Origin of the sequence: Haloactinomyces albus (assembly GCF_031458135.1) — a bacterium.
Classification (GTDB): domain Bacteria; phylum Actinomycetota; class Actinomycetes; order Mycobacteriales; family Pseudonocardiaceae; genus Haloactinomyces; species Haloactinomyces albus.
Genome location: NZ_JAVDXW010000001.1, coordinates 2,807,216 through 2,922,558 on the forward strand (window position 1 = coordinate 2,807,216; position 115,343 = coordinate 2,922,558).

Sequence of the window (115,343 nt, forward strand, 5' to 3'; positions counted from 1 at the left end):
CGGAACTACCGCAAGGTCCGGGAGGGTTACGTCGTCTCGTCCAAGATGGACAAGACGATCGTGGTTTCCCTGCAGGACCGCAAGAAGCACGCGCTGTACGGCAAGATCATGCGGCAGACCACCAAGGTCAAGGCGCACGACGAGGCCAATACCGCGGGTGTTGGTGACCGGGTACTGCTGATGGAGACCCGGCCGCTGTCGGCGACGAAGCGCTGGCGGCTGGTCGAGGTCGTGGAGAAGGCCAAGTAATGCGGACCACCTGCGGAGCGGTCCTCCGCAGGTGGCCACATTTGGCATCCGACCTCCCGGAAGTAGTGCTGGGAGGTGTGGAGACGCAAGTCTCCACACGGCCGCGCACGTCAGGTCGGAAATCTGGCGTGCCAGAGTGTTCTTCGCGCGAGAAAGCGCGAAAACTTAGGGTCAGGAGTCGACGTGATCCAGCAGGAGTCGCGACTGCGTGTCGCCGACAACACCGGGGCCAAGGAGATCCTCACGATCCGGGTACTCGGTGGTTCCGGTCGGCGTTACGCAGGTGTCGGTGACATCGTGACGGCGACGGTGAAGGAAGCCATCCCCGCCGCAGGTGTCAAGAGGGGCGATGTGGTCAAGGCCGTCATCGTCCGGCAGAAGAAGGAGAAGCGTCGTCCGGACGGTTCCTACATCCGGTTCGACGAGAATGCCGCGGTGCTGATCAAGCCCGGTGGCGATCCGCGAGGGACCCGCATCTTCGGGCCCGTCGGCCGCGAGCTGCGTGACAGGAAGTTCATGAAGATCATCTCGCTCGCGCCGGAGGTGCTGTGATGAAGGTGAAAAAGGGCGACACGGTCGTCGTGATCTCCGGTAAGGACAAGGGCGCCAGGGGCAAGGTCATCCAGGCCTTCCCGCAGCGGGACCGCGTCCTGGTCGAGGGTGTCAATCGGATCAAGAAGCACACGAAGGTCTCGCGGACCGAGCGTGGTGCGCAGTCCGGTGGCATCGTGACGCAGGAGGCGCCGATCCACGTCAGCAATGTGATGGTGGCGGACTCGGACGGCAAGCCCACCCGTATCGGCTATCGCACGGGCGAGGACGGCAAGAAGGTGCGTATTTCTCGCCGCAACGGTAAGGACATCTGAACTCATGACCACTGCTGAGAAGATCGTCCCCCGGCTGAAGACCCGCTACCGTGACGAGGTCATTCCGGCCCTCAACGAGGAGTTCTCCTACTCCAATCCGATGTTGGTGCCCGGTGTGACCAAGGTCGTGGTCAACATGGGTGTGGGCGATGCCGCGCGGGACAGCAAACTGATCGAGGGCGCCGTTCGCGACCTGGCGACCATCACCGGTCAGAAGCCCGAGGTTCGCAAGGCTCGCAAGTCCATCGCTCAATTCAAGGTGCGCGAGGGGATGCCGATCGGCGCCCGCGTGACCCTGCGTGGCGACCGGATGTGGGAGTTCCTCGATCGCCTGGTGAGCATTTCGCTGCCGCGCATCCGGGATTTCCGGGGATTGTCGCCGAACCAGTTCGACGGCAACGGCAACTACACGTTCGGCCTCAACGAGCAGTCGATGTTCCACGAGATCAACCAGGATGCGATCGATCGCCCGCGTGGCATGGACATCACCGTCGTGACCACGGCCGCCACCAACGCGGAGGGCAGGGTGCTGTTGCGGCATCTGGGCTTCCCGTTCAAGGAGCAGTGACCGTGGCCACCGCTGAGGATCGAAGCAAGGAGAACTGAGCCGATGGCCAAAAAGGCACTGATCAACAAGGCCGCGCGCAAGCCGAAGTTCCGGGTTCGCAGCTACACCCGTTGCCAGCGTTGCGGACGCCCGCGCTCGGTGCTCCGCAAGTTCGGGCTGTGCCGGATCTGCTTCCGCGAGATGGCCCATGCCGGTGAGCTTCCGGGCGTGAGCAAGTCCTCGTGGTGAAGCCTCATCCGACGAGTTCTGCCTGGTGACAGGTAGTCTCGGGGGAGTTCACCGGGACAAGCCCCGCGCTGGTACGCGAACAAGCTTGATACGCGGACACGCCGATGTACGAGCAGTCCGCGAACAATCCGGCTCGCCTGCGGGCGGGCAATGACCCCGACTTCGTTCAGGCCAGGGTCCAGACCTCACGTGTGGCCGTGTTTCGGCACGGCGTCGTCGGGACCCACCGGAACCGGACGAGAAAGGTTGACAAGGTCACCATGACGATGACCGATCCGATCGCAGACATGTTGACGCGTCTGCGGAACGGGAGTCGCGCCTACCACGACGAGATCGTGATGCCGCACTCCAAGCTCAAGGCGAATATTGCCGACATCCTGCAGCGCGAGGGCTACGTTTCCGGTTCGTGGACGCAGGCAGGCGAGAAGGGCAAGAACCTGGTCGTCGAGCTCAAGTACGGCCCGAACCGCGAGAAGAGCATGACCGGCCTGCGCCGGGTGTCCAAGCCGGGCCTGCGCGTGTACGCCAAGTCCACGAACCTGCCGAAGGTGCTCGGCGGACTGGGTATCGCGATCATTTCGACGTCGGGCGGTCTGCTGACCGACAAGCAGGCCATGAAGAAGGGCGTGGGCGGGGAAGTTCTCGCCTACGTCTGGTGAAGAAGGAGGAACGGTTATGTCGCGCATCGGAGTGTTGCCGATCACCGTGCCCTCCGGCGTCGAGGTGACGATCGACGGCCAGATGGTCACGGCCAAGGGCCCGAAGGGCACTCTGCAGCAGCAAATCACCGAGCCCATCACGGTCGAGCGGGACTCGGACGGAACCATCCAGGTTCAGCGCCCCGACGACGAGCGCCGGAGCCGCGCACTGCACGGACTGTCGCGCAGCCTGGTGAACAACATGGTGGTCGGCGTCAGCCAGGGCTACCAGCGGGATCTCGAAATCCAGGGCGTCGGTTACCGGGTGCAGCTCAAGGGGGCCAATCTCGAGTTCGCTCTCGGCTACAGCCACCCGGTTGTGATGGAGCCGCCGCAGGGTATCGAGTTCGCCACGGACGGCCCCTCGAAACTGTCGGTCAAGGGTATCGACAAGCAGCAGGTCGGCGAGGTTGCCGCCAAGATCCGCAAGCTGCGCCGTCCCGACCCGTACAAGGGCAAGGGTGTGCGCTACGCGGGCGAGAAGATCCGCACCAAGGTCGGGAAGACGGGTAAGTGACCATGAGCGAGACCACCACAGGTACGAAGCGCAAGCCGGTGGGCAAGGGCATCGCGACCGTGCGTCGTCAAGCCCGTGCCAACCGTCAGACCCGGATTCGCAAGAAGATCAGCGGCACCCCCGAGCGGCCGCGGCTTGCCGTCTCGCGGTCCTCGCGACACATTGTTGCGCAGATCATCGACGACACGGTCGGCCACACGCTGGCGGCGGCCTCCACCCTGGAGGCGGAGTTCCGCACGTTCGAGGGCAACAAGACGAACAAGGCCACTCGGGTCGGAGAGCTCGTTGCCGCTCGCGCCAAGGACGCAGGGATCGCCCGGATCGTGTTCGATCGAGGCGGCAATGCCTACCACGGGCGGGTGGCCGCGCTGGCCGATGCCGCTCGTGAGGGCGGTCTGGAGTTCTGACAAGTGCGCAACGACGAGACCATCGCAGCCAAGATCGTGGCAGCCAGTAATGGAAGGGACGCCTGATGCCTGGACGCACTCGGCGTGACGGCGGTTCGGAATCCGGCGGCAAAGACCGCAAGGACCGTCGCGACGGTGGCCGTGGCGGGGCGGCCCAAGAGAAGACCCCGCAGTTCGAACGTGTCGTGACCATCAACCGTGTTGCCAAGGTCGTCAAGGGTGGCCGGCGGTTCAGCTTCACCGCGCTGGTCGTCTGCGGTGACGGCGACGGCATGGTCGGTGTCGGTTACGGCAAGGCCAAGGAAGTGCCCTCGGCGATCGCCAAGGGTGTGGAGGAGGCGAAGAAGAACTTCTTCCGCGTTCCTCGGCTCGCCGGATCGATCCCCCACCCGGTGCAGGGTGAGGATGCCGCCGGTGTCGTGCTGCTCCGTCCGGCCAGTCCCGGTACCGGTGTTATCGCCGGTGGCCCGGTGCGTGCCGTTCTGGAGTGCGCGGGCATCCACGATGTGCTGAGCAAGTCGCTGGGCAGCGACAACGCGCTCAACATCGTGCAGGCCACGGTCTCGGCTCTGAAGCAGTTGCAGCGTCCCGAAGAGGTCGCGGCGCGTCGCGGACTGCCGCTGGAGGATGTCGCTCCGGCTCGTGTGCTGCGTCAGCGCGCAGGGCAGGAGGTGTGAGCTGAGATGAGCCAGTTGAAGATCACGCAGGTGCGCGGCCTGGCCGGCGCCCAGCACCATCAGAAGGCCAGCATGCGCTCGTTGGGTCTGCGCAGGATCCACCAGTCGGTCGTGCGGCCGGATGACCCGAACGTGCGCGGCATGGTCAATTCCGTGCACCACCTGGTGACGGTCGAGGAGGTCGAGTAGGCATGGTCATCAAGATCCACGACCTGCAGCCGGCTCCGGGGTCCAAGCGCGACAAGATCCGTGTCGGTCGCGGCGAGGCCTCGAAGGGCAAGACAGCCGGCCGCGGTACCAAGGGAACGAGGGCGCGGAAGACGGTCTCGCCCCGCTTCGAGGGCGGGCAGATGCCGTTGCAGATGCGGTTGCCGAAGCTGCGCGGCTTCAAAAACCGCAACCGTGTCGAGTACCAGGGCATCAATGTCGGCAAGCTGGTGCAGGCCTTTCCGCAGGGCGGTTCGGTCGGCATCGAGGAGCTGATCGGTGCCGGGTTCGTCAAGAAGGGCGAACTGGTCAAGATTCTCGGTGACGGTGATCCGGAGGGCGTCAAGCTCGACGTGACTGCGGACGCGTTCACCGGCAGCGCCCGGGAGAAGATCACCGCTGCGGGCGGGAGCGTGACCCGACGGGGACGCTGAACAGGGCTTTCGACGGATTGCCCGTGCACGACGGGGCCGCTCGACGATTCGGTCGAGCGGCCCCGTTCGTGTAGCACCCGTCGTGATGTCCCGATGGGCGTGTCGGTCGCCGCATCGGGTGGATATTTTTACCGGTTTTCGCGATCGTGCCGGGTCGAGTGGGCATGTTCGCCTGGCTCGGGGGAGAGTCGCTGCGTACGGACGTGCGGTACGAACGGGTACGTTCGGGTGGCTACGTCGACTCGGTACGGTTGCTGTTAGAGTCCAGGCGGCAGTCCGTGCCGAACGGTGCTGCGACAGCAACGCCAGTTATGCCGACTGCCTCAGTTGGCAATCGAACCCGGCCATGTGGCCGGCTTGCGCACAGGAGGTCTGCGTGCTCGGCGCCTTCCGCTCGGCTCTGGTGACGCCGGACCTGCGCCGCAAGATTCTGTTCACGCTGGGCATCATCGTGCTGTATCGGCTCGGTGCCATGCTCCCGTCGCCGGGGGTGTCGTACCCGAATGTTCAGCAATGCGTGGAACAGACCCGGGACAACAGCGAGAGCATCTACTCGCTGCTGAATTTGTTCAGCGGTGGTGCACTGCTGCAGCTCTCGGTGTTGTCGCTGGGCATTATGCCGTACATCACGGCGAGCATCATCGTTCAACTGTTGCAGGTGGTCATTCCCCGCTTCGAACAGTTGAAGAAGGAGGGCCAGTCCGGGCAGGCCACGCTGACCCAGTACACCCGGTACCTGACGGTCGCGCTCGCGCTCCTGCAGGCGACCGGTATCACCGCTCTCGCCGTGCGCGGACAGCTCTTCCCCGGCTGCACCACCGAGGTCATTCCGGACAACTCGGTGCTGAACCTGTTGGTCATCGTGGTGACGATGACGGCAGGTGCCGCCCTGCTGATGTGGATGGGTGAGCTGATCACCGAGCGGGGGATCGGCAACGGCATGTCGCTGCTGATCTTCACGTCCATCGCGGCCCGGATTCCCTCGCAGGGTGCCAGCATTCTGAGCGGGCAGGGTGGACTCGTCTTCGCCGTCGTCTGCGTATTCGGCCTCGCCATCGTCACCAGCGTCGTGTTCGTCGAACAGGCACAGCGCCGGATCCCCGTGCAGTACGCCAAGCGCATGATCGGCCGCCGGATGTACGGGGGTACCTCCACCTATCTGCCACTGAAGGTCAACCAGGCCGGAATCATCCCGGTGATCTTCGCTTCCTCCCTGCTCTACCTGCCGCAACTGCTGGGGCAGCTCTCCGGTGGGCAGAACACCTGGTGGGCGCGGTTCATCCAGACCTACATCGTTGATCCGTCGAGCTGGGTGCACATCCTGCTGTACATGGCGATGATCATCTTCTTCGCCTACTTCTACGTTTCGATCACGTTCAATCCCGAGGAGCGTGCGGACGAGATGAAGAAGTTCGGCGGGTTCATTCCCGGTATCCGCCCCGGTCGCCCGACGGCCGAATACCTCAGCTTCGTGCTGTCCAGGATCACCCTGCCGGGTGCGCTGTACCTCGGCATCATCGCCGTGCTACCGAGCTTCTTCCTCGGTCTGACCGGCAGCGGACAGGGCGGCATGCAGAGCTTCATGTTCGGTGGCACAGCGGTGTTGATCATGGTCAACGTAGGATTGGACACTGTCAAGCAGGTCGAGAGTCAGCTCACGCAGCGAAACTATGAGGGCTTCCTCCGGTAGTCTCGGGGAAATTCCGGGCAATGGCGCCCGTGCCCCGTCCGGTGCTGTGGCTTGTTGCCCACGCTCCCACGAAGTGGATGGGGGTTACGTTCACCGGAACATCGGCTACGGTGCCGCCCACCTCGTGTCCTGAGTGCGGGATTTCCGCACGGGGACATTCGCAGCGTGTTGTGGCTGGGGATGTGCGATGACAGGTGAGCTTGAAGCGCTCGAACAACGGTGGTGCAAGACCACCAGACGGATTCGGAGGCAGACCCTTGGTGCGATTGGTTCTCGTCGGCCCGCCCGGTGCGGGCAAGGGCACCCAAGCGGCCGTGCTGAGTGAGCAGCTCGCGGTCCCACACATTTCCACCGGTGACCTGTTCCGGGCGAACATCGACAACGAGACCCCCTTGGGGCAGGAAGCGAAGAGCTACCTCGACGCGGGCGAACTCGTGCCGGACAAGGTCACCAACGAGATGGTGCGCCAGCGGCTGTCCGAGTCCGATGCCCGTGCGGGTTTCCTGCTCGACGGCTTCCCGCGCACGACCCCGCAGGCCGACGTTCTCGGCGAGATTCTCGCCGAGAACGGTATGGAGCTGACAGCGGTGATGCAGTTCGACGTGCCACAGGAGGAGCTGGTGCGCCGAATGCTGGACCGAGGGCGTTCGGACGACACCGAGGAGGTCATCCGACGCAGGCTGTCGGTGTACGAATCGGAGACCGCGCCGTTGCTGGAGTACTACCGCGACAAGGTCATCACCATCAACGCGCTCGGCTCGGTCGACGAGATCACTTCACGCGCGCTGGAATCCCTGCGCAAGTGAGTCCGACGGGAAGGTAGTGGAGTGCTGCGGCGAGGTAAGGGCATCGAGCTCAAGACCACCGGTGAAATCGAGGCGATGCGTGCGTCGGGCCTGCTTGTCGCGCGTGCGCTCGCCGAGGTCACCGCGCACGCCAAGCCCGGTGTGAGCACCGGTGAACTCGATGCTGTCGCCGAGCAGGTGATCCGGGATGCGGGGGCGATCCCGTCTTTCAAGGGCTACCACGGTTTCCCGGCGTCGATTTGCACCTCGGTCAACGAGAAGGTGGTGCACGGTATCCCGTCGGAACAGGAGATCCTGGGCGACGGCGACATGGTCTCGGTGGATTGCGGGGCGATCCTGGACGGCTGGCACGGAGACTCCGCCGTGACCCTGCCGATCGGTGAGGTCGGCCCCCGCGAACTGGCCCTGTCCGAGGCGACCAAGCACGCCATGTGGGCGGGTGCGGCCCAGGTCCGTGCGGGCAACCGTCTGACCGACATCTCGCATGCGGTGGAAACCGCGGCACGGGAGTCGATGGACACCGATGGGGTGGACTACGGGCTCATCGCGGAGTACGGCGGGCACGGTATCGGCACCAGGATGCACATGGAGCCGTTCCTGCCGAATCTCGGCAAGCCCGGTAAGGGACCGAAGCTCAAGGTCGGGATGGCTCTCGCGGTGGAGCCGATGCTGACTCTCGGTTCGGCGGAGACAGCGGAGCTCGATGACGACTGGACGGTCGTGACCGTGGACGGCTCCTGCGCCGCGCACTGGGAGCACACGGTGGCCATCACCGAGGACGGCCCCTGGGTGCTCACCGCCGCCGAGGAGTGAGAGCACGCCGGATCGGCTTGTGTGGCGGTGCGGGGTTGAGGTTTTCCCGGAAACTTCAACCCCCCGGTGCAGGGGCGTGCAATTTTGTCGAAAACCGACACGGCCAGCCCTGTTATCCCAGTGGGCGGCGACAGATGTAGTGCATGATCGGCGGGAGATTTCGCCATGTCGTGTGCGTGATTACTTCGTCGAAGGTCGCCTTCAGCCGCCGGTGGAAGCGGCGGCCCCCCGCCGAGTGCTGTGCGGGCAGGTAGGTCAGCGCGGTGAAGGAGCCGTGCGGGGTGAGAACGTGAGCCGCCTGCCGCAGAATGTTCTGCTGGACCTCCTCGGTGAGTAGCGACCACGGGATGCTGCTGATCACGGCATCGACCTTGTCGATGTCCAGCCCGGTGAGCAGTGTATGCAGGTTCTCTGCGTTGCCGTGCACGGTTTCCATCCACGGCTGGTGCCGCCGCAGGTGCTGAACGAGATCATCGCCGAGTTCGATGCCGATGTGGCGGGCATGTGCGGGCAGGCGGTCGTGAATGGCGCCGCTGAGGGAGCCGGTGCCCGGGCCGAGCTCGACCACAACCGGCCTACCGGTGGTCGGAACGACCTGCGCGACGGTGGCGGCCACGGCTCCCGAGGTGGGAGTGGCCGCTCCGACCATCGAAGGATTGCGTACCGCCGTGCTGAAGAATGTGCGGTACTCACCGAACTTCGCCGTATCGGGCAGCCATCGTCCGTTGAGTGGAGTGTGGCGGTCCTGCTGGGTGGTCACGGTCCTCCTCGATGGACTTGCCGATTCGATTGGCGACTGCTGTATTTGCCGCACTTCGGTCCTCAACATGTGCAGTCGAACCGTACTGGATCACGGCGGGTGGGCACTCGTTGCGGATGCGAACGACGACGCAGCGATGCCGACCGTGTCGGTTTTCGCATCGTCCTGCCCCGAGTGGGCCGAGTTTTCGCGAGCGCGTACACTGGAGCAACGGCGCACTCATCGCGTCGGTTCGTCGTGTCTGCGTGCTTGCAGAGGTCGCCATCGGTGGTCAGCCATTGATGGCGAGCCATCGGTGGCCGGCTGACCGATAGCCGGTCGGCCGGTAGCCGGTCGGCCGGTAGCTGGTCGGTTGGGTCAGCCCGGATCTGCGGCATGCTACCGAGGTTATCGCGTCGGTGATGTCTCGGCTCTTCGGACCGCTGAGGGTGTGTCTGCTGCCCGGGGCCGGGTTTCGGTCATCGGATGGCATATGTACCAGCAAGATGAACTGTCACCGTCACGAAACGCGGAGGACATGGGCAAGAAGGACGGGGCCATTGAGGTCGAGGGTCGGGTGATCGAGCCGCTCCCCAACGCGATGTTCCGCGTCGAGTTGGAGAATGGCCACAAGGTCCTCGCTCACATCAGTGGCAAGATGCGCCAACACTACATTCGCATCCTGCCCGAGGACCGGGTCGTTGTGGAGCTTTCGCCCTACGACCTCTCCCGTGGGCGCATTGTCTACCGCTACAAGTGACCTCCACGGTGTCCGGGAGACCGGACACGCGTCCGAGCAGGAGAGCACGACCGTGAAGGTCCAGCCAAGTGTGAAAAAGATCTGCGACAAGTGCCAGATAATCCGCCGTCACGGTCGGGTTCTGGTGATCTGCGACAACCAGCGCCACAAGCAACGCCAGGGCTGATTACCGCAGGGTCGCAATCGAGACCATCCAACCAACAAGGGACCTCCCTGCAGCCTGCCGGCTTGTACGCGAAGCCGGTCGACCCCCGGATTCCAGGCTGGGGCTCCGTGCCGGGACCGTCCGGCCCGTTCGACGGGCCGTCGCCGGTTTCGGTCGGGGACGGTGAGGGAGTAGACCTGGATCAACGAGTGAGGAGTAGTGCCGGATGGCACGAGTCGCTGCCGTTGATCTCCCCCGCGACAAGCGGATGGAGATCGCGCTGACCTATGTCTACGGCATCGGCCGTAGCAGCTCTCAGCAGATCCTGAAAGCGACGGAGATTCCGTTCGACACGCGCGCGAAGGATCTCGACGACGAGCAGCTCGCGAAACTGCGCGAGTACGTCGACAACAACTACCGGGTCGAGGGTGACCTCCGTCGTGAGGTTCAGGCCGATATTCGCCGCAAGATCGAGATCGGCTCCTACGAGGGGCTGCGGCACCGCCGCAATCTCCCACTGAACGGGCAGCGGACGAAGACCAACGCCCGCACCCGTAAGGGACCGAAGAAGACGGTCGCCGGCAAGAAGAAGGCCGGTAGGAAGTAAGCCTCGCTAGGAGACCACGACACAGATGCCACCGAAGAGCCGCGCCGGTTCCGTCAAGAAGGTAAGGCGCAAGGAAAAGAAGAATGTTGCTCATGGGCAAGCCCACATCAAGAGCACGTTCAACAACACCATCGTTACGGTCAGTGACACGACCGGTGCAGTGATCAGCTGGGCCTCCGCAGGCCACGTCGGGTTCAAGGGCTCCAGGAAGTCCACTCCGTTCGCCGCGCAGATGGCCGCCGAGAACGCTGCACGAAAGGCCGCCGAGCACGGCATGAAGAAGGTCGACGTCTTCGTCAAGGGCCCCGGCTCGGGACGTGAGACGGCGATTCGCTCGTTGCAGGCAGCCGGCCTCGAGGTCGGCACGATCCAGGACGTAACCCCGCAGCCGCACAACGGCTGCCGCCCGCCGAAGCGGCGCCGGGTCTGAACGCGGGGAAGGAGTAGACACACATGGCTCGTTACACGGGTCCCGCAACCCGCAAGTCTCGCCGCCTGAAGGTTGACCTCATCGGCGGTGACCAGGCGTTCGAGCGTCGCCCGTACCCGCCGGGTCAGCACGGGCGTGGCCGTGTCAAGGAGACCGAGTACCTGCTGCAGCTCCAGGAGAAGCAGAAGGCCCGGTTCACCTACGGCATCATGGAAAAGCAGTTCCGGTCGTACTACGAAGAGGCCAACCGCAGGCAGGGCAAGACAGGTGACAACCTGCTGCAGCTGCTGGAGGCACGCCTGGACAACGTGGTTTACCGGGCCGGACTGGCACGTACCCGCAGGCAGGCTCGGCAGCTCGTCAACCACGGGCACTTCCTGGTCAATGGTCAGAAGGTGAACATCCCGAGCTACCAGGTGACGAAGTTCGACATCATCGATGTCAAGCCGAAGTCGCTGAAGTCGACGCCGTTCATCATCGCCAAGGAAACCCTGGGCGAGCGCCCTGCACCGGCATGGCTGCAGGTGGTGCCGTCGACGTTGCGGATTCTCGTGCATCAACTGCCCGAGCGTGCGCAGATCGACACGCCGGTCACCGAACAGCTCATCGTCGAGCTTTACTCGAAGTGACACCTTCCCCGGGGGTGGCCTGTCGGTCGCCCCCGGGTGGTCCGGGCGGTGGCGCCGGATGCACCACCGTCTCGCCCGCGATTCGCCGCGGGCACGCCATCCCTTCGGCGTCATATGGCGGGCGCCGTGCGGAAAGGAAACGACAGTGCTCATCTCTCAGCGACCCTCACTGGCCGAAGAGGCAGTGTCGGAAACTCGCTCCAAGTTCGTCATCGAGCCACTGGAACCGGGTTTCGGCTATACCCTCGGCAATTCGCTGCGTCGTACCCTGCTCTCCTCGATCCCGGGTGCGTCGGTGACCAGTCTGCGGATCGATGGTGTGCTGCACGAGTTCACCACGATCCCGGGAGTCAAGGAGGACGTCACCGACGTCATCCTGAACCTCAAGGAGCTCGTCGTGAGCTCCGAGGAAGACGAACCCGTGACGATGTACCTGCGTAAGCAGGGCCCCGGTGCGGTTACCGCCGCCGATATCGTGCCACCGGCCGGCGTGACCGTGCACAACCCGGATCTGCACGTTGCCACCCTCAATGGGCAAGGCAAACTGGAGATCGAGTTGGTGGTCGAGCGTGGTCGCGGCTACGTCCCGGCAGTGCAGAACAAGCAGGCGGGTGCCGAGATCGGCCGGATTCCGGTGGACTCGATCTACTCGCCGGTGTTGAAGGTGACCTACAAGGTCGAGGCCACGCGTGTCGAGCAGCGTACCGACTTCGATCGCTTGATCCTCGACGTCGAGACCAAGCCGTCGATCACACCGCGGGACGCGGTGGCATCGGCCGGTCGCACCTTGGTGGAGCTGTTCGGGCTCGCACGCGAGCTCAACGTGGATGCCGAGGGTGTCGAGATCGGTCCGTCGCCTGCCGAGGCCGACACCATCGCCGCCTACGCGATGCCGATCGAGGACCTCGATCTCACGGTGCGTTCCTACAACTGCCTCAAGCGAGAGGGCATCCACACTGTCGGCGAGCTGGTTTCGCGCAGTGAGGCCGACCTGCTGGACATTCGTAACTTCGGTGCGAAGTCCATCGACGAGGTCAAGTTGAAGCTGGTCGGTCTGGGTCTGGCACTGAAGGACAGCCCGCCCGGGTTCGACCCGTCCGCGGCTGCTGCCGAGTACCCGGCTGACAGCTGGTCGGATGAGGACACCGGTATCGAGGGCGCCGGGGGCTACGGTGTCGAGGGTGCCGCGGGCTACGGCGCGGGCTACGGCACCGGCTTCGACGAGGGCTTCGATGGCGGCTACGACGACGGTCAGGACTACGCGGAGACTGAGCAGCTGTAGCTGTGGTGCGCGGAGAGGAATAATCCGATCCGTGCTTGAGAGGAGCAAGTGATGCCCACCCCGACCAAGGGAGCGCGTCTCGGCGGGTCGCCGTCGCACGAACGACTGATGTTGGCCAATCTGGCCACGTCGCTGTTCGAGCATGGGCGGATCACGACCACCGAGGCGAAGGCGAAACGGCTGCGCCCGCTCGCCGAGCGTCTGATCACCAAGAGCAGGAAGGGCGATCTGCACAACCGCCGCGAGGTCATGAAGACCATTCGCGACAAGGACATCGTGCACAAGCTCTTTGCCGAGATCGGCCCGTTCTTCGCCGACCGTAACGGTGGCTACACCCGCATCACCAAGGCGATGCCGCGTCGAGGTGACAACGCTCCGATGGCGGTCATCGAATTGGTGAACGAGAAGACGGCCACTGCCGAGGCAGAGGCCGCCCGCGGCACCAGGTTCGCCAAGGACGAGGCCGCGGCCGAGTCCACCGGTACGCAGAGCGGCTCCGAGGAGGAGCCGCAGGCTACCGCGAATCCCGAGGCCGCCGAGGCCTCGCAGGGTGCTTCGTCGAGTGACCAGGAGCCCGCCGAGGGCTCACGGGAGAACGTCGAGGCGGACCTGGAAGCCAAGGACGAGAACAAGGAAGAATCCTGAGCTCTCCTGGCGATAGCGTCACGAACGAGCCCGCTGCTCCGTCTTCGGAGGGCGGGTTCGTTCGTCTGCGTCTGGATATCGCCTACGACGGCACCGACTTTCACGGTTGGGCACGGCAGCCGGGACTGCGCACGGTTCAGGGGCTGCTCGAGGACGCGCTGTGGAAGCAGCCGCCAGGGCGAGAAGCCCCCAGGTCCGTCGTGGTGGCGGGACGTACCGACTCGGGGGTGCATGCGAGTCGTCAGGCGGTGCACGTCGATGTGGCTCCGTTCGCACCGGGTCAGGGGGGACGGTTGCCCGTCGACGAGTCCGGCATTCCGGACCTGCAGCAGTTGTGCTCGCGATGGAACCGCATCCTGCCGGGCGATGTGCGAGTGCTGAATGCACGAGTTGCTGCCGCAGGATTCGATGCGCGTTTCTCCGCGCTGCGACGGCATTATCTGTATCGGGTCTCCGACGCGCCGTGGGGTGTGGATCCGTTACGACGTAGGAACACTCTCGGATGGAACCGGCCACTCGATGTGGAACGGCTCAATGCCGGGGCTCGGGAACTGCTGGGGCTTCGGGATTTCGCGGCGTTCTGCAAGCAGCGGGAAGGTGCGACAACCGTCCGCGAGTTGCAGTGCTTCTCGTGGGAACGTGTCGAGGAACACTTGGTGGTTGCTCGGGTCAGCGCTGATGCGTTTTGCCACTCGATGGTGCGCAGCCTCGTCGGCTCGTTGCTGATGGTCGGCGACGGTCGACGTGAATCCGGCTGGCCTGCCGAGATCCTGCGGTCGGGGGTGCGTACGAGTGCCGTCGCGCCCGCTCACGGCCTCACCCTCCTCGATATCGACTACCCAGCGGATGACGAACTCGCCGCTCGCGCCGCTCATACCCGTGCGGTCCGCACCCTCGAGTGACGTTGGAAAATTTCGCGAGAAATTGACCGCACCAGCTGAAGTGCCCTCACCGACGGTGACGGAGTACGGTCCGTACTTCGTCAGCAACTCCGCTCGGGTCGCGGTAAAGTCGCTCCGCCGTCACGATGACGACGTGCCATCCGCAGTCGCGCAGCCGCTGTAGCCGCACCTGATCTCGTCGGTGCTGCTGTGGGTCACCGTGCCATGCTCCTTCGTACTCCACAGCGACCTTCTCCGACTCATAGGCCAGGTCCACTCGAGCGACGAACTCGTTTCCATGATGAATCTCGACTTGGGGTGTTGGGACGAGACCGCTTTGTACCAGCGTTATTCGTAACACGGATTCGGGTACGGACTCGGCACGCGCGTCGAGCAACTCGAATGCCGCTCGCGCCTTTCGCATCCCGTAGTAGTTTCGTGTGGTGAGGAAGAGGGCAAGTCGGTCCTCTTCGATGAACCCCGCATGTAAAAGAGCATCACAGTTCGCCACGCCCAGTTTAAGCGGATATAGCGAAAGAAGGTCGAGGGCGCTGCGATACGGCGAGGCGACCTGGATGCCCTGCCACTCGACATGCTCGTCCTCCCTGCTCATGCGGGCCCAGCATCGAAGCCCGGAACGTCGGTTCATGTACTTGTGCCCGCTGACGAGAACTTCCACATCGTCGTGGCGGCCTGCGAGGGGGACGCCATGCAAAGTGGCAGCTGAGCGCGCCGTGATGATCGCCTCATTGGGCAGTGTCATAGCAGCGGCGCGGCATTTGAGTTCGTGCGTAAGGGGATGTTCCGCGGAAGTGTAAACACCGTGGATTACTCGTTGATATATGGAGGTGCGAAGATCGCGATCGCTCAAGCCCGCAGCGAGCGCGTCAGCGCGGGTGAACAACGCGATGTTGCTGGGAGCACGGGGTGTACTCGCGGATACCATACCGCGCAGCATGCTGGAGTTTTCGGTGTCCGTCACCGGGACGAAGAGCCACCTGTGGACAACTTGAGCTACTGTGGATGGAGCGTGGAAATTTCGCGAGAAATTGACCGTCACCCGGAGGAACGCCAAATTCTCGCGAAATTGCCCGCACCAGCCGCACCAGCCGCAACCACCGCTCAGTCGCCGCGGCGGACAGGGCCGAGGATCTCCTGTTCGCGTTTGTTGGTGACGAGCTGGATCGGTGTCCATACCATGTTGCCCAGAGCGATGGCCCCGTCGTCGGAGAGCATGGTCAATTGCTGGATCTGCGGCGGCTGCAGGTACCAGATGCGCCCGGCCAGCTCCGCCTGGTTCAGCGGCAGCCGCTGCAACAATACGAGTTCCGCCGTACTGGCAGCGGGACCGTTGCCGACCTGAGGATGTAGGTAGGGCAGTACGTACATCGTGGTCTGCCAGGCGGACCGGGGCGGGAACAGTTCTTGTGGAACGGCTCCACCATCGTGAATCACCAACAGCGGTGCGTCCTCTGTGGACCGGGGTAGGTCGAAGGGAGTGAGCCGACGGATCTGGGCGAGCGGTACCTGCTGCCCGTCCGGTGTTTCCCCGGCAGCCTGTTCCAGGACCTTCCAGGCAGCGGGGCGTCCGGTCGCCACGACCACCCATGCTCCGGTGGCCATGGCGCGCAGTGCGATCTGCCGTGCGAGGTAGAGACCGCCAACGGTGACCATACGAGTCGGCTGTGGCCGCAGAATGGAAGTACCGAGTGGTTCTCCCTGCGGGCCCGAACCGATGATCATGCCACCGCGGTCACCGGACGGGCTGACGGCATCGAGAGTTTCGGGCGGTACGAGAAATTCCGGTGCGGCTCCCTGCATACGGCCCGGCGTGTCCAGTGTTCGGGTTCGGCTCATGCCGCACCTCCCAACGGCAGTGTCGCGGTGAACCCCGCCAGTTGCAGACCGCGTAGCGGGGTCAAGGTCAATCCGAGGTGATTGCTGATCGTCCTCAGTCGTTCATCGGCGGCATCGAGTTCGCCAGGGGTACGGGCACTGACCCGGACAAGTCCACGTAGGCCGACCTCGTTGTCCTCGCCGACCGGAGCGATCGACATGGCGATCGTCGAGGACAGCGCACGCACTCCGGTGAGTGCGTTGAGACTGTCGCTCATCCGGTTCGGCCACCCGGTGATCGCGTAGCTGGAGTGTCCGACGCCGCCCGCGGTGACACCGTCCCAGCGCTCCTTGAGCCCGATCGCGCGCTGTGCACCGAGGACGGACTGCAGCTCGGCCGAGGTTATTCCCGCTTGCAGTAGTTCGTCGGGGTCGAGCGGGCGGGTGGAAACTCCCTGCTGCTCCAGTGCGTTACGCACCCGTGAGAGCGCGCCGATCAGGGCGCGGTGCGCGCCGACGACGCCACCGCCACGTTCTCCGACGGCCTTCGCGCAGCGCTGCGGATCGAGCCGCACTGCGACCCATGTTGTCCGGCGTGCTGCAGCGGGAGTCGGCCCGAGTACTTCGAGGTAGGAGTTCAGTGCCGGTGACGTGGAGGGCAGGGCGGCACTGCCGGGGTAGCAGTGCCAGATGACCTGGATCGCATCGAGCACCACCCCGCGATCCTCCAAGCATGGCGTGAGAGCACCGAGCGGCAAACTCGGGGCGTTGCCGATCTCGTTGATCAGCGACGGGGTGGGTTCCACCATGAGTACGGCTGTCCATTTACCTTCATTGAAGGCCATGCCGATGTGGTTGCGGTCGTGGTCCTGGCCGTGTGCGACCACCAGATCGGGAACCGCGAGCCGCAGCAGCGAGACTCGGTGGTTCTCCTCGGGACCGATGACGCCGTCCCCGTTCTCGTCGCCGCCATCGCCCGTCCCGGGAGCGGCCGGCTGGGACACCCGGGTGTGGTTGCGGGTGTTGTATTCCAGTACCAGGCCGAACCACTGGGTGAACCAGCGTCCACGGCGCCGCAGCATCGCGAGGATCAGTGCGAGCCCGGCGATGCCTGCTGCCACCGGCCACAGCGTCCGGTCGATGACGACAGTGATCAGGCCGAGGGTGAGCCCGATTTCGATGACGACGATATTGGCCACCGGAATGGCCCCGAGGCTCGCGCCGGTCGTGCGCCTGCGTGCACGGATGCGCGCAGGCTCTGGTCCGGTGGATCCGGGAATTTTCGGCTGAGCCGGATGTTGCGTGGTCACGGACATCCGTTCGGTCTCTCTCCCTCGCAGGTAGATGCGGCAATTGCCGGGTGGAGGCGGGCGAGTGTCGGTTGTGGCAACCGGTCGAAGAGAATACTGCCCCGAGTCGGTCGAACCGTGCCCAAGCGGTGTCCTTCTCCGGCTACCCTGCTGAACGGTACCGCGGATGGGAGAGCTGTAGGCGAAGAATGGCATCAACACCCACAACGAAGTCACAGGTTCAGGCGTACAAGTTCGTGTTGCGTCGAATGGAGTCGGCGCTGGCTCGCAGAGACCCGGTCATGTTGCACGATCCGTTGGGGTCGCACAAACGCGCCACGATCGCAGGGATCATCATCTCCTGCGTCGGGATGATCGGGTTCCTGGTATGGGGTTTGTTCGGCGGACAGGGTTCGGTTCCCAAACCCGGCTCGGTCGTGATTGCGAAGGAAAGCGGCAGTGTCTATGTCGTCACCGCGGACGACAACGCGGACAAGCGGCTGATTCCGATGCTGAACATGGCTTCGGCGAAGCTGCTGGTGATGGCCAAAGGCGGTGGTGGCCGGGGTCAGGAGATCACGCCGACGGTGGTGCAGCAGTCGGCGCTGGAGGATTTCCCGCGGGGGCCGCGGACGGGTATGCCGAATGCACCGGAATTCCTGCCGGACGCGAAGAACTCGGCGACTCCGGCATGGGCGGTCTGCGACGTCGGCGAGGTCAACACCAAACTCGATGATGCGCGGATCCAGGGTGCGACCACAGTGGAGACAACGGTCATCGGTGGTGACGGTCATCATGGGACGGAACTGCGGATGAAGCAGTCGCTGTACGTGCAGGAGCCGAGCACCGACCAGCGTTACCTGATCTATCGGGTCGAGGTTCTTCCCGGGCAGGGTCGGGAACACATTCGTTCGGTGAAGGCTCGTATCGATACCCGGGACGACGCCATCATGGAGATGTACGGCCTTCGGGGTGCCGTCCCGCGTGCGGTCAGCACGAACATGCTCAACGCCATTCCCGAGGTGCCTGCGTTGAACGTGCCGGACCTGGGCAGCGGGCCGGCCACCTACATGGCGGGCAACTACGAAATCGGCGATGTGGTGAGCCGGGTGGTTCCCGGCAGGCCCGATCAGTTCTTCGTGTTGCGTGCGGACGGTAAGCAGCAGGTATCGGCGGGTGCCGCTGCGGTGCTGCACGCGAAGCGGGACAGCAGCACCGACATCCCCGTTCCCACCGGTGAGCTCACCGATGTGCCCGAAGCGGAGAAGAACCCTCTTGCTGTGGGACATTTTCCGACGCAGGTACCGAAGCCGGTGACCTTCCGGGAATCGAATACGTCGTGCCTGAGTTGGAAGAGCGAATTCGGCAACCACCACATCACGGTGACGCTCAGCGACGGGTCTCCGACGAAGCAGACGAAGGCGCCGGTGAAGTTGGCGCAGTACGACGGAGCCGGTCCCCGGGTGGACTACTTCTACATGCCACCGGGCAAGGCCGCGGTCGTGCACGGCACCCCGAACGAAGCCAGCAGTGGTAGTGGCCCGATCTCCCTGGTCTCCGATCGCGGAGTGGTGTTCGGCATCAAGGACATCGCCACGGCGCAGGGGTTGGGCGTCATCAACAGCGGTAGTGACATCAAGGACGCTCCCCCGTCGATTCTGGGAATCCTGCCGCAGGGTGCTTTCCTGGACCCGGCACGGGCCAGCTTCGTTTACGACTCCATCCCCCTGGAGGAGGGCGGCGGTGTGAACCGTCCACCGAAGGAGGGCCAACAGTCCCGGCCCGGTGGTGCGGTCGCCGCGGGTACCTGACGAGCGTGGACTCGACAACGATCCGCCCGCACCATCCGCGTGGATACGTGGACGGCGCGGGCGGATCGTTGTTTTTCGGTCGGGTGTGGACGCACGGCCGTGGGGCCGGAGTCGCTACAACCGGAGCCGGGACGCCGGTGCCTGTGCCCGGCGTGACCGAACCTTGCGGATCGCGTTCATCAGGAAGGCCGTGAAGACCACGGTGCCGAGTCCGCCCACGGCACCGCCGAAGGCGACTGCGATGGCCGCCCAGTTTTCCCTCGGGAAGACGTGGGCTTCCAGGCGCCGGGGTTCGATCGGTGCGGCCGCGGGGCCGTTCTCGGCCGGGATGACGTCGTTGAGCGCCGCCATCGGATTGATCATGCCGTAGCCGATGATGTCGTTGCGGCCGTCCGTCCCGCCGGGATGCTGGGCGGTCTTCTCGATCCGCTCCATGATTTCCCCGACCGACAGGTCCTCGAATTTCTGCTGGATCAGCGCGGCGAGTCCGGAGACGTACGGCGCGGCGAAACTGGTGCCCTGGATGGGCTGCGCCTGATCGTTCGAGCCGTGGGTGACCTGATTGGCCAGTCCGGTCGCTCCCCGGCCGGGGTCGAGCGAAATGAGATCTTCACCGGGTGCGGCGACGTCCACCCATGGTCCGGGGACCGTGAAATCCGAGGGTGCTCCCCTCTCGTTCACCGAGGCGACGGTCAGCACGTACTTGTCGAACCAGGCCGGAAGCACCGCTGTCGTCGGATTGCCCGGTGGGTTCTGCTTGCACTGACCTCCGGTGTTGCCCGCTGCCGCGACGACGACGGTGCCCTGCTCGTAGGCGTATCTGACCGCGTTGTACAGCTTTTGGTTGCCCTGATCGGCGGGATTGCTTGCTCGCACCATGGACTGACATGACGCCTGGGAGATGTTGATCACACCGGCGCCCCGGTCGGTGGCGTACTTGATCGCCTGCGCCATCGTCCTCGTGTTCCCGATCGGCTCGCCGCTCTGCTGGTGCTGCCAGACGGAGGAGGACTGACGAACGGACAGGATGGTGCTTTTCGGGGCAATCCCGAGAAATCCGGTTTCCGCGGTCGGCGTGGCCGCGATGATGCCCGCCACGATCGTGCCGTGTCCGTCGCAGTCGACCAGGGCTCCTCCCGGCACCCGGCTGCTGCCGTCCGTCAACCCGGGCAGGCGCTGATGCTGATTGACGCCGGTGTCGATGACCGCGATGGTCTGGCCTTGACCCGTCCAGCCCTGCCGATGAGCTCGTTCGAAGCCGAGGAGCCGTTGGCTCCACGGTTCTCGTTCGATGGTGGGGCCACCGTTGCTGGCCTGCATACAAGCCTGCTGCTGCTTGTATTTGGATCCGACGGGGGACAGCGGTGCCGAGGGCGCTTGCATGGCCGGATTCCGCGGAGGGGGCTGAAACTCCCGGTCGCCTTCCGCCTGCTGCGCGGCGGCCGGGAGAGCGGGCCCGGACAGGGCGAGCATCCCGGCTGTCGCCGACAGGGCGAGTGCTCGGCGCAGGGATGTGGTGGAGCGCATCACGCTTCCCCTCTTAAGAGATGCTGATGTTGAGGTCGCGGATGGTCATGTAGACATCCATCACTCCCAGCGCCAGCGGCAGGACCAGCGCGATCAGGATGGCCTCCAGGATGTCCACGCTGCGCCGCTGAACCGGGGAGAATCGCCGGTGCGGGAATACCACGCCGAACATGATCGATGCGCCGCCGAGCAGCAGCAGGGGCCAGAACACCCAGGTGAGCTTGTCCAGGGGAGTGGTGGTCATCGGCAACAGCAGGCCGGTGGTCACTCCCAGAGCCGCGAGCAGTCCGTTGAGCAGCAGGGCCAGCGCCTGGCTGCCGTTGGCGTAGTTTCTGCCGCGCAGCAGCAGCACGGCGGACACGACCACGGCGAGCAGGCCGCCCCAGATGTTGGGGGCGGTCGCGGCGGTGATCGCACCGAGCGCGGCGGTTCCGCCGCATCCCACGATCATGCCGGTCATGTACTGGTGTGCCAGTCCGGACTGGCGCTTGATCTGCCGGTAGTCCGGGAATTCGTTGTCCTCCTTGAGGTCCTCGGAACTGCCCGGTACGTGCGGCAGTGGCAGCTTGGCCAGCTGGATGGTCATCCGCGGCAGCAGCGAGATGCCCGCGAGTCCGACGGCGGCGGCACCGGCTGCCACACCGGCGGCCGTCGCCGACTCCACCAGGGTGGCCACGATGAACGCGATGACGGCGAAGGTAGCGACCGTCGCGGCGGCGATGAAGGTCACGATGCCCGCGCCGATCACCATGATCGACACCGCTGCGAAGATCAGCACCAGCGCGCTGGCCAACAGCAGTGCGGGCCGTGGATTCGGCCCGGGGACGATATTGAGTCCCGCCACGAACGCCATCGGCAGCCCGCCTGCGGCGGCGACCACGGTGCCTGTTGTGGCGGCGCCGTAGGCCCGGGCCACGATCGCGCCGATACCGGTGGCGAAGATCGCGATGACCAGGCCGGACACGGCGGCCACCACGTGGAACAGGATGTTTTCCGGCGCGGCGGCCAGGCCGAGCGCCACGGCCGAGGCGATCATGGCCAGCGCTCCCGCCGTGTGACCGACTCGGGCTGCGGTCTCCTTGGTCCACGGGCGGTAGCTGCCCGGCTCGGCTTCCGCGAGAGCGTCGACGACATCGTCGTACAACGGTGGTGGCGGATCGTCGGACTTGCGTCGCAACTGCAGCATATCGCCATCGACGATGCCCAGCGATGCCAGCGTCTGGCTGGGATCCAGTTCCGCGTCGGCCAGTTTCGCCAAGCACCAGCCACCGTGCCGCGCCCCGCCGTCCGGAGAGGCTTCATGAGCCATGTCCAGCAGCATCGGTAGCAGATCAGCCACCGAGACGTCAGCAGGCAGCGCCAGGTCGATGCGAGTTTTCGGTGCCACCACTGTGACGCGGCTGAACACCGTGGTCCCGGTCGCCACTTGGGCCCCCTACTCCCTTTTGTTCTCGTTTACTCGTTGTCGTGCATTCGTTGTCCTGCGTCGACCACTCGTGAGGTCGGCTCGATCCAACCAGCGAGGAGATTTTCCTTCAAAACGCCCCACCCGGCCGCCGAGCACCCCTAGTATGGCCGCACCGGTCGGCACCGGGGGCGGGTTTTGGTCGAACTCGTTGGTGACCGATTCCGATTCTGTCGGCCACGGCACGCGTCGATCGGTCCCACCCGTGCACTTCCGGTGTTGCGGACAGGACAGAATGCTGCTTGCAAGCCGACCTCCGGTGCGTGGGAAGTCCACACCGGACTGCCTCGGTGAGAAGTCCAAACCAGATCATCCAAGCCGGGTCTTTCAGTCAGACCGGCACGATACGGAAGGGTGCTGCGTCCGGTGAGCACGCTGCAGTTCAAGCGAACGCCACGCATGGCCGCCCCGAAGCCACCGGGCGGGGAGGTCCATCTCGAACCGCCCCCCGAAATTCCGCGGGCCGTGCCGGGCAACATCGTCCAGAAGTTCCTTCCGGCCGTCATGATCGTCGCCTCGCTGGGAATGATGGTATTCATGCTTCAGCGGGCCAGGGACAACCCGATGATGATGATGATGCCGATGATGATGCTGGTGTCCACCATCGGGATGATGGCCGGTGGCAACCAGGGCGGTGGCCAGAGCAAGGCCGAGATGAACGAGGACCGCAAGGACTACCTGCGCTACCTCGGCCAGATGCGCGATCGGGCACGGGAGGCCGCCGACGAGCAGCGGCTGGCGCGGAGCTGGGTCCATCCCGAGCCGCGGACGTTGTGGTCCATCGCGACGAGCCGCCGGATGTGGGAGCGCAGGTCCGGCGACAACGATTTCTGCCAGATACGGGTGGGAATCGGCTCGCAGCGGCTGGAGACCCGCCTCGTGCCACCGCAGACGGGTCCGGTCGACGAGTTGGAGCCGATCACCACGCTGGCGTTGCGCCGGTTCGTGCGCGCGCATTCGCTCGTGTCCGGGTTGCCCGTCGCAACTTCGCTGCGCGGGTTCGCCGCCGTGGGCCTGCAGGGCGAGCGCGAGATGTGCCGGGGCCTGGTGCGCGCGATGATCGGCCAGTTGGCCACCTTCCACACCCCCGACGACGTCATCATCGCGGTGGCAAGTGGTGGCCGTTCCCGCGTGGAGTGGGACTGGGCCAAGTGGTTGCCGCACACCCAGCACCCCACCGAGACCGACGGCATCGGTCAGCAGCGCCTCATGGCGGGGTCGCTGCGCGCGATCGAGGAGATGCTGGCCGAGCAGCTCGATGAGCGTTCCCGATTCAACCGCAACAGCCCTCCGCCGGAGGGGCCGCACATCGTGATCGTGCTCGACGACGCGGAGATCAGCCGCGAGGAGCAGATCCTCATGGAGGGCGGCCTGGCCGGTGTGACACTGATCGACCTTTCGGATGCGCTGGGGCCGCTCACCAGCCGCCGCGGTATGCGCATGGTCGTCGAACCCGACCGGATCGGTGCGCGCAGCGGCAACAACGTCGAGTGGTTCGGCACGCCGGACTCGATGACCGAGGAGGAGGTCACCGCGCTGGCCCGGCAGCTCTCGCCGTACCGCGTCGCGAGTGGCGGACAGGCCGAGGTCGACAGTGGTGGGCAGGAACCGCTGACGACCCAGCAGAACTACCTGGAGCAGCTCGGGCTCACCGGCGATCCGATGACCTTCGACCTCAACGAGGCATGGCGGCCCCGCCCGATCCCGGAGCGCTACAGCGTCGCGATCGGTCCGGGTGAGTACGGTGACATCGTCTCGCTGGACATCAAGGAGACCGCTTCCGGTGGGATGGGCCCGCACGGCCTGTGCATCGGTGCGACCGGTTCGGGGAAGTCGGAGTTCCTGCGCACCATCGTGCTCGGGCTGCTGGCCACGCACTCCTCGACGGCGCTGAACTTCGTGCTGGTCGACTTCAAGGGTGGTGCCACGTTCAACGGCTTCGAGAAGGCGCCGCACGTTTCGGCCACGATCACCAACCTCGCCGATGACCTCACTCAGGTCGATCGGATGCAGGATGCGCTGGCCGGTGAGATGAACCGGCGTCAGGAGGAGCTGAACAAGGCGGGGGCCAAGAACGTCTGGGATTACGAGGAGAGGCGCCAGGCCGGAGAGGACCTGGCGCCGTTGCCCGCGCTGTTCGTCGTGGTCGACGAGTTCTCCGAGTTGCTGAGCACCAAGCCGGACTTCGCCGAACTGTTCACCATGATCGGACGCCTCGGCCGGTCACTGCAGGTGCATCTGCTGCTGGCCTCACAGCGCCTGGAGGAGGGCAAGCTGCGTGGTCTCGACTCGCACCTGTCCTATCGGATCGGGTTGAAGACCTTCAATGCGGCGGAGTCCCGTGCGGCGATCGGTGTTCCCGACGCAGGAGACCTGCCCGCCACCGGCGGTCACGGCTACCTCAAGCACCCGAACGGCATGGAGCGTTTCCGCGCCGCCTACGTGTCGGGGCACGTGCACCAGGGCACCGGGCGGCGCCGGACCGTGGCCGCCTCGCCGGTGACCGGAGCCAAGCGCCCCCGTTTCTTCGTGCCCGATCATGTCGAACTCCCCCAGGAACCGGAGCAGCCTGCCGCCGTCGAGCAGGCACCGGAGCCCAAGGAGGCCGAGGAGGACAAGCTCGCCCCGACGGACTTCCAGATCATCATCGACAAGGTTCAGGGACAGGGCCCGCCCGCGCACCAGGTGTGGTTGCCGCCGCTGGACGCGCCTCCGACGTTGGACACACTGTTGCCGCCGTTGTCGGTCACCGACGACCGGGGCTATGCCTCGGCCGGATATGCCGGAGCGGGCCGGTTGCAGGTTCCGGTGGGCATCATCGACATGCCCTATCAGCAGCGCCAGGACCACATGGTGGTGGACCTGGGCGGTGCCAACGGGCACGGTGCCGTCGTCGGGGGACCACAGTCGGGCAAGTCGAACCTGTTCCGGACGTTGATCACCTCGATGGCGTTGACGCACACTCCGCAGGAGGTGCAGTTCTACTGCATCGACCTCGGTGGTGGATCGATGGCGGCGCTGCAGACACTGCCGCATGTGGGTGGTTTCGGCGGGCGCCGTGATCCGGACACGGTGCGGCGCACGATCGCGGAGCTGAAGGCACTGCTGTCCGAGCGCGAGGCCCGGTTCCAGGAGATGGGCATCGACTCGATGGGGGATTTCCGCAACCGCAAGCGTCGCGGGGAGATCACCAATGACGCCTACGGGGACGTGTTCCTGATCGTGGACGGGTGGGGCGCCTTCCGCAACGAGTTCGAGTCGTTGGAACAGGACGTGCTCAACCTGGCCGCACAGGGTCTGACGTTCGGCATTCACGTGTTCGTCTCGGGCAACCGGTGGGCCGAGATCCGGCCTGCGCTGAAGGACCTGATAGGGACTCGTTTCGAGTTGCGGTTGGGTGATGCCAGCGAGTCCGAGATCGACCGCAAGGTGGCTGTGAACGTCCCCTCCGGACGGCCGGGTCGGGGCCTGCACCCGAGCAACCTGCACTTTTTGACGGCTCTGCCTCGGGTGGACAGTGAGAACCTGGCCGACCGGGAGGGCTGGGAGGCCTACAACGAGGACCTGTCCGACGGGGTGGCCGACCTGGTCAACCGGGTACGCAGCTCGTGGCAGGGGCGCCCGGCTCCGCAGGTGCGGTTGCTGCCGGATGTGCTGCCCTACGAGCAGTTGCCCTCGGTGGAGCAGCAACCGAAGCCGAAGCTGGTGCCGATCGGCATCAACGAGGACGGGCTCAACCCGGTGTATCTGGATTTCGCGGCCGAGCCGCACTTCCACGCCTTCGCCGAACGGGAGGCGGGCAAGACCGCGCTGCTGCGCACGATCGTGCGGGGCATCACCGAGCGCTACACACCGCAGGAGGCGTTGATCCTGCTGGTGGACTACCGGCGCACGATGCTCGGTTTCCTCGACACCAAGCACCTGCTCGAGTACTCCGTGTCGGCCGACCAGCTCAAGAGCAATGTCGGCGAGGTGACCAATGCGCTGAAGAAGCGCCTGCCCGGCCCGGACGTGACGCAGGAGCAGCTCAAGAACCGTTCCTGGTGGTCCGGTCCCGAGTTGTTCGTCATCGTCGACGACTACGAACTGGTCGCCCCGCAGGGCAACAATCCGCTGGCCCCGCTGGCCGACTACATCCCGCAGGCCTCCGACGTCGGCCTGCACGTCGTGCTGGCCCGTAACTCCGGGGGCGCCAACCGAGCCCTGTTCGAGCCCGTCATCGGCAAGATGCGGGAATCCTCGGCTCCGGGCCTGGCGATGAGCGCCAACAAGGACGACGGCCAGCTCGTCGGCAACATCAAGTCGCGCACTCTGCCGCCGGGGCGCGGAACCCTCGTCAGTCGCAGCATGAAGGGAGGGCCCGAGCTCGTCCAGACCGCCTTCATCCGTCCGGAGTAGCTTGCCGGGTGAACTGTTGAGGCGTGCACACCCCGTACCTCTAGGGTGCTCGGAAAACGGATCATGCTGCTGACCCGGTGCCCGGCCGGTGGCGTCGGCCGAACGGAAGTCCGGCGACGGTAAAGGAGCTGTACGTGACCCTGCACGTCTCGGTCGACTTCGGTACTTCGAGCACCTGCACGGTCGTCTCCGTCGATGGTGGCGAACCACATGTGGTGGTCGTCGACGGTCGACCGTTGGTGCCGTCCGCGGTGTTCGCCGCCGTGGACGGCACTCTGTTCGTCGGGCAGGAGGCGGAGCGGCAGGCTGCCGTGGACCCGGCCCGCTTCGAACCCCATCCCAAGCGTCGTATCGACGAGGGGGAACTGCTGCTGGGGAGTTCCGTGCTGCGGGTCGATGCGGTGATCCGCGCGGTGCTGCAGCGCGTGGTCGGCGAGGCCCGCCGCTACGCCGGTGGAGCGGCTGTCGATCTGCTGGTCCTGACCCATCCGGCCGACTGGGGTTCACCGCGGACCGGACGACTGCACCGCGCGGCTACCGGTTTGGCCCGGGAGACCGCCCTGGTGCCCGAGCCCGTGGGGGCGGCGGTGTTCCACTCGGCCGGGTACGGACTGCCGGATGGTGGTGCCCTGGCCGTGCTCGATCTCGGTGGTGGCACGGTCGACGCCAGTGTGGTGCGCAGGCAGGGCCATGCGTTTCGGGTACTGGCCACCCGGGGCGAGCCGAACTTCGGCGGCGCCGACATCGATCAGGCACTGCTCGAACACGTCGGCGGTATCGCCTCGCCCGCCGATCCGCAGGCGTGGCGCCAACTGGTCGAGGGGCGGGAGATGGACGATCGCCGCCGCAGACGAGTTCTCCGGCAGGACGTACGCGGCGCGAAGGAAACCCTGTCCCGGCACAGCTACACCGACGTGCCCATGTCGCCGCCGTTTTCCGATGCTCATGTCACCAGGTCGGACCTGGAGCGGCTCATTGCCGAACCGCTGGCGAAGGCCGTGGATCTGGTCATGGCCGTCCTGCCGGAGGGGCAGGTGGCAGCCGGGCAGCTTGCCGGTGTGTTCCTCGTCGGGGGATCGAGTCGCGTACCGATGGTGTCCCGACTGATCCACGAGCGCACCGGGATTGTCCCGACCACTTTGGACCAGCCGGAGACGGTGGTGTCCCGTGGTGCGCTGCGCGCGGTGCGGCCGGGACCGGAACGTACGGGTGGACTTCCGCCCCCCGGTGCTGCGCGGCCACCGAACCGGTCGACCCCGGCAGGCCCTGCGGTGCCTGCCCGCCCGGATGGTGGTGTCCGGGCGGGCGGGCAGGTGGGTGCCCCGGCTGTGGCCGGGCACGCGGAGGCCACGGCGGGTGATTCGCTGAGCCGGGCGTCGACGATCGTGATCGGAGGCAGTGACCTGACGCGGCCGGTGATGGCGGGCCCGCCGCGGCGGCGCCGTTTCCGGCTGGTCCCGTTGCTCGCCGGTGCCGCCTGCGTGGTGGTGGTCGGCGCGATCGCGGCGACGATGGTCGCAGGCGGCGGCACCGATGCGGCACCGGCGCAGCATGTCACCCGGTATGGCTACGAATTCGCGTATCCGGCGGATTGGAAACAGGGCGGCGGCGACCCCGAGCTGTGGGAGACGCGAGTGAGCCCGCAGCGGGTTCGGCAGCCGCAGCGCAACGTGGTTTCGGTGCGCAAGGGCGAGTTCGAGTACAACGTCGAGAAGCAGCGCGTGCGCTCCGTTCGGGATCTGCGTCAACAGTACGACAAGCGCGTCGCCGCCGGTCGGCCGTTCTCCGGCTTCGACGGGCGCGCTCGTTTCGCGGACAGGGACGTCGTGCATTACCGGCAGCGGCGCCCGGAAGCCACTGTGGACTGGTATGTCCTGCATGCGGGGACGGCGCGCATCAGCGTCGGATGTCAGTACACACCGGCCGGAAAGAAGACCGTGCTGTCGGCATGCGAACGGATCGTGGGCTCGCTTACTGTGCGGTGAGCGGTGTTCCGGCCGCGGTGCGGGAATCTTTTCGCACCCGCAAATCCTACTTTCACCTGCGATTTCGTGGTGCTGCGTTTACAGCCGCAACCATTGTCCCGGAAAACCGGGACAGCGGGGGATCGGACGTGGCAATCTCTGCGTCGGAAGATCATCCGATCTCCGCGACCGCGTACTGAAGGGGGTTGAGCCGAGATGAGCAGTTTCGGTACCGATGCCGATCTGATGCAGAAGGCTTCCGGCCAGGTGGAAGAGGTCCGCAACAATGTGGACCAGGCCGTGAACAAGCTGCAGAGCGAGATCGAGCCGATGATCGCCTCGTGGGAAGGTCAGGCCAAGCGGACGTTCGAGCGTCTGTTCATGGACTTCCGGGAGAACGCCGACACGATCACCAGCAAGCTCGGTGAGCTCGGCGAGAACATCGGAACCTCCGGCCGGGAGTACACCCAGCGCGACGAGGAGCAGGCCGCGGAGCTGGGCAAGATCGAGGGCGCGCTCGGCGGCTGAGTCCTGCCTCCGTACTGCCACGGCGGCACTGCCACCGGTCATGCCACACCGGTCATGCACGGGGCGATGTAACCAAGACCACACGAGGGGAGATCCACGATGAGTATGATCCAGGTAGATTTCGGCCAGCTCGGAGCGGGTGCCGAGAGCCTGCAGCGCACCGCCAACCAGATCCAGGGGCAGCTCGACGAGCTCGAGCAGATGCTCAAGCCGCTGATCGAAACCTGGTCGGGTCAGGCGCAGGAGTCCTACTACGCCGCTCAGGCCGAGTGGGACAAGGCAGCGCAGAACCTGCAGGAGATCACCGCGAAGATGGGCACGGCGGTCCAGGTCGCCAACGAGTCCTACCAGCAGGGCGAGCGCATGAACGCTGCCAAGTTCGGTGGCTGAGACGGGCCGACATGGCCGAAGCGGCTGAGACGGCCGAATCCGCACGATAGCCGTGCCGGAAGCTCGGTCTCCGCCGGAACTCGCTCCGAACCGAGCTTCTCGAGCCGGGATGCCCCGGGTCCAGGCGGCCCGGGGCATCGTCGTGTGTCCGGCGTCGGGTATCCTCGCCATGGTTGGGACATGGTCATCGACCTTTCGGTGTGCCCCCGCTCGATGCAACCGGCGGGTGGAGCGGGCCGGGGACGGCCCGATGGAGGGACCCGTTTTGACCGTGTCTTCAGCCACCGAGTACTCTCAAATTCTGTTGTGCGGTGTGCACGACTGTGGTGCTCGGCTGGTGACCCATCCGAGACGATCGCCTGCACGGTGACCGTCTGACGTGAGGGTCCCGGCGACCCACAGGACGTGCCGGTTCCCCTGGGGCGAATCCGGGAGATCCGCCCCGGCGTGATGGGCGACGGGATACGACGGCCGCACCGAGATTCCGACGCGAACGACGACGAGGTAGACCCGTGCGCACGTACAGCCCCAAGGCCGGCGAGGTGACTCACGCCTGGCATGTGATCGACGCCGAGGACGTGGTGCTCGGCCGGCTGGCTACCGAGGCCGCCACGCTGCTGCGTGGTAAACACAAGCCGACCTACGCTCCGCACATGGACACCGGCGACTTCGTCGTCGTCGTCAATGCCGAGAAGGTGGCCCTGACCGGGAACAAGCGCGAGCAGGAGTTCGCCTACCGGCACAGCCACTACCCCGGCGGTCTGCGGAAGCAATCCTTCGGTGAAGTGCTGGACAAGCAACCCGAGCGGCTGCTGGAGAAGAGCATCAAGGGCATGCTGCCGAAGGGCAGGCTCGGCCGAGCCATGGGCAAGAAGCTCAAGGTCTATGCGGGTCCTGAGCACCCGCACCAGGCTCAGAATCCGCAGCCGTTCGAGATCAAGACGAAGGCCAAGAAGTGACCGAGGGACCAGAGGACCAGAACGTGACCACTGCAGAGCCCGACATCCCAGTTTCCGAGGAAGCGGCTTCCGCCGACCTCGAGCCCGACACCGCGCCCCAGAACGTGGCACCCGTTCCCACCGGTCGGCCGGTGCAGACCGTCGGTCGCCGTAAGGAGGCCGTGGTCCGGGTCCGTCTGGTACCCGGTAACGGCAAGTTCGTGCTCAACGGCAAGTCGTTCGACGACTACATGCCGAACAAGGTGCACCAGCAGCTCGTGCGGGAGCCGTTCGAGACGGTCGACCGTGCCGAGAATTTCGACGTCTACGCGAACCTGCGTGGCGGTGGGCCGTCCGGTCAGGCCGGTGCGATGCGCATGGCGATTGCGCGCGCGCTCGTGGAACTGGACGGCGAGGACCGTCCGGCTCTGAAGAAGGCGGGTATGCTGACCCGCGATTCCCGAGCCAAGGAACGCAAGAAGTACGGTCTCAAGAAGGCCCGTAAGTCGCCGCAGTACAGCAAGCGCTGACGCGGCTTCGCGAGCAACCTGCGGGAGCAGCCGTTCGTCCACAGGGCGTGCGACTGCTCCCGCAGTTGTTTGTTCGGGTATGCCCGAATCGGAGGCGTTGAGGCTGGAGGAGGATCTGCTTGTCTCGGTTGTTCGGTACCGACGGGGTACGGGGTCTGGCGAATGCGGAGCTGACCCCCGAGTTGGCGTTGTCCGTGGCTTCGGCGGCAGCCAGAGTGCTGTATGAGCGCGACGACTCGCATCGTCGGGTCGCGCTGGTCGGACGTGATCCCCGTGCCAGCGGTGAGATGCTGGAGGCCGCCGTCACGGCGGGTCTGACCTCGGCGGGAGCCGATGTCCTCCGGGTGGGGGTCATGCCGACGCCCGGGGTGGCGCATCTCGTCGGGGAGATGGACGCCGATCTCGGTGTGGTGATCTCCGCATCGCACAATCCGATGCCGGACAACGGGATCAAGCTGTTCGCGGCGGGTGGGCACAAGCTGCCGGATGCGGTCGAGGACGAGATCGCCGAGCGACTCCAGGAGTACGGTGATCGCCCGACCGGCAGCCACGTCGGACGTGTGCGTGATGTGCCGGACGCGGTGCAGCGCTATGTCGATCACCTGCTCGTGGCGACCCCACATCCCCTGGAGGGACTCCGGGTGGTGGTGGACTGCGCCAACGGTGCCGCCGCACTGGCCGCTCCCGAGGCCTACCGGCGTGCCGGTGCCGAGGTGATCGCACTGAACGCCGAACCGGATGGCCTGAACATCAACGACGCGGTCGGCTCCACGCATCCGGGGGGCCTGCAGGATGCCGTCGTGGAACACGGTGCGGACCTCGGTATCGCACACGACGGAGACGCCGACCGATGCCTGGCCGTGGACTCCGCGGGCACGCTCGTGGACGGGGATCAGATCATGGCGATCCTCGCGGTGGCGATGCAAGAGGACGGCGAGCTCATCGAGGACACGCTGGTCACCACCGTCATGAGCAACCTCGGTTTGCGGCTGGCGATGCGCGGATACGGCATCACGCTGCGGACGACGGCGGTGGGGGACCGCTACGTCCTGGAGGAACTCCGTGCGGGTGGGCTTGCTCTCGGCGGGGAGCAGTCCGGGCATGTGGTGCTTCCCGGGCACGCCACCACCGGTGACGGCCTGCTCACGGCGCTGCGCCTGATGGGACGGATGGCCGGTACCGGGCATCCGCTCGATGTGCTGGCTGCGACGATGACGCGGTTGCCGCAGGTGCTGGTCAACGTGCAGGTGTGGGACAAGACGGTCGCCGTTCAGGCCCCGACGGTGACCGATGCGGTCGCGGAGGCGGAAAAAGAGCTCGGTGACCACGGCCGTGTCCTGCTGCGTCCCTCGGGAACCGAGCAGCTCGTACGGGTGATGGTCGAAGCGCCGACCGCCGACGTGGCGCAGGACACCGCCGACCGATTGGCGCAGGTGGTGGGCGCGATCCGGTGAATCTGTGATTCACCTCTCCCCTTTGCCGTGCCGGTGTGAGATCATTCTCACATGGGTGCCATCGTTGTCGCCATTATGGTCGGATTGTTCGCGGTCGGCCTGGTTACTGCTCTTGTCGTCATGTCCGCGCTCGTGATCGCCGGCCTGAAGGTGATCAATGTGGCGCACGACGGCAGTAGCCGGCTGATCAATTACTGGCATCGACGGCCCACACATTGAACGGTTTCACCATGCGCGACTTCTTCGGTGGTCTGACCATCGTCCTGCTTCTTCCGCTCTTCGTCCTCGTGGTCGGAGTCATCGCCGTCGTCATCCTGGTCAGCTGACGCTCCAACACCTGATGCGGATGAGAAGCTGATCGCATGGAGAGTGCGATCATTCCGCTGTTCCTGCTGCTACTACTCATCGGTGGCGGTGCCGCGCTGACGATCGTGCTGAGCAGGCGCAAGCGCGCGCAGCGGCCCAGGTTTCCGTCGGCGGGTTACGGTTATTCGCCGACGCAGTATCCATCCCACCAGGCGCCACCGCAGACCTACGGCTATCCGTCCCAGCACGGGCATCCTCCTGTGCAGCCGGGTTGCTCGCCGCAGATGCCGGTGCAGCCGCCGCAGCCTTCTCCTCAGTACCCACCGCAGGGCGGCCCCTCTGCCTCTCGGTAGCTCAGCTCAGTCATCTTTGCGAGTGCAATCGCCTTACCTGAAGTTCTTTTGCGTGAGAAGTCGTCTGGCAAGATCAGGACCAATCGGTAGCGATGCTTATCCGAGTCGGTACGTGCGACTCGGATAAGCGATGCCGCAGTCGGGGAACGCAAGCAGGAGGGCTTCGTGGGACAGCCAGGGGGACCGTCGTACGACGGCGATGCGATGAAAGCGATCGCTCGCGACACCGAGGAGCTGGGTGCCGCTTTCGGGAAGGCGAAGAAGCCGGTGGAGACAGGTGAGGCAACGGCCGCATCTTTCGGTCTCCTCGGTGGGGAGACCCTGGTGGGGGAAGTCTTCGAAAACACCCGCGACAGACTCGTGACCTCGCTCGGTAAGGCTGAACGGCATGCGCGGGAACTTGCCGAAGGCGCGCGGACCTCGTTTGCGGATATGGACACGCGCGATGCGGCGCAAAGTCAGAATCTCGGCGAGCTTCAGGGGGAGGTGTAATCCATGTCCACGGAAGCGCCCGGCACTGATGTCAATTCGAGTGTCGAACCGGAACCGGAGGAGAACTCCGATTTCCATTTGAAGAAGCTCAGCGAGCTCGAAGATGTCATGAAAACGGATAACTGGGGACGTGTCTTCAAGAGGTGGCGAGAACACCCGGCGGCCGCGAAGCATTACCCGGGTTCCGAATATCCTGTTTATGGGACGGGGTTCATCGAGACGCATGACATCCCCGGCATCGAAGGGATCGACTGGGGAGCGCTCAATGCTACTGCCGATAAAATAGCCCAACTCGGTAATCATCGCAGTGACTGGGCCGGTGATGTGGACTCGCTCCAAAAGCGGCTGGACCAGGCTTGGCAGGGTACCGCAGCCGATGCTGCACGTGAGCAGTACCTTGCGATGAAGAAATCGATCAATACGTATTGTGATACAGCCAGTGCTTTCAGTCGTCATCTGAGATCTGCGGCACAGGTTCCTCGTGGAATGATCGGCCCGGGCGGATTGTCTGATTTCAAAGAGCGCAGTGTGTTCTGGAAGTCGTATGGCCAAGATGATCAATCCGAAGATATGCTTGATGATATCAACGGCATGGAAAAAATGATCAGTGATGGTTACTTGGCTAGCCCATCGAGCTTGAGTGAATATGGACCGTTCGGTCGGGCGGTTTTCTCGCGTACGGTCGATAAGGCCATGCGTGAAAATCATATGATAAGTTTGGAGGATGCGCGTAAAACAGATAATTACTACCGTATTCAGGTATCCTGGGACGACTTGAAACTTCCCGGTTCTCCGGGCTGCCGGGTTGATAGAGGAATTCTTTGGAGTGGTATCGCAAAGGGCGATGGCCAGGGCGGTACCAGCGCACACGATCGCATCAAGTGGCTGGATACCTTCTGTCACTGGTATGCGAATGACGTGGATAATCTACGAAAGCGGGTCCACGAGGCATACACCCTGACGGAAGAGGCCTGGAACGAACTCGGGAACCAGTTGGGTAAGCTCGACGTCGATTCGTTCGGGAAGTTGAGTATGGGAGATGCTCGAGCATCTCCGTCGAGGAAAGAGAGCCAGGAGAAGTCGTCGAACAAACCCGGTGAGAATACGGCTCCGGACCAATCGGGAACAGGTGATGCCGGGTCGGCGGCTCCGACAGGTGGTGGGGTCAGCGGCGGCAATATCGGTGGCGCCACCGGCGGTGGTTCCTCGGGTGGCATTCCCGGTGGCGGAGTCCCGAGCGGTATGGCGGGCGGTGGGAGCGCTGCTGCCCCGCAGTCATCGCAGATGCCGACTCCGCCCGAAATGCCGAAGCCCGGCGATGCCGCACCCTCGTCGGAGGCCTCATCCTCACCGGGGAATCCGCCGTCGTTCGGACCCGACCAGCCGCTCGTGCCGCCTCAGTCGCCCGGTGAGCAGGTCACCGTGGGCGAGGGGGACAACCGGATCTCCGTGCAGGAACCCGATCGGAGCGGGAACGTTGAGCTGACCGTGCTGGGGGAGGACGGCCAGCCTCGAACCTATGAAATCGGCTTCGGTACCGACAGCCAGCCGGAAGTCTCTCAGCCGGAAGTCTCTCAGCCGGAAGTCCTCCAGTCGGAGAGCTCACGACCGGATGTGCCGCAGCAAACCATGCCCGGCCAGGCGGAACCATCCGGCCAATTCGCCGTACCGGGGCAGTCCGCTGCCTCGGCGGATGCCGTGTCTCCGTCGAGCCCGAACGGTCCCGTGCAGGTATCGGCTGGTCAGGACGGTACGGCTCGCATCGAGGACGGGAACCGGACGATCACAGTGGAGCGGGCTCCTTCCGGTGAGCTCTCGCTGAGTGTGGACAACGGCGATGGCGCCCCGCAGAGTTATACGGTCGACTTCGGGGACCAGGGTGGTGCACAGCAGCAACCGTCCGTTCCGCCGCAGGGCCAGGCAACGACGTACTCGGCATTCGACGGGCAGGGGCCGTTGACGGTCGATGCTCCAGCAAGCAGTCCGGGTATGGCCGATTCACCCGCTCCCAGTGTTCAAGCGGGTGCTCCGCAGACGCCTGCTACCGGTTTCGGCCAGGAATTCGCGGCGAACCCGGTCATGTCGACATCGGCTTCTGCGGAAGCGAGCAGTAACTTCGCAACGACACCGGTGGATTCGTCGAATTTTCCGGCATCGACGACACCCCAGTCGGCGGGTTTCGCGACATCTCCATCGACAGGTTTCACGGCGATGAGCGGATTCGGCGCCGAAGAGGGCATACGGAACTCGTTCGGGAGTGCCTCCGGCAATCTTTTCGCTTCGGCGGATGGCTTCGCCTCGACCGACAGCACTGTCAGCAGCCAATGGGGCCAGCCGGTTGGGAATCCGCAGTCGCAGGGTGGTGCGACGGCGTTTGCGAGCATGGGGGGCGACGCCACGGGAGCAAGTTCGCAGGGAGCGACGGGCATGGCCTCGATGGGCGCTGTCGGCGGTGGTGAAGGATCGTCCGGCACCTCCGGCTCCGGTAGTAGTGGCGCGATGCCGATGGGCATGGGCGGTATGGGCGGCGCCGGACAGCAGGGCGGCGGAGACGAGGAGCGCAGCAACGACAGCCCCTGGCGTACCCAGGGTGACTTGTTCGACGACGGAATCGAAGCCGGAGCCGGTTTCCAGTATCGCGCAGTGCTGGGGGAGGATGAGGATAAGTGAGTGAATCCGCAAGCTCGTATTCCCCCCTGGACGATATCCTCGAAAAGTCGCGGCGACGCTTGAATGAACTCGATGCGGAGTACGAGGAAGGAGTAGCCGCGATTCAGGCCGAGATCGAGGAGCGGGAACGCGAAATCGAAGAAAAACAGGCCGAATACGATCGTAAGGAAGCCGAGCGGCGCGAAGCGGAACAGGCCGCGGCCCGTGAGCGGGCCCGGAAGGAGCAGCTCAGCTTCGGTGAGGCGGAGGACGACGATCCGTTTGCCGGGAAACAGCCGATTTCCTGGGGAGCTCCCTCGCAGCCGCAGGCTATGCCGGAATCGCAGTACCAGGCGCAAGCACAGCCGCACTCGGCCCCTGCGGCCGATTCCCGTTGGCAGGTGCAGGCAGGCAGATTCGGTCGACAAGAACAAGAGGAGGCTGCACGGCCGGAGCCGGAACCGGCCGCTCCACCGGCACCACCACGCCCCGCACCGCGTCGGCGGCCGGCTTTCGACGACGACTGGGATGACGATGATGACTTTTCCCAGCGCAGTTGGTTGCGGTGAATCATCGTGGTGGGTGCGGCCCGGCGTTGCCCGGGCCGCACCCGCTTTTTATAACGACATCGATCGAGAAGGAAAGCGCAGTGACTCAGGGATTTCCGCCTGGCCCGCCGGTCACCCCTCAAGTGGTCCACCCGCAGCAAGGCGGTTATACGCTGCCGAACAGGCCGTCGCAGGGAAAAGGATCAAGAGGATGGGCCATTGCATTGGGGCTGATGAGTACTGGCCCGATGATGTTTTACGTTATTACCGGCCTCGTCGAGAGAGTTGTTATCTCCGATAGCCTGGAGATGTTTGAAGAGCTGATATTTATCGACTATTGGCAATCGAGTATTGCGGCATGGCTGGTGTATGAATTAGCGTATTTCGCTTTTATTGTGTCCGGGATGATGACTGCCTTTTGTTCCTCCGTTGGGAGATGGGCTCTCGTTGCGGTATCCTTGACCTATTTTATCGTGTTGGGGCTGGATTTCTACTTTACCGGCGTTCCGGTGCCTGAGTTTGTCTGTGCTGCCGTTGCCCTGGCGCTCGCTTTTCTCCCGTCGGTGAATCGGGCATTTCGAAAGAATTCCGCGACTGTCGTTCGAGGGGCGATGGGCCATGGCGGACAGCCGATGCCGCAGCAGGCCGGTTACCCGCAGGCGCAGCCTCAAGCGATGCCTGCACAGTCGATGCAACCCCAGCAGCCGCAGATGTACCAGCAGCCGCCCCAGCCGCCTCAGCAGTATCCCCAGCAGCAGTGGCAGCAGGGCCCGCCGCGCTGAGGAATCACCCCGCCGCGCTGAGGACTCACGCTGTCACGAGCTCGCCGGTGGAGTGCTCGGCGTCGATGGGGCAGCGGGACACGTCGGCGTCGAGCAGGGCGTCGCCGCGCGTGTCGTCGGTGAGTGTGTGCAGCAGGAACGCCGTGAGCAGCGCTCGGGACAGCTTCTGCGTGCCGCGGTGGGCCTTGCCGTGGAACAGCAGTTCGGTCCAGTGGCGGCCCTCGGTGAAGCCGAGGTGGTCGGCTTTTTTGACCGTGCGCAGTTGCACCGGGCCGCCCCACGCCTTGGCGATCGGCTCGGCGTTGCCCGTGGCCGGGGCGAGCAGGTCCCGTTCCGCCGCGAGGTGCATTCCGGGCACGGTGACGCGCTCGGCCGCGGCCACCGCGGAGGGCATGGTCTCCGAGACCGCGAGGGTGGCGACCGAGCGGATGCGATCGTCCTCGGCGGCCGCGAGCACGGCACTGCCACCTCCCATGGCGTGCCCGGCAACGGCGAGCCGCTTCTCGTCGACGCTGATGTCGCCCTCGCCGAGACGTACTCCCGCGCAGATGTCCAAAGTCGTGCGCAGGTCGGAGGCGAACAGCCGATGGGAGGCGAAGGGGCCCCGATGGGTTCCCGGTGCGGCGGCGACGATGCCCCACGAGGCCAGGTGCCGCAGGAGACTCCGGTACCGCAGGGGCGGTTGCAGCCAACCGTGTCCGAACGCGACGGCGGGCAGGCCGCGCCCGCTGCGCGGGGTGCAGACCGTGCCGGGCAGTCCGACCAGCGCGAGGTCGCCGTGCAGCACCTCGTGTGGTCCCCGCTGCGACAGTTCCTCCAGTGCTTTTTTGGGGGACTTGGCAGCCTTGGGAATCTTGGCAGTGCGCGCCATGGCACATCACGGTAGCGGACCCGGCCGCTCTCGCGCGGTGGTGATACCGGCGCCCGCCCCCGATCGGTGGGTAACCCTGGCACGGTGAGCGGCGGCGAACCGGCCGCGCGAACCTTCAACCGTTCGCGCAACCGTTCGTGGTCCATGCCCCCGGGTGCGTTCGGCGCGGTCTGACTACCCTGGTCGGGGTGTGCGGCATTGTGGGTTATGTAGGGCAGCGTCCGGCACTCGATGTGGTGCTCGACGGGCTGCGACGACTGGAGTACCGGGGTTACGACTCGGCCGGAGTCGCCATGGTCGACGGCACGGGTCGGCTGGCGGTCGAACGTAAGGCCGGGGCACTGGCCAACCTGGAGCAGCGTCTCGAGGAAGTCGGTACCGAACGTTTCGCGGGAACCAGCGGTATGGGCCATACGCGCTGGGCCACGCACGGCGCGCCGACCGACCGCAACGCCCATCCGCACAGCGACTCCAGCGACAAGGTCGCGGTGGTGCACAACGGCATCATCGAGAACTTCGCCGTACTGCGTGCCGAGCTGGAGTCGGCCGGGGTCGAGATGGCCAGCGACACCGACACCGAAACCACCGCCCACCTGATCGCCCGTGCCTACGCACAGGGCCCGACCGCGGGCGACCTGTCCGCGAGCGTGTGCGTGGTGGCGCGTCGCCTGGAAGGGGCCTTCACCCTCGTCGTGACGCATGCCGACGAGCCCGGCACGATCGTCGCGGCACGCCGTTCCTCGCCCCTGGTCGTGGGTGTCGGCGACGGGGAGACGTTCGTCGCCTCCGACGTGGCCGCGTTCATCGAGCACACTCGTGATGCCGTCGAGCTGGGCCAGGACCAGGCGGTCACCATCACCCGCGATGGTTACCGGGTCAGCGACTTCCACGGGGACGAGGTCGCGGCCAAGCCGTTCACCGTCGACTGGGACCTGTCGGCCGCGGAGAAGGGCGGCCACGACTACTTCATGCTCAAGGAGATCGAGGAGCAGCCGGAGGCGCTGGCCAACACCCTGCGCGGGCACTTCTCGGGCGGCAGCGTGGTCCTCGACGAGCAGCGCATGACCGAGCAGGACCTGCGCGACATCGACAAGGTCTTCGTCGTCGCGTGTGGTTCGGCGTACCACTCCGGACTGCTGGCCAAGTACGCCATCGAGCACTGGTGCCGGGTGCCGGTGGAGGTCGAGCTGGCCAGCGAGTTCCGCTACCGCGACCCGGTGCTGGGACGGGACACCCTGGTCGTGGCGATCTCGCAGTCCGGTGAGACCGCCGACACCCTGGAGGCGGTGCGGCACGCGCGTACGCAGCATGCGCGGGTGCTGGCGATCTGCAACACCAACGGTGCGCAGATTCCCCGCGAGTCCGACGCGGTGCTCTACACCCACGCGGGGCCGGAGATCGGAGTGGCCGCGACGAAGACGTTCCTCGCCCAGGTCGCGGCGAACTACCTGGTGGGGCTGGCCCTGGCGCAGGCGCGCGGCACGAAGTACTCCGACGAGGTGGAGCGGGAGTTCTCCGAGCTCGCGGCGATGCCCGAGGCGGTTCGGCGGGTGCTGGCGACGGTCGAGCAGGTGCGGGAACTCAGCCGCGAGACGGCGGACTCCAAGGCGGTGCTGTTCCTCGGCAGGCACGTCGGGTATCCGATCGCGCTGGAGGGGGCGCTCAAGCTCAAGGAGCTCGCCTACATGCACGCCGAGGGCTTCGCCGCCGGGGAACTCAAGCACGGCCCGATCGCGCTGATCGAGGACAGGCTGCCGGTGGTCGTCATGATGCCCTCGGCGAAGGGGCGCGCCCAGTTGCACGCGAAGATGCTGTCGAACATCCGCGAGATCCAGGCGCGGGGTGCGCGCACCATCGTGATCGCCGAGGAGGGCGACGAGACGGTGCGTCCGTTCGCCGACGAGCTCGTCGAGATTCCGGCGGTGCCGACGTTGCTGCAGCCGCTGGTGTCGACGGTGCCGTTGCAGGTGTTGTCCGCGGAGATCGCCCGCACTCGCGGATACGACGTCGACAAACCTCGTAATCTGGCGAAGTCGGTCACCGTGGAGTGACGCCGGTTGTCGGCATCGCCGGACGTGCACAGCATTGTCCGTGGTGCCGTTGTCCGTGACGGCGCCGCCGCCCTGCGACAGCGCCGTCTTCGGCGGAGCGGTTGTTCGCCCAGGTGCACAACGTCGAACGCGAGGAGAGCCCGTGCGGGGAGTGTGGACGCCGGACCAGGTGCGCGCTGCCGAGCAGCGGCTCTTCGAACGCACTGCCGAGCCTGCCGTCATGCGGCGTGCCGCCCATGCGGTGTCCCTGCACACCGCTCGCCTGCTCGGGCGGTGCACGGGTGCCGTTTCCGGCAGGCACGTCACCCTGCTCGTCGGTGCGGGCAACAACGGTGGTGATGCGCTGTGGGCCGGGGCATTCCTGCGCAAGCGGGGCGTCGGGGTGACCGCCCTGCTGCTGGCTCCGGACAAGACGCATGCCGCCGGGCTGGCGGCGTTTCGTCGGGCCGGTGGCCGGGCGGTCGACGTCGAGGGCCCCGGTGCCGACACCGCAGGCGTCGGTGCGCAGGCCTCGGCGGCGTTGGAGCGCGCCGATGTCGTGATCGACGGCATCGTGGGGTTGGCGGCGCGCGGCCCGCTCCGCCCGCGAGCTGCCGAGCTGGTCCGGCGCATCCTCGTTCCGATCGTGGCCGTCGACCTGCCCAGCGGCGTCGACCCGCTCACCGGGGTGGCGGACGGTCCTGCGGTCCGAGCCGAGGTCACCGTGACTTTCGGTGGCCGCAAGCCCGCGCATGTTCTCGGCGCGGGACCGGTGCATTCGGGAGCGGTCGCAGTGATCGACATCGGCCTCGATCCGTATCTGGAGGAGCCGGAGTTCGTGCTGCTGGATGTCGCCGATGTCGGTGCGGGATGGCCGGTCCCCGCGCCGAGGGACGACAAGTACAGCCAGGGCGTGGTCGGTGTCGCGGCGGGCTCTGCGAACTTTCCCGGGGCGGCCGTACTGACCGGTGGCGCGGCGGTGCAGGCGACCTCCGGCATGGTCCGCTATGCGGGTCCTGCCGCCGACGCGGTGCGGTCGCATTGGCCGGAGGTGGTGGCCACCGGTTCGGTCGCCGACTCCGGGCGGGTGCAGTCCTGGGCCGTCGGGCCCGGGATCGGAACCGGATCGAGTGGCCGTGCGGTGATGGCGGAAATCCTGGAGTCCGGGCGTGCCGTGTGTGCCGATGCCGATGCGATCACGTTGCTGGCCGAGGATTCGATCCTGTGGGACGCGCGTGACCCGGACGCACCGCTGGTACTGACTCCGCACAGCGGGGAGTTCGCGCGGCTGGCCGGGGACTTCGGCGCGGACCGGGTGTCCGCCGCACGCGAGGTCGCGATGCGGTACGGCATCGTGCTGCTGCTCAAGGGCAACAGCACCGTGATCGCCGCTGCCGACGGGCGGGTACTCGTGAACACCTCGGGGCACGCCTGGCCCTCGACGGCCGGTTCCGGTGACGTCCTCACCGGTCTGATCGGCGCTCTGCTGGCAAGTGGTGTCGAACCGTGGCTCGCCTGCGGATATGCCACGTATGTGCACTCGCTGGCCGCTGAGATCGCCGCATACGGCGGCTCGGGTGCGGCGGGCACGCCCGGTACGGCCACCGACCCGGAGCTCGACGGTGCTCCGGGCGCGGGTGCTCCCATCGGCGCGTCGGCGCTGCTGGCTTCCCTGCCGGATGCCGTCCGTGCCGTCCGTGCGCACGCCCGTTGATCTTCAGCGAGAGTTCGATCCCGCGGGAGGGATCGGACCCACCCCGCGGTAACCCGAGCATCGTAACGGTGTGCGCACGGCGGAAGCGCGAGATCGGGGGTGCTGTGCGAAAATGGCCGGTGCCATGAACGACCAGTCCACGTATCGTGCCGATCTGCGCATCGACGTCGGCGCGATACGTCATAATGTCGCCGTTCTCGCCGGGCACGCGAGGCGTTCCGGAGCACGGACGATGGCGATCGTGAAATCCGATGGCTATGGGCACGGGGCGCTGACCGTGGCGCGGGCCGCCCTGGACTCCGGTGCCGAGTGGCTCGGCGTGGCCTCCATCGCCGAGGCACTGCAGCTGCGCCGAGCGGGCATCGATGCGCCGCTGCTGTGCTGGCTGTACTCCCAGGACGAGGACATCACCCCGGTCATCGGCGCCGACGTCGACGTGTCCGCCTCGACCGTGGCCGACCTGCACAGGATCGCGACAGCAGCCTCCGGTCTCGGCCGCACCGCCCGGGTGCACCTCAAGATCGACACGGGACTGAACCGCAGCGGTTGTCCCGCCGAGCAGTGGCCCGACCTCGTCGACAGCGCCGCGCGGGCACAGACGGAGGGGAATGTCGAGGTGGTCGCGGTGTGGTCGCATCTTGCCTGCGCCGACGAGCCCGGTCATCCGTCGATCGATATGCAGGCCGACCGGTTCGAGCGAGCCTACGAACAGGCCAAGCAGGCGGGTCTGCGCCCGCTGCGCCACCTGGCGAACTCGGCGGCGGTGTTGACCCGCCCCGATCTGCATTTCGATCTCGTCCGGCCGGGGATTGCCGTCTACGGTCTGGATCCGGTCCCGCAGGCGGGAGACCACGGTTTGCGCCCGGCGATGACGTTTCGTTCCTCCGTGACGCTGACGAAGCGCATCGCCGCGGGCGAGGGCGTTTCCTACGGGCACTCGTGGACGGCGGAGCAGCCCGCCACCCTCGCGTTGGTGCCGGTCGGCTACGCCGACGGGGTGCCGCGCGCTCTCTCCGGTCGGATGTGGGTCTGGCTGGCGGGCAAACGCCGGCCGGTCGTCGGCCGCGTGTGCATGGACCAGCTCATGGTGCTGTGCGGCGACGATGCGGTTTCCGATGGGGACGAGGTGGTGCTGTTCGGTCCGGGGGACCGAACGGAGCCGACTGCTGCGGAATGGGCTGACACGCTGGGCACAATCCATTACGAGATCGTTACCGGGATGTATCGTCCTCGGGTGAGCCGAACCGTGGTGGAAACGGAGGCCGAGTCGTGAGACCGTGGCAGGCCCTCGTCTGGACCAGTGGTGTGTTGGGGGCCGCCGTGACCGGCACGGTGATGGGGGCCGCCGCGCACAGCTCCCGTATCGCCGCGCAGCGGCTCAGTGGTGTCGACGGTGATCCCTATGCGGGCGAACCGCTCGGGCGTCTCAAACCCACTCGGCAGTCCACGGTGGCCGCCGATGACGGTGTGCCGCTGGCGGTGCAGGAGATCATGCCCGCCGACGGCTTCGAGGCGGATCTGACCGTGGTCTTCGTGCACGGTTACACACTGGACTCGAGGTGCTGGCACTTCCAGCGCAGGGACCTGCCGGATCTCACCGACCCGCGCGTGCGGGTGGTGCTCTACGACCAGCGCAGCCACGGCCGCTCGGGCCATTCCGGCAGGAAGAACAGCACGATCGAACAGCTCGGCAAGGATCTCGATGCGGTCCTGCGCGCCACGGTCGGCAAGGGATCGATCATGCTGGTCGGCCATTCGATGGGTGGGATGGCGATCATGGCGCTGGCGGAACAGCGACCGAAGCTGTTCGCCGAGCGCGTCTCGGCGGTGGCGCTGATCGGTACGTCGGCCGGCGCCGTCGGCGCCTCCGGCCTGCCCAAACCGTGGTTGTCCCGGCACAACCCGCTGACCCGGGGACTCGGTGTGGTCGCCGGATGGCAGTCGGGACTGGTCGAACGCGCGCGCCGCACCGGTTCCCAGCTCACCTGGAGCATCGTTCGTAATCTGGCCTTCGGCGGAGGTGAGGTCAGCACCGCCCTGGTCGATCTGGTGGACGACATGATCGCGGGAACGACGGTCGAGGTGGTCACGGATTTCCTGGACACCATCGGTTCCCATGACCGGAAGGCGGCCCTGGCCGGGCTGCGCCACTGTGAGGTGCTGGTGCTCGGTGGCGACTGCGATCGGCTGACACCGTTCTCGCATGCCGAGGCGATCGCCGATGAGTTGCCGGATGCCGAGCTGGTGCGCGTCGACGGTGGCGGGCACATGGTCATCCTGGATCGCCACGAGTTCGTCACCGCACACCTGGTCGGGCTGCTCCGCAGGGTCGTGGCCCGGGCCACCGGGCAGAGCGGCCGGGATCAGGAAGGGGTGAGCGGCACATGATGTCGGAGACCGGAACGCGGACCCACGAGTGCCTGCGGGAAGCCGACTCGCTGGAGTTCGGTCGAGAGCTGGGTGCGCGGCTGCGTGCCGGGGACCTCGTGTTGCTGGCGGGACCGCTCGGCGCGGGTAAGACCGTGCTCGTCAAGGGGATCGCCGCCGGTATGGGCGTCACCGGCCCGGTGACCTCGCCGACGTTCGTGATCGCGCGGGTGCACCGGCCCGGTGGGGACGACGGGACGACGCTGGTGCACGTGGACGCCTACCGTCTGACCGCGTTGGACGAGCTCGACGACCTGGATCTGGACACGGACCTCACCGATGCCGCTGTCGTGGTGGAGTGGGGCGAGGGCGTCGCCGAGCGTTTGGGGGACGAGTACCTCGTGGTGCGGCTGCACCGGCGCGACGATGACGTTCGCGAGATCACTCTGGAGCCGCACGGCACGTCCTGGGCCGAGCGGATCGTGAGCTGAGCGAGGCGGCGGCAAGCGGCGAGGGTTCGCCCGCCAGTGCGGACGGGTCGGAAGTTTCCGGGAAAACTTCCGGCGGGGAAGCAGGCGAGCGAAGCCCCCGGCGCCGCGAAGCGTGCTCAGGAAGGCTCGGCGGTGGTGCTGAGTTCGGTGCCGAGTTCCCGGGCGAGCCGCTGCATCAGCGGGATGACCTCGTCGGCAGCGATCCGGGTCATGCGTCCCTCCGGCCCGCTGATGGAGATCGCGGAGCCCGCGGGGGCATCGGGCACGGCGACGGCATAGCAGCGCACGCCGACTTCCTGCTCCCCGTCGTCGAGTGCATAGCCGACCTCACGGATCTTGTCCAGCTCCGTGCGCATGTCGTCGATCGTGGTGATGGTGCGCTCGGTCTGTGGCGCCATACTCGAGCGGGACAGCACCTGCGTGACGGTGTCGGCGGGCATGGTGGCCATCACGGCCTTGCCGACAGCCGTCGCGTGCGCATCGACGCGCCTGCCCACCTCGGTGAACATTCGCATCGAGTGCTGTGAGGGCACCTGCGAGACGTAGACGATCTGCGTGCCTTCGAGCACGGCCATGTTGGAGGTTTCGCCGGTGGCTTCGGTGAGTTCGGCCAGGTACGGGCGTGCCCAGGAACCGAGTGCGCGGCTGGCCGTCTCGCCGAGCCGGATCAGGCTGGGGCCGAGAGCGTAACGCCGTGACGGCTGCTGGCGCGCGTATCCCCTGCTGACAAGGGTGCGCATGATCCGATGGATCGTCGGCAGGGGGAGTGCGGAGGCCTCGGCGAGATCGCTCAGCGCCACCTCGCCGCCCGCATCGGCCATCAACTCCAGCAGTTCGAAGGTGCGTTCGACCGACTGCACGCCTCCGCCCTGGCCGGACTTGGGTTGTTCCGTCCCACCCCGGTCGGGACTCTTCCGATCGGATGCCTTCCGACCGGCACCGTCCTGCCCAACCGCCATCGCAACGATCCTCTTCCCGTCTCGTGGCCGACCCCTGCCGTGACCAACCTTGCCGTGACCGATTCCGTGCGCCCGGTCCCATGTTGGTGCCTCCACCTTATGGCGACCGGGCGGCCCCACCTCCGTACGGGTGGGACAGGTCATCTTGCCTGAAGCGGCATGTGGAAACTAACCTCCACGATACAGAAAACATAACGGGTGTACCGCTAGCCGGCTGTCGCCCCTTCCGAGGGGGTGCGGACGTGACCGACACGGCAAGCTGACCACCAGCCACCGTCTGTGACCCCGGCACCAGAAAGAGGTGGACGTTCCCATGTCCCAATCCACTCCGTCAGGATCGGAAATCGCGCAGGGCGTGCAGGTGCTCGGCGGCACTGTCGAACGTGGCGACGAGATCCTCACCCCTGAGGCCCTCGACTTCGTCGCCCGCTTGCAGCGCGCGTTCGGCAGCCGCCGTGACGAGCTTCTGGAACGCCGTAAGCAGCGACGCGAGGAAGCCGCCCGGACCGGTAAGCTGGACTTCCTCGAAGAAACCCGCGAGATCCGCGAGTCCGACTGGCAGGTCGCCGAGGCGCCCCCTGCGCTGCGTGACCGCCGGGTCGAGATCACCGGTCCGACCGACCGCAAGATGTCGGTCAACGCGCTCAACTCCGGTGCCAGGGTGTGGCTGGCCGACCTGGAGGACGCCAACACCCCGCACTGGTCCAACGTCGTGTCCGGCCAGGTCAACCTCTACGACGTGATCCGCAAGCAGGTGGAGCTGACCACGCCGGAGGGCAAGCAGTACAAGCTTCGCGACGGCATCGAGCACGCCGTGCCGCTGGTGCGCCCGCGCGGCTGGCACTTCGACGAGCGCCACATTCTGGTCGACGGCAAGCCCGCCGTCGGTGCGCTGGTGGACTTCGGTCTGTACTTCTTCCACAACGCTCGTGAGGGGCTCGAGCGGGGAAGCGGCCCGTACTTCTACCTGCCGAAGATGGAAAGCCATCTGGAAGCGCGGCTGTGGAACGACGTCTTCGTGCAGGCCCAGCAGGAGCTCGGCATCCCGCACGGCTCGGTGCGCGCAACGGTGCTCATCGAGACCATCCCGGCGGCGTTCGAGATGGAGGAGATCCTCTACGAGCTGCGCGACCACAGCGGGGGCCTCAACGCGGGCCGCTGGGACTACCTGTTCAGCGTCATCAAGACCTTCCGCTCGGCGGGCAGCGACTTCATCCTGCCCGACCGCAACGGTGTCGGAATGACCGTGCCGTTCATGCGTGCCTACACCGAACTGCTGGTGCGCACCTGCCACAAGCGCGGTGCGTTCGCCATCGGCGGTATGGCGGCGTTCATCCCGAATCGCCGTGACCCGGAGGTCACGGAGAAGGCCATGGCCAAGATCCACGATGACAAGAAGCGTGAGGCCAACGACGGCTTCGACGGCTCCTGGGTCGCCCACCCCGACACGGTGTCGGTGTGCAAGGAGGAGTTCGACGCGGTGCTCGGCGAGAAGCCGAACCAGCTCGACCGCAAGCGCGAGGACGTCTCGGTGACCGCCGCCGACCTGGTCAACGTCGCCGCCACGCCGGGGGACAAGACCATCGAGGGCCTGCGGGCGGCCGTGGACATCGGGGTGCGCTACATCGTGTCGTGGCTGGGTGGCAACGGCGCGGCCGCCATCCACAACATGATGGAGGATGCGGCGACCGCCGAGATCTCGCGGTCGCAGATCTGGCAGTGGCTGCACAACGGTGTCGTCCTCGCCGAGGGACAGCAGGTCACCAAGGAGCTCATCCACGAGGTGCTCGGCGATGCCGAGAAGCAGTTGCGCAGTGAGGACGGTTTCCCGGTCGAGAACCTCGGCCGGGCGGTCGAACTGTTCGAGCGGGTGGCGGTGGCCGACGAGTTCGTCGACTTCCTGACCCTGCCCGCCTACGACTACATCGACTGAGTACGGGTGAGTGGCGTTGCCGATCTGGGCGTGAATGCGTTCGGTGACGCTACCCACGAACTGGTGAGAGGAGTGCAAGTGGCCAGAAGCTCGCTGGAAACCGCGGAAATCGAGCAGCGGCTCTCCCGGCTGTCCGCCGTGGACGAGCACATGGCGAGCCGGTATCCGGGTGCCGCTGCCCGAAGGCAGCCGGTGCACACCTGTTATGTGCCCGCCGACAAGGTGGACGCCGACACCGTGCAGCGGTGGTCGCGGGAAGCTCTGGCCGCACTCGACGAGCATGCGGCCCAGCCCCGGGATCTCGCGGAGGTTCTGGGGCTGGGGCCACAGGACGCGGCCGCGGTGCATCCGCGGGTGCGGGCGAAACTGCTCGCTGCCCCGATCGAGGATCTGCGGATCGACTTCGAGGACGGCTACGGCCGTCCGGACGATGCGGTCGAGGACGCCGACGCGGAGCGTACGGCAGGCATCGTGACCGAGTGGCTCCGGCAGGGCACGGCACCGGACAATGTTGGACTGCGGGTGAAGTCCTTCGACGATCCGCAGTTGCGGGCACGGTCGGTGCGGACCCTGGACATCTTCCTGACCGAACTCGTCAAGGCCCGGGGTGAACTGCCCGAGGGGTTGCGGCTGACCTTTCCGAAGATCGTCGACGTGGCGCAGGTCGAGGTTTTCGTCGAGATCCTCGGACTGCTGGAACGGCGGCTCGGACTCGCCGAGGGGGCACTGTCCTTCGAGATCCAGGTCGAAACCACTCAGTCCATCGTTGATTCGCAAGGCCGGTTCGCACTGCCGCTGTTCCTCCGTGCCGGAGGTGGCCGGGTCAGCGGACTGCACTTCGGTACCTACGACTACACCGCAGGTTGCGGGCTGACCGCCGCGCATCAGCACCTCGCGCATCGGGCCTGTGACTTCGCGCGGCATGTGATGCAGGTGTCGGCAGCCGGTACCGGGGTATTCCTGTCCGACGGATCGACGAACGTGCTCCCGACCGGCGACCAGGTTCACCACGGCTGGCGCACGCACTACGGGCTGGTGCGGCGTTCACTGGAGCACGGCTTTTTCCAGGGCTGGGACATGCATCCGGCGCAGCTGGTCACCCGCTACGCGGCGGTGTTCACCGCGTTCCGCGAGTCGGCTCCGGCCGAGGCGAAGCGCTTGTCGGCCTACGTCTTCGCCACCGGCGGTGCGGTCCTCGACGAGCCCGCGACCGCACGCGCGTTGGCCGCGTCATTCGTGCGCGCGTTGGACAACGGCGCCACCGATGCGGCGGAAGTGCAGGAGATGACGGGCCTGTCCGAGTCGAAGGTCCGCGAACTCGGCCGGTTGTAAGCGACGGAGTGAACGGACTGTTCGACCACTCGTACGAAACGAGCAGTCCGTTCACTCGGAAAAGACAGTCACGGCACGGTCCCTTCACCTTCGGACCGGCCCCGTCGGGATCAGCCGATCAGCACGGGATGTAGGCCGTTCCAGCGCAGTTCGGCCAGGTACATGCCACGCGGTCCGCCCGGTTCCGCGAGATCGCCGTGGAAGACGATGTGGCTCGCATCGGCGACCACGTCCTGACCACCGGGGTCGGTCACCTCGCCGCCAAGCTTGTCCTTGCTCAGAAAAGCCCCGGGTGCCTTGGTGTAGGGGCCGGTCAGTGCCGATGAGGTCGCGTAGTTCGTGAAGTACCGGCCACTGTCGAAAGCGTTCGCCGAGTAGAACAGCACGTAACCCTCCGGACGCCGCACCAGCGTGGGTGCCTCGACGATCCCGGCTTCTTCCGGGCGGGTCGAGCGAAGCAGCACGGTCTCCGGGCCCTGCTGAGTGAGCCCGTCGGCGGCGACGGGACGCAATCGGATCGTGGCGGGACCGCCACGTGCCCGCGCACCGCGCGAATCCTTGTACAGCAGGTATCGGCAGCCGTCGGAATCGACGAAGCTCGCCGGATCGATGATGTCGCCCCGTCCGGGGCCGCAGACCAGCGGCTGCGGGCCTGCGGGTACGAAAGGGCCGCCGGGGGACTCGGCGGTGGCAGCACCGAGGCACTGCTGCTGATTGCCGGGATGAAAGGCGCTGTAGTAGAGCAGGAATGTGCCCTCCTCGCGGCTGCTGACGTCGGGGGCCCAGACGTTCGGGAATCCCTGCGCGTCGGGACCGACCCACTCCGGAAGATTGCTCGACGGCAACGCGTCGGGCTGCCGCCGCCAGGGCCCGTCGAGAGCATCGGCGGTGGCGACCTGCACGTTCGTGCCGCCGCTGTTCGTGGCGTAGGCGTAACGGGTTCCGTCGACGTCGATGACGTCGGGATCGGGAAAGTCACGGTCGATGACGAGGTGGGCGACATCGGACGCGTCCGTATCGCGGGGACCGGCTGCTCGTGCCCGCGTGACCGGCCCGGAAAGCAGGGTCAACGCCGCCGTGATCAGGGTGGCGCGGCGCGAGTATCGAGGGAATCGCTGCACAATCTCTCCCGAGTGGGCCTGTTCTGCGCGCCCAGTGCATCCGATCATGCCCGGTATCCGCCGGATGCGTCCCGCCACCGAGGGACCCTCGAAAGAATGTGGGCACGCGGAAAGTTCCGCGTGCCCACCGATGTTGTCGATATGCCGATGTATGTGGTCAGTTCCTCGTTTCGGTCTTCGTCTCGGTACGCGGGTTGTCCCGCTCGGCTTCCGGAACGGGGACGGGGCCGAGGTCCTGGCCTGCGGCGCCGACATCCTCGGAGTCGGTGACCGTGCTGGTGGAATCCTCTTCCAGAGCGGTGAGCGGATCCTGCTCGCCGTCCTCATTCTGCGCGGCCAGTTCGGCCTTACGCGCGCGGCCGCTGTTGAACAGCAGATTCAGCAGCACCGCGACCAGGCAGCCGGTGCTGATGCCGGAATCGAGCACCGTGCGCATCGCGGCGGGGAAGTGCTCGTAGAACTCCGGCGCCACGATCGGGATGATGCCCACGCCCAGCGCTCCGGAGACGATGAGGGCGTTGAACGGATCGCCCAACCCGGCCTTGCCGAGGGTGCGCATACCGCTGGCGGCCACGGAGCCGAACAGCACCAGGGCGGCACCACCCAGCACGGGCTGCGGTACGAGCGAGACGATCGCACCGATCACCGGGAACAGGCCGAGCACGATGAGCACGCCACCGGCCGCGGCGACCACGAAGCGGCTCTTGACCCGGGTCAGGGCCACCAGCCCGATGTTCTGGGCGAAGGCGCTGCAGGTGAAGCCACCGAACACCGCGCTCAGCGCGCTGCCCGCGCCATCGGCACGCAGCCCGGCCGCGATGGTCTGCTCACCAGCGGGCCGGTCGACGATCTCCCCGAGGGCGATCATGTCGGCGGTGCTTTCCGTCATCGCCACCAGCATCACGATGCAGATCGAGATGGTCGCGGTGAGGTTGAACGACGGTGCGCCGAGCTCGAACGGCATCGGAAAGTTGAAGATCGGTGCCTGCGCGAAGGTGCTGGTGTTCACCGCGTCGAGCGGCCAGGCCACAAGCGAGCCAACGACCAAGCCGATGAGCAGGGCTACCCGATTCAGGAAGCCCTTCAGGAAGCGGTTGAGCAGCAGGACGAGGAGGAAAGTGCCCGCACCGAGTCCGAGCTTGACCGGGGAGGCGTAGTCGGGTGCCTCCGGGTCCTGCCCGGCGATCCAGCCGATCGCAACCGGAAACAGCGACAGTCCGATCAGCGTGATCACGGTTCCGTTGACCACGGGGGGGAAGAACCGCACCATCCGGGAGAAATACGGTGCTCCGAGGAACGCGAGGACACCGGCGATCAGCACCGAGCCGTAGATGATCGACAGCGAGTTCGCCTCGCCGTGCTGGGCCACGATGGCCAGCATCGGTGCGACGGAGGCGAATGTGACGCCATTAACGAACGGCAACCTGGCGCCGATGCGCCAGACACCGATAGACTGCAACAGAGTCGCCAGCCCGGCGGTGAGCAGACTCGCTCCGATCAGCAGTGTCATCTCCACCGGACTGAGTCCGATGGCTTGGCCGACGATCAGCGGTGGTGCTGCGACACCGGCATACATCGCTGCGATGTGCTGAATGCCGTAGGCGGTCAGTTTGCCCGGTGGAAGCATCTGATCCACGGGGTGGACCTCGGATCTTCCGTTGCGGGTGCCGCGGTTGTGCCGTTTGGTGAACAGGGCCATAGGGGACTCCTGGGCCGCTTGGAAAGGTCAGATCATAGAACTATCGGTGCCGGGATATGGAGCGATTTCCTCTGTGTTTCGGGCACGCGAAGAAAAATATCCACAAAGGTTTGCCCGCGGACCGTCCTCGTGGTGTTCCGGGGCGTGCGGGGCCGCCGGAGAACGGCGGCCCCTGCCGCATTGATCAGAACGCCGTGCTGATCAGAACTCGGGCAGGCTGTACCAGGCCTGTGGCGCCGGCTGTACGTCGTCACGGGTCACAGTGCCCTCGATCAGTCCGTAAGGACGGTCGGCGGCGATGTACACCTCGTTCTCGTTGTTCAGACCGAACGGTTCCAGGTCGTAAAGGAAGTTGTGCTTGTTCGGCAGGGACATCCGGATCTCGGCGACATCCGGCTGCTGCTCGAGCACTGCCTTGCCCATCTCGTAGAGGGTTTGCTGCAGCGCGTAGCTGTGCGTGGTGGCGAAGGCCTCCAGCATGGTGCTGCGGATGGCCTCGAAACTCTTGGCCCAGTTCACATCGGTGCTCAGGTAGCGCCAGCGCGCGGTCACGGCGGTGGCCAGGATCCGATCGGTGGTCTCGGTCAATGTCGTGTACTTGTCCTTCGGATAGCCCCAGAACTCGGAGCCGGTGGACTTGAGTACGACCAGGTCCTTCAAGCCGGAGACCACATAGGCCTGCGAACCGTCGATGGTCACCGCGGTGGTGCGCTTCTCCTCACCGGCGCGGGAGAAGGAATGATCGTGGTCGGCTCCGTCGACGGGGATCCGCTGCCAACTGTACTCGTCGATGAGTACGCGCGCTCCCTCGACGGGCTCCTGGGAGTCGACGAAGTGCCGCCCGAGACGCAGCGCGAAATCCTCGATCTCACCGACCGGAGACTCCTTGGCCAGGGCGAAGACGGTGTTCTTCTGCGTGTCGGTCGGCAGCACGTTGCTGTTGTCGCCGGTCAGGTGCGTCTCGTCGAACGCCCCGCGCAGCGAGGTGCTGACGTTGAGGTCCTTGATGTTGTGGCGATCGCTGCTGCGGTCGACCGTGACGAGGCGGCACTCGGCCTTGCCGTACTGGTTCTGACCAATGACGATACCCATGGTGGATCAACTCCCTCGGTAGGTGGAATAGGCGAACGGACTCAACAGGAGCGGCACGTGGTAGTGCTGCTCGGGATCGCCGATGCGGAAGGTGATCTGCACCTGCGGATAGAAGGACTCGGTGCCCAGCCGTTCGAAGTAGGCACCGGTGGCGAAGGTCAGCCGGTAGTCGCCGACCTCCAGTCGTTGCGGACCGAGTTGCTTGACCCGGCCGTCGTCGTTGGTTTCCGCCTCGGCCAGCTGCTTCCAGTCGGATCCGTCGGCGGCCTCCAGTCGGACCGCGATCCCTGCCGCGGGCAGGCCGCGTGCGGCGTCCAGCACATGCGTGGTCACCGCACTGACTGTGTCGGTACTCAACTCTCGATCACCTTTGCCAGTCGCAGTCGTGCGATCTTGCGTAGTTCTTCGGCCACGATCCGCTTTTCCGTGTCCCGGTCGTTGTCCAGGCGGGAGTGCAGGATCTCCAGGAGTTCGGTGCCGCTGCGGCCACTGGCGCAGACCAGGTAAACGTGACCGAACCGCCGCTCGTATTCCCGGTTGCCCGCACGGAGTGCCGTGGTCAGTTCGGTGTCCTCGTCGCTCACTCCGGACTGCTCACTGCGTGACCACGACGAGGAGGTGTCGTCGCCCTCCGAGCGCTCCCCGATGCGGGGGTGGGCTGCGAGGGCGGACCGGATCTCGTCGTCGGTGAGGTCGGGTGCTGCCGTGTCGGCCGCTTCGTACAGTTCGGCGGCTGTGGCATAGGGACGCCGATCGGCGATCTCGTGTGCCCAGCGTTGCACGTCGAGGCAGGCAAGTAGCTGCTTGACCAGGTCCGGTCGGGGCAGGCCGTTGACTCTGCCGAGACCGGGACCGGTGTCGGTCGATGATGGTGCTGACATAGGTAAGACCCCACGGGTTCGGTCCTGGTGCTCCGGTGTGGGCCAGTGGTCGGCCGGGAGCGGCTTCGGTTGGGCAGAAGCTACGCTCACGCCACGCGAGTCGTCAACACTTTGTTGAAGTTGCTGGGTCGGCGGTTGTGCACCGGCACAATTCCGGCCCTGCCAGCCGAGCCGGGACTCCGGGAGCGGGGCTCAGCGTTTCGAGCTTGCCTGCTCGCGGTTCAGATAGTTGTACACGGTGAACCGGCTGACGCCGAGCGTTTTCGCGATCGATTCGACCGACTTGCGCAGGGTGAACGCACCGCGCTCCTCCAGGAGCCGTACGGCGCGTTGCTTGTCGGCACGCGGTAGGTCCGCCAACCGGGCGCCGAGTTCCGCTTCGACCTGTCCGATCACCCGATCCAGTGCGCTGGTCAGTTCCTCGTCGGGAAGCCGGACGGCGATCGCCGGTGCTCCTTCCCAGTACAGGACGATGTCACCGGGCACGCGTTCCTCGACGGGCACGACGGTGGCGCCGATGTGGTTCAACAGCGGGGCGAGTGCGGTGGAGAGTTCGTGCACGGCGTGCTCCTAGAACTCCTCGGCGGACTCGTCGACGATGGCGTCGTCGATGCTGACCTGCATCGTGATCCTGTCCGCTCCCGCATCCAGGGCCTTGTCCAGCATCGAGGCCAGCGCGGGCAGGACCGCCTCGCGTTCCCCGCTGATCGCGGTGCCCAGGGGGCCGAATTCGGGTTCCAGACCCGACGAGCGCAGGCTGTCGCGCGCCGCGAAGGCGTGCGCGGGAGGTTCGCCCTCGCCCTCGAATGGTTCGGTGGTGAACTCTGCTCTCACGTGCATGGGGCTGCTTTCCGGCCGGAAGTACTGCGGTCACGGTAGCCCGATCCGGTGTGGTGTGAGAGCGCCCCCGGTCGGATGGAACGGGAGTGCGGGAGTCCGGCGACGTTGACCGCACGACAGAAGCTCGCTATTCTATCGCTGTACGAAATATGGGTTTCGCGATACGAAATTTCAGCGAATCACCCAGCGAAGCTTCCAGGGGGTGCGGATGAATTCCTTCCGGTACGACGTCAATCTCTCGATCCTGTTCACCGAGCTCGAGATCGCACAGCGGCCCGCAGCGGCCAAGGAAGCCGGATTCGACGCGGTCGAGTTCTGGTGGCCGTTCTCGGAGCCCGTGCCCAGTGACAGCGAGGTCGACAAGTTCGTCCGTGCCGTCGACGAGGCCGGGGTCTCGTTGGTGGGGTTGAACTTCTTCGCCGGGGACATGCCCGCCGGGGAGCGCGGGGTGCTCTCGCATCCCGGCCGTTCCCGCGAGTTCACCGACAATGTCGACGTCGCCGTGGGTATCGGGGCCCGGCTGGGGTGCACCGCGTTCAATGCGCTCTACGGCAACCGGCTCGACGAGACCGAGCCCTCGGTGCAGGACGCCACCGCAACCGAGAACCTCGTGCGGGCGGCGCAGGCAGCGGCCCGTATCGACGGCACCGTCCTGATCGAGCCGGTGAGCGGAACCCCCAGCTACCCACTGAAGACGGCATCCGATGCGTTCACGGTGATCGACCGGGTGCACTCCGAGGGGAACGTGGACAACCTGCGCCTGCTGTTCGACCTTTACCACCTGGTGACCAACGGCGATGACCCCGACGCGGTCATCGACAGCCGTGGGAGCGAGATCGGCCATGTCCAGATCGCGGATGCGCCGGGACGAAACGAGCCGGGAACCGGGCGGGTCGATTTCGAGCACTACTTCGGCAAGCTGCACGCCGCCGGCTACCGGGGTGACATCGGTCTGGAGTACAAGGCCAGCGGAGCCACCACCGACAGCTTCGGCTGGATCTCGGCCTGAGCGGAATTGCAGTTTCGCGCGAAACTGCAATTTTCCCGCGCGGGCAGGACGACACGTGCCCGCGAAAGCGCAGCACAAGCATGAGAACTGGAGGTACCGATGACCAAGGTCGGATTCATCGGATTGGGCATCATGGGCGGCCCGATGGCGGCGAATCTCGTCGCCGCCGGTTATGAAGTGGCCGGCTACAACCGTAGCCAGCCCAAGGTCGACAAGCTCATCGCCGAGGGTGGCAAGGGCGCGCGGAGCGTGGCCGAAGCGGTCGACGATGCGGACGTGATCGTCACGATGCTGCCGGACTCGCCGGACGTGGAATCCGTGGTGCTCGGTGACGACGGTGTCCTGGCCCATGCTCGGGAGGGCGCGCTGCTCATCGACTGCAGCACGATTCGCCCGGACGTGTCCCGGCAGGTCGCCGAGGTCGCCGCGAAGCAACACGTGCAGGCGCTCGACGCACCGGTCAGCGGTGGCGAGAAAGGCGCGATCGACGGTGCGCTGTCGATCATGGTCGGTGGCGAGGCGGATGCCTTCGCCGCAGCGGGTGGAGTACTCGACGCGGTCGGCAAGACCGTCGTGCACGTCGGTCCCGCGGGCTCCGGCCAGACCGTCAAGGCAGCCAACCAGCTCATCGTGGCGGGCAACATCGGGTTGGTTGCCGAGGCCCTCGGCTTCCTCGAGGCGCACGGCGTGGACACCGACTCGGCGTTCCAGGTGCTCGGCGGTGGTCTGGCGGGCAGCAAGGTGCTGGACGCCAAGAACGCGGGCATGCGTGCTCGGCAGTTCCAGCCCGGTTTCCGGATCGAGCTGCACCACAAGGACCTCGGCATCGTGCAGAGCGCAGCCCGCGATGCGGGAGTGTCCACTCCACTGGGTTCCCTCGTCTCGCAGCTCATGGCGGCTGCTGTCGCCCAGGGTGACGGTTCGCTGGATCACTCCGGGCTGTTCCGGCAGATCGCCCGCCTCAACGGCACCGAGTAAGGGGTTCCGACACGTCCCGACGGATAGGTCCGTATCGAGGCCATTCGATCGGGCCGGGCCCGGCCTCGCCTTCCCTCTCCTGCGACGGCGCAAGGCGGGGCCGGGGCCCCGGCGGGCGAGTAGCAGCCCGGCTTCTGTTTCCCAGGTCGCGGGTAGACGGTCCGTCGCCGCCAAGCATCCGGTCCCGCCTACCCGCTCCCGAGTCGATGCGGGGACACCCGCACCTCCGAGAGGTTCTACACCATGCCGAAAGTTCCTGTCATGCAGGCCGTTGTCGACGTGCTCGAATCGGAGGGCGTCGATACCGCGTTCGGATGTCCCGGCGCGGCCATCCTCCCGCTCTACGCCGCGATGGAGCATCGCGACATCAAGCACCTGACCGTGCGTCACGAAGAGGGCGCGACCCACATGGCCGATGGCTGGGCGCGCACCAACGGCAAGGTCGGCGTGGCCATCGGGACCTCCGGTCCCGCGGGCACCAACATGATCACCGGTCTCTACACCGCGCAGGCCGACTCCATCCCGATGGTCTGCCTCACCGGGCAGGCCGTGTCCACCAAGCTGCACCAGGAGGCCTTCCAAGCGGTCGACATCGTGGATGTCGCCAAGCCGGTCACCAAGTGGTCGGTGCAGGTCAAAGAGGCCGCACAGGCGCCGTGGATCATCCGTGAGGCGTTCCGGACCGCCCGTTCGGGCCGTCCGGGGCCGGTGCTGATCGACCTGCCGCTGGACGTGCAGAAGCAGGAAATCGAGTGGGACCCGACGATCGACGCACCACTGCCCGTGCAGCGCGTCGAGCCGCACCTGCCGCGGGTGGAGCGCGCTCTGGACATGCTGCTGGCGGCCGAGCGCCCGCTCATTCTGTCCGGTGGCGGTGTCGTGCTGGGAGAAGCGCACGAGCGACTGCAGGAGATCGCCGAACTACTCGGTATTCCGGTGCAGGTCACGCTCATGGGCAAGGGCTCGTTCCCGGAGGACCACGAACTCTGGGCAGGCATGACGGGTATTCAGACCAGCCAGCGCTACGGCAACCAGTCGTTCCTGGAATCCGACCTCGTGCTGGCCCTGGGGGCTCGCTTCGGCGATCGCCACACCGGTGCGCTGGACACCTATCGGGGCGAGCGGAAGTTCATCCACGTCGACATCGAGCCCACTCAGATCGGCAAGGTGTTCGGACCGGACCTCGGCATCGTCTCCGACACCGGGCCGTTCCTGGACGCCCTGCTGGCGGCGGTCAAGCGGCGCGAGCAGGGCGCGAACCCCGCGGGCGGGAGCTTCCCGGAGTGGGTGGAGCGGATCGGTGAGCTGAAGCGGACCCACACCCGCCCCGACGACTACGACAGCGTGCCGATCAAGGCGCCGAGGGTGTTCAAGGAGATCAACGAGATCTTCGGCCCGGACACCTACTTCACCACCGCCATCGGGCTGTACCAGATCTGGTCCGGCCAGTTCCAGACCACGCACAAGCCGCGGCACTACCAGGTGTGCGGTCAGGCGGGGCCGCTCGGCTGGGAAGTTCCGGCGGCCATCGGGGTGAAGTCGGCGAAGCCGGACGCCGAGGTCGCCGCCGTCGTCGGTGATTACTCCTTCCAGTTCCTGGTGGAGGAGCTGGCCGTGGCCGCGCAGTACGACGTCGGCTTCGTGGTGATCATGCTCAACAACGAGTACCTCGGCCTGATCCGCATGGCCGAGGAGGGCTACGGGATGAACACCGAGGTCGATATCCACTACGACGAGCACGGCACCGACAACGTCAAGGTGATGGAGGCCTACGGCTGCTCGGGACGCCGTGTGACCGACCCGGCCGAACTCACCGAGACCATCGAGTGGGCGCGCAAGGAGGCGGTGGCCACCAGCCGTCCGGTGCTGGTCGAGGTCATGATCGAGCGGGAGGCCAACACCGCCAACGGGGTGCGCATCGACGCCGTCGCGGAGCCGGAGCAGGTGCCGAACGCCTCGTGAGACCCGGGGCCCGTGCAGGCCCCTTCGAGGGACGCGCTCGCCGGGACGCGCGGTGGTGTCCCGGCGAGCGCGGTACCCCTTCCCCAAAGCTGGGTCGTCGGATGCAATGGTTCGACGATCCTGGTGTTCCTCACCGGCCGTGCCGGGCGAGTCGGTGAGGAACACCATCCACGGTTGATTGCGGGAGTGTGCTGTGCCTGGTCATGTTCTGATCGCACCGGACAAGTTCAAGGGGTCGCTGACCGGCCCCGAGGTCGCCGAGGCCGTCTCGGCGGGGCTGCGTCGCAGCAGGCCGGGCATCGATGTGCGCTGCACTCCCGTAGCCGATGGTGGTGATGGCACGGTGCAGGCCGCGCTCGCCACCGGCGACTATCGTCGGGTGTCCGCGCCTGCCACCGGGCCGACCGGCGAACCGGTCGATGCCGAGATCGCGGTGTGGGGTGATACCGCGGTGGTGGAACTGGCCGCTGCCTCGGGGTTGGCCTGCCTCGACGAGGACGAGATCGCCCCGCTGAGTGCCTCCAGCGACGGCACCGGTGAACTCGTCCGTGCCGCGCTGGACGCGGGAGCCCGGACCATCGTGCTCGGTGTGGGAGGCAGTGCCTGTACCGACGGCGGGGCCGGAATGCTGGTCGCCCTCGGCGCCCGCGTGCTCGACGCCGAGGGGTATCCGCTGCCCCCGGGAGGGAGCCCGCTGAACAGAGTGGCCGAAGTCGATCTGTCGGGACTCGATGCGCGCCTGGCCGACACCGAGGTCGTGCTGGCCTCCGATGTCGACAACCCCTTGTTCGGGCAGAGCGGAGCCGCCCATGTTTACGGCCCGCAGAAAGGGGCCGATCCCGAGCAGGTCGGAGTGCTGGATTCCGCGCTGCGGCGCTGGGCAGAGGCGGTGACCAAGGCGGGTGGACGTGCCGTCGCGGAGGATCCGGGTGCGGGTGCGGCGGGCGGCGTGGGGTTTGCCGCGCTGGCCGTGCTGGGGGCGCGGCGGCGTGCGGGCGTCGACATGGTCCTCGAACTGGTGGAGTTCGAGGAGCAGCTCAACGGGGCGCGGCTGGTCGTCACCGGTGAGGGGTCGCTGGACGAGCAGACGCTGTACGGCAAGGCTCCGGCAGGTGTCGCGGCGCGTGCCGTGTCCGCGGGAGTGCCGGTGGTCGCTGTCGCCGGGCAGTGCGCGCTCCCCCGGGAGCGCCTGCGCGAGAGCGGTTTCGCCGGGAGCTATGTCGTGGCCGATATCGAGCCCGATACCGAGCGCAGCATGCGTGAGGCGGCGTCCCTGCTGGAATCGTTGGGTGAGCGGCTCGCCGACGAGTGGTTGTAGAGCGACGCGCCTGCCCGGGACCCGCTGCGTGGTCCTGCCGTGCCGGGGGCCGCGGCAGGCGCCGTTCGTACCGTTTGTACGAGGCTCCCACGGCGACCGCGGATGTCCTCTTAGGGTGGAGGCAATGCCCGAGGAGGAGCTGTGTCTGTGACTGAGGAACCCGGCGCGAGCTCGCGCGCTCCACTGCGAGACCGGATTCGCGAGGCGCTGCAGGCGCGCATCAGTGAGGGCAGCCTCCGCCCGGGGGACCGGCTTTTCGAGCAGGACCTGGCCGCGGAGTTCGGGGTCTCGCGCGTGCCGGTGCGGGAAGCGATCCGCATGCTGCAGAGCGAGGGCCTCGTCGAGGTGCGCTCGCGGCGGCGTGGCGTCTTCGTCCGCAGTCTCGACCGGCGGCAGCTGGAGGAGCTCTTCGACGTCCGGGAGGCTCTGGAGGTGCTCGCCGCGAGGCTGGCGGCCGGTAACGCGCGTGCTGATGCGGCGGACAGGCTGGGGGAGCTGTCCCGCGAGGCTCGCAGCGCGTTGCGGGATCAGGACCTCGAGGCCATGTCGAGGGCCAATGCGGCGTTTCACGAGGAGCTCGTGGCCGTCTCGGGCAACGAACTGCTGGGGTCGATGCTCGAACCGCTGCACGGTCGGCTGGCGTGGATGTTCCGGCTGAACCTGGAACCGGACCGGGTGTGCACCGAGCACGAGGATCTGCACGCCGCGATTTCCGCAGGGGACGCCGAGCGTGCCACGGAGTTGGCCAGGGAGCACGTCCGTTCCAGCCGGACCATGGTGTTCAACCGCATTCTGTACTGAGCCGGCGATCTCGTCCGGGTCTTCTCGGTGGCCGAACCGATCCTTCCCGAAGCAGTGTCCGGAGCTTCTTCCGTGTTGCTGCGGGACCGTGTCACAGCGGTGTCCCCTGATGTCTTGACCGTGGTCCATGTCATGTCTACGTTTATGTATACGTTGAAACATACTTCCGCATCGTGAAATTTTCTGTGTGGAAGTAGGCCACTCTGCCGGACTCGGACAGCGAAACCCGGAGCCGCTATGTCCACTCAGCAAGCCGACCACGGATCCGAGGTGTCCCGAGCGGATTCCTCGGACGTGCCCGCCCGATCGATCAGCGACCGGCTCTACAACCAGGATCTGGCCCCGACCAAGCGGGCCGACCGCCCGTGGAGCGCTTACAACGTCTTCACGCTGTGGGCCAACGACGTGCACAGCCTCGGCAACTATGCCTTCGCGATCGGGTTGTTCGCGCTTGGGCTCGGCGGCTGGCAGATCCTGCTCACCTTCGCACTCGGTGGGCTCATGATCCTCCTGCTGCTGAACCTGTCGGGGTACGCGGGCTACAAGACCGGCGTGCCCTTCCCCGTCATGAGCCGGATCGCGTTCGGTATCCGTGGCGGCCAGATTTCCTCGCTCGTCCGCGGGTGTGTGGCCATCGCGTGGTTCGGGATCCAGACCTACCTGGCCTCGGCCGTGTTGCGGGTGATGCTCATCGCGATATTCCCGTCCCTGCAGGACCTCGATGCGAACTCGTTCCTCGGGCTCTCCACACTCGGCTGGATCACGTTCGTGTTCCTGTGGGTGGTGCAGACCGTCATCGCCAGCTACGGCATGGAGATGATCCGCCGGTACCTGTCGTTCGCCGGTCCCGTGGTCCTGGTGACGTTGCTGTCGATCGCCGTGTGGATGTTCATCGAAGCCGGCGGTTCGATCGCGTTCCCGGCCGATCGGGGGCCGACCGGCGCGGCCATGTGGGGCGAGATTCTGACCGGGAGTGCCCTGTGGGTCGTCATCTACGGCACGTTCATGCTCAACTTCTGCGACTTCACTCGCTCGGCCAAGTCGAAGTCCTGCATCACGCGCGGGAACTTCTTCGGAATTTTCGTGAACATGCTGTTCTTCGCCGGCATCGTGGTGGTGCTCGCGGGGGCTCAGTTCCGGATCAACGGACAGATCATCGAGAGTCCGCAAGACGTCGTGGAGAAGATCCCGAACCTCCTGCTGCTGTCCATCGCCTGCCTGGTGCTGGTGATACTCACGATCGCGGTGAACCTGCTCGCCAACTTCGTCGCCCCGATCTACATGTTCACCAACCTGCTGCCACACAAGGTCGACTTCCGTGGCGCCGCGGTACTGACCGCGATCTTCGGTCTGGTGATCCTGCCGTGGAACCTCTACAACAGCCCCACCATGATCAACTACTTTCTGGGTGGGCTCGGCGCGGCCCTCGGGCCGGTGTTCGGCATCATCATGGCCGACTACTGGGTGCTGCGCAGGGCGAGGATCGACATTCCCGCGCTGTACACCGGCGATCCGAATGGCGCGTACCACTACCGTTCCGGCGTCAATCGGCGGGCGTTCGCCGCGCTGATCCCGGCGTGCGGGTTGGCCGTCGTGCTGGCGCTGGTGCCGGTGTTCGAAGCCGTGTCCGGGTACTCCTGGTTCTTCGGCGCTGGGTCGGCGGCCGTGCTCTACCTGGTCATCGCCGACCGGCGGGCACAGTTCCAGGATGTCGACGGCGAGGACATCGCCGTGCCCAGCGTCGGCGGGCACTAGCCGCGAGGTAGCCGATCGCCAGGATATCGAAGGGTACGGAGAATATGCGGATACTCGTTGTCAATGTGAACACCACCGAGGCGATGACCGAGGCTATCGCCGACACGGCACGATCGGTCGCCTCGGCGGACACCGAGATCGCCGGACTGACACCGGAGTTCGGCGCGGAGTCGGTGGAAGGCAACTTCGAGAGCTACCTGGCCGCCGTAGCCGTGATGCAGCGCGTCACGACCTACCCGGAACCCTACGACGCCGTCATTCAGGCCGGATACGGTGAACACGGCAGAGAGGGGCTGCAGGAACTCCTCGACGTGCCCGTCGTCGACATCACCGAGGCGGCGGCGAGCACGGCGATGTACCTCGGGTACAAGTACTCGGTCGTGACCACATTGGATCGTACGGTCCCGCTCATCGAGGACCGGCTCAAACTCGCCGGGCTCGACGCCAGGTGCGCGTCGGTGCGTGCGAGCGGTCTGACGGTGCTCGAACTCGATCAGGACCGCGCTGCCACGACCAGGGGCATCGTCGACCAGGCGGAAAACGCCGTGTGCTCCGACCGGGCGGAGGTCATCTGTCTCGGCTGTGGCGGAATGGCGGGTCTGGACGAGGAAATCACGGCCAAGACGGGCGTTCCCGTCGTGGACGGCGTGGCCGCCGCGGTCACGGTGGCCGAATCACTGGTACGGCTGGGGCTGCACACGTCGAAGACGCGAACCTATCGCCAGCCGCGCCCCAAGACGATCCGCGGCTGGCCGTTCGAGCGGTGACGGTTGGATGTGTTGTTCGGTGAGGCCAGGTACGCGGGTGGGTGACCGTCGACACCGGTGCCGGCGCCGGCGGACGATCTCGGGCGCACGGCCGCAAGACGCGGCAGGGCTTGACCGGCGCCGATCCAGGGTTCAACATTTTGTTTAATCGCGAACGAGGAGGAGATGCATTGGTCGAGTCAGCACCCCGGGCATCAGCACCGGCGAGCACCGGGACGGGATTCGATGTGGTGTTCCGCGCGCCGCGCCTGATCGGTCCGAACGGGGAGGTCTCCGGTAGCGTCGGTGTCCGCGACGGCCGCATCGTCGCCATCGAGACACTGGATGCCGCCCTCGATGCCGCGCGGGAGGTCGAACTCGGTGACGACGAGGTGCTGCTGCCCGGCATGGTGGATACGCATGTCCACGTCAACGACCCCGGCCGCGCCGAGTGGGAGGGTTTCCCGACCGCGACCCGTGCCGCAGCCGAAGGCGGAATCACCACGATCGTGGACATGCCGCTGAACTGTCTGCCGCCGACCATCGACAGCGGTGCGCTGCAGGTCAAGCGCAAGGCAGCCCAGGACCGGGTGCACGTCGACGTGGGCTTCTGGGGCGGTGCGGTACACGGCAATCTGGCCGAGCTGCGTGGGCTGCACGAGGACGGCGTCTTCGGCTTCAAGTGCTTCCTGCTGCACTCCGGCGTCGACGAGTTCCCGCCGCTGAATGTCACCGAGATGGAGGAGGCCCTGCGCACGGTCGCGGCACTCGACGCGATGATGATCGTGCACGCCGAGGACTCCGACGCGATCGAGCACGCACCCACGGCCCACGGGGAGGACTACGACGACTTCCTGTCCTCCCGTCCCCGAGGCGCGGAGAACATCGCCATCGCCCAGGTGATCGAAGCCGCTCGGCGTACCGGTGCCCGGGTGCACATCCTGCATCTGTCGTCGTCGGATGCGCTGGCCATGATCGCCTCGGCACGCGCGGACGGCGTCCGGGTGACGGTGGAGACCTGCCCGCACTACCTGAGCTTCACTTCCGAGGAGATTCCCGACGGCGGTACCCAGTTCAAGTGCTGTCCGCCGATTCGGGAGGCCGCCAACCGTGAACTGCTGTGGCGGGGACTGGCCGACGGCACGATCGACTGCATCGTCAGCGATCATTCGCCGTGTACGCCGGACCTCAAGCACTTCGACATCGGGGACTTCGGCGTGGCCTGGGGCGGAGTGTCGAGTCTGCAACTCGGCCTGTCGGCGATCTGGACGCAGGCGCGTGTGCGTGGGCACGATCTCGCCGACGTGGTTCGGTGGATGTCCTCCCGGCCCGCCGAACTCGCCGGGCTGCAGCGCAAGGGTGCCATCGCCGTCGGCAACGACGCCGACCTGTGCGTCTTCGCCCCCGATGACGCCTATGTGGTCGACGTCGGCAAGCTGAACCACCGCAACCCGGTTTCGGCCTACCACGGACGTGCCCTGGCCGGTGTGGTGCGGAATACCTGGCTGCGTGGACACCACATCGCGGGGCCGGACGCGGACAGCTCCACTCCGCGCGGGGAGTTTCTGAACCGGGGAGAGGTGTGAGCGGGCAGCTCACGTAACCTGGGGCATTGTGCTCGTCATCGCGCTGGACACCTCGACCCCTGCGGTCACCGCGGGGCTGGTCGCACTGGATGACGCGGGTCCGCAGCTGCTCGCCGAGCGAGTGACGGTGAACCCGCGGGCACACGGTGAACTGCTCATGCCTCAGCTCCTGGAGGTTCTGGCCGAGGCGGGCCGTGAGCTCGGCGAGGCGGATGCTCTCGTGGTCGGTTCCGGGCCGGGGCCCTTCACGGGCCTGCGGGTGGGCATGGTCACCGCTGCCGCGCTCGGACATGCCTGCCCAACACGGGTTCACCCGGTGTGCAGTCTCGACGCGATCGCCGCGCAGGCGCCCGGGGACGACCCCCTGTTGGTGGCCACCGACGCACGCCGCAAGGAGGTCTACTGGGCGGTTTATGGCGCGCACCGGCCCGGCGGTGCGCGTGCTCGCCTGACGGAGCCGGACGTCGAGCGTCCCGAGAACGTGCCGGGCCGGCTCGGAGACCTGGGGGTCCGCAGTGCCGCCGGGGAGATGGCACTGCGTCATCGCGAGGTGTTCGGCCTCGACGCCGTCGAGCCGAGCTACCCGACTCCGGTGGGCCTGGTTGCCGCCGCCGGTGCCGAGCTACGCGCCGGTACCGACCCGCAGCCGCTGGTACCGCTGTACCTGCGCAGGCCGGACGCCGGAACTCCCGGACCGCCGAAGCCGGTGAGTGCCGGTACGGACACCAACCGAGGTCGGACGTGAGCGAGATTTCCGATTTCGTGCCGGGCACCGACGGGACCGTGCACCTGGCCAAGCTGCTTCGCCGTGATCTGGCTCGTTGCGCCGAGCTGGAGCGAATCCTGTTCCCCGGCGACGATCCCTGGTCCGAGTCCGCGTTCGTCTCCGAACTCAAGCGTGGGCACTTCTATCTCGGTGCCTATGACGAGCAGGAGCGTTTACTGGGCTATGCCGGGCTCGCCCTGGTCGGACATCCGCCCCGGGCAGAGGCCGAAGTGCACACCATCGCCGTCGATCCCGAGTACCAAGGACGGGGCATCGGTCGTGCACTGCTGCGCAGCTTGCTGAACAAGGCCGATGAGTGGCAGGCGCGGACGTTTCTGGAAGTGCGGACCGACAACGATGCCGCCGTTGCGCTCTACCGCGAACACGGATTCGAGGTCGTGGGAGTGCGCAAGCGTTATTACCAGCCCTCCGGTGCGGACGCGCACACCATGATGCGTCCCGCGTCATCCACTGTGGAGGAAGGTGGTGGGACATGAGCGCCGCCGGCATCACGGCCGAACCCGGCCGGATCGTGCTGGGGATCGAGACCTCGTGCGACGAGACGGGTGTCGGTCTGGTGCGGTTGCTGCCGGACGGGTCGGTCCGGTTGCTCGCCGACGCCGTGGCATCCAGTGTTGACCAGCACGCCCGCTTCGGCGGCGTGGTGCCGGAAATCGCGAGTCGGGCACATCTCGAAGCGATGGCACCGACTGCGCGTCGGGCACTGGACGAGGCCGGACTCGAACTTTCCGATGTGGACGCGGTCGCCGTCACAGCAGGGCCCGGCCTGGCGGGTGCGCTGATGGTCGGTGTCGCGGCCGCGAAGGCCTACGCCAGTGCGCTGGGCGTGCCGTTGTACGGGGTCAACCACCTCGCCGGGCACGTCGCCGTGGACACCCTGGAACACGGACCGCTGCCTGCGCGGTGCCTGGCGATGCTGGTCTCCGGTGGGCACACCCAGTTGCTCTCGGTCGCCGGGATCGCCGAGGAGGTCATCCCCATCGGTTCGACGATCGATGATGCCGCCGGTGAGGCCTACGACAAGGTTGCCCGACTGCTGGATCTTCCGTACCCCGGTGGGCCACCGATCGACAGGATGGCTCGGGCAGGGGACCCGAACGCGATCGCGTTCCCGCGCGGACTGACCGGGCCGCGCGATGCCCGCAACGACTTTTCCTTCTCGGGGCTGAAGACCGCTGTCGCGCGGTGGGTGGAGCAGACCCGCCGCGACGGGAGGGAGGTGCCCGTGGAGGACGTGTGTGCCTCGTTCCAGGAGGCGGTGGCCGACGTGCTGACCGCGAAGGCGGTTCGGGCCGCCGGGGACCTCGACGTCGACACTCTGGTGATTTCGGGAGGTGTCGCCGCGAACTCCCGGCTGGCGAGCCTCGCCGCCGATCGTTGTGCCGCGGCGGGACTCACACTGCGCGTGCCGCGCCCGCGGTTGTGCACCGACAACGGCGCGATGATCGCCGCACTGGGCGCCCATGTGCTCGCCTCCGGTGCCGAACCGTCCCCATCGGGTATCCCCGCGGATCCGGGCTTGCCGGTGGAAACCGTCGTCCTACGCTGAGCCCCGGCGCCGGTGCTTTTTGCAGTTTCGCGCGAAACCGCATTTTTGTGATTTCGCGCGAAACTGCACCAATGACGTGCACAACTGTCCACATGCGCGTCTGTTGTCCCCAAGCAACCGGTGCTGGACACTCGCGAGTCGAGCTTATGCCCGGTGCAGGGTGGGGTCGCCGTCCTCGACCACGAAGCTGGCTGCGGTCTCGACCTGCGCTCCCTTGCGTGTCACGTACGGCAGCACGCGGTAATCCGTGCGCAGCCGGCTGCCGGTGAACTTCGTCCGGACGTAGCCGCGCCGGTCCTTGTAGAACTTCACGTGCGGATTGTCGTCGAGCACGCCCTGATTGGTGTCGTCGCTGCCGTCACCGAAGCTGGTGATCGAGGTGGTGACGAACTCGGTCCCGGCCGGCTTCGAGTCCGGATGGTCGTGCGAGTCCTTGATCTCGGCGGCCCAGTGTCGGTGCACGTCGCCGGTGAGTACGACACCGTTGCGGACCTTGCTGTTACCCATCGCGTGGGCGATCCGATCGCGGTTGGCGACGTAACCGTCCCAGGCATCCATGTTGTAGCCCTCCTCGGAGCCCGGAGTCAGGTCCAGCTGGGAGAAGAAGACCTGCTGGCCCAGCACGTCCCAGCGCGCGGAGGTGTTGTGGAAACCGTCGATGATCCACCGCTCCTGCTTGTCACCGGTGATGCTGCGCTTCGGGTCGAAGCGCTCCGGGCACTCCACGTTGTACCCGTCACCGCAGGCCTGGTCGTCGCGGTACTGGCGGGTGTCGAGCATGTGGAAGTTGGCCAGCCCACCCCACTGGATTCGCCGGTAGAGCTGCATGTCGATGCCGCGGGGTTTCGAGGTGCTGCGTAGCGGCATGTTCTCGTAGTAGGCCTGGAACGCAGCCGCGCGCCGTTCCAGGAAGTTCGGATCCGGCTGCTCGGGGACCTCGTCGGCCCAGTTGTTCTCGGCCTCGTGGTCGTCCCAGATCACCAGCCACGGCGCGATCGAATGCGCGAGCTGCAGGTCCTGGTCGGTTTTGTACTGGGCGTGGCGCTGTCGGTAGTTGGCCAGTGTCCGGGTCTCCGGTCCGAGTACCGTGCGCACATCGTCCTCGGAGGCGGGGTACTCGTACTGATAGTCGCCCAGATGCAGGATCAGTCCGGGCTCCTCTTCGGCCATGCGGCGGTAGGCGGTGAAGTAGCCCGCGCCGTAGTGCGAGCACGAGGCGAAGCACATGGTCAGCTCTCCGAGCGTGCCGGGTGCGGGTGCTGTTCGGGTACGTCCGGCGGGGGAGACCTCACCCCTGGTTCGGAAGCGGTAGAAGTACTCCGCTCCGGGACGGAGCCCCTCGACCTCCACGTGCACGCTGTGCCCCAGTTCGGGGACGGCTTCGGTTTTGCCGCGCTGCACGACCTCCTTGAAGTTTTCGTCCTCGGCGACCTCCCAGTGCACCGGGATCGCTTTGTCCGGCATTCCGCCCCTGCCGTCCTCGGCGGTCGGTTCCGGAGCAAGGCGTGTCCACAGCACGACGCCGCTGGGCAACGGATCACCGGAGGCGACACCGAGGGTGAAGGGATCGGCGAGGCGGCCGGTGCCTGCGCCACGGCGGCCCAGGTTGTCGGCGAGCGCGGGGGCACCGACAGCGGTCGCCCCGAGTGCGGCGGCACCGCCGAGCAGAACCGCGCGACGGTTGACGGGTTCGGACGCGCTGGAATCGGACATCTCGTCCTCCGGAAGACGATCGCGGAAAACTCCGCTGGAATCTTCACTCGAACGAGTGGACCGGGGATACGGATGGCCGGTGGGCATCAGGTGAACACTCGGCGACACGGCCGTGCCGATGCTCTCCACCGTTGGGGAGTCCCGAGCAGGGGAGGAGCTCGGGCTGTGGACGAGCCCGAGTCGTGGAGGGGGTGAGTCATATCCGACGTCGGCCGGGGCGATGCGGTGGGCCGGAGGGGCCGGGTGGGTGGGACGGTCGTGGGCGACGCTTCCACGGCTGGTTCGTGGGCCTCGTCGGTACAGCCATGGCGAGCAACCTAGGGCAAGCACTCAACGGTGTTACAGGCCCCCGGTCGAAGTGGCGCCTTTCGGTAAGTGACCGACCGGTGGCGGGGATCTTCCCGGATTCGTGTTTTCCACATCTGCCGGGCCGAGCGCTGCCGTTGCGCCTGCTCCGATCGCGAGTACCGTTCCCCGCATCGGGGGGTGAACGGCTCGGGAGACAGGCAGGGCATCCCTCAATGGTGGGGTGTTGTTGAAGGCTGGCACTCTCCTCGGTAGAGTGCTAGAACAACGGCGCCGGAGCGCCCCGGCACCCGCGACGGCGGGGAGCCACGGAGCCGTTGCATATCCAGCCAACGCTTCGAAGGCCCCGGAAGGTGGAGGTCAGACCGTGGCGAGTATCAAGCCGCTTGAGGACAAGATCGTTGTCCAGGCGAGCGAGGCCGAGACGACGACTGCGTCCGGCATCGTGATCCCGGACACGGCCAAGGAAAAGCCCCAGGAGGGCAAGGTTCTGGCTGTCGGCCCCGGCCGCGTCGACGAGAAGGGCAACCGGATCCCGCTCGACGTCAACGAAGGCGACGTCGTCATCTACTCCAAGTACGGCGGGACCGAGGTCAAGTACAACGGTGAGGAGTACCTGGTGCTCTCCGCCCGCGACGTGCTGGCTGTCGTCAACTGAGACCAGCGCTGCCAGAGCGCAGTAGCGCCGCCCCGGCGGTCCCGCCACCGGGACGCCGGGGCGGTCGCATGTGAAAACTGTTCTCGGACTGGGTCCGTGGTTGCTCCAACCGCCGCTTCCGGGGACGTCATCGTGCTCCGCACGAGCGCAAAACCCGTGCCGGTGTCCCTCGATGGGCTGCACCGGTGGCCGATCCGGGCACGGTGCCGCCAGTGCCGGAAAAGATCACTCTCGGGAAAGAGCCCCAGGTGATCGCACCGGCCTCGCACGGATACGTGGAACAGTTTTCGAGAACGGACACTCACCGCATTCATGCTGAAGGGCTGTTGAAACATGGCTAAGCAGATCACCTTCGACGAGCAGGCCCGCCGCGCGCTGGAGCGCGGTGTCAACCAGCTTGCCGACACGGTGAAGGTCACCCTCGGGCCGCGCGGCCGCCACGTCGTCCTGGACAAGCAGTTCGGCGGGCCGCAGATCACCAACGACGGCGTGACCATCGCACGCGAGGTCGAGCTGGACGACCCCTACGAGAACCTGGGTGCCCAGCTCGTCAAGAACGTGGCGACGAAGACCAACGACGTCGCAGGCGACGGCACCACCACCGCGACCGTGCTCGCCCAGGCGCTGGTCAGTGGTGGCCTGCGCAACCTGGCGGCAGGTGCGAACCCGGCCTCCCTGGGTAGCGGCATCCAGCAGGCCACCGACGCGGTCATCGAGTCGCTGCGGGACAAGGCCACCCCGGTCAAGGGGCGCGACAACATCGCCCAGATCGCCACCGTCTCCTCGCGGGACGAGAACATCGGCGCGCTGGTCGGCGAGGCGATGGAGCGAGTCGGCGACGACGGTGTCATCACCGTCGAGGAGTCCTCGAGCCTGGCCACCGAGCTGGAGGTCACCGAGGGTGTCCAGTTCGACAAGGGCTACGTCTCCCCCTACTTCGTCACCGACTCCGAGCGGCAGGAAGCCGTTCTGGAGAACGCCAATGTCCTCCTGCACCAGGAGAAGATCTCCAACATGCAGGAGCTGCTGCCGCTGTTGGAGAAGATCGCCAACGACGGCAAGCCGCTGGTGATCATCGCCGAGGACGTCGAGGGCGAGGCACTGTCCACCCTGGTCGTCAACGCCGTCCGCAAGACCTTCAAGGTCGCCGTGGTCAAGGCACCGTACTTCGGTGACCGCCGCAAGGCGTTCCTGCAGGACCTGGCCGCCGTCACCGGTGGGCAGCTGATCTCCCCCGAGGTCGGGCTCAAGCTCTCCGAGGTCGGCCCCGAGGTGCTCGGTACGGTTCGCCGCGCCACGATCACCAAGGACAACACCACCATCGTGGACGGTGGCGGTAGCAAGGAGGACGTGCAGGGCCGCGTCCAGCAGATCCGCAACGAGATCGAGGCCAGCGACTCCGACTGGGACCGCGAGAAGCTGCAGGAGCGGCTGGCCAAGCTTGCGGGCGGTGTCGCGGTGCTCAAGGTCGGTGCGGCCACCGAGACCGAGCTCAAGGAGCGCAAGTCCCGCATCGAGGACGCCGTGGCGGCGGCCAAGGCCGCGGCCGAGGAAGGCAGTGTCCCCGGTGGTGGCTCCAGCCTGATCCACGCCGCGCAGTCGCTCACCAACAACCTCGGCCTCAGCGGTGACGAGGCAACCGGTGTGCAGCTGGTGCGTTCGGCTCTGGAATCCCCGCTGTTCTGGATCGCCAGCAACGCGGGTGATGAAGGCGCCGTCGTGGTCTCCAAGGTCCGCGACATGAAGTGGGGCGAGGGCTACAACGCGGGCAACCAGTCGTTCGGCGACCTGATCGGTCCGGGCGTCGTGGACCCGCTGAAGGTGACCCGTTCCGCGGTCTCCAATGCGGCTTCCATCGCGCGCATGGTGCTGACCACCGAGAGTGCCGTGGTGGACAAGCCCGAGGAAGAGGAGGAGTCCTCCTCCGGTCACGGCCACGGCCACTGAGACACGACACTGGAGTGATCCCCTCGGGATCATCCGGGCAGAATTCGGGGCGGCACCCACGCCGGGGTGCCGCCCCGAATTCTGTCAGCTCGCCACCGTATCGACCGGCCGCCGGTGTGTCTTGACGATGACCTCGCGCTCGGACTCCGACAACCCGCCCCAGATCCCGTAGGGCTCTTGTACGGCCAGCGCATGCTTGCGGCACTGTTCGAGTACGGGGCAGTGGTGGCAGACCTCTTTCGCCTTCGCCTCACGTCTTGCTCGAGCCGGTCCTCGTTCGCCGTCGGGATGGAAGAAGTACGAACTGTCCATTCCCCGACAGGAACCGCGTATCTGCCAATCCCAGATATCGGCGTTCGGCCCTGGAAGACGCCGTGTGTCCGCCATTGCGACAACCACCTCCAACCCGGTGGGTCCCCTCCTGCCGCGGCTTTTGCCGCAGCTCGCACCGATCACCGTAAAACCGCGCCAAAGCTTGTTCAACCCTCAACGCGCCAAAGGTTGTTCACGGTGGGGTGATCCTGGAAAGAACAACCCGGGTTGCCGATCCTGGTCGCCAACCCCGAACATGGCCCCGTGACGACGAGGCCGGGACCTGTCCAGGCGTGGACCGACTCAGCGGTCGCGGATGATGCCGACTCCGCGCCCGAGGGCGATGTCGACGTGTCCGACGAGGACGTGTCCGATGAGCGGGAGCCACCGAAGCTCACGGTCGCGGCGGTCGCCCGCAGGTTGGGAGTGGCCCCGGCGACTCTGCGTACCTGGGACCGCCGATACGGCATCGGCCCCAGCGACCACACAACGGGCCACCATCGCCGCTATGGGCCCGACGACATCGCGCGGCTGGAGCAGATGCAACGCGCCTTGTTGCGGGGGGCCTCGCCCGCGGAGGCGGCTCGCTATGCCCGAACCGCCACGGCGACACCGCAGCGCGGTTCCTCGGAGGCGTCGGCTTCCGGGGGAACGCAGCAATCGGCCGTAAGCAGCGAGCCGGTCCTGCTGTCCGGTGTCCTCGACACCGCCGATGATCCGTCCGGGTCCGAAAGGGCACCCCATACCGGTGGAGGTGGCCTGAAGCTCAGCGGCACGGGCCCGCGTGCGCGCGGGCTCGGGCGGGCCGCACTCGCACTCGACTCCTGGTCGGCGCAGCAGCTCCTGCTGGAGGGAATGCAGGCCGAGGGAGTCGTGGCAACCTGGTGTGACGTGCTGCAGCCGGTACTGCGGGCCCTGACCGAGCGCCGACAGCGCTCGGGCTCCGGAACCGAAGTGTCCCAATTGCTGATCGACTGCGCATCGACGGCGCTTCGTGCGGTGATCGCCAACGCGCCACCGCCGCTCAACCCTCGTCCGGCTGTCCTCGCCTCGGTGCCGGGGGAGGGGCAGGAACTCGAACTCGTCGCGCTCGCGGCGGCCCTGGCGGCGAACCGGGTGGGTAATCGCTTGTTCGGGTCCGCTCTCCCGAAGGAGGGGTTGGATACCGCCATCAGGCGGGCGGCCCCGGCCGCCGTCGTGCTGTGGGCCGAGCAGTCCCACTACGCGGCCCCGCACCTGATCGCCGACCTGCCCAATCCGCGCCAGCGGTTTCGTGCGTTCGCGGCGGGAGGGGGATGGGAGTCGGAAGCCATGCCCGCCCATGTCGAAGTGCTGGGCTCGTTGCCGACCGCGGTGGATCGTGTGTCCGAAACCATCCTGGGATGTGGATCGGCAAGCGATGGTGTGATGTAAATCACGAATCGAGTTGCGGCGAATCGCACTCGTTTCGTTTCGGAAGTGACCGACCGGTAGGAAGGGGTGCTTTCGAGTGAGTATCGCAGGTGACAGCCCTGTCGGGGTGAATACGCCATAACGAGTGACAAGGTGCCGCAAGTCTGTGCTCCATTCCGGTGAACTTCAGTGGAGGCAACCTGATCACCGTCTGAACGGATTTAGCACCGGATCGTGTCAAGGTACGGGCCTCTGCAGCCGATGGGGGAATTGGAACGTTCACCCGCCTGCAGGAAAGGAGTTCCCGTGACGACGGTCTTGATCTGTGATGATCGGCGGAGCGTTCGGGAAGGGCTCACCCGTGTGATGTCCGCCGTCCCCGGAGTGAGCCGGATCGATTGCGTAGCGCATGGTGACGAGCTGCTTGCCCGCTTCGCTCGACAGTCCGTGGATGTTGTCCTCGTCGGCACGCAGCGCGCGGTGCCCAACGGCGTGGAGGCCACCCGCAGGCTCGTCTCGGCGCATCCGCAAGCGAATGTGATCGTGTTCGGCGCACCGGACGACGCGGGCAGTATCGCCGCGGCGATCGCCGGCGGTGCGCGCGGATACCTGCGTTGGGATGCTTCCCGGCCGGAACTGGTCGCCGCGCTCGCGCACACGCTCGCAAGCACCTCGGTGCCCTCGCCCCGGCAGCCCTCGGACCCCGGTGTGCAACTCACCGACCGGGAGTTGCAGGTGCTCCGTGGCATGGCTCAGGGCAAGAGCAATGGTCAGATCGGGCGGGAACTGTACCTGTCGGAGGACACGGTCAAGACGCATGCGCGTCGCTTGTTCCGCAAACTCGGAGTGCGTGATCGGGCACAGGCGGTGGCCCATGGGTTCCGCCGTGGCCTGGTTGCCTGAGAAGTGGGTTCGGGACGCGAATACTGGAGTGCGGCTCTTGGGCGGGCATCTGGTAATTGTGGACGTGTGACCATGACCGCCCGTCGCCCTCGCCTTCCGTTCGCGGCCCCCACTTCTCTTGTGGCCTCTCCTTCCGTTGCGGCCACCGCCGCTCCTCCGGCCCCTGCGGCCATGGAGATGTCGTTCGGGGACCCGTCCTTGTTCGGTGACCTGTTGTCGCCCGGTACGGTGACGGTGGATCAGCGTGCGAGGCACGCTGGGCACGCCGGACGAATCCGAATCGCGTAACCGCGTAACACCAGGGCTGCTGTCTGCGATGAGCAACGTGGGGGACGGGCTGGACGCTCTTGTAAGCGCCGCCGTCGACGGCGACCGTCAGTCGATCGAGCGCTTGCTGGCGGAAATCCGTCCTTTGGTGGTGCGGTATTGCCGCGCCAGGGTCGGACGAAACGAGCGTTCGTACGCTTCGGCGGACGATGTCGCACAGGAGGTGTGCCTCGCCGTGCTCACGGCGCTACCCACCTATCGTGACCAAGGCCGTCCTTTCCTGGCGTTCGTGTACGGCATCGCCGCGCACAAAGTGGCTGATGCGCACCGTGCGTCGGCCCGCAATCGTTCCGAACCGGTCGCGGACCTTCCGGATACCCCGGAGCCCGAGTCCGGTCCTGAACAGCGGGCGATACAGGGTGAGCTTTCGGGCAGGATGGCGCAGTTGTTGCGTGTCCTCCCGGAAAAGCAGCGGGAAATCCTGCTGCTCCGGGTGGTCGTCGGATTGTCCGCGGAGGAAACCGCCGAAGCGGTCGATTCGACGCCGGGAGCGGTGCGAGTGGCGCAGCATCGTGCACTGGCCCGGCTGCGCAAGACGCTGTCCGCGGAGGAGGTGGTCTGAATGGCTGAGCGAAAAGGGTCCGGGGATGACGGTGACGGACACGACCCTGTTGGGTCCCGCAGGCAGGACGACCGTTCGCGTACCGAGACCGAGCGGGATGTACCCGCAGGCAGCACATCAAACGACGAGTTCGAACCGATCGACGATGACCGCGATGGTGAGTCCGACAACCATGAGTCCGCTTCGGAGCCGGACCGACAGACGGTGACGTCCGAACAGGACGGCATCGCCGACGAGGAACAGGTGACCGAGCAGACTTCCCAGACCGAACGAACCGAGCAAGCCGAACGAACCGAGCAAGCCGAACGAACCGAGCAAGCCGAAGAAGCCGCGGACGACACTGCGGAGGTCCTGAGCTTTCGCAGGAAAGAGGACGATTCGGACGCGGCGGAAGTGCACCGGGACAGCGAGAACGAGAAACCGCTCGGAGACGACGATGCGGATGACGAGCCCATCGACCTCTCCGCGCTCCAAGCCGATGACGAGCTGCTGGACGCACTCGGTGGTACCGACCCCGATGTCGCACTGACGGACGACGAACCCGCTCTGGAGTCGTTGCTGGTGGCATGGCGGCGCGACGTCGACGCCGCGCCGATCGGTGATCTCGTCGACACCGACACCGCGCTATCCGCCGTCGCCGCGGGGCGTACGCAACCGCGCCGACGCAAACGGCGTCACCTGGTGCCGATCGCGACGGCGGCGGCTGTGCTGATGATCACGTTCACCGGTGTGGGGCTCGCGGCACGCGATGCGCGCCCCGGGGACGCTCTCTGGAGCGTCGCCCAGGTCCTTTACACCGATCACGCTCGATCGGCCCAGGCCGCCTGGCAAGCGCAGCAGCAGCTCGAAAAGGCAGGCACGGCGTGGGAGAAGGGGCGCTCCGAGGCAGCCGAGGAGGCCCTCCAGCAAGCGCAGGAGAAGATGGACACGGTCGACGCCGGGCATGGCCTGTCGGATCTGCAGGCCGCGCACGCATCGCTGAGTGCGAAGATCGAGCGTGGTCGGAGCAGGGTCGAGGAGCCGCTGCCCGTGGTCTCGTCCTCGACACAACCGTTGCCGTCGAGTTCCGCCGAACCGAGCTCGACCTCCTCGGTGCCCTCGTCGTCCCCGTCCTCGTCGATGCCGACACGCACCGGCTCGCAATCGCCGAGTACGTCGCCGAAGCAACCGAGTCGGTCCGGGACACCGAGTAGCTCCTCGCCCGGGAGCTCGGACGGAAACCCGGATGGAAGCTCGGACCGGAGAACGTCGAGCGGGCACTCGTCGCACAGCACCGGTGATGCGGGGCTTCTTCCGCCCTGATCAGTACCGCACCGGGTGCCGAACGAAAGACACTACTGTGGCGCCGCTGCCCGAGGGCAGCGGCGCCACAGTAGTACCGGTGGTATGGATCCCGTCGAGCTCGGTCGATTCCGCCGGGTTCGGTGCCTCACCTGGGAGCCGAGAGTGCTCAGCGGCTGCTTTCGTTCTCGGTCTCGGTCACGCCGTCCGCGAAGCCGCGGCAGTACTCCCAGCTGACGTAGTGGCCCGGGTTCGGTTCGTAAGCGGGTTCGTGCGGGCGCATCCGGCCGTCGTTGAGCAGTTGTTCCAGGCTGGAACGCAGGAGCTCCCACTCGTGGTAATGGACCTCACCGCAATCCCCGCAGTCCACGACGATGCCGCGGATTCCACGGGGTTCCAGCAGCGCCTGATACACGGCGAGGTCTGTCAGGTCCGACAGCAACTCGGCCCGTTCGTCATCACCGAGCGGTGGTTCCTGCTCGGAGTCGTGGTCGCCGAGTTCCATACTCGGGTCATCCGGATCGCCCGCGAACGGGTCTGGTGGCAACGGGTCATGCGGCACATTCCGCACGGTACCGGTAGCGTCCAGTCCGCTTGTGTCGTGGCCGGGCACCGGGTCACCGAAGAGCAACCGATATGATGGGGGTATCCCACCCGCGAGGCGTGTTGGAGCGCTGACGAGCACCGTTGCCTGCGGCGCGGTGTCACCGTCGTCGGACGCGGACTCCGCGGGGCCACCAGCTTCTGAGGAAGGCATTCCTTCGCGCAATGACCAGCGAACTCACCGCACCAGGTTTTCCCACGAAGTTCGCGACGCTCGGGCTGACCTTCGACGATGTCCTCCTGCTCCCGGATGAGTCCGACGTCACCCCCGGCACTGTCGACACCGGTACCCAGTTCTCGCGCAATATCCGGTTGCGCGTGCCGCTGGCTTCGGCCGCCATGGATACGGTCACCGAGGCGAGGATGGCGATTGCGATGGCCCGCCTCGGCGGAGTCGGCATCCTGCAGCGCAATCTGCCCGCCGAGGAGCAGGCGGCGCAGGTCGAGGTGGTCAAGCGGTCCGAGGCGGGCATGGTCACCGATCCCGTCACGTGTTCGGCGGAGGACACGCTCGCCGAGGTGGACGCGTTGTGCGCCCGGTACCGGATCTCGGGGGTGCCGGTGGCCGAGCCGGACGGAACCCTTGTGGGCATTATCACCAATCGTGACATGCGTTTCGAGGTGGACCACACCAAGCGTGTCCGGGAGATCATGACCCCGGCACCACTGATCACCGCGCAGGTCGGAGTCACCGCCGATGCCGCACTGGGGCTGCTGCGCAGGAACAAGGTGGAAAAGCTGCCGATCGTGGACAACGCGGGCAAGCTGCGTGGTCTCATCACCGTCAAGGACTTCGTCAAGACCGAGCAGTATCCCGACGCCACGAAGGATCCCGACGGGCGGCTGCTGTGCGGTGCCGCGGTCGGAGTCGGTGCGGACTCGCACGAACGCGCCATGGCGCTGGTCGACGCGGGAGTTGATGTCCTCGTCGTGGACACCGCGCACGGGCACTCCCGCGCGGTGGTGGACACGGTGGCGACGTTGAAGCGCGAACTCGGTCACTCGGTCGACGTGGTCGGGGGCAATGTGGCCACCAAAACCGGTGCGCAGGCACTGATCGACGCCGGGGCCGACGGCGTCAAGGTGGGTGTGGGACCCGGCTCGATCTGCACGACACGTGTGGTCGCCGGGGTCGGTGTTCCCCAGATCACCGCGGTTTACGAGGCCGATCAGGCGTGCCGTCCGGCCGGTGTGCCGGTGATCGCCGATGGCGGTATCCAGTACTCCGGCGACATCGCGAAGGCGATCGCCGCGGGGGCCGGCAGTGTGATGCTCGGCAGCCTGCTCGCCGGTACCGCCGAGTCTCCCGGTGATCTCGTGCTGGTCAACGGCAAGCAGTTCAAGGTCTACCGGGGCATGGGCTCGTTGGGAGCCATGCAGTCGCGCGGGGACTCTCAGTCCTACTCCAAGGATCGTTACTTCCAGGACGACGTGCTTTCCGAGGACAAGCTGGTCCCCGAGGGCATCGAGGGCCGCGTCCCGTTCCGCGGCCCGCTGGGTCAGGTCGTGCATCAGCTCGTCGGTGGCGTGCGCTCGGGGATGGGCTTCACCGGTGCGCAGACGATCGCCGAGTTGCAGGCGGCCCACTTGGTGCGGGTCACCGCTTCCGGACTCAGGGAAAGTCATCCGCACGACATCACGATGACCAGTGAGGCTCCGAACTACACGACGCGGTGACCCCGAAAGAGTGACCCGACGACGTCGAGAGCGCCCGTACCGGAGAGAATGCGCCGTCGGAGCACAGGCACTGCGAGGAGAGGATTGACGTGCGGGATCTTGTGGAGATCGGCATGGGCCGGACGGCCATGCGCGGCTACGACCTGGACGATGTCGAGATCGTGCCCTCTCGACGTACCCGCTCGTCGAAGGATGTGTCGTTGTCCTGGCAGATCGACGCCTACCGCTTCGACATCCCGCTGGTCACCCATCCGACCGATGCGATCGTCTCTCCCGATACCGCCGTGCGCGTCGGGGAACTCGGCGGTCTCGGCGTCCTCAATGCCGAGGGGCTGTGGGCGCGCCACGAGAACGCCGAAGAGGCGCTGTTGCAGGTGATCCGAGCCGCCGAGCAGGATGAGGATCCGGAGGCGGCGATCCGGATGCTGCAGGAGTTGCACTCCGCGCCGATTCGAAACGACCTGCTCACCGAGGCGGTCAAGCGGATCAAGAATTCCGGGGTGACCGTGGCGGCACGGGTCAGCCCGCAGCACGCCGAGGAACTGACCCCGACTCTGCTGGCAGCCGGCGTGGAGGTGTTGATGGTGCAGGGCACCATCGTCTCCGCCGAGCACGTCGTTCGAGACGGGGAACCGCTGAACCTCAAGCGGTTCATCGCGGACCTCGATGTGCCCGTGATCGCCGGTGGGGTCGGTGACTACCGGACCGCTATCCATCTGATGCGCACCGGTGCGGCAGGAGTGATCGTCGGGTTCGGCCAGTCACGGTCGGCGACCACGACCCAGACCCTGGGCATCGGGGTACCGATGGCCACGGCGATCGCCGATGCCGCAGCGGCGCGCCGGGATTATCTCGACGAGACCGGCGGTCGCTACGTGCACGTGATCGCCGACGGTGGCCTGTCCTACTCGGGAGATATCGCGAAGGCGGTGGCGTGTGGTGCCGATGCGGTGATGCTGGGTGAGGCGCTGACGGAGACAGCGGAGGCACCGGCCCAGGGATACTACTGGACGGCCGCCGCCGCGCATCCGAATCTGCCACGCAGCGAGATTGCGGGCTTTGCTGGAGCGGGTGCCGACCTGCAGACACTGCTGTTCGGCCCGAGCAGCGATCCGTACGGCACGCTGAACCTGTTCGGTGCGTTGCGCCGGGCGATGGCGAAGACGGGATACTCCGAACTCAAGGAGTTCCAGAAGGTCGGCTTGATGCTGTGCCGCTGAGTGCGGCGTGCTGTGTCCTGCCGGGTGAGATGAACCGTCTCACAGGACTACCGGCAAGTAACTTTTACGTCTAGCCTGTCCCGCATGGCTTCACGTGGCGGGGAACACAGCACAGGCGGGAACCACGGCAGCAGTGGCAAGAGCGGCGCCCGAAACGGGACCGACTACGACGTCGTCGTCATCGGTTCGGGTTTCGGCGGCAGCGTCGCCGCGCTCCGGCTGACCGAGAAGGGCTATCGCGTCGCGGTTCTCGAAGCGGGCAAGCGGTTCGCCGATGACGAGTTCGCGAAAACCTCGTGGGACCTACGCCGTTTCCTCTGGGCACCGCAGCTCGGCTGCTTCGGGATCCAGCGCATCCACCTGCTGCGCAACGTGCTTGTGCTCGCCGGATCGGGCGTCGGCGGCGGCTCGCTGGTGTATGCGAACACGCTGTACCGGCCGATGAAGCCGTTCTACACCGATTCCCAGTGGGCCCACATCACCGACTGGGAGGACGAACTCGCCACGCACTACGACCAGGCCAGTCGAATGTTGGGGGTGGTCACCAACCCCACGGTGACGCCATCGGACGAGGTGATCAAGGACGTTGCCGCGGACATGGGCGTCGGCGATACCTACCACCCGACGCCTGTGGGCGTGTACTTCGGCAAACCCGGCGAGGACTCCGCGGACCCGTATTTCGGGGGTGCGGGGCCGACCCGCACCGGCTGCACCGAATGCGGTGCCTGCATGACGGGGTGCCGGGTCGGTGCCAAGAACACGCTGATGAAGAACTACCTGTATCTGGCCGAGGCGGGCGGCGCCGAGGTGTGGCCGATGACGACGGTCAGCGGACTGGCGCAGGATACGGACGGTCGTTGGCGGATCGGCACCGAACGCACCGGGGCCGGGTTCAGGCGGGGCCGACGGACCTTCACCGCCGATCAGGTCGTCGTCGCTGCCGGGACGTGGGGGACTCAGAACCTGTTGCACCGGGCTCGGGAACGTGGCGATCTGCCGCGGCTTTCGACGAAGTTGGGTGAGCTCACCAGGACCAATTCCGAGTCGATCATCGGTGCGCAGGCACCGCGGGTCACTGCGGATCGTGATTTCTCCCGGGGGACCGCGATCACCTCGTCGTTCCATCCGGACAGTGACACCCACATCGAACCGGTCCGCTACGGCAGGGGCAGCAACGCCATGGGGCTTCTGCAGACGCTGCCCACCACGGGAGCCGAGTCCACGCCACGCTGGCGGCAGTGGTTGCGAACGGCGGTCAAGCGACCGTTGTTGGCGTTGCGGTTGTTGTCGGTGCGCCGGTGGAGTGAGCGCACCGTGATCCTGCTGGTCATGCAGAGTCTCGACAATTCGCTGACCACGCGGCTGCGTCGAGGGCTGTTCGGGCGCCGCAGGCTCACGTCACGGCAAGGGCACGGCGCACCGAATCCGAGCTGGATCCCGGCGGGTGAGGAGGCCAACAGGCGGGCTGCCGAGAAACTCGGCGGCATCGCCGGGGGCACCTGGGGCGAACTGTTCGACATTCCGCTGACCGCGCACTTCATCGGTGGCTGCCCGATCGGTGCGGATCCCGAGCACGGGGTGATCGACCCGTATCACCGCGCGTACGGCTATCCGACACTCTCGATCGTGGACGGTTCGGCGATCACCGCGAACCTCGGTGTGAATCCCTCGCTGACGATCACCGCGCAGGCCGAGCGGGCGTTCTCGCTGTGGCCGAACAAGGGAGAAACCGATCCGCGCGCGTCCCAGTCCGAGGGATACCGACGTGTCGAGCCGGTCGCGCCGAAGGCGCCCGCCGTGCCCGCTGATGCCCCCGGTGCACTGCGCCCCTGAGCGGCACTCCGGTGGTTTTTGCAGTTTCGCGCGAAACTGCATTTTTGTTCTTTCGCGCGGAACCGCATGCGAAGCCGGACAGGGCGGGGCCGGTGCCATTGTGCTGCTGGTTACCTGGGATAATCCTGCGTAGGACGGGAGTGTCACCCGGTAACGGCCAGGAGGTTCAGACGACGTGTCCGGCACTATCAGCAGCGGCCGTGCTCCGCAGGAACAGACTTCCGGGGATCAGTCCTCGGCAGGGCAGGGGCCGGTTCTCGTCGTCGATTACGGCGCGCAGTATGCGCAGCTGATCGCCCGCAGGGTGCGCGAGACGCAGGTGTATTCCGAGGTCGTTCCACACGACACCCCGGTCGAGGAGATCGTGCGCCGCGATCCGGCTGCGATCGTGCTCTCCGGTGGCCCGGCCAGCGTTTACGCGCCGGATGCCCCCCAGGTCGACGGCGCTCTGTTCGATACCGGTGTCCCCGTGTTCGGCATCTGCTACGGCTTCCAGGCGATGATCTCGGCGCTCGGCGGCACCGTCGAACACACCGGCACCCGCGAGTACGGGCGCACCGAACTGTCGGTGGTCGGCCGGGGCGGCACCCTGCACGAGGACCTCCCCGGCCACCACCCGGTGTGGATGAGTCACGGCGACTCGGTGAGCAAGGCGCCCGAGGGTTTTACCGTCACGGCGGGTAGCAAGGACACACCGGTGGCGGCGTTCGAGAACACCGAACGCAGGATCGCGGGGGTGCAGTACCACCCCGAGGTGGCGCACACCCCGCACGGTCAGGAGGTGCTCCGGCGATTCCTGCACGACATCGCAGGTGTCCGGCCCCAGTGGACCACTTCCTCCATCGTCGATGAGACGGTCGCCGCCATTCGCGAGCAGGTCGGTGACCGGCGTGCGATCTGTGGGCTGTCCGGTGGGGTGGACTCGGCCGTGGCGGCCGCACTGGTTCAGCGCGCCATCGGAGACCGTCTGACCTGCGTTTTCGTCGATCATGGTCTGCTTCGTGCGGGTGAGCGCGCTCAGGTGGAGCGCGACTTCGTCGCGGCAACCGGTGTCCGGCTGGTCGTCGTCGACGCCGTGCAGCAGTTTCTCGACGCGCTGGCCGGTGTCAGCGAGCCCGAGGAGAAACGCAAGATCGTCGGGCGGGAGTTCATCCGCGTCTTCGAACAGGCCGCCCGTGACCTGCAGGCCGAGGCGGGGCAAGCGGGCGAGCACATCGATTTCCTCGTTCAGGGAACGCTGTATCCGGATGTGGTGGAATCCGGCGGTGGTTCCGGAGCCGCCAACATCAAGAGCCACCACAATGTCGGCGGGCTGCCCGAGGACCTGCAGTTCGGTCTCGTCGAGCCGTTGCGCGCGCTGTTCAAGGACGAGGTGCGCCGGGTGGGGTTGGAGCTCGGGCTGCCGGAGACGATCGTGCACCGCCAGCCGTTCCCCGGTCCGGGGCTGGCCATCCGGATCATCGGTGAGGTGACCGCGCAGCGCCTGGAGACTCTCCGAGCCGCCGACTCGATCGCGCGTGAGGAACTCACCGCAGCCGGACTCGACCGCGACATCTGGCAGTGCCCGGTGGTACTGCTGGCCGATGTCCAGTCGGTCGGTGTTCAGGGTGATCACCGCACTTACGGTCATCCGGTGGTGCTGCGGCCGGTTTCCAGCGAGGACGCTATGACCGCCGACTGGACGCGGCTGCCCTACGACGTGCTGGAGCGGATCTCCACGCGGATCACCAACGAGGTCGCCGAGATCAACCGGGTGACCATCGACGTGACCTCGAAGCCCCCGGGCACCATCGAGTGGGAGTGAACGTGTCTACCGGTCGTGGCGGGGGCGCAACGAGGCGATGAGCATGGCGGCTCCGATGCCGACCGCGCCGATCGCCAGCACCCAGTGCAGGCTCCACGGCCCGCCGATGAGCACGTGGACCGCGACGGCCAGGGTGAGCAGCCCCGCGGTCAGGGTGACCGGGTCGGGACCGCCACGCCGTGCGGAAGTCGGGGACTGCGCCTTCGACATGGGCGGCGGTGTGCCCGACATGTCGGCAGCCGAGCTCGGTACTCCGGAGTCCGGTCCCCCCGAGTTCCGGGACGTTTCCGAGTCGGGGTACACGTGATCGTTGTCAGCCACGGAAAACCTCCACATTACCGGTTCCTGCCGTCAGATCGAGTGTGATGGTGCCTCCGCCGGGGCCGTCCGCCCCGAAGTCGGTGGTCTCGACACGGGGCTGTCTGCCCTCGCGCTGTTCGCCCAGGCAGTCGACAGCGCCCATGTCGGTCGAACACCGCACGGTCGCGTCGACGTCGGGTGGAAGGTGGACGCTGATGTTGCCCAGCCCGATGTGCGCACGCGTCCCGAGATCCTGGCCCTCGGCGAACCGCAGGTCGTCGAGATGGAGCTCGATGTTGCCCACCGAGCCGGTGTAGTTCCCGCGTACGGCGCCGATCGTGTCCGGCCGCACCTGCTGGGAGGTGAACCCGCGCCACGGGTCGATCGGCAGCACGCTGAGCAGCATCGCCAGCACTGCGGCCGGGACCGCGAAGCCGATCAGGCCTCGACCGCCGTGCAGGAACGCGCCGACGACCATTCCGGTGCCGAGGACTCCCACCCCGATGGCCACCGCGTCGGCGGGTGACATGCCGCTTGCCATGCTGATACCGCCTGCCGACAGGGCGAGCCCGAGAGTCACGAGGGTGACCGACCGGCGCTGTGCGCGCGGGGGTTCCGGTTCGGGTTGGTGCTGTTCGCCGGGCTCGGGAAGATCCCAGGCGAAGGGTGCCGCACCGAGCGGATCCCACGACGGAGGACTCGTGCGTTCGGTCTCCGCAGCCGTGGAGTAGCCCGCACTGTCCCTGTCCGCGCCGGGATACACCCACGTGTTGTTCTCACCGCCGGTGGGCTGTTCGACCTGTGCCGGGGACCCGGGAGCCGGAGTGCGATCCCGGGGAGTGCGATCCCGGTAGTGGCGGTGCAGCAGGTACAGGGCGAGACCACCGAGGATCAGACCGAACAGGCCTGCGAGGTCCGTTACGGCGAACAGGGCGGGAATGAGCAGCAGCACGAGCAGCACCAGCATCGGTCCCGATGTGGTGTGGGACCTGCTCTCGCCGGGTCTGCCGGTGCCTTCCCTCGGTAGCAGCAGCCATCCCAGCAGATACAGCACGATCCCGGCGCCGCCGTAGAAGGTGCCGACCACGAACGCGACTCGTACCAGGACCGGGTCGATGCCGTACCGGTTGCCGAGAGCTGCCGAGACACCGCCGAGCTTGGTGCCCGTGCGTGGCCGCACCGGCCGGTCGGCCCAGAAGTCCCGGACCGTGTCCTCGATACCCGCGGTTTTCTTTCCGTCTGGCCCACGCATGGTTTCCACTATCCGGGGCAGGTGACGGTTCGGGCATCGGGGACGCCCCTGAGTCGGCCCGGAAAGACGCGGCTTGTTCCCCGATGTCCGGGTGGGCACGCACGTGGAACCATCGATGTTGTGAATGTCCGGACCAAGCGTTCCGTGCAGCAGGCGGACCAGCGTGACCGTCCGCCCGTGGACGCCGCTCACCGGCAGGACGTGCAGGATTCGGGCATGCTGCCCGAATCCGCGCGGTTGCGCAGGCAGCGTTCCGGCCGGCTGGTCGCCGGTGTGGCCGCGGGGGTCGCCGAACACCTGGGTGTGCCGGTGCTGTGGGTACGGGCGGTGTTCGCCGCGCTTGCCGCGTTCGGCGGTGCCGGGATCGTGGCCTACGGCCTGCTGTGGGTATTCGTACCGCAGCGTTCCGATGCGGACCGCCCGTTGTCATCTCGGGAGCGTCAGCAGGGCCTCGGCCTGCTCGTTCTCGGAATCGGTCTGGCTGTCGCCGTCGTCTCCTTCGGGGCGCTTCCACCGTGGCTGGCCGGGCCGCTCGCGGTGACTCTCATCGGTGCTGCGGTGGTCTGGCGGGAGGCCGACGAGTCGCAGCGGCGCAGGTGGCGCCAGGGAGCCCGTTCCGGCATGGCGGGTGCGATGCTCGGTGGGGGAGGCCGTTTCGCCGCCGTGCGGGTCCTCGCCGGTGTCTGTCTCGTGGTAGCGGGCATCGTGGTTTTTCTGGCGAGCAGTGCGACCGTGAGTGCGCTGCAGTTCGCTCTGCTGGCGGTGCTGGCGACGTTGGTCGGTGTCGCTGTGATCACGGTGCCGTGGTGGGTGCGCCTGGTACGCGACCTCAATGTCGAACGAGCGAGCCGAATCCGGTCGCAGGAGCGCGCCGAGATCGCGGCACATCTGCACGACTCGGTACTGCAGACTCTCGCGCTGATCCAGAAACAGGCGGAGTCCTCCCGGGAGGTCCGGCGACTGGCGCGGGGCCAGGAGCGGGAACTGCGCCACTGGCTGTACGGATCGGGTGGCACCGGCCGGGCGCCGTCCGGGCGGGGAGAAGCCGGACAGGCGGTGGTCGACCGGATGGGTGCCGCTCGGGGGGAAGGCGGTTCTCCGGCCGTGCACCGGAACAGCGCGCTGTCCGATGAGCTCGCCCGGATCTGCGGGGAGGTCGAGGACACGTTCGCGATCACGGTGCAGCAGGTCGTGGTGGGTGACTGTGCTCTCGACGAGGCGAGCGCGGCGATGCTCGCGGCTGCCCGGGAGGCCATCGTCAACGCCGCCAAGCATGCGGGAGTGGGCGAGGTCAGTGTCTACGCCGAGGTGCAGCAGGAGTGCGTCGAGGTTTTCGTGCGGGATCGCGGTGCAGGCTTCGATCCGGAGAATGTTCCCGACGACCGGCACGGACTTGCCGACTCGATCCGGGGCAGGATGGAACGCAACGGTGGTCGGGTGCGCCTGCGTACCGCTTCCGGCGCCGGGACCGAGGTGCAATTGGAAATGCCTCGTGCCGGTCGCTAGGGGGCGTGGGTCATCCGGGACGGGGCGGTGCGAGCAGCACGGCCGGAAAGGGAGTTGCCATGACCAGTGCAGGTGAGGTGGACAACAGGACCGGGCCGGTGCGGACGTACCTGGTCGACGACCACGCCTTGTTCCGCACCGGCGTGCGTGCCGAGCTCGCCGGTGCGGGCGACCGGGTCGAGGTGGTAGGTGAGGCCGGTTCGGTGGCCGAGGCGGTGGCCGGGATCGGTCATCTCGAACCCGAGGTCGTCCTGTTGGATGTGCACATGCCCGACGGTGGTGGTGCCGAGGTGCTGCGCCGGGTGCGCGACAAGCAGCCGGAGGTGGTGTTTCTGGCGTTGTCGGTCTCCGACGCGGCCGAGGACGTCATCACGGTCATTCGTGGTGGTGCCCGTGGATACGTGACGAAGACGATTTCCGGGAGGGAGCTGGCCGACGCGATCTGCCGGGTGTCCGCCGGGGATCCGGTGTTCTCCCCCAGGCTTGCCGGTTTCGTGCTCGATGCATTCTCGGAGGGGCCGAACTCGGCACCGGTGGGGGATCCCGAGCTCGATCAGCTCACCCCGCGTGAGCGCGATGTGCTGCGGTTACTCGCGCGGGGTTATGCGTACAAGGAGATCGCCGCGGAGCTGTTCATCTCGGTCAAAACGGTCGAGACGCACGTGTCCAGCGTCTTGCGCAAGACGCAACTGTCGAATCGCTACGAGCTCTCGCGTTGGGCCTCGGACCGCCGCCTGGTGTGAGTGCCGTACCCACCGGGGAAGACACCACCGGGGAAGAGTAGTGCGCGCTCGGGCGGCAGGAACCACGGCAGCGTGGGACACGGGTGTGCCCGTGGGTGCCCGTGGTTGTGGAAAACCGAAGGCTCTTGTGGATGGCCGGACACCCGAGAGATGCAGTTTCGCGCGAAATCACATTTTTGTGATTTCGCGCGAAACTGTTCACCCACCCCTCATTCATGTCCTTGGGGTTCGCATGTTGCGTTCCCGGGCACCTCGGAGTTCTCGGAGTCGCTGCGTCGCTTCGAGGCCACGACCCTGGAGGTGGCACTGGACGCGGCCTCGCTCCGCGTGCCGCCTGTCGACGTTCCGCCGTCCTTGCGCCGGCTCAGTGCGACACCGGCCAGGACGACGAGCATGCCCGCCAGTACGCGCACCCCGAACTGCTCGTCGAGCACCAGCCAACCGAGCAGGACCGAAACCACCGGCATCAGGTACGTCACGGTGGACGCGGTGGTGGCGCCTTCGTCGGCGATGATCCGGTAGTGGACCGCGAACGCGAATCCGGTGCCGAGAACACCCAGCACACCGACGGCGAGCAGGGGCACCGGATCCAATGCCACGGGTTGCAGTCCGCCGATGGGAAGCGCGAGCAGGCCGAGTCCCGTAGCGGCGGTCATTTGCATCGCCGCGAGCCCCAGGGGTGGTAGCTGCTGCCCGTTGATGCGGGCACCGGTGAGGCTGCGACCGATGTAGACGAATCCGATGCCGTAGCTCACGGCCGCGGCCAGGCAGGCGAGCACGCCCCACCCGAACACACCGTTGCCGTTCCAGGGGGCCAGGATCAGGACCACCCCGCCGAAACCGAGCATCAGCCCGGCGAACCGTGTCGGTGCGAGCGTTCTCTCGACTCCGAACAGCAGCCCGAACAGCATGGTCCACAGCGGCGTGGTGGCGTTGAGAACACCGGTCAACCCCGAGGACACCGTCTGCTCGCCCAGCCCGAACAGCACCCACGGCAGGGTATTGCCGAACAGGGCGGCGATGGTGACGTTGCGCCACAGCGCGCGCGCTTCGGCGGTGCCACCGCCGTGCAACCGGATTCCCCACAGGGCGCACAGCAGGAGCAGGACGAGTGCACCGAGGGCGATGCGCGCGAAGGCGATCTGGACGGGGGACAGAGCCTCCAGCCCGACCTTGATCAGCAGGAAGCTCGCTCCCCACAAGATCGCCAGGACGCCGAGGCGAAGGTAGTTGGCCCGATTGTTCACTGCTTTCTCCCTGCCTGCTCTGCCCGCCGCCCGGTGTGTGTCCCGACGAGGCCCTTTCCAGGGTGGGTCCGCTCAGCAGTAAGGACAAGTGAAACTATCTACACCGAATATTCAGGAAACCTGTATCGTTGTGTGCATGCTGGATGTACGCCGGATGCAGGTACTGCGGGCGGTGGTGACCAGCGGCTCGGTCAGCGCCGCGGCGACGAATCTCGGCTACACGCCGTCCGCGATCAGTCAGCAGGTCTCGGCTCTGGAACGAGAGGCGGGCACGACGCTGCTGGAGAAGGTGGGGCGTGGAGTGCGCGCGACTCCGGCGGGAATGCTCCTGTCGGAGCGGGCGGGCACGCTGTCCGAACTGCTCAACACGACCGAAGCCGAGCTCGCCGATCTCCGTGCCGGACGCACCGGCCTGCTGCGCGTGCGGTTCTTCCAGAGCGCCAGCGTCGCGCTGATCCCGCCCGCCGTGGCGAAGTTCCGTACCGAACGTCCCGAGGTACAGCTCGACCTGCGGATGGTCGAGGAAGGCGTGCTCGAGCAGGTGGCCGATGGCGAGGCCGATGTCGTGGTCCTCGTGATCGGACGTGACGTTCCGGGAGCGCGAGGCGTGCGCATGTTGCATCTCGTCGACGAGCCGTATCACGCGGTGCTGCCCCAGGGGCATCCGCTGTGTGCTGAGGAGGATCCTCTCGACCTCACTCAACTGGCCGGGGAGTCGTGGATCCACGGTGGCCTCGCGCCGGGGCCGTGCACCGAATCGCTCTCGGATGCGTTCGCCTCCGCGGGCTTCACCCCGACGGTCGCCGTCGACGCGGACAGTCCGCAGGCCGCCCAGGGATTCGTGGCAGCCGGACTCGGCGTGGCGCTGTTGCCGCGTCTGGGGCTGGACATCGTGCACCCCGGCGTGGTGGTGCGCACGGTGCGCAACCCCGAGCCGGTGCGGCGGATCTACGTCGGTGTCCGTGAAGCCATCGCCGACCAGCCCGCCACTCGATCACTGCTCACGGCACTGTTCGACTCCGCAGGCGCCTGAGGACCTGCACCCGAGGGGCGGGCACCTGCTGGACCTCTGCCTCCTCGAGGCAGGCGGTTCAGTCACAGGCGGTTGTCGGAGTTGATCAGCGGCTTACCGTTCTCGACGATCATGCCGAGGAGATGTTTCTCGGTGGTCGTCTTCTCCTCCTCGTCCATCTTGTACCGCAGAGTCACCAGTACCTTGTTGCCGAGGGCCTTCGGTTTTTCGACGATCTTGACGTCCTTGACCGAGTTCCACCAGTCCTCGTATTCGTCCTTGCCCATCTGCTGCATTTCAGGCCCGAGCATCGCCCACGACTTGTCCAGCTTGTCGGGAACCAGGGAGAAGTACTTCTTGACCGCGGCCTCCAGCTTCTTGCCGGGCACCTTCTTCGTGCTGCTGCGTGTCGGAGCACTCGATTCCGTACTGCTGGGAGCGGCGCTACTGGACGGAGGTGCCGTCGTACGAGGACCCGTTGTGGCCGGTGGCTCCGGCGCTGAGGTCGGGGCCGGAGCGACTGTTGTGGGAGCGGCGGCGGGCAAGGACGGTTGCTGCGCGCTCGACCGATTCGCGCCGACACTGCCGAAGGCGTTGGCGACCAGCACACCGATGAGAATCGCGGCTGCCACGGCCACGACCCACACGATTCGCTGACGGGCTTTCGTGGACCCGGTCGAATCGGCGGACGCGGAGTCGCCGAGCTGGACGGGCGGGTTGCCTCCGGAGGTCTGGTCGAGCCGGGTGCCACCGGAGCCCTGCGATGCCGGGGCACCGTGGGCCGCAGAGACCGCCGGCCCAGGTGCCGCGGGTGGGGCAGGTGCCGGAGCAGGGGTGGACTGCCGTCCACCGGTGCTGTTGGGAATCGGCCGTCCCTCTGCCACGGCCTGCAGGATGACCTGCGCTTGCGCCATGGTCGGACGTTCCACCGGATCGGGCCGCAGGAGCTGCATGAGCGCGACCGTCATCGGTCCGCCCTGTCGGGGCGGTTCCACCTGACCGCGCGAGACCCGGTGCAACAGGCTGATGGCGTTCTCGTCGACTCCGAACGGCGGGTGCCCTTCGATCGCCGCATACAGCGTCGACCCGAGCGAGAACACGTCCGAGGCGGGAGCCGGGTCGCGGCCCAGCGCGACCTCCGGCGACAGGTACGCGGGAGTACCGGCCAGGATGCCGCTCTGGGTGACCGCCACGTCGCCGATCGCCCGCGAGATCCCGAAGTCGGTGATCTTGGCCTGGCCGTTGTCGCCGAGCAGGATGTTGCCGGGCTTGAGATCCCGATGCACGATGCCCGCCATGTGAGCAGCCGAGAGTGCACCCGCGACCTGGGCGCCGATTCTGGCGACCTCCAGCGGCGGAAGCACACCGCGCTCGGAAATCATCGACGCCAGGCTTTCCGACGGCAGGTACTCCATGACCAGCACCGGCTGGCCTTCGTCCTCGGCGACGTCGAAGATCGCGATCGCGTTCTGATGCTGCAGCCGTGCCGCGATACGGCCCTCGCGCATCGAGCGTTCACGGGCTTCTTCGGTTTCGGCGTCGGTCTGGCCTGCCTGCAGCAGCAGTTGCTTGACCGCGACCGTGCGCTGGAGGCGCTCATCGACGGCACGCCACACGACCCCCATCGCGCCACTGCCGATCTGCTGGTACAGCCGGTATCGGCCCGCGATCAGACGACCTTCGTCGCTCACACGTGTCTCCTGGTCCTGGTGGTGCCGGTGCGGGGATGACTCCGGCCGGGCCCCTCGCGACCGGCTTCACTCGGCGCCCGTAACGGTACTGGGTCACGCCACCCCGGCAGTCACCGGCCGCAATCAGACCGCGGAGATCTGCGACTCCGATGGTTCTGCACTACTGCCGCCGGTGGTGCCGTCTCCAGCAGGCTGAGTTTCGCCGCCGTCGCCGGTGCCGCCGTCGCCGGTGCCGCCGTCGCCGGTGCCGCCGTCGCCGGTGCCGCCGTCACCGGTGCCGCCATCGCCGGTGCCGCCGTCACCGGTGCCGCCGTCGCCGGTGCCGCCGTCGCCGGTGCCGCCGTCGCCGGTGCCGCCGTCGCCGGTGCCGCCGTCGCCGGTGCCGCCGTCGCCGGTGCCGCCGTCGCCGGTGCCGCCGTCGCCGGTGCCGCCGTCGCCGGTGCCGCCGTCGCCGGTGCCGCCGTCGCCGGTGCCGCCGGTGGGCTCGCCGCCGGTGGGATCACTTCCGCTGGTGGGATTGCCCGGCTGCTGTGGCTGCGTCGTGGGATTGGGATTGTCCGGCCGCTGCTCCTGCTGCTCCTGCTGCCGGTTGTCCTTCTCGTCGCTCGGGTACACGGTCGTCCACCGGCGGATCGTCGTCCGGTCCGGTGCGATCGGTGGCGGCGCCTGCCTGCTGGTCTCCTCGTTTCCGGCGGGATCGACCGAGGTCCTGCCGTTCTGATCCCCCAGAAACGCCGACGTCACGAGAACGGAGATGACGGCAGCGGCGGCCAGTGCGATCCCGGAGACCAACACCGGGCCCTTGCGTCGCCGCGGAGACTCGGTCAGTGCCGCATCCCCGCGCGTGTCCGCACCCATGTACGAGGTGGCGTCCGGGTAGGCATCCTCGCTGTAGGGATCCTCGTCGTAGGGGTATCCCGCCGCGACGCTCGTCCCGTCCTGGCCGACCGCAGGAGAAGGAGTCAGGTTCGGTGCGCTGGTAGCTGCTGCCGAGCCGGGATCCATCGCCGGGGGAATCGGCGCGGCAGACGTCGGCACCGAGGTCACGTCCTGCCCGTCGGCGACGGCCTGCAGCATCTCGCGCACCTGCGCCATGTCCGGGCGGTCCTCGACGCGGGCCTGCAGCATCGCCATCAGCGGCTCACTCATCGGCCCGGAGTTCTGCGGATGCTCGACCCGGCCCGCGGCGACGGCGTGCAGTAGCGCCAGTGTGTTCTCGCTCTGGCCGAACGGCGGACGGCCCTCGATCGCCGCGTACAGCGTGGCGCCGAGGGAGAACACGTCCGAGGCCCCCGTGGGCTCCTCGCCACAGGCGACGTCGGGCGACAGGTACGCGGGAGTGCCCGCCAACATGCCGGTCTTGGTGACCGCCACGTCTCCCTGAGCGCGGGAGATCCCGAAATCGGTGATCTTCACCGTGCCGTCCTGCCCGAGCAGGATGTTGCCCGGTTTGATGTCCCGGTGTACCACTCCCGCCGAGTGAGCGGCACCGAGCGCCGAGGCCACCTGGGCGCCGATCCGCGCCACCTCCCGAGGGGGCAGCGGACCGTGCTCGGACATCATCGACGCGAGGCTGGTGGAGGGCAGAAATTCCATGACCAGCACCGGCTGGCCTTCGTCCTCGGCTACGTCGTAGACCGATACCGCGTGCGCGTGCTGCAGCCGGGCCGCGATCCGACCTTCCCGCATTGCCCGCTGCCGCGCTTCCTCGGCTTCACCCGGATCCAACCCGGGCTGCAGCAGCAACTGCTTGACCGCGACCGTGCGATGCAGGCGCTCATCGACACACTCCCAGACCACGCCCATCGCGCCACTGCCGATGCGTCGCTGCACTCGGTAGCGTCCGGCAACCAGGCGACCTTCGTCGCTCACCGACGTCTCCCCGTACTGCTCTCGGCATCCGAATGGCCATGTCCCGCGCTCTTGTGCCCCGCGGAACGGTGAACCACCGGGTGCCGGTGGATTTGGTGGGCCGGGTCCGGCCCTCCGACATGTACATGCTTGTCCATCGGCCGAGGTGCCCCGTGGCACATCCGACCGTGCTACGGCAGCCTAGCCGATGCCGTTTCCCCGTAGGCCCCAAGTCCGGGAATTCGCGATCTCTCGCTCTCGTGCCGCGTTCGTGCGCGACCGAATGCCGTGGCACATCGGAGGCGGTATCGCGGCCCGTTCCTCGTTTCCGCAGTTGACGCGCAACGTGGGCGGGTGGTTCCCGACCGTGCCTGCGCGCGAGCGGCCCGATTCGTCGGGTCGGGCAGGAGTGCCGACACCCGAGGTGTGTGGCGTCTCGGGCGGACATTCACGGCCTCGTATCTCTCGGCGGAGAAGACAGGTCGTTGCCGCATTGTTGTGAGAATACCGGCGACCGTCGGCCGGACATTGCGCCGTCCGGCGGTATCCCCCTCGGACATCCCCCGGATGATCGCGCAGGCGGCTGTTTTTCGTGTATCCGGTCATGTGTGCCTGGCGGCCAGTAGTTCGATGTCGACGATATACGGGTGGGTGCCCTCGTCCACGGTGAACACGTGCCGAAGCATGATGTGCCTGCCGTCGGGGTGTTCTGCCGTGAGCGTGGCAACCACCGCACCATCCTGCCGGGAATGGATCCGCTGCGTTCGTACCGACTTCAACGCCTGCCACGCTCGTACGATCTCGGCGCGCTGTGTGGTGATGAGTTCCGGGGATACCAGGGCCATGGCTCGATCGGGGTCGGTGCCGAGCAAGCGGTGGAAGTTGGTGATCAGCAGTATCGCGGATCTCGTGCTTCCGGCGAGCGGGTTCGCCTGCCCCAGGCCGACATCCGATTCCGCTTTCGGTGGCGGTGGGCCCAGGAGGTCCTCGAGGCGTAGTTGTCCGGACTCCCGGGCAGGAGGCCGAGCCACGGTGAACGGCCGGGCCCGGTGCAGCAGGTCCGGGCGCAGCGCCTGTGCTCCCGTGACCGGTTCCGCCCGTGCGCCGGGGACCGCAGGGGAGCTCGCCGGTGACCGCTGCAGGATCAGCGAGGTCAGTGTCATCCCGCCGCACAGCAGCAGGACCCCCAGCAGCGCTCCGGCCGTACGCAGTGTCCTCGGTGGGGACGGCGGGTCCGGATGCGGCACTGTGCCCCGGCCGTGCGTGCCCGGTTGCTGTTCGTGTTGCTGTTCGTGCCTGCCGGGTTCGCTGCCGGGCAGTAATGATCGCACCGGTCCGGGGTGGCGGCCGATCAACTCGGCAACGCTGACGTTCCGGGACCGTGTCCGGGCACGAGAGCGTCCCCGTTCGGTGGGGTCGGAGTTCATGCTCAGGAAACGGGGGTGTCGGCGACGATCATGGGTGTCTTGTCGGTGGTGAACTCGAGTTCTCGGCGCTGAGTGAGCACGGTGCCGTCCTCGCGGGTGAGGCGCAGGGTCGTCACGGTGCTCTCGTCCTGCGCGGAGCTGTCGACGACTTCGATGGAGGAGGCATCGGCGTAGCGGGTGGCGAAACCCGCGTAGCCTTCCGCCCGCAGTTCTCCGGCGGTCATGGCGTAGGCGTTGCGGAGATCACCGCGGGATACGGCCGTGAAGTACTGCTGCGTGCGTTGCCGGATGGCCTTGTTGCCGGTGATCAGGACATTGGTGATCCCGAAGGCTTCGGTGCTTCTGGAGGGCGAGGTGGAGCCCGACGGTTCCCCACCCGATGATTCACCACCGGCCGGGGTTTTACCGGACGACTCACCACCGAGTGATTCACCACTGAACGATCCATCACCGGGTGTGCCGGCACCGGAGGGCACACCGACGGATGAGCCGTCGCCGGAGGAGACTCCTCCCGATGGCTCGTCGCCGGATAACTCCCCGCCCGGGACTTCGTAGTCGGGTAACTCGTACCCGGGGATTTCCCGGATGGGCAATTCCTGGCCGGGGATGAGGTGCTCTCCCGGAAGGCTCGGGCTCTCGCCGTCCGGGGTGGTCGCGGGTGGACCCGTGGAGTCGGGCGCGCTCGTGCGGGGTGGTGCGGCACCGGGTGCGCCGGCTCCGTCCGACTGGTTCGGTTCCGGTGGGGTGGTCGTCGGGTGAGACGGCCGCTGTTCCAGGGACATCGAGTCGGTCGGCTTCGCGGTCGGCACGTGATTGCCCGTTGCGGGAAGCGGGGGATACTCCCCGCCACGGGGCATGTTCGGCACCTCCAGTCCCTGGATGGAGGCGGTATTGCTGCCCATCATGGCCGCCGTCGCGAACATGAGGCCGCCCAGCGTGGCTGCCGACGAAGCCACCGCGAACCATGCGGCACGTCGCCAGCTCGGTGGTGGCGTGACCGATGCGGGCACCATTCCGAGGTCGAACTTGTACAGGCCGGATGGGTTGGTGTCCTCGATCGGGTCGTGTCGAGGTTCCTGCGGTGAGTGCCTGTGCGGATGCTGCGGAATCGGGCTGGTGGGCTGCTGGTGTGCCTGTGGAGCGACCGGTCCTTCGATCCGGCCGGTCCAACCGGTGGGTTTGGCGCTGCGCATGAGGTCTCGACTTTCTGCCGCCCGGTGCGGGCCGCCGAATTCGATCAGGCCGTGTTGACCACGTGGAACACTTCCGCGAGACGGCCCGGGGCGGGGCCGTACCGCTCGGCGTTGCCTTCCAGATGCTGACGGATCATCCCTTCGAGATCGTGGAGGCGCGCGGTTTGGGAGTGGTGCGCGCGGAGAGCGGCCATCTTCGTGTCGAACTGCTCGGTGATGTCGACCGCGTGGTTGATTCGCTCCTGCGACGACTCCGACATCCACAGTTGGCGGACCGTCCAGGGCTGTAACCCGTGCTGCTCGGACAGGTCCGGGTGTGCGAACGCGTTGCGCGCGTCCGGATAGACCGCCGCGAGAGCGGCCTCACCGACCGCGCGGTGGTCCGGATGCGAGAGCGTCACGGCATCCCAGTTGATTTCCGGGGAATGCGTGACGACCACATCCGGGCACACCGTGCGGATGACCTTGGTGATGTCCCGCCGCAGGGAGAGGTTCACGACCACCTGGCCGTCCCGGTAGCCCAGGAAGACGACGTCGGTGACTCCGGCCGCTTCGGCGGCCGCACGTTGCTCCTGCTGTCTGAGCTGGGGCATGTCCGTTCGTGCCGTGTCGTCGAAGCCACCGGCTTCTCCGGACGTGCAGACGCAGTAGGTGACCTCCACTCCCGCCGCTGTCCATGCCGCGACGGTGCCCGCGCAACCGAAGTCGACGTCATCGGGGTGAGCAGTGACCACGAGTGCCCGCCGGATGTCATCGGCGGCAGGTTCCGGGTCCGTGGTCATGGTCACAGGTTAGGACCCTGCGGAAGTGTGTGCGCTCCGGGTGTCGACAATCACGCCCTGTGACACACCATCGTGTTGCCGTGTCGGCGTTGACGGCACCACGAATTTTCGGACAAGAGCCGGTGACCGGCTCAGTACCGGCCGCTGCGGAATCGGGTCTGGCTGCTTTGCAGCGCCTTGACCGAGGCGATGCCACCGCCACCGCCGAGCAGGATGGCCACGATATCCGCACCGACACCGCCGCTGGAGATCAGCAGGGCCAGCAGTGTCACGCCGAGCGTGACCCCGGTGACCGGCATGCGTTTCCGGGCGAAGTCGACGGCAGGCTGACCACCGGGTCGCTTGCGTGCCGCCGAGGACAGCATCGCGAGATAGCCGCCATGCCCGGCCGCGGCGACGAAGGCAACGAGCGTGACGATAAAGGCCACCACATCCACAACAGCACCCATACGTGTGAGTCTGCCTCATCCGACCCGTATCCGGCATCGGTGAGATCCCCGATATTTCGGTCGGCCCAGCACCGACAAGCCCCGGACCGGGTGAGGCATGTGGTCACGAGGTGCGAACGCACCGCTTCTTGGCTATGGCTTCCGGACGCGAATACCTTTAGTTTCTCGGCTATGGGTGACAGTTCACCGTCCGTGCCCGAACCCGGTGTGGGGAATGCGAGCTCGGATGCGGGGAGTGCCGGAAACCTCGCCGGCAGGCGGGCGGTCGTGACGGGTGCGGGCAGTGGTATCGGTGCGGCCGTGGCACGACGACTCGCGGCCGCGGGAGCCACCGTCGTCGCCGTGGACCGCACCGCCGACGCGGTGGAAGAGGTGGCGGCCGAGATCGACGGTCATCCGCTCGTGACGGACCTGAGTGATCCGGATGATGCCGCCGACGTCGGCGAGGGCGCCGACATCGTGGTCAACAACGCGGGTATGCAGCACGTGGCCCCGGTTCACCACTTCCCTCCGGATGTTTTCTCCCGGTTGCTGACCGTGATGCTGGAATCCCCGTTCCGGATCATCCGCACGGCGTTGCCCGGCATGTATGCCCGGGAATGGGGCCGCATCATCAACATCTCGTCGGTCCACGGCCTGCGCGCGTCCCCGTTCAAGAGTGCCTATGTGACCGCCAAGCACGGCCTGGAAGGACTCTCCAAGACGGTCGCGCTCGAAGCCGCCGGATACGGTGTCACCTCGAACTGCATCTGCCCGGGTTATGTGCGCACCCCACTCGTGGAGCAGCAGGTGGCCGAACACGCGGTGCTGCACCGCGTCCCCCGAGAGCAGGTGGTCGAGGATGTGCTCCTGTCCCACACGGCCGTGAAGCGCCTGGTGGAGCCCGACGAGGTCGCCGAGCTCGCAGCCTGGCTGTGCGGTCCGGCGAGCGGTTCGGTCACCGGATCGTCGTTTCCGATGGACGGGGGTTGGGCCGCTCAGTGACCCAGGCGGCCTCGGCCGAGACGCAGCAGGATCATGGCGAGTTCGCGACCTTCCGGGCCGAGTTCGCGGTAGCGCGCGAGCACGTCCATTTCACGGTTGTAGATGATGCGGGGACCGCCCTCGGCCATCCGGGCCGCGCCGATCTCGCGGGAGACCTCGGCGCGCCGCTTGATCAGACGCAGGATTTCGGCGTCGAGGTGATCGATCTCCTCACGGAGGTCACTGATCGGTTTCTCGTCGGGCTGCTCCGGGTCGGGCGCTTCGGACCACTGCTGTTCGTTGTCCACGGTGGTGCTCATGGTTTCGTCCTCCGGCTCGTGGGCCCCGGCCTCGACCCGGATACGTGAACGCCCCGAGTCCGAGGACTCCGGGGCGGCGTGGTGGTTTCGAGCTCACACAACTACGGGCGCCGGAGTCCCGGGCCCGTAAAAAAACTCGTAGTTGCGTGCCAGCACAGGGGCAGCCTATCACGGCCGAGCCGCCCTGCGGAGTGAGGCAGGCCACCGGATGGTTCTTGCGGCGATTCGGATCCCGGCGGGTCCTGCCGGTACTCTGAACGGTCGATGAGCGCCCTATTCGACATCCCCCACGACGGCTCTTCCCGAATCGAGGACACGTTCGGGGTGGCCGATTCCGCCGAGCCGCAGGCGGCACGGGAGTACGACCCGGAGGCGCTGGTGGCCGATCTCAACCCGCAGCAGCGCGAGGCGGTCGTGCACAGCGGTTCACCGCTGCTGGTCGTGGCAGGTGCAGGCTCCGGCAAGACCAAGGTGCTCACCCACCGTATCGCCCATCTGCTGGACGTGCGCAAGGTTCACCCCGGCCAGATCATGGCGATCACCTTCACCAACCGGGCCGCCACCGAGATGAAGGAGCGCGTGGTCGACCTGGTCGGTCGCCGTGCCGGTGCCATGTGGGTGTCGACGTTTCACTCGATGTGCGTGCGGGTGCTCCGGCGGGAGGCGAAGGTGCTCGGTCTCTCGTCGAACTTCTCCATCTACGACGCCGACGACTCCCGCCGTCTGATCACACTGGTCACCCGGGATCTGGAGCTGGACTCCAAGCGCTATCCCGTGCGCACGCTGGCCGCGCAGGTGTCGAACCTGAAAAACGAGTTGCTCACGCCCGAGGACGCGGCCGAGCAGGCGGGCAACGACCTGGAACGCAAGGTTGCCGAGGTCTACGCCACCTACCAGCGCCGACTCGCCGAGTCCAACGCGATGGACTTCGACGATCTGATCATGCGCACGGTCGAGCTGCTGCGGGGATTCCCGTCGGTGGCCGAGCACTACCGGCGCCGCTTCCGGCACGTGCTGGTCGACGAGTACCAGGACACCAACCACGCGCAGTACGTGCTGGTGCGTGAGCTCGTCGGGGTGCGGGACAGCAGCGGGCAGGGCGACAGCGGGCAGGGCGCCGGCCTCCCCGAGGGGAGCGCGGTCGAACCGGCGGAGCTGTGCGTGGTCGGTGACGCCGACCAGTCGATCTATGCCTTTCGCGGTGCGACGATCCGCAACATCGAGGAGTTCGAGCGCGACTACCCACAGGCGCGCACGATCCTGTTGGAGCAGAATTACCGCTCCACACAGACGATCCTGTCCGCTGCCAACGCGGTGATCAAGGGAAACACCAATCGCCGTGACAAGCGCCTGTGGAGCAGGGCGGGCGAGGGTGAACCGGTCGTCGGGTACGTCGCCGACAACGAGCACGACGAAGCGGCTTTCGTCGCCGCCGAGATCGACCGGCTCGTCGATCGGGGAGATGCGGCGTTCAGCGACATCGCGGTGTTCTACCGGACCAACAACCAGTCCCGCGTGTTCGAGGAGGTCTTCATCCGGCTCGGGTTGCCGTACCGGGTGATCGGCGGGGTGCGTTTCTACGAGCGGCGCGAGGTCCGTGATGCGCTCGCGTACCTGCGGGTGCTGGACAACCCGGACGACACGGTCAGCCTGCGGCGCATCCTCAACGTGCCCAAACGCGGCATCGGGGACCGAGCCGAGGGTGTGGTCTCGTCCCATGCCGAACAGCAGCGAATCTCGTTCGCCGCCGCACTGCGGCAGGCGGCTGCCGGGGAGATCGCGCAGTTGAACACGCGTGCGCAGCGGGCCATCGCGGGTTTCGTGGAACTGCTGGACGAGCTGCGCGACGTCGCGGCGGAGTCCGACGTGGCGGAAGTGCTGGAGACGCTGCTGGAACGTACCGGCTATCGCGGTGAACTCGAAGCCAGTGACGACCCGCAGGATGCGAGCCGGGTGGAGAATCTGACCGAGCTGGTCACGGTCGCGCGGGAGTTCACCGAGATGCGCGGCCAGGGCGCTGCCGCCTCCGGGCAGGAGCAGCCCGAGGAGGGTGCCGAGGCATCGGCCGAGTCGGTGGTGGCGCCTGCCGAGCCCGCCGCGGAGGAGGCCGGCGAGGCCGAGCTGGACGTGCCCGCCGATGACTCCCTCGCGGCGTTCCTGGAGCGGGTCTCGTTGGTGGCCGATGCGGACGCGTTGCCCGAGTCCGGCGACGGCATGGTCACGCTGATGACCCTGCACACCGCGAAGGGGCTGGAGTTCCCCGTCGTGTTCTCCACCGGCTGGGAGGACGGTGTCTTCCCGCACAACCGCGCGCTCGGCGACTCGACGGAGCTTGCCGAGGAGCGCAGGCTCGCCTACGTCGGAATCACCCGGTCGCGGCAGCGGCTGTATCTATCGCGGGCGTTGATGCGCTCGGCATGGGGCCAGCCGATGACCAATCCGGCATCGCGGTTCCTCGCCGAGATTCCCGAGGAACTCGTGCAGTGGCGGCGTATCGAGCCGCAACGGGCCGCGCCGCAGGTGCGCAGCACCTGGGGCGGCCACGGTGGTGGTTCCGACCGTGGTGGCTCGGGTTCGGGGACGCGCGCCGCCTCGGGGCAGAACTGGAAGGACAGTGTGGCCATCAAGCTGGCTGCCGGTGACCGGGTCAATCACGACAAGTACGGCTTGGGCACGGTGGTGGCCACCGAGGGCGAGGGAACGCGGGCGACGGCGACCATCGACTTCGGCGACTCGGGGACCGTGCGCCTGATGCTCATCGGCAGCGTCCCGCTGGTGAAGCTGTAAGGCGGCGCCGGATCACCACGTGTCGCCGTTGCCGGCCAGGTTTCGGCGGCCGACATGGACGGCATCCCGGGCCGACTCGTCCTCGTCCTCGAGACTCGGGGTGGAGTTGATGTGCTCGGTCAGTGCCTCGGCATTCACCTGGCGCAGGTATTGCCGAGCGGCCACGGTGAAGAACTCCGAGCGGCTCGTCCCAGCGCGTCCGCACATCGCGTGGCCCGCTCGAAGGCCGCGTCCGGGACGAAAATGGCTGTCGCCCTGCGAACGCGCTGTGAACTGCGGAACCAACGGCTGCACCGGCCTCCCACGGCTCATCGCCGCACCGACCGATCCACCATGTCATCCGGCCCCAGCCAGCCACCCACCTGAGGCAAGCTCCAAGGGAGCGGGGAGGGGTGAACGGACCATTCACCCACTCCCGGCAGCCGCTCACTGCTCGTCGCGCAGGGAAGGATGCAGCACCCCGGTTCGCTTGGGTGCGTCGATGATCATCGAGGTCTCCACCACGTCGACGTACTCGGCCCACGGTGCGGTGGTGATGAACTCGTGCAACGCCCCCGTATCGGTGATCGCCACGTGCACCAGGATCTGGTACTCACCCGCCGTGGCCACGGCGTAGCGAACGAAGTTCGAATCGAGCAGGGACTCGCCGACCAGGTCGATGTACCGGGGTGACATCTTCATCCACAGCAGGGCCTCGACCGGCAGGCCCAGCAACGCGGGGTCGACAACGGCCCGGACGAGCAGCCGTCCCTCCCGGCGCATCGTGTCGATACGCCGCCGCACCGTCGGCTCGGACAATCGAGTCAGTACCGCGAGTTCCTCGTTGGTTCGGCGACCGTCCTCGGTGAGCAGGCGCACCAGCTGCCGTTCCTCGGGGCTTCGGGGCTGGTCCGGGGGCGGCGCATACGTCGTGACCGGAGGGAACTCGGCCATATCGGCGGCCTCGTCCGCGCTCAGCAGGCCCGGCTGCCACTCGTGGACACCCCGGAAGTAGCGCAATACCGGGTTCGTGGAGCTGGCGACGAGCCCCGGCGTGCCGGGCAGCTCGTCGAGTACGAGCGCGGCGAGCCGGGGGGAAGGACAACTGATCTCGGCGGCGCAGTCGGCTGCGCCGGTCATCAGATACGTGAAGGTCGTGTCCGAGCGGCGCGCCAGGGTCGTCGCCGCCACTCTGAGTGCGCTGGGTGCGCAGTTCAGCCGGAGCACCACCATCTCCCCACGGAGCGCGAATCCGCGCACCGCCACCGAACCCGTCGACAGCAACCGGGCTCCGCGGCGCGCGACCGTGCGTTCGGGCTCTCGGAGCACCTTGGCGATTCGCCGCCACGAGGCGCGGCCATCCACCTGCAACGCCGCGATGATGCGCTGATCGAGCTCGTCCGGGCGGCTCTCGATCCTCTCCATGGGCCACATCATTGGCCGATTCCGTCAATATCACAAGGACCCTTGCCTACTTTTGAAATTACTTACACGCTGTTTCCCCAACTGCAAACGTCCATTCGGAGGTTCCATGTCGTCCGTGGCCACCGCTTCCAGCGGTGTATCGACGCCCAATGACACCCGAGCCGGGGCATCCACCCCATGGCGCCGGGTCATCTTCGGCGCCGGTGTCGGCAATGCCCTGGAGTGGTACGACTGGAGCGTCTACGCGGTCTTCGCGCCGTTTTTCGCCCAGCAGTTCTTCGACGCGACCAATGCGGTCTCGGCGATGCTGTCCACTCTCGCGGTGTTCGCCGTCGGCTTCGTGATGCGGCCGTTGGGGGGCATCTTCTTCGGCTGGTTCGCCGACCGCCTCGGCAGGCAGCGGGCGATGGTGGTGTCGATGGCCGTCACCGCGCTGGGCAGTCTGTTCATCGCGGTCGCTCCCACCTACCCCAGCGTCGGCTTGGTGGCCTCGGCACTGCTGCTGTTCGCTCGGCTGGCTCAGGGATTCGGTATCGGTGGGGAGATCGGCGCCTCGTACACCTACCTCGCCGAAGCCGCTCCGGCACGTCGCCGCGGTCTCTGGTCCTCGAGCATGTACGTGGCCGTGACCATCGGTGTGCTTCTTGCGACGGTGCAGGCCGCGGCGCTGCAGGGAGTGCTCACCGACGAGCAGATGACGGCGTGGGGATGGCGGATCCCGTTCGCCCTCGGAGCCGTGCTCGGTATCTACGCGTTCTACCTGCGCCGTGGGTTGCCGGAAACAACGGCATTCAGCAACGCTCGGGACACTCCCGAACCGGAGAAACAATCCATGCTCCGGGGGATCTGGGAGAACCGGATCGCCGTGCTCCGCGTGGTCGGGCTGACGGTCGGCGGCACGGTGCTGTTCTACACGTGGGCGATCGGCGCGACCAACTACGCGATCACCGTGAAAGGCATCGACCCCGACGGCGCACTGTGGGCGGGCGTGATCGCCAATCTCGTCTACATCGCCGCGCTACCGGTGTGGGGTGCTGTCTCCGACCGCTGGGGCCGCAAGACCAACCTCGTCATTTTCAGCGTCGGGCTCGGTGCGCTCAGCTTCCCGCTGAACTGGCTCATCCAGGGCTCCGTCTGGCAGTTGGGTCTGGCGATGTCCGTGGCACTCGTCGTGCACGCGGCTGTGGCCTCGATCCTGCCCGCGATGTTCGCCGAGATGTTCCCGGCGAGGGTGCGTGCCTCCGGTATGGCCTTGCCCTACTCGATCGCGGTGGCGGTCGCAGGCGGTACCGCGCCGTACCTCCGGACATACCTGGCCGAGGCGGGTATGCCCTCGGCTTTCACCTGGTACACGATCCTGCTGCTGGCGGTGGGGCTCGTGGTGATCGCCTCCATGCCCGAGACCAAGGGCAAAAAACTCGAGTGACCACCGGGCTGTTCCGGGGGCGACAGTATCGGCACAGTGCCTTCGATGGAGGGGCGTAGGTGTGACATCCAAGGACGAGCTCAAGGCGCGGGTGTGCGCCGAGATCGACCGGCAGGCGGAGCGGATCGTCGCATTCGGCGACGAGATCATGCGCAATCCGGAGACCGGTTTCCGCGAGCACGACACCGCCCGACGAGTGATCAAGCAGTTCGTCGACATGGGGCTGGAGTACCGCAGTGGCCTGGCCGGAACCGGAGTCAAGGCACGGATGCCGGGGCGTTCCCGCCGCCGGACCGTGTCGATCCTCGGTGAGCTCGACTCGCTGCTGATCTCGGACCACCCGTACGCGGACCCCGGTACGGGCGCCGCGCACGCCTGCGGGCACAACGCGATGGCCGCCTCCATGCTCGGTGCGGGCTTGGGGCTGCAGCCGGTGATGGACGAACTGGACGGCGACGTCGTCCTGTTCGGCGTTCCCGCCGAGGAGTGCATCGAGCTGGACTGGCGGATGGCCCTGCGGGAAGCAGGGGACCTGGAATTCATGCTGGGCAAGGCCGAACTGATCCGGCTCGGCGAGTTCGACGACATCGACATGGCCCTGATCACGCACACCGAGGGCGCCGGTGATCCCCTGGCGACCATGAGCGGCACCGCCAACGGTTCGCTGATCAAGCGCGTGCGGTTCGTGGGGCGCTCGGCCCACGCGGGCAACGAGCCGTGGTCGGCGGTCAACGCGTCCAAGGCACTCACGCTCGCGGTCAGCGCCGTCGATGCCCAGCGCGAGACCTTCCGCGACAGCGACATGGTGCGCATCAGCCACCTGATCACCCATGGCGGTGAGGCGGTGAGCGCCATTCCGGGAGCCGCCGAAATGGAGATGATGATCCGCGCTCGCACCGTCGAAGCGATGGAGGACGCCTCGCGGAAGGTGGACCGCGCCCTGCGGGCAGGCTCCGTCGCGCTCGGGGCCGAGGTGGAGATCAACACCGTGACCGGGTACCTGCCGTTGGTGCCCGACGAGCCACTCGTGGACGTGGTGGACGCGAACAGCCGCGATATGCTCGGCGACGAGCATGTGCTGCGCCACGGTGGGCATCTGGGTAGCTCCACCGACGTCGGTGACCTCGGGCGGGTCATGCCGGTGGCGCATCCCTTCGCAGCGAGCGGCAACGATGCGCCGATGCATTCCAACGGCTATTTCGTCCGCGATCACGTGCTCGCCGCCGTGAACCCCGCGAAGTTCATGGCGATGAGTGCGGTGGACCTCCTCGCCGACGGTGCGTCGGGTGCCGAGGAAGTGATCCGCGACAGCGGGCCGAAGCTCGGCCGGGACGACTACGTCGCGCTGCGCCGCCGTCTCGACTCCGTGCGGCGCTACCGCGGCGACGAGGAATGAGCGGCTGTCGATGAGGGGTGAACGGACCGGTTGCCTCGTGGAGAGGGGTGAACGGTCCGTTCGCTCGGCGCCGTCACCCCACGTCGCGGTGCCGGAAACCGGCCACACCGGCCAGTACCAGTGCCGCTGCGAGCACGGTGAGCACGGCGAGCGGTCCTGCGGTGAACTCCGCGACGGGAAGTTGCGGGGTGTGTGTGAACGGGGAGAGTTCGGAGACCCACTCCGGCAGGCGCAGCAGCGGCCCGAAGACCCCGACGAAGATCACGCCGACCAGCGCGGCCCAGCCGAGCCCCATCGCTCTCGGAGCCAGCCCGAACAGCGCGATGGCCAGACCGACCAGGACCCAGATCGCCGGAAGGTGCACCAGTGCGGCCCCGAGCACGCGGGGCATGGTGCCGAAGTCGCCGCTCGTGCCCGCGTACACCAGCCCGGCCCCCAGTCCGGCCGCGCCGACAACCAGCACGCTCCCGGCCAGTGTGGACAGCAGGATGCTGCCCACCCAGCGCATGCGTGGCAGCGGAATGCCACCGAGCAGTTGTTCCAGCCGTCCGGATGTCTCCTCCGACCGCAGCAGCGCGACTGCCTGGAGTGCGTAGCCGGTACCGACCATGGCCGCCATCGCCATGTATGTGGCGATCATCGACTCGGTCGAGCTCTCGGCGCCGAACTGGGCGAAATAGCGCTGCGCCGTCTCGTTGCTCGCGATGAAGCGAGCCGCCTGCTCGGCGATGGCGCCAACGAACAGGCCGAACAGTCCGAACCCGACCGCCCACCCGATGAGGGTCCCGCGCTGCAGCCGGAACGCCAGGCCGAGCGATCCGGACAGGGCGGGTGTCGCGGTGGCACGACCGGGCTTCGCGCGTACCCATCCCGCGCCCTCGTCCCGCCGGGCGCGCAGCATGTAAGCGACCGCGAACAGCAGCGCGGAGAGCCCGGCGGTGAGGAGCAGCGGCCACCACCGGCCGTCGACGTAGACCCGCGTGGCCTGTGCCCATCCGATCGGGGACAGCCACGACAGGAATCCGCTTCCCGGGGAACTGTCGCTCAGGTCCCCGGCAGCGCGCAGGGCGAAGGCGACTGCGATCAGTGCGGCGGCCAGGCCCGTGGCGGCTCGGCTGTGCTCCATCAGCTGCGAGGTCACGGCGGCCACGGCGGTGAAGGTGATCCCGACCGCGGCCACCGCCGCCCCGAAGAGCAGCGATCCGGGAACGCCGAGCTGGGGCAGGGCCAGCGGTAGCCCGAATGCGAGGACGGCACCGGCGAGCAGGTTGGTACCGACGACCACGATCAGTGCTGCCGACATGGGGGCGTACCGGCCGACGACCGTGGCGCCGACGAGTTCGGCTCGTCCGCTCTCCTCCTCGGCCCGGGTGTGCCGGACGAACAGCAGGATGCCCATGAACGCGAACGCCACGGCGGTGAACCCGCCCATCTCGTTGGCGGTCATGGCGCCGTAAGTGTAGGTGTCCAGGCCGTAGCCCGGGCCGGTGAGCACCACCGTCGCCGGGTTGTTCATCAGCGCGGCACGAGCTTGCCGGGCGGCCGCACTGCCGTAGACCTCGGGAAACGAGGAGACGCTGCTCAGGAGGAACAGGGCGATCGCGCCGATCCAGACCGGGATGCGGATGCGGTCGCGCCGCAGAATCAGGCGGATCAGGGAGCCGGTTCCGGCGAGTGTGTTCACCATGCTCCCGTTCGTATGTCGTTCGAGTCGGAGCGGTCCTGCTCGTAGTGCCGCAGGAACAGTTCCTCCAGCGTGGGTGGCTGACTGGTCAGGCTGCGTACGCCGGCCGTGCTGAGGTGCCGCAGCACGCCGTCCAACGCGCTGGTGTCCGCCTCGCAGCGCACGTGGTTGCCGTCGATCCGCAGGTCGTGCACTCCGGACAGTTCGGCCAGCTCGTCCGGTGGGGTGGTCAGCTCGGCCGAGATCGAGGTACGGGTGAGGTGGCGCAGTTCGGCCAGGGTGCCGGATTCCACCGTCCGGCCGCCGCGGATGATCGTCACCCGGTCGCACAGCGCCTCCACCTCGGCGAGAATGTGGCTGGACAGCAACACCGTGCGCCCGTTGTGCCGCTCCTCGTTGATGCACTCGCGGAAGACCTCCTCCATGAGCGGATCGAGACCCGAGGTCGGTTCGTCGAGGATGAGCAGCTCCACGTCGGAGGCCAGCGCCGCGATCAGGCCCACTTTCCGGCGGTTGCCCTTGGAATAGGTGCGGGCCCGCTTACGCGGATCGAGATCGAATCGTTCCAGCAGGTCGGCCCCGCGCTGCGGGTCGATCCCACCGCGCAGCCTGCCGAGCAGATCGATCACCTCCCCGCCGGACAGGGTCGGCCACAGGGTGACGTCGCCGGGAACGTAGGCCAGGCGGCGGTGCAGGCTCGTGGCGTCGTGCCACGGATCGCCGCCGAGAAGCCGGGCCGTTCCGGCGTCGGCACGCAGCAGACCGAGCAGGATGCGGATCGTCGTGGTTTTTCCCGCGCCGTTGGGACCCAGAAAACCGTGTACTTCGCCGGTGCGCACGCTCAGGTCGAGCCCGTCGAGTGCGCGCGTCCGTCCATAGTGCTTATCCAGACCGGACACTTCGATCGTGGTGGTCATGTCCTCTCCTGCGCGCTGGTGTGGCGGCTTCGTTCGCCACACTCGTTCAAGCTACACTTGCTTCATCAATTCGTGAATATTGCGAACAAGGTAAAGTTGGCGAGGAGAGGTACACGGTTCGTCGGGAGAGGTCCACGATGGCTGAGCGCACGGACGGGCCGGGTCGTGACGAGGATGCGGTGGCGCGGTTCGTCGAGCGGTTCGGCTTGGATCTGGCCGAGGCGGGTATGCCGCGCATGGCAGCCCGCATCTTCGCGGGTCTGCTCGTCTCGGAGGACGGTAGGCGCACTGCCGCCGAACTCGCCGAACTGTTGCAGGTCAGCCCGGCGGCGGTCTCCGGTGCCGTCCGGTACCTGACGCAGGTGGGATTGGTCGCACGGGAGCGCGAGCCGGGGCAGCGGCGCGATCACTACCGGGTCCACCACGACACCTGGTACGAATCGTTCGCACAACGGGACGAGCAGTTGGGACGCTGGGAGCGCACCCTGCTCGACGGGGTCCGGGCAGTGGGAGCGGACAGTAGAGCCGGACGGCGTATCGAGGAGACCCGCGATTTCTTCGAGTTCCTGCGGAGGGAATTACCCGCGCTGATGGACACATGGCGGAGGCAGCGAGCCACCGGCCACGGGTCGGACCCGGACTGACCGGCGAGCCGGCGCGCAGAGCCGACGGCACTGCGCGCCGGCTCTGCCGAACCGCTCGATGCCTACGCGGCTCGTGTATCAGGTGACGTCGACGCCGCGCTCGTTCAGCCACGGCACCGGGTTGATCTTCCTGCCGTCGGTGTCCCACACCTCGAAGTGCAGGTGGGTGCCGGTGGAGAAGCCTCGGTTGCCCATCGTGGCGATCTGCTCGCCTGCTTCGACGCGCTCACCCTCGTCGACGGTGATCGTGTGGACGTGCCCATAGACGGTGATGGTGCCGTCATCGTGCAGAACACGGACCCACAGGCCGAAGCCGCTGGCGGAGCCCGCTTCGATGACCGTGCCGTCGGCCACGGACCTGATCTCCGTGCCCGTGTTGTTGGCGATGTCGATGCCGTAGTGCGTGGTGCCCCAGCGGCCACCGAATCCGGAAGTGAAGCGCCCTTCGGCGGGAGCCACATAATCCGGTTCCCGTGCCTCTGCGCGTTTCTTGGCGATCTGCTCGCTCTTGGCGAGCTGGCGCACCTCGGTATCGGACTCGGAGGGTTTGGCCACGGGCAGGACGTTGGGGGCGGACATGGCCCCACCCACGGCCTTGGCCGTGCTGCTCGCCGAAGCCTTGCTCGCCGGTGCCTTGCCCGCCGACGCCGTGCCGCTCTCGGTGGCGTCCTCGGTGGCCACGGAACCGAAGGAGGCCGCGACATTTTGTCCGGCTGCCAGTGGGGTGTACTCGTCGTGCCCGCTGTCGGCCTGTTCCTCATCCGCCGCCATCGCTTGGCCTGCCGCCGCGAAGGCACCTGCGGCAACGGCTGCGACCACGATGCGGCCGCGTGCTGCGGACGGCGGGGACGGGACCTTGGTCCGGACCCGTCTGCTGGGGGGATCGCTGTCCTGCGAGTCCTCCAGGGTCGGGGAAGTATGTTGGCCGCCGGGGGAGCGGTGTCGAACCAATGCTTGCCCTTCCGTCTTCGGGGAGTCCGAGCACGCTGGCCGGGTGGGGGAACCCGGGCCGGTTCGGGGTTACCGGCGCTTGCCTCGATTCGTGATCGGACCGTGATAACGGACGGGGGGACAGTAACCATGCCCATCCCCTGGGGGCAAATCCTGATCATGAGGTGCGGGCACTTCGGAGGGTGTGCTCGGAAACGGAGCGCCGGGAGACACGGTATGTGCCCGATGGCTCCGGAGGGGGTGTGCGAAACGCGACTACCTGCAGGTTTGCGATCAGGGTAGTTCTACCCGGATGGAGTAATACATGGCCGAAGCTGCTGACAGTGCGCATTTTTCCACGGGTTTAAGTGTTGTAAATCACAATGGGCTATGCGCCTGTTTGTCGTTCTCGACTACTCCGAATGGTCGTCATCCTGTGTGGTTCCGGGGGTGGAGCGCCCCGGAGCCCGATGCTGTGTGCCCGCCGCTTTCCAAGGTCAACTGCGGCAGGCCGAAAACTCCAGACCCAAGAGGGTGAATTTGACGGGCGGGGTGGCTACCGAGCCATGGTCTTCGGAGGCAACAGGACTGCACACCGGGATTTTTCCGCCGTTCGGATGTCCTCGGGCGGGCTCCCGTTCCAGCCTCGTGGTTGCTAGCGTCGGCGCGGTGAGTGTGCGGTCCGACAACCCTCCTGGAGATTCGTCCGTTCCTTCGGATATGCCAAGGGCACGCGCGGCCCCGGAGCAGCAGGACACTCCCGAACGCACCCCGATCAACCATGTGGCCGCGGCGGTCGGCATTGCAGGCCTCGGAGCTTTGCTGACCGCAGGTGCACCGCTGTTCGGGCTGGTGGCACCGCAGCGACCTCCTGCCTTCACGTCGTGGCCCATCCTGCTGGTGCTGGCCGTGCTTCCGCCGCTCCTGGCGGGCACGTTCGTGCGCGGGAAACGAATCGGTTCGGCCGTGGGGGTGCTGGTCGGCCCGGCGCTGCTGGCACCCGGACGGTTGGTTCTCGATGCCCAGTTGCTCGACGATGCGGGCCTGGCGGCACGTCCGGCACTGCTGCACCCGCATGATCTCGAACCCCTGGCACCCTCGACCGGTCTGTGGGTGCTGCTGGCGGGCCATGCCGTCACGGGCATTGCCGGGCTGGTCGCAGTCCGTGGTGGTGGTTTGTTGCCCGATCCCCTGCCCGGTTCGGAATTCGATGCGGATTCCGCTGACCAGAGGGAGATCGAACCGGTGACCGAGGAAGGCACCGGCACTCGCAGGCAGGGTTTGCTCGCCGCTGTGCTGTTTGTGACGGTGTCGGCGGCGGCCGGTTTGCTCATGCCCCGGTTCGTTTCCGAGGACCCGTACCTGCTGCCGCAGGCGGCAGTGGACTCGCCGACGTTGGTGCTGCTGGGAAGCTTGCTGATCGCGATCGGTGTGCCGACTGCGGGCGGCTTGTTCGTCAGCTCGGCCGATCCCGGCTTCGCCCGTGGCGGGTTGTTGGGACTGGCCACCGCGGTAGCGGGCATCGCCGTCCCTCCATTGCTCGCGGCCACGCTCCTGGATCGGTTGCACTACGGGTGGGGCGCGGTGCTGGCGTTGTCGGCGGCACTGGTGCTCGCCGGTCTGTCCGTGCCTGCCGGGCGGGTCACCCCGAGCCTGCGCACCGGTGCGCAGGTCACCGAAGTGCGGTTGCCCGCACTCGCCCGTCTGCTCCCGGTCGCGGGTGGGCTGGGCGTACTCACCGGTGTACTCGCGATGGCCGGTGCGGGGCTGCCGCAGTTGAACATGCCCCCCGGTGTTGGCGAGATCATGCCGTATGCGGTGCCGATGTTGCTGCCCTCGGGGGTGATGGTCACCGTCGTGGGAGCCGCGATGCTCGTACCCCGGATCGCGGCGCGAGTCCGGCCCGCACTGCCCGTCGTCTGTGCCGTTCTGCCCCTGGTGGGCGTGGCCACATTGGACACGGTGCTCACGGCTACGCAGGCGAGCGGTGCCCAAGTCGGGATCGGTGCCTGGGTGACCGGGCTCGCCGTGTTGTCGGCCGGAGCCGCGGCGCTGGTCGCGGGAGTGGCAGGCGGGATCGAGCGCGACGACGTCGATCTGACCGAACTCTCGATGCACCGCGTGGTGGCTTGGCTGTCGGTGCCTGCCGCTCTGTCGGCGTTCGGTGCGTTCAGCCTGCCGGTGGTGACGGCGCCGGACTACGTGCCGCCGGGAGTGTTCACCGACTTCAGCACGACCTCCTGGGGGTTGGTGGTGGCACTGCTGTCCGTGGTCGCCACGGTGGCGTTGGCGCCGTTCTGCCGACCGAGCCGTGCGGTGGCGCTGTTGTCCGGTGCGGTGCTGGTCGTGCTCGTACGCGTACTGGCTTTCCCGCTGACCGCGGAGCGTGCAGCGGACTCGGGCCCGGGGTGGGGACTGTGGTTCGGCCTGGTCTGTCTGGCGGTGCTGGTGGGGGCAGCGGCCGTCTCCGCGCGCGCCGCGAGCGACCACGAAAAGTGATATACCGACGATACTGTGTGAACAGCGTCAGCATCCTTTGTTGTCTTTCTCGTCACTTCCAGGATGGTTGGACGTCGGAAAGAAGGTGCTGATTCGGTCAACGGGTGCACTGTATCGATTCAATTCCGGTGGTCGACCGCCCCGGCGTGAGCGAGTTCACCGGGTGCGCCGCCCCAAGCGTCATCGCAGGTCGATATGGTCATCCGCGTCCGACACCGACGTCGCAGGAGAGTCGAGTGGACCTCTACGAGTACCAGGCGAAGGAGATCTTCGCCGCCCACGGAGTGCCGACGCTGCCCGGTTCCGTGGCAACCGATCCCGACGGGGCAAAGGCAGCTGCCGAGGAACTCGGCGGCCCCGTGGTTGTGAAAGCCCAGGTGAAAGCCGGGGGTCGCGGTAAGGCCGGTGGTGTGAAGCTGGCCGAGACCCCGGACGAGGCGGGACAGAAGGCCGAGGGAATCCTCGGGCTGGACATCAAGGGGCATGTGACGCGGCGGGTCTTGGTGACCTCCGCGTCCGACATCGCCGACGAGTACTACTTCTCGTTCCTGCTCGATCGGGCCAACCGGAATTTCCTGGCGATGGCCTCCGTCGAGGGCGGCATGGAGATCGAGGAGGTCGCGGCGACCAAGCCCGAGGCGCTGGCCAGGGTCGCCATCGACCCGATCGAGGGCGTGGACCAAGCCACCGCGCGCGAGATCGTGGCGCAGGCCAAGTTCCCCGACGAGATCGCCGACCAGGTCGCCGACGTGATCGTCCAGCTCTGGGAGGCCTTCGTGGCCGAGGATGCCACGCTGGTCGAGATCAACCCGCTGGTCAAGGACCCGCAGGGCAAGGTCATCGCGCTGGACGGCAAGGTCACTCTCGACGAGAACGCCGCCTTCCGGCAGTCGAAGCAGGCGGAGCTCGTCGACAAGGAGACCGAGGACCCGTTGGAGGCCAAGGCGAAGGCCAAGGACCTCAACTATGTCAAGCTTGATGGTGAGGTCGGCATCATCGGTAATGGTGCGGGTTTGGTCATGTCCACGCTGGATGTGGTGGCCTATTCGGGAGAGGCGCACCGGGGTGTCAAGCCGGCGAACTTCTTGGACATCGGCGGGGGCGCGTCGGCCGAGGTGATGGCTGCGGGGCTGGATGTGATCCTCGGGGATCCGGATGTCCGGTCGGTGTTTGTCAACGTTTTCGGGGGGATCACCGCGTGTGATGCGGTGGCCAACGGGATCGTGCAGGCGCTGGAGATGCTCGGTGGTGAGGCGAGCAAGCCGTTGGTGGTGCGGCTGGATGGCAACAATGTTGACGAGGGCCGCCGGATCCTGTCCGAGGCGAACCATCCTGTGGTGACAATGGTGGACACGATGGACGGCGCGGCCGATAAGGCCGCCGAGCTGGCTGCGAGGGCGTGAACGATGGCTATCTTCCTCAACGAGAACAGTAAGGTCATCGTCCAGGGCATCACCGGGTCGGAGGGCACCAAGCACACCGCGCGGATGTTGCGGTCGGGCACCGACATCGTCGGTGGGGTCAATGCCCGCAAGGCCGGGCAGAGTGTCGAGATCGAGGGTCGTGCGCTGCCGGTGTTCGGTGGTGTGGCCGAGGCGATGAAGGAGACCGGCGCGGATGTGTCGGTGGTGTTCGTGCCGCCGAAGTTCGCCAAGGAGGCCGTGGTCGAGGCCATCGATGCGGAGATCGGCTTGGCCGTGGTGATCACCGAGGGGATTCCGGTGCACGATGCGGCTTATTTCTGGGCGTATGCCACTGCCCGGGGCAATGCCACCCGGATTGTGGGCCCGAACTGTCCGGGGGTGATTTCGCCGGGCCGGTCGAATGCGGGCATCATTCCGGCCGATATCACCGCCGGTGGGAAGATCGGGTTGGTGTCCAAGTCCGGTACGTTGACGTATCAGATGATGTATGAGCTGCGTGATATCGGGTTTTCCACCTGTGTGGGCATCGGGGGGGATCCGGTTATCGGGACCACGCACATCGATGCGTTGCAGGCGTTCGAGGATGATCCGGGCACCGAGGCGGTCGTGATGATCGGTGAGATCGGTGGGGATGCCGAGGAGCGGGCCGCCGAGTACATCAAGGCCCACATCAGCAAGCCGGTGGTGGGCTATGTCGCCGGGTTCACCGCGCCCGAGGGCAAGACCATGGGCCATGCCGGGGCCATTGTCTCCGGCTCGGCGGGCACGGCCTCGGCCAAGAAGGACGCGCTGGAAGCCGCCGGGGTCAAGGTCGGCAAGACCCCCAGCGAAACCGCCCAACTCATGCGCACCATCGTCAAGGACTGAACGACCGACGTTCCCGCCGGGGCCGACGCCGAGTGCGCCGACCCCGGCAGGGGTGTCGCCTGCGCCTGCCGGGTCCATGCGTGGCATTTCGCCACGATCCGATAGCGTCGGCAGTGTCGCCCTGGTGGAGGAGTTCCGGTATCTCCGAGCTGCGGGGGCGCACCCGGTAGCAGACCTCCGGCCATGAGGAGTTCCATACCATGTCCGCGCCTTATCCAGTGCCGCAGCAGGTACCACAGCAGCAGGGTTCGTCCGGGCAGTCGTCCTCGGGGCCGGACTTGGCGTTCCTACTCGCGCTCGGGGCCGCGGGACTCGGTCTGATCGCCTATATTCTGGGATTCTTCGGTGATCAGGCGAGGACCCTGTTCACCATCCTCCCCGGATTCTGCCTCATCACCGCTGGTGTATTGGCGGGGCTGCACGTGCTGCCGAAGACTCCGAACACGATGCTTGCCGCCGCTCCGCTTGCGATGTACTCGGCACTGTCGCTGCTACTGCTGATCGCCACCGAGGGTGGGGGCGCCTTCGTGACCGTGATTCTGATTGTGGCGTTCTTGCAGCTCGCGGCGGTGGTCGGTGTCCTCCTGCTGGACACGGGAATCATGGTGGTTCCGGCCTCGAAGTCCGGGCAGGGCGGGGCGTTCGGTCAGGCGGGTGGGTTCACCGCACACCCTTATCCGGGGCAGCCGCAGCCGGGACCGCTGCCCGGGCAACCGCAGCCCGGCCAAGCTC

The 115,343-nt window shown here is 66.8% G+C and carries 109 protein-coding genes (2 of these 109 running past the window's edge); 76 read left to right on the forward strand and 33 right to left on the reverse strand.

The window, feature by feature from the left end; genetic code table 11:
• From rpsQ to map, 14 genes are all read left to right on the forward strand, one after another.
• On the forward strand, window positions 1-249 hold the 3' portion of the coding sequence (gene rpsQ, locus JOF55_RS13275) for a 30S ribosomal protein S17 (RefSeq protein ID WP_310274040.1). 51 nt of this gene lie to the left of the window's left edge; 249 of the gene's 300 nt are visible here — the last part of the coding sequence; its start codon lies beyond the left edge, outside the window; its stop codon occupies window positions 247-249.
• Between the two features lie 183 nt (window positions 250-432).
• Window positions 433-801 (forward strand): 50S ribosomal protein L14, encoded by a 369-nt coding sequence (gene rplN, locus JOF55_RS13280; protein WP_310274043.1) that lies wholly within the window; start codon window positions 433-435, stop codon window positions 799-801.
• Window positions 801-1,115, forward strand: a complete 315-nt coding sequence (rplX, locus tag JOF55_RS13285) for a 50S ribosomal protein L24 (RefSeq protein WP_310274045.1) — start codon at window positions 801-803, stop codon at window positions 1,113-1,115. The genes rplN and rplX overlap by 1 nt, the downstream gene beginning before the upstream one ends.
• Window positions 1,116-1,119: 4 nt before the next feature.
• Window positions 1,120-1,683 carry a 50S ribosomal protein L5 gene (gene rplE, locus JOF55_RS13290; RefSeq protein WP_374727278.1) on the forward strand — a complete coding sequence of 188 codons (564 nt, stop codon included), beginning with the start codon at window positions 1,120-1,122 and terminating at the stop codon, window positions 1,681-1,683.
• Window positions 1,684-1,725: 42 nt separating this feature from the next.
• Window positions 1,726-1,911, forward strand: a complete 186-nt coding sequence (locus JOF55_RS13295) for a type Z 30S ribosomal protein S14 (protein WP_310274047.1) — start codon at window positions 1,726-1,728, stop codon at window positions 1,909-1,911.
• Between the two features lie 260 nt (window positions 1,912-2,171).
• Window positions 2,172-2,570: a 30S ribosomal protein S8 gene (gene rpsH, locus JOF55_RS13300; RefSeq protein WP_310278371.1), complete on the forward strand. Its 399-nt coding sequence runs from the start codon at window positions 2,172-2,174 to the stop codon at window positions 2,568-2,570.
• Window positions 2,571-2,586: 16 nt separating this feature from the next.
• Window positions 2,587-3,126: a 50S ribosomal protein L6 gene (gene rplF / locus JOF55_RS13305; RefSeq protein WP_310274049.1), complete on the forward strand. Its 540-nt coding sequence runs from the start codon at window positions 2,587-2,589 to the stop codon at window positions 3,124-3,126.
• A gap of 2 nt (window positions 3,127-3,128) precedes the next feature.
• Window positions 3,129-3,533, forward strand: coding sequence for a 50S ribosomal protein L18 (gene rplR, locus JOF55_RS13310; protein ID WP_310274051.1), 405 nt, complete (start codon window positions 3,129-3,131; stop codon window positions 3,531-3,533).
• Between the two features lie 65 nt (window positions 3,534-3,598).
• A complete protein-coding gene (gene rpsE / locus JOF55_RS13315; RefSeq protein WP_310274053.1) occupies window positions 3,599-4,210 on the forward strand; it encodes a 30S ribosomal protein S5 in 612 nt (203 codons plus the stop codon).
• Between the two features lie 6 nt (window positions 4,211-4,216).
• Window positions 4,217-4,399, forward strand: a complete 183-nt coding sequence (gene rpmD, locus JOF55_RS13320; protein ID WP_310274055.1) for a 50S ribosomal protein L30 — start codon at window positions 4,217-4,219, stop codon at window positions 4,397-4,399.
• A 2-nt stretch (window positions 4,400-4,401) separates the two neighbouring features.
• Window positions 4,402-4,851 carry a 50S ribosomal protein L15 gene (gene rplO / locus JOF55_RS13325; RefSeq protein ID WP_310274057.1) on the forward strand — a complete coding sequence of 150 codons (450 nt, stop codon included), beginning with the start codon at window positions 4,402-4,404 and terminating at the stop codon, window positions 4,849-4,851.
• 376 nt (window positions 4,852-5,227) lie between these two features.
• Window positions 5,228-6,541, forward strand: coding sequence for a preprotein translocase subunit SecY (gene secY / locus JOF55_RS13330; protein ID WP_310274060.1), 1,314 nt, complete (start codon window positions 5,228-5,230; stop codon window positions 6,539-6,541).
• A 257-nt stretch (window positions 6,542-6,798) separates the two neighbouring features.
• Window positions 6,799-7,347 carry an adenylate kinase gene (locus tag JOF55_RS13335; RefSeq protein ID WP_374727279.1) on the forward strand — a complete coding sequence of 183 codons (549 nt, stop codon included), beginning with the start codon at window positions 6,799-6,801 and terminating at the stop codon, window positions 7,345-7,347.
• A 21-nt stretch (window positions 7,348-7,368) separates the two neighbouring features.
• Window positions 7,369-8,160 (forward strand): type I methionyl aminopeptidase, encoded by a 792-nt coding sequence (map, locus tag JOF55_RS13340; protein ID WP_310274062.1) that lies wholly within the window; start codon window positions 7,369-7,371, stop codon window positions 8,158-8,160.
• A 112-nt stretch (window positions 8,161-8,272) separates the two neighbouring features.
• On the opposite strand, the gene JOF55_RS13345 is transcribed toward map, so the two are convergent.
• Window positions 8,273-8,920 (reverse strand): class I SAM-dependent methyltransferase, encoded by a 648-nt coding sequence (locus tag JOF55_RS13345; protein WP_310274064.1) that lies wholly within the window; start codon window positions 8,918-8,920, stop codon window positions 8,273-8,275.
• 517 nt (window positions 8,921-9,437) lie between these two features.
• Here JOF55_RS13345 and infA point away from each other — a divergent pair.
• The 8 genes from infA to JOF55_RS13385 all read left to right on the forward strand — a co-directional run bounded on the left by infA (window position 9,438) and on the right by JOF55_RS13385 (window position 14,299).
• A complete protein-coding gene (gene infA / locus JOF55_RS13350; RefSeq protein WP_009948665.1) occupies window positions 9,438-9,659 on the forward strand; it encodes a translation initiation factor IF-1 in 222 nt (73 codons plus the stop codon).
• Between the two features lie 52 nt (window positions 9,660-9,711).
• The gene (gene rpmJ, locus JOF55_RS13355; RefSeq protein ID WP_184476415.1) at window positions 9,712-9,825 is read left to right on the forward strand and encodes a 50S ribosomal protein L36; all 114 of its coding nucleotides are present in this window, start codon (window positions 9,712-9,714) and stop codon (window positions 9,823-9,825) included.
• A gap of 205 nt (window positions 9,826-10,030) precedes the next feature.
• Complete coding sequence (gene rpsM / locus JOF55_RS13360; RefSeq protein ID WP_310274069.1) at window positions 10,031-10,411, forward strand: 30S ribosomal protein S13; 381 nt, start codon at window positions 10,031-10,033, stop codon at window positions 10,409-10,411.
• A gap of 25 nt (window positions 10,412-10,436) precedes the next feature.
• Window positions 10,437-10,841: a 30S ribosomal protein S11 gene (gene rpsK / locus JOF55_RS13365; protein ID WP_310274071.1), complete on the forward strand. Its 405-nt coding sequence runs from the start codon at window positions 10,437-10,439 to the stop codon at window positions 10,839-10,841.
• Window positions 10,842-10,864: 23 nt separating this feature from the next.
• Window positions 10,865-11,470, forward strand: a complete 606-nt coding sequence (rpsD, locus tag JOF55_RS13370) for a 30S ribosomal protein S4 (RefSeq protein ID WP_310274073.1) — start codon at window positions 10,865-10,867, stop codon at window positions 11,468-11,470.
• Between the two features lie 145 nt (window positions 11,471-11,615).
• On the forward strand, window positions 11,616-12,752 hold the full coding sequence (locus JOF55_RS13375; RefSeq protein WP_310274075.1) for a DNA-directed RNA polymerase subunit alpha: 1,137 nt from the start codon (window positions 11,616-11,618) through the stop codon (window positions 12,750-12,752).
• Window positions 12,753-12,803: 51 nt separating this feature from the next.
• Window positions 12,804-13,397 carry a 50S ribosomal protein L17 gene (gene rplQ, locus JOF55_RS24465; RefSeq protein ID WP_374727280.1) on the forward strand — a complete coding sequence of 198 codons (594 nt, stop codon included), beginning with the start codon at window positions 12,804-12,806 and terminating at the stop codon, window positions 13,395-13,397.
• 71 nt (window positions 13,398-13,468) lie between these two features.
• Window positions 13,469-14,299 carry a tRNA pseudouridine synthase A gene (locus tag JOF55_RS13385; RefSeq protein WP_374727483.1) on the forward strand — a complete coding sequence of 277 codons (831 nt, stop codon included), beginning with the start codon at window positions 13,469-13,471 and terminating at the stop codon, window positions 14,297-14,299.
• A 46-nt stretch (window positions 14,300-14,345) separates the two neighbouring features.
• Here the strand turns inward: JOF55_RS13385 and JOF55_RS13390 are convergent, their stop codons facing one another.
• The 3 genes from JOF55_RS13390 to eccE form a co-directional block, all read right to left on the reverse strand.
• A complete protein-coding gene (locus JOF55_RS13390) occupies window positions 14,346-15,260 on the reverse strand; it encodes a DUF559 domain-containing protein (RefSeq protein ID WP_310274079.1) in 915 nt (304 codons plus the stop codon).
• 140 nt (window positions 15,261-15,400) lie between these two features.
• Window positions 15,401-16,135 (reverse strand): hypothetical protein, encoded by a 735-nt coding sequence (locus tag JOF55_RS13395; protein WP_310274081.1) that lies wholly within the window; start codon window positions 16,133-16,135, stop codon window positions 15,401-15,403.
• Window positions 16,132-17,313: a type VII secretion protein EccE gene (eccE, locus tag JOF55_RS13400; RefSeq protein ID WP_374727484.1), complete on the reverse strand. Its 1,182-nt coding sequence runs from the start codon at window positions 17,311-17,313 to the stop codon at window positions 16,132-16,134. The genes JOF55_RS13395 and eccE overlap by 4 nt, the downstream gene beginning before the upstream one ends.
• Window positions 17,314-17,612: 299 nt before the next feature.
• On the opposite strand from eccE, the gene eccB reads away from it, so the two are divergent.
• Entirely contained in the window at window positions 17,613-19,214 is a 1,602-nt protein-coding gene (gene eccB / locus JOF55_RS13405; RefSeq protein WP_310274084.1) for a type VII secretion protein EccB, read from the forward strand.
• A gap of 114 nt (window positions 19,215-19,328) precedes the next feature.
• On the opposite strand, the gene mycP is transcribed toward eccB, so the two are convergent.
• Window positions 19,329-20,741, reverse strand: coding sequence for a type VII secretion-associated serine protease mycosin (mycP, locus tag JOF55_RS13410; RefSeq protein ID WP_310274086.1), 1,413 nt, complete (start codon window positions 20,739-20,741; stop codon window positions 19,329-19,331).
• 13 nt (window positions 20,742-20,754) lie between these two features.
• Window positions 20,755-22,167: a type VII secretion integral membrane protein EccD gene (eccD, locus tag JOF55_RS13415; RefSeq protein WP_310274088.1), complete on the reverse strand. Its 1,413-nt coding sequence runs from the start codon at window positions 22,165-22,167 to the stop codon at window positions 20,755-20,757.
• A gap of 405 nt (window positions 22,168-22,572) precedes the next feature.
• Between eccD and eccCa the strand changes: the two genes are divergently transcribed.
• The 13 genes from eccCa (at window position 22,573) to JOF55_RS13480 (ending at window position 37,538) form a co-directional block, all read left to right on the forward strand.
• The gene (gene eccCa, locus JOF55_RS13420; RefSeq protein WP_310274090.1) at window positions 22,573-26,604 is read left to right on the forward strand and encodes a type VII secretion protein EccCa; all 4,032 of its coding nucleotides are present in this window, start codon (window positions 22,573-22,575) and stop codon (window positions 26,602-26,604) included.
• Window positions 26,605-26,738: 134 nt separating this feature from the next.
• The gene (locus JOF55_RS13425) at window positions 26,739-28,589 is read left to right on the forward strand and encodes a type VII secretion-associated protein (RefSeq protein WP_310274092.1); all 1,851 of its coding nucleotides are present in this window, start codon (window positions 26,739-26,741) and stop codon (window positions 28,587-28,589) included.
• A 195-nt stretch (window positions 28,590-28,784) separates the two neighbouring features.
• Window positions 28,785-29,096, forward strand: a complete 312-nt coding sequence (locus JOF55_RS13430) for a WXG100 family type VII secretion target (protein WP_310274094.1) — start codon at window positions 28,785-28,787, stop codon at window positions 29,094-29,096.
• Window positions 29,097-29,195: 99 nt separating this feature from the next.
• Complete coding sequence (locus JOF55_RS13435) at window positions 29,196-29,486, forward strand: WXG100 family type VII secretion target (protein WP_310274097.1); 291 nt, start codon at window positions 29,196-29,198, stop codon at window positions 29,484-29,486.
• A gap of 512 nt (window positions 29,487-29,998) precedes the next feature.
• Window positions 29,999-30,445: a 50S ribosomal protein L13 gene (rplM, locus tag JOF55_RS13440; protein ID WP_310274099.1), complete on the forward strand. Its 447-nt coding sequence runs from the start codon at window positions 29,999-30,001 to the stop codon at window positions 30,443-30,445.
• Window positions 30,446-30,489: 44 nt separating this feature from the next.
• Complete coding sequence (gene rpsI, locus JOF55_RS13445; RefSeq protein ID WP_374727485.1) at window positions 30,490-30,954, forward strand: 30S ribosomal protein S9; 465 nt, start codon at window positions 30,490-30,492, stop codon at window positions 30,952-30,954.
• Window positions 30,955-31,073: 119 nt separating this feature from the next.
• Window positions 31,074-32,408 (forward strand): phosphoglucosamine mutase, encoded by a 1,335-nt coding sequence (glmM, locus tag JOF55_RS13450; protein WP_310274101.1) that lies wholly within the window; start codon window positions 31,074-31,076, stop codon window positions 32,406-32,408.
• Window positions 32,409-32,459: 51 nt separating this feature from the next.
• Window positions 32,460-32,627 carry a hypothetical protein gene (locus JOF55_RS13455; protein ID WP_310274103.1) on the forward strand — a complete coding sequence of 56 codons (168 nt, stop codon included), beginning with the start codon at window positions 32,460-32,462 and terminating at the stop codon, window positions 32,625-32,627.
• Window positions 32,628-32,770: 143 nt separating this feature from the next.
• Window positions 32,771-33,067, forward strand: coding sequence for a hypothetical protein (locus JOF55_RS13460; RefSeq protein ID WP_310274105.1), 297 nt, complete (start codon window positions 32,771-32,773; stop codon window positions 33,065-33,067).
• Window positions 33,068-33,232: 165 nt separating this feature from the next.
• On the forward strand, window positions 33,233-33,559 hold the full coding sequence (locus JOF55_RS13465; protein ID WP_310274107.1) for a hypothetical protein: 327 nt from the start codon (window positions 33,233-33,235) through the stop codon (window positions 33,557-33,559).
• A gap of 3 nt (window positions 33,560-33,562) precedes the next feature.
• Window positions 33,563-36,229 (forward strand): WXG100 family type VII secretion target, encoded by a 2,667-nt coding sequence (locus tag JOF55_RS13470; RefSeq protein ID WP_310274109.1) that lies wholly within the window; start codon window positions 33,563-33,565, stop codon window positions 36,227-36,229.
• The gene (locus JOF55_RS13475; protein ID WP_310274111.1) at window positions 36,226-36,777 is read left to right on the forward strand and encodes a hypothetical protein; all 552 of its coding nucleotides are present in this window, start codon (window positions 36,226-36,228) and stop codon (window positions 36,775-36,777) included. Before JOF55_RS13470 ends, JOF55_RS13475 begins: the two co-directional genes overlap by 4 nt.
• 80 nt (window positions 36,778-36,857) lie before the next feature.
• Window positions 36,858-37,538, forward strand: a complete 681-nt coding sequence (locus JOF55_RS13480) for a hypothetical protein (RefSeq protein WP_310274112.1) — start codon at window positions 36,858-36,860, stop codon at window positions 37,536-37,538.
• A gap of 25 nt (window positions 37,539-37,563) precedes the next feature.
• On the opposite strand, the gene JOF55_RS13485 is transcribed toward JOF55_RS13480, so the two are convergent.
• A complete protein-coding gene (locus tag JOF55_RS13485) occupies window positions 37,564-38,409 on the reverse strand; it encodes a dienelactone hydrolase family protein (RefSeq protein ID WP_310274114.1) in 846 nt (281 codons plus the stop codon).
• Between the two features lie 188 nt (window positions 38,410-38,597).
• On the opposite strand from JOF55_RS13485, the gene glmS reads away from it, so the two are divergent.
• The 5 genes from glmS to tsaE all read left to right on the forward strand — a co-directional run bounded on the left by glmS (window position 38,598) and on the right by tsaE (window position 45,011).
• Window positions 38,598-40,460 (forward strand): glutamine--fructose-6-phosphate transaminase (isomerizing), encoded by a 1,863-nt coding sequence (glmS, locus tag JOF55_RS13490; RefSeq protein WP_310274117.1) that lies wholly within the window; start codon window positions 38,598-38,600, stop codon window positions 40,458-40,460.
• A gap of 142 nt (window positions 40,461-40,602) precedes the next feature.
• A complete protein-coding gene (locus JOF55_RS13495; RefSeq protein ID WP_310274119.1) occupies window positions 40,603-42,153 on the forward strand; it encodes an NAD(P)H-hydrate dehydratase in 1,551 nt (516 codons plus the stop codon).
• Window positions 42,154-42,277: 124 nt separating this feature from the next.
• On the forward strand, window positions 42,278-43,426 hold the full coding sequence (alr, locus tag JOF55_RS13500; protein ID WP_310274121.1) for an alanine racemase: 1,149 nt from the start codon (window positions 42,278-42,280) through the stop codon (window positions 43,424-43,426).
• A complete protein-coding gene (locus JOF55_RS13505) occupies window positions 43,423-44,541 on the forward strand; it encodes an alpha/beta fold hydrolase (protein ID WP_310274123.1) in 1,119 nt (372 codons plus the stop codon). The genes alr and JOF55_RS13505 overlap by 4 nt, the downstream gene beginning before the upstream one ends.
• Window positions 44,541-45,011, forward strand: a complete 471-nt coding sequence (tsaE, locus tag JOF55_RS13510; protein WP_374727486.1) for a tRNA (adenosine(37)-N6)-threonylcarbamoyltransferase complex ATPase subunit type 1 TsaE — start codon at window positions 44,541-44,543, stop codon at window positions 45,009-45,011. The genes JOF55_RS13505 and tsaE overlap by 1 nt, the downstream gene beginning before the upstream one ends.
• Before the next feature lie 116 nt (window positions 45,012-45,127).
• Here the strand turns inward: tsaE and JOF55_RS13515 are convergent, their stop codons facing one another.
• Entirely contained in the window at window positions 45,128-45,970 is an 843-nt protein-coding gene (locus tag JOF55_RS13515) for an IclR family transcriptional regulator (RefSeq protein ID WP_310274126.1), read from the reverse strand.
• A 313-nt stretch (window positions 45,971-46,283) separates the two neighbouring features.
• On the opposite strand from JOF55_RS13515, the gene aceB reads away from it, so the two are divergent.
• Together aceB and JOF55_RS13525 are read left to right on the forward strand one after the other, a co-directional pair.
• Window positions 46,284-47,903 carry a malate synthase A gene (aceB, locus tag JOF55_RS13520; protein WP_310274128.1) on the forward strand — a complete coding sequence of 540 codons (1,620 nt, stop codon included), beginning with the start codon at window positions 46,284-46,286 and terminating at the stop codon, window positions 47,901-47,903.
• 78 nt (window positions 47,904-47,981) lie between these two features.
• Complete coding sequence (locus tag JOF55_RS13525; RefSeq protein ID WP_310274130.1) at window positions 47,982-49,235, forward strand: DUF6986 family protein; 1,254 nt, start codon at window positions 47,982-47,984, stop codon at window positions 49,233-49,235.
• A gap of 110 nt (window positions 49,236-49,345) precedes the next feature.
• Here JOF55_RS13525 and JOF55_RS13530 read toward each other — a convergent pair whose 3' ends face one another.
• The 7 genes from JOF55_RS13530 to JOF55_RS13560 all read right to left on the reverse strand — a co-directional run bounded on the left by JOF55_RS13530 (window position 49,346) and on the right by JOF55_RS13560 (window position 54,868).
• On the reverse strand, window positions 49,346-50,356 hold the full coding sequence (locus JOF55_RS13530; RefSeq protein WP_310274132.1) for a glycoside hydrolase family 43 protein: 1,011 nt from the start codon (window positions 50,354-50,356) through the stop codon (window positions 49,346-49,348).
• 157 nt (window positions 50,357-50,513) lie between these two features.
• A complete protein-coding gene (locus tag JOF55_RS13535) occupies window positions 50,514-52,055 on the reverse strand; it encodes a nucleobase:cation symporter-2 family protein (RefSeq protein ID WP_310274134.1) in 1,542 nt (513 codons plus the stop codon).
• Between the two features lie 201 nt (window positions 52,056-52,256).
• Window positions 52,257-53,147, reverse strand: a complete 891-nt coding sequence (pucL, locus tag JOF55_RS13540; protein ID WP_310274136.1) for a factor-independent urate hydroxylase — start codon at window positions 53,145-53,147, stop codon at window positions 52,257-52,259.
• 6 nt (window positions 53,148-53,153) lie between these two features.
• On the reverse strand, window positions 53,154-53,504 hold the full coding sequence (gene uraH / locus JOF55_RS13545; RefSeq protein ID WP_310274138.1) for a hydroxyisourate hydrolase: 351 nt from the start codon (window positions 53,502-53,504) through the stop codon (window positions 53,154-53,156).
• Window positions 53,501-54,028, reverse strand: a complete 528-nt coding sequence (gene uraD, locus JOF55_RS13550; protein WP_310274139.1) for a 2-oxo-4-hydroxy-4-carboxy-5-ureidoimidazoline decarboxylase — start codon at window positions 54,026-54,028, stop codon at window positions 53,501-53,503. The genes uraH and uraD overlap by 4 nt, the downstream gene beginning before the upstream one ends.
• A gap of 192 nt (window positions 54,029-54,220) precedes the next feature.
• Window positions 54,221-54,589 (reverse strand): helix-turn-helix domain-containing protein, encoded by a 369-nt coding sequence (locus tag JOF55_RS13555; protein WP_310274141.1) that lies wholly within the window; start codon window positions 54,587-54,589, stop codon window positions 54,221-54,223.
• A gap of 9 nt (window positions 54,590-54,598) precedes the next feature.
• Complete coding sequence (locus tag JOF55_RS13560) at window positions 54,599-54,868, reverse strand: thiamine-binding protein (RefSeq protein ID WP_310274143.1); 270 nt, start codon at window positions 54,866-54,868, stop codon at window positions 54,599-54,601.
• A gap of 208 nt (window positions 54,869-55,076) precedes the next feature.
• On the opposite strand from JOF55_RS13560, the gene JOF55_RS13565 reads away from it, so the two are divergent.
• The 11 genes from JOF55_RS13565 (at window position 55,077) to tsaD (ending at window position 67,359) form a co-directional block, all read left to right on the forward strand.
• A complete protein-coding gene (locus JOF55_RS13565; RefSeq protein ID WP_310274145.1) occupies window positions 55,077-55,877 on the forward strand; it encodes a hydroxypyruvate isomerase family protein in 801 nt (266 codons plus the stop codon).
• A gap of 99 nt (window positions 55,878-55,976) precedes the next feature.
• Complete coding sequence (locus tag JOF55_RS13570) at window positions 55,977-56,855, forward strand: 2-hydroxy-3-oxopropionate reductase (protein ID WP_310274147.1); 879 nt, start codon at window positions 55,977-55,979, stop codon at window positions 56,853-56,855.
• A 243-nt stretch (window positions 56,856-57,098) separates the two neighbouring features.
• The gene (gene gcl, locus JOF55_RS13575; RefSeq protein WP_310274149.1) at window positions 57,099-58,817 is read left to right on the forward strand and encodes a glyoxylate carboligase; all 1,719 of its coding nucleotides are present in this window, start codon (window positions 57,099-57,101) and stop codon (window positions 58,815-58,817) included.
• Between the two features lie 193 nt (window positions 58,818-59,010).
• Window positions 59,011-60,135: a glycerate kinase gene (locus JOF55_RS13580; RefSeq protein ID WP_310274151.1), complete on the forward strand. Its 1,125-nt coding sequence runs from the start codon at window positions 59,011-59,013 to the stop codon at window positions 60,133-60,135.
• Between the two features lie 147 nt (window positions 60,136-60,282).
• Entirely contained in the window at window positions 60,283-60,936 is a 654-nt protein-coding gene (locus tag JOF55_RS13585) for a GntR family transcriptional regulator (protein ID WP_310274152.1), read from the forward strand.
• Window positions 60,937-61,173: 237 nt separating this feature from the next.
• Window positions 61,174-62,691, forward strand: a complete 1,518-nt coding sequence (locus JOF55_RS13590) for an NCS1 family nucleobase:cation symporter-1 (protein WP_310274154.1) — start codon at window positions 61,174-61,176, stop codon at window positions 62,689-62,691.
• Window positions 62,692-62,735: 44 nt separating this feature from the next.
• Window positions 62,736-63,458, forward strand: coding sequence for an aspartate/glutamate racemase family protein (locus JOF55_RS13595; protein ID WP_310274155.1), 723 nt, complete (start codon window positions 62,736-62,738; stop codon window positions 63,456-63,458).
• Between the two features lie 170 nt (window positions 63,459-63,628).
• Complete coding sequence (allB, locus tag JOF55_RS13600; protein WP_310274157.1) at window positions 63,629-65,023, forward strand: allantoinase AllB; 1,395 nt, start codon at window positions 63,629-63,631, stop codon at window positions 65,021-65,023.
• Window positions 65,024-65,051: 28 nt separating this feature from the next.
• Window positions 65,052-65,768 (forward strand): tRNA (adenosine(37)-N6)-threonylcarbamoyltransferase complex dimerization subunit type 1 TsaB, encoded by a 717-nt coding sequence (gene tsaB / locus JOF55_RS13605; RefSeq protein ID WP_310274159.1) that lies wholly within the window; start codon window positions 65,052-65,054, stop codon window positions 65,766-65,768.
• A 38-nt stretch (window positions 65,769-65,806) separates the two neighbouring features.
• On the forward strand, window positions 65,807-66,286 hold the full coding sequence (gene rimI / locus JOF55_RS13610; RefSeq protein ID WP_374727487.1) for a ribosomal protein S18-alanine N-acetyltransferase: 480 nt from the start codon (window positions 65,807-65,809) through the stop codon (window positions 66,284-66,286).
• Window positions 66,283-67,359 (forward strand): tRNA (adenosine(37)-N6)-threonylcarbamoyltransferase complex transferase subunit TsaD, encoded by a 1,077-nt coding sequence (gene tsaD / locus JOF55_RS13615; protein WP_310274163.1) that lies wholly within the window; start codon window positions 66,283-66,285, stop codon window positions 67,357-67,359. The genes rimI and tsaD overlap by 4 nt, the downstream gene beginning before the upstream one ends.
• 144 nt (window positions 67,360-67,503) lie before the next feature.
• On the opposite strand, the gene JOF55_RS13620 is transcribed toward tsaD, so the two are convergent.
• A complete protein-coding gene (locus JOF55_RS13620) occupies window positions 67,504-69,072 on the reverse strand; it encodes an alkaline phosphatase D family protein (protein ID WP_310274165.1) in 1,569 nt (522 codons plus the stop codon).
• 673 nt (window positions 69,073-69,745) lie between these two features.
• On the opposite strand from JOF55_RS13620, the gene groES reads away from it, so the two are divergent.
• Together groES and groL are read left to right on the forward strand one after the other, a co-directional pair.
• On the forward strand, window positions 69,746-70,036 hold the full coding sequence (groES, locus tag JOF55_RS13625; protein ID WP_310274166.1) for a co-chaperone GroES: 291 nt from the start codon (window positions 69,746-69,748) through the stop codon (window positions 70,034-70,036).
• 333 nt (window positions 70,037-70,369) lie between these two features.
• Entirely contained in the window at window positions 70,370-71,983 is a 1,614-nt protein-coding gene (gene groL / locus JOF55_RS13630) for a chaperonin GroEL (protein WP_310274168.1), read from the forward strand.
• An 84-nt stretch (window positions 71,984-72,067) separates the two neighbouring features.
• On the opposite strand, the gene JOF55_RS13635 is transcribed toward groL, so the two are convergent.
• Window positions 72,068-72,370, reverse strand: a complete 303-nt coding sequence (locus tag JOF55_RS13635; protein WP_310274170.1) for a WhiB family transcriptional regulator — start codon at window positions 72,368-72,370, stop codon at window positions 72,068-72,070.
• Window positions 72,371-72,646: 276 nt separating this feature from the next.
• Here JOF55_RS13635 and JOF55_RS13640 point away from each other — a divergent pair, with 276 nt between their 5' ends.
• The 4 genes from JOF55_RS13640 to JOF55_RS13655 all read left to right on the forward strand — a co-directional run bounded on the left by JOF55_RS13640 (window position 72,647) and on the right by JOF55_RS13655 (window position 76,781).
• The gene (locus JOF55_RS13640) at window positions 72,647-73,708 is read left to right on the forward strand and encodes a MerR family transcriptional regulator (RefSeq protein ID WP_445352014.1); all 1,062 of its coding nucleotides are present in this window, start codon (window positions 72,647-72,649) and stop codon (window positions 73,706-73,708) included.
• A 285-nt stretch (window positions 73,709-73,993) separates the two neighbouring features.
• Window positions 73,994-74,590 carry a response regulator transcription factor gene (locus JOF55_RS13645; protein ID WP_310274173.1) on the forward strand — a complete coding sequence of 199 codons (597 nt, stop codon included), beginning with the start codon at window positions 73,994-73,996 and terminating at the stop codon, window positions 74,588-74,590.
• Window positions 74,591-74,906: 316 nt separating this feature from the next.
• Complete coding sequence (locus tag JOF55_RS13650) at window positions 74,907-75,479, forward strand: sigma-70 family RNA polymerase sigma factor (protein WP_310274176.1); 573 nt, start codon at window positions 74,907-74,909, stop codon at window positions 75,477-75,479.
• Window positions 75,480-76,781 carry an anti-sigma-D factor RsdA gene (locus JOF55_RS13655; protein WP_310274178.1) on the forward strand — a complete coding sequence of 434 codons (1,302 nt, stop codon included), beginning with the start codon at window positions 75,480-75,482 and terminating at the stop codon, window positions 76,779-76,781.
• Between the two features lie 148 nt (window positions 76,782-76,929).
• Here the strand turns inward: JOF55_RS13655 and JOF55_RS13660 are convergent, their stop codons facing one another.
• The gene (locus JOF55_RS13660; protein ID WP_374727281.1) at window positions 76,930-77,331 is read right to left on the reverse strand and encodes a DUF5319 domain-containing protein; all 402 of its coding nucleotides are present in this window, start codon (window positions 77,329-77,331) and stop codon (window positions 76,930-76,932) included.
• Between the two features lie 197 nt (window positions 77,332-77,528).
• Here JOF55_RS13660 and guaB point away from each other — a divergent pair, with 197 nt between their 5' ends.
• The 4 genes from guaB (at window position 77,529) to guaA (ending at window position 83,897) form a co-directional block, all read left to right on the forward strand.
• Window positions 77,529-79,040, forward strand: coding sequence for an IMP dehydrogenase (gene guaB, locus JOF55_RS13665; protein WP_310274182.1), 1,512 nt, complete (start codon window positions 77,529-77,531; stop codon window positions 79,038-79,040).
• An 89-nt stretch (window positions 79,041-79,129) separates the two neighbouring features.
• On the forward strand, window positions 79,130-80,260 hold the full coding sequence (locus JOF55_RS13670) for a GuaB3 family IMP dehydrogenase-related protein (protein ID WP_310274184.1): 1,131 nt from the start codon (window positions 79,130-79,132) through the stop codon (window positions 80,258-80,260).
• An 84-nt stretch (window positions 80,261-80,344) separates the two neighbouring features.
• Window positions 80,345-82,093 (forward strand): FAD-dependent oxidoreductase, encoded by a 1,749-nt coding sequence (locus JOF55_RS13675; RefSeq protein WP_310274185.1) that lies wholly within the window; start codon window positions 80,345-80,347, stop codon window positions 82,091-82,093.
• A gap of 187 nt (window positions 82,094-82,280) precedes the next feature.
• A complete protein-coding gene (gene guaA / locus JOF55_RS13680; RefSeq protein WP_374727488.1) occupies window positions 82,281-83,897 on the forward strand; it encodes a glutamine-hydrolyzing GMP synthase in 1,617 nt (538 codons plus the stop codon).
• A gap of 6 nt (window positions 83,898-83,903) precedes the next feature.
• Here guaA and JOF55_RS13685 read toward each other — a convergent pair whose 3' ends face one another.
• Complete coding sequence (locus JOF55_RS13685) at window positions 83,904-84,218, reverse strand: hypothetical protein (RefSeq protein ID WP_310274189.1); 315 nt, start codon at window positions 84,216-84,218, stop codon at window positions 83,904-83,906.
• On the reverse strand, window positions 84,211-85,449 hold the full coding sequence (locus JOF55_RS13690; RefSeq protein ID WP_310274191.1) for a PspC domain-containing protein: 1,239 nt from the start codon (window positions 85,447-85,449) through the stop codon (window positions 84,211-84,213). Before JOF55_RS13690 ends, JOF55_RS13685 begins: the two co-directional genes overlap by 8 nt.
• 216 nt (window positions 85,450-85,665) lie before the next feature.
• Between JOF55_RS13690 and JOF55_RS13695 the strand changes: the two genes are divergently transcribed.
• Together JOF55_RS13695 and JOF55_RS13700 are read left to right on the forward strand one after the other, a co-directional pair.
• Window positions 85,666-86,955, forward strand: coding sequence for an ATP-binding protein (locus JOF55_RS13695; protein ID WP_374727489.1), 1,290 nt, complete (start codon window positions 85,666-85,668; stop codon window positions 86,953-86,955).
• Window positions 86,956-87,014: 59 nt separating this feature from the next.
• Window positions 87,015-87,698 (forward strand): response regulator, encoded by a 684-nt coding sequence (locus tag JOF55_RS13700; protein WP_310274195.1) that lies wholly within the window; start codon window positions 87,015-87,017, stop codon window positions 87,696-87,698.
• Between the two features lie 209 nt (window positions 87,699-87,907).
• Here JOF55_RS13700 and JOF55_RS13705 read toward each other — a convergent pair whose 3' ends face one another.
• Window positions 87,908-88,945: a DMT family transporter gene (locus JOF55_RS13705; RefSeq protein WP_310274197.1), complete on the reverse strand. Its 1,038-nt coding sequence runs from the start codon at window positions 88,943-88,945 to the stop codon at window positions 87,908-87,910.
• A 136-nt stretch (window positions 88,946-89,081) separates the two neighbouring features.
• Between JOF55_RS13705 and JOF55_RS13710 the strand changes: the two genes are divergently transcribed.
• A complete protein-coding gene (locus tag JOF55_RS13710; protein ID WP_310274199.1) occupies window positions 89,082-89,978 on the forward strand; it encodes a LysR family transcriptional regulator in 897 nt (298 codons plus the stop codon).
• Between the two features lie 62 nt (window positions 89,979-90,040).
• Here the strand turns inward: JOF55_RS13710 and JOF55_RS13715 are convergent, their stop codons facing one another.
• From JOF55_RS13715 to JOF55_RS13740, 6 genes are all read right to left on the reverse strand, one after another.
• Entirely contained in the window at window positions 90,041-91,648 is a 1,608-nt protein-coding gene (locus JOF55_RS13715) for a serine/threonine-protein kinase (RefSeq protein ID WP_310274201.1), read from the reverse strand.
• Window positions 91,649-91,771: 123 nt separating this feature from the next.
• Window positions 91,772-93,520, reverse strand: coding sequence for a serine/threonine-protein kinase (locus JOF55_RS13720; RefSeq protein ID WP_310274203.1), 1,749 nt, complete (start codon window positions 93,518-93,520; stop codon window positions 91,772-91,774).
• 581 nt (window positions 93,521-94,101) lie between these two features.
• Window positions 94,102-94,926 carry a hypothetical protein gene (locus tag JOF55_RS13725; RefSeq protein WP_310274206.1) on the reverse strand — a complete coding sequence of 275 codons (825 nt, stop codon included), beginning with the start codon at window positions 94,924-94,926 and terminating at the stop codon, window positions 94,102-94,104.
• A 2-nt stretch (window positions 94,927-94,928) separates the two neighbouring features.
• Complete coding sequence (locus tag JOF55_RS13730) at window positions 94,929-96,119, reverse strand: hypothetical protein (protein WP_310274207.1); 1,191 nt, start codon at window positions 96,117-96,119, stop codon at window positions 94,929-94,931.
• A gap of 44 nt (window positions 96,120-96,163) precedes the next feature.
• Complete coding sequence (locus tag JOF55_RS13735) at window positions 96,164-96,901, reverse strand: PIG-L deacetylase family protein (RefSeq protein WP_310274209.1); 738 nt, start codon at window positions 96,899-96,901, stop codon at window positions 96,164-96,166.
• A gap of 131 nt (window positions 96,902-97,032) precedes the next feature.
• The gene (locus tag JOF55_RS13740) at window positions 97,033-97,350 is read right to left on the reverse strand and encodes a hypothetical protein (protein WP_310274211.1); all 318 of its coding nucleotides are present in this window, start codon (window positions 97,348-97,350) and stop codon (window positions 97,033-97,035) included.
• A 171-nt stretch (window positions 97,351-97,521) separates the two neighbouring features.
• Between JOF55_RS13740 and JOF55_RS13745 the strand changes: the two genes are divergently transcribed.
• Entirely contained in the window at window positions 97,522-98,334 is an 813-nt protein-coding gene (locus JOF55_RS13745) for a 3-hydroxybutyrate dehydrogenase (protein ID WP_310274213.1), read from the forward strand.
• Here the strand turns inward: JOF55_RS13745 and JOF55_RS13750 are convergent.
• The gene (locus JOF55_RS13750; protein WP_310274215.1) at window positions 98,328-98,633 is read right to left on the reverse strand and encodes a chorismate mutase; all 306 of its coding nucleotides are present in this window, start codon (window positions 98,631-98,633) and stop codon (window positions 98,328-98,330) included. The genes JOF55_RS13745 and JOF55_RS13750 overlap by 7 nt on opposite strands.
• Before the next feature lie 264 nt (window positions 98,634-98,897).
• Between JOF55_RS13750 and JOF55_RS13755 the strand changes: the two genes are divergently transcribed.
• A complete protein-coding gene (locus JOF55_RS13755) occupies window positions 98,898-101,420 on the forward strand; it encodes a UvrD-helicase domain-containing protein (protein WP_310274216.1) in 2,523 nt (840 codons plus the stop codon).
• Between the two features lie 12 nt (window positions 101,421-101,432).
• Here the strand turns inward: JOF55_RS13755 and JOF55_RS13760 are convergent, their stop codons facing one another.
• Both JOF55_RS13760 and JOF55_RS13765 read right to left on the reverse strand, forming a co-directional pair.
• A complete protein-coding gene (locus tag JOF55_RS13760) occupies window positions 101,433-101,585 on the reverse strand; it encodes a hypothetical protein (protein ID WP_310274219.1) in 153 nt (50 codons plus the stop codon).
• A 261-nt stretch (window positions 101,586-101,846) separates the two neighbouring features.
• Entirely contained in the window at window positions 101,847-102,824 is a 978-nt protein-coding gene (locus JOF55_RS13765) for an Lrp/AsnC family transcriptional regulator (protein WP_310274221.1), read from the reverse strand.
• Between the two features lie 106 nt (window positions 102,825-102,930).
• On the opposite strand from JOF55_RS13765, the gene JOF55_RS13770 reads away from it, so the two are divergent.
• Both JOF55_RS13770 and JOF55_RS13775 read left to right on the forward strand, forming a co-directional pair.
• Complete coding sequence (locus JOF55_RS13770; protein ID WP_310274223.1) at window positions 102,931-104,250, forward strand: MFS transporter; 1,320 nt, start codon at window positions 102,931-102,933, stop codon at window positions 104,248-104,250.
• 61 nt (window positions 104,251-104,311) lie between these two features.
• Window positions 104,312-105,646 carry an amidohydrolase gene (locus tag JOF55_RS13775; RefSeq protein WP_310274225.1) on the forward strand — a complete coding sequence of 445 codons (1,335 nt, stop codon included), beginning with the start codon at window positions 104,312-104,314 and terminating at the stop codon, window positions 105,644-105,646.
• Between the two features lie 73 nt (window positions 105,647-105,719).
• Here JOF55_RS13775 and JOF55_RS13780 read toward each other — a convergent pair whose 3' ends face one another.
• Together JOF55_RS13780 and JOF55_RS13785 are read right to left on the reverse strand one after the other, a co-directional pair.
• Entirely contained in the window at window positions 105,720-107,333 is a 1,614-nt protein-coding gene (locus tag JOF55_RS13780; RefSeq protein ID WP_310274227.1) for an ABC transporter permease, read from the reverse strand.
• Window positions 107,327-108,247: an ABC transporter ATP-binding protein gene (locus JOF55_RS13785; RefSeq protein WP_310274230.1), complete on the reverse strand. Its 921-nt coding sequence runs from the start codon at window positions 108,245-108,247 to the stop codon at window positions 107,327-107,329. The genes JOF55_RS13780 and JOF55_RS13785 overlap by 7 nt, the downstream gene beginning before the upstream one ends.
• A gap of 137 nt (window positions 108,248-108,384) precedes the next feature.
• On the opposite strand from JOF55_RS13785, the gene JOF55_RS13790 reads away from it, so the two are divergent.
• Window positions 108,385-108,891: a GbsR/MarR family transcriptional regulator gene (locus tag JOF55_RS13790; RefSeq protein WP_310274233.1), complete on the forward strand. Its 507-nt coding sequence runs from the start codon at window positions 108,385-108,387 to the stop codon at window positions 108,889-108,891.
• A gap of 78 nt (window positions 108,892-108,969) precedes the next feature.
• On the opposite strand, the gene JOF55_RS13795 is transcribed toward JOF55_RS13790, so the two are convergent.
• The gene (locus tag JOF55_RS13795) at window positions 108,970-109,710 is read right to left on the reverse strand and encodes a M23 family metallopeptidase (protein WP_310274235.1); all 741 of its coding nucleotides are present in this window, start codon (window positions 109,708-109,710) and stop codon (window positions 108,970-108,972) included.
• Between the two features lie 831 nt (window positions 109,711-110,541).
• Here JOF55_RS13795 and JOF55_RS13800 point away from each other — a divergent pair.
• The 4 genes from JOF55_RS13800 to JOF55_RS13815 all read left to right on the forward strand — a co-directional run.
• A complete protein-coding gene (locus JOF55_RS13800; protein WP_310274237.1) occupies window positions 110,542-112,320 on the forward strand; it encodes a hypothetical protein in 1,779 nt (592 codons plus the stop codon).
• A gap of 236 nt (window positions 112,321-112,556) precedes the next feature.
• Window positions 112,557-113,723, forward strand: coding sequence for an ADP-forming succinate--CoA ligase subunit beta (gene sucC, locus JOF55_RS13805; RefSeq protein WP_310274239.1), 1,167 nt, complete (start codon window positions 112,557-112,559; stop codon window positions 113,721-113,723).
• Between the two features lie 3 nt (window positions 113,724-113,726).
• A complete protein-coding gene (sucD, locus tag JOF55_RS13810) occupies window positions 113,727-114,611 on the forward strand; it encodes a succinate--CoA ligase subunit alpha (RefSeq protein ID WP_310274241.1) in 885 nt (294 codons plus the stop codon).
• Between the two features lie 200 nt (window positions 114,612-114,811).
• Window positions 114,812-115,343, forward strand: partial view of a DUF5336 domain-containing protein gene (locus JOF55_RS13815; RefSeq protein ID WP_310274242.1) — the 5' portion only. Its footprint extends 233 nt past the window's final position; 532 of the gene's 765 nt are visible here — the first part of the coding sequence; its start codon is at window positions 114,812-114,814; the stop codon falls past the right edge of the window.

Bases quoted from the DNA above. Each gene is read 5' to 3' on its own strand.
- rplX (WP_310274045.1), top strand. From the start codon at position 801: ATGAAGGTGAAAAAGGGCGACACGGTCGTCGTGATCTCCGGTAAGGAC.
- rplE (WP_374727278.1), top strand. From the start codon at position 1,120: ATGACCACTGCTGAGAAGATCGTCCCCCGGCTGAAGACCCGCTACCGT.
- JOF55_RS13295 (WP_310274047.1), top strand. From the start codon at position 1,726: ATGGCCAAAAAGGCACTGATCAACAAGGCCGCGCGCAAGCCGAAGTTC.
- rpsH (WP_310278371.1), top strand. From the start codon at position 2,172: ATGACGATGACCGATCCGATCGCAGACATGTTGACGCGTCTGCGGAAC.
- rplF (WP_310274049.1), top strand. From the start codon at position 2,587: ATGTCGCGCATCGGAGTGTTGCCGATCACCGTGCCCTCCGGCGTCGAG.
- rplR (WP_310274051.1), top strand. From the start codon at position 3,129: ATGAGCGAGACCACCACAGGTACGAAGCGCAAGCCGGTGGGCAAGGGC.
- rpsE (WP_310274053.1), top strand. From the start codon at position 3,599: ATGCCTGGACGCACTCGGCGTGACGGCGGTTCGGAATCCGGCGGCAAA.
- rpmD (WP_310274055.1), top strand. From the start codon at position 4,217: ATGAGCCAGTTGAAGATCACGCAGGTGCGCGGCCTGGCCGGCGCCCAG.
- rplO (WP_310274057.1), top strand. From the start codon at position 4,402: ATGGTCATCAAGATCCACGACCTGCAGCCGGCTCCGGGGTCCAAGCGC.
- infA (WP_009948665.1), top strand. From the start codon at position 9,438: ATGGGCAAGAAGGACGGGGCCATTGAGGTCGAGGGTCGGGTGATCGAG.
- rpsM (WP_310274069.1), top strand. From the start codon at position 10,031: ATGGCACGAGTCGCTGCCGTTGATCTCCCCCGCGACAAGCGGATGGAG.
- rpsK (WP_310274071.1), top strand. From the start codon at position 10,437: ATGCCACCGAAGAGCCGCGCCGGTTCCGTCAAGAAGGTAAGGCGCAAG.
- rpsD (WP_310274073.1), top strand. From the start codon at position 10,865: ATGGCTCGTTACACGGGTCCCGCAACCCGCAAGTCTCGCCGCCTGAAG.
- rplQ (WP_374727280.1), top strand. From the start codon at position 12,804: ATGCCCACCCCGACCAAGGGAGCGCGTCTCGGCGGGTCGCCGTCGCAC.
- JOF55_RS13395 (WP_310274081.1), bottom strand. From the start codon at position 16,135: ATGAGCCGAACCCGAACACTGGACACGCCGGGCCGTATGCAGGGAGCC.
- eccB (WP_310274084.1), top strand. From the start codon at position 17,613: ATGGCATCAACACCCACAACGAAGTCACAGGTTCAGGCGTACAAGTTC.
- mycP (WP_310274086.1), bottom strand. From the start codon at position 20,741: ATGCGCTCCACCACATCCCTGCGCCGAGCACTCGCCCTGTCGGCGACA.
- JOF55_RS13430 (WP_310274094.1), top strand. From the start codon at position 28,785: ATGAGCAGTTTCGGTACCGATGCCGATCTGATGCAGAAGGCTTCCGGC.
- JOF55_RS13435 (WP_310274097.1), top strand. From the start codon at position 29,196: ATGAGTATGATCCAGGTAGATTTCGGCCAGCTCGGAGCGGGTGCCGAG.
- JOF55_RS13455 (WP_310274103.1), top strand. From the start codon at position 32,460: ATGGGTGCCATCGTTGTCGCCATTATGGTCGGATTGTTCGCGGTCGGC.
- JOF55_RS13460 (WP_310274105.1), top strand. From the start codon at position 32,771: ATGGAGAGTGCGATCATTCCGCTGTTCCTGCTGCTACTACTCATCGGT.
- JOF55_RS13470 (WP_310274109.1), top strand. From the start codon at position 33,563: ATGTCCACGGAAGCGCCCGGCACTGATGTCAATTCGAGTGTCGAACCG.
- JOF55_RS13485 (WP_310274114.1), bottom strand. From the start codon at position 38,409: ATGGCGCGCACTGCCAAGATTCCCAAGGCTGCCAAGTCCCCCAAAAAA.
- alr (WP_310274121.1), top strand. From the start codon at position 42,278: ATGAACGACCAGTCCACGTATCGTGCCGATCTGCGCATCGACGTCGGC.
- tsaE (WP_374727486.1), top strand. From the start codon at position 44,541: ATGTCGGAGACCGGAACGCGGACCCACGAGTGCCTGCGGGAAGCCGAC.
- JOF55_RS13515 (WP_310274126.1), bottom strand. From the start codon at position 45,970: ATGGCGGTTGGGCAGGACGGTGCCGGTCGGAAGGCATCCGATCGGAAG.
- aceB (WP_310274128.1), top strand. From the start codon at position 46,284: ATGTCCCAATCCACTCCGTCAGGATCGGAAATCGCGCAGGGCGTGCAG.
- JOF55_RS13535 (WP_310274134.1), bottom strand. From the start codon at position 52,055: ATGGCCCTGTTCACCAAACGGCACAACCGCGGCACCCGCAACGGAAGA.
- pucL (WP_310274136.1), bottom strand. From the start codon at position 53,147: ATGGGTATCGTCATTGGTCAGAACCAGTACGGCAAGGCCGAGTGCCGC.
- uraD (WP_310274139.1), bottom strand. From the start codon at position 54,028: ATGTCAGCACCATCATCGACCGACACCGGTCCCGGTCTCGGCAGAGTC.
- JOF55_RS13560 (WP_310274143.1), bottom strand. From the start codon at position 54,868: ATGCACGTGAGAGCAGAGTTCACCACCGAACCATTCGAGGGCGAGGGC.
- JOF55_RS13565 (WP_310274145.1), top strand. From the start codon at position 55,077: ATGAATTCCTTCCGGTACGACGTCAATCTCTCGATCCTGTTCACCGAG.
- JOF55_RS13570 (WP_310274147.1), top strand. From the start codon at position 55,977: ATGACCAAGGTCGGATTCATCGGATTGGGCATCATGGGCGGCCCGATG.
- gcl (WP_310274149.1), top strand. From the start codon at position 57,099: ATGCCGAAAGTTCCTGTCATGCAGGCCGTTGTCGACGTGCTCGAATCG.
- JOF55_RS13590 (WP_310274154.1), top strand. From the start codon at position 61,174: ATGTCCACTCAGCAAGCCGACCACGGATCCGAGGTGTCCCGAGCGGAT.
- JOF55_RS13595 (WP_310274155.1), top strand. From the start codon at position 62,736: ATGCGGATACTCGTTGTCAATGTGAACACCACCGAGGCGATGACCGAG.
- tsaD (WP_310274163.1), top strand. From the start codon at position 66,283: ATGAGCGCCGCCGGCATCACGGCCGAACCCGGCCGGATCGTGCTGGGG.
- JOF55_RS13620 (WP_310274165.1), bottom strand. From the start codon at position 69,072: ATGTCCGATTCCAGCGCGTCCGAACCCGTCAACCGTCGCGCGGTTCTG.
- groL (WP_310274168.1), top strand. From the start codon at position 70,370: ATGGCTAAGCAGATCACCTTCGACGAGCAGGCCCGCCGCGCGCTGGAG.
- JOF55_RS13635 (WP_310274170.1), bottom strand. From the start codon at position 72,370: ATGGCGGACACACGGCGTCTTCCAGGGCCGAACGCCGATATCTGGGAT.
- JOF55_RS13650 (WP_310274176.1), top strand. From the start codon at position 74,907: ATGAGCAACGTGGGGGACGGGCTGGACGCTCTTGTAAGCGCCGCCGTC.
- JOF55_RS13655 (WP_310274178.1), top strand. From the start codon at position 75,480: ATGGCTGAGCGAAAAGGGTCCGGGGATGACGGTGACGGACACGACCCT.
- guaB (WP_310274182.1), top strand. From the start codon at position 77,529: ATGACCAGCGAACTCACCGCACCAGGTTTTCCCACGAAGTTCGCGACG.
- JOF55_RS13675 (WP_310274185.1), top strand. From the start codon at position 80,345: ATGGCTTCACGTGGCGGGGAACACAGCACAGGCGGGAACCACGGCAGC.
- JOF55_RS13690 (WP_310274191.1), bottom strand. From the start codon at position 85,449: ATGCGTGGGCCAGACGGAAAGAAAACCGCGGGTATCGAGGACACGGTC.
- JOF55_RS13695 (WP_374727489.1), top strand. From the start codon at position 85,666: ATGCTGCCCGAATCCGCGCGGTTGCGCAGGCAGCGTTCCGGCCGGCTG.
- JOF55_RS13700 (WP_310274195.1), top strand. From the start codon at position 87,015: ATGACCAGTGCAGGTGAGGTGGACAACAGGACCGGGCCGGTGCGGACG.
- JOF55_RS13710 (WP_310274199.1), top strand. From the start codon at position 89,082: ATGCTGGATGTACGCCGGATGCAGGTACTGCGGGCGGTGGTGACCAGC.
- JOF55_RS13725 (WP_310274206.1), bottom strand. From the start codon at position 94,926: ATGAACTCCGACCCCACCGAACGGGGACGCTCTCGTGCCCGGACACGG.
- JOF55_RS13730 (WP_310274207.1), bottom strand. From the start codon at position 96,119: ATGCGCAGCGCCAAACCCACCGGTTGGACCGGCCGGATCGAAGGACCG.
- JOF55_RS13735 (WP_310274209.1), bottom strand. From the start codon at position 96,901: ATGACCACGGACCCGGAACCTGCCGCCGATGACATCCGGCGGGCACTC.
- JOF55_RS13740 (WP_310274211.1), bottom strand. From the start codon at position 97,350: ATGGGTGCTGTTGTGGATGTGGTGGCCTTTATCGTCACGCTCGTTGCC.
- JOF55_RS13745 (WP_310274213.1), top strand. From the start codon at position 97,522: ATGGGTGACAGTTCACCGTCCGTGCCCGAACCCGGTGTGGGGAATGCG.
- JOF55_RS13750 (WP_310274215.1), bottom strand. From the start codon at position 98,633: ATGAGCACCACCGTGGACAACGAACAGCAGTGGTCCGAAGCGCCCGAC.
- JOF55_RS13755 (WP_310274216.1), top strand. From the start codon at position 98,898: ATGAGCGCCCTATTCGACATCCCCCACGACGGCTCTTCCCGAATCGAG.
- JOF55_RS13765 (WP_310274221.1), bottom strand. From the start codon at position 102,824: ATGGAGAGGATCGAGAGCCGCCCGGACGAGCTCGATCAGCGCATCATC.
- JOF55_RS13770 (WP_310274223.1), top strand. From the start codon at position 102,931: ATGTCGTCCGTGGCCACCGCTTCCAGCGGTGTATCGACGCCCAATGAC.
- JOF55_RS13780 (WP_310274227.1), bottom strand. From the start codon at position 107,333: ATGGTGAACACACTCGCCGGAACCGGCTCCCTGATCCGCCTGATTCTG.
- JOF55_RS13785 (WP_310274230.1), bottom strand. From the start codon at position 108,247: ATGACCACCACGATCGAAGTGTCCGGTCTGGATAAGCACTATGGACGG.
- JOF55_RS13790 (WP_310274233.1), top strand. From the start codon at position 108,385: ATGGCTGAGCGCACGGACGGGCCGGGTCGTGACGAGGATGCGGTGGCG.
- JOF55_RS13800 (WP_310274237.1), top strand. From the start codon at position 110,542: ATGCCAAGGGCACGCGCGGCCCCGGAGCAGCAGGACACTCCCGAACGC.
- sucD (WP_310274241.1), top strand. From the start codon at position 113,727: ATGGCTATCTTCCTCAACGAGAACAGTAAGGTCATCGTCCAGGGCATC.